Here is a 96873-nt window from a genome sequence, read left to right as displayed (position 1 = left end):
AGAGGGTCGGTCTGTGGATAACTTTCAGCAAAATAACGTTTCACCTAGTCAGGCTTTACCGGCAAAAAATGCCGGTAGAGAGGGTCGGTCTGTGGATAACTTTCAGCAAAATAACGTTTCACCTAGTCAGGCTTTACCGGCAAAAAATGCCGGTAAGGCAAGACTTACCGGCAAAATCCCGTCACCTACCGGCACCACAGTGCCGGTAGGAAACAAGATTCTGCCGGTAGAGCAAAAAAGTGCCTTAATAGGAACCGCGTGCGCGACGCGCGCGTTAAAAGGAAATCTTTTGACTGATATTAATCAATCAATCAATCAGTCAGTCACCTCAAGTACAGGCGCGCGAGAAAAAATGACTGACGGACTGACTGAAGCGAACCAGACTTTGAAAAACCACCCGGCCCAGCCCATCGGGGCCATGCCCGCAGAAGTCGCCCAGCTCCAGCTACGAACTGCAATCAACCGCACCACCCCCGGCATGCTCGACACCGTGGACGGCCCAACCCTCGATGCCATCATGCGCCTGCTCGTTAGCCGTGAAGAGCGCCGAGGCAAGCAAGTGCAGAACCCTGTAGGTTTTTGCATCCGTGCCATCGGCAACGAACCTGGCGGCATCGAAGCACTCACTGCCCTGGCCAACATCGAACGCTACACCGCCCAAGAAACCCAACCAGCTGCCGCACCAGCCCAGCTGCCCTCAGCACCAGTTGCCTTCTGCCAGGTACACACCCGTGAGTACACCGGCCACTGCCCCCTGTGCCTCAAAGAAGCCACCGGCGCACTAACCACCATCAGCCCCGAGACCCCCGCAGACGTTGAGGCTGGTAAAGCCCTGCGAGACCAGCTACGCGCCCGCCGCCAAGCCAAAACCTCAGCCGCCTAAAGAATGCCCCTAAATCGGTTCGCGCCCTGCCCCATCACTCACCCGCACCAGCAGAGCACTACCACCGAAAACATCAACCCCGAAGAGAACAATCATGACTCATACACAAACCGGTGCCGCCCGCGCCTGGACACCCCAAATGCTCGAAGACTGGCAGAACACCATCTACCTCATCCGAGCCCGCCTCACCAGCGCCTGCCCCGCCCACGACGCCCACGACGTCCACCAAAACACCTGGCTAGCGGCACACCAGCGCCTTGACTCCTACGACCCCACCAAAGGCCCCTTTGGCCCCTGGATCCGAGCTGTAGCAATCACAGAAGTCAAAACCTACCAGCGCAAAAAACTCACCGAAGCCCACCACGATGAAACCTACAGCCACCTAGCCACCATCGGCATCAGCGAAACCCTCTCCCTGATTGAACAAGACATTGCAGACGGCATCATCGAAGAAGACGGCAACTACGCTCGCCTGCACCACATCATGGGCATCCTCTCGGCAATCATGGAAAACCCCGCCCACCTAGAGCGCACCTTGAAAATCGTTCTAGCCTTTGATGGCAACGTAGCGGCCGCTTCCAGGGCTCTGGGTATCGCCCCAAAGACCCTGCGGGATAATCAGGCCAACACTGTGCGCTTGGCTCAGGTTATCCACCGTGCGCTGGATGCTCATGAACGGCTAGCTGCCCAGGGCGGCACTGAGGCTGTTACTGTCGAAGACTTGCTCGACTGTCTGCCGGGTAAGGAGGCTAACCTGCCTGCTGGCTTTAGCGTACTGGTCTCGATGATAGCTACCGGAACAGACCTGAATGCCTCTGCGGTGGCCGCCCTGGGCGAACAGCTAGGCATCTCCCACTCCCTGAGTCGGGACTACTACAACCAGACCCTCAAGATGCTGTCAGTGGCCAAATTGGTGATTGATAGGGGACTTGCTGTTCATACATAACATCATTCCATGTCATATCACATCGTTTCATGTGGTGTTATGTGGTTCTGTGTTTGCGTATATCTGACATGCTGTGATGGCGTGTGATGTGCTGTGAAGTGATGAAATATAAAACCATGTGATATGACATGAAATCACACGATACGATATGAAGCCTGGCTGCAAAGGATTCTAAAAAACCACAGCAACAGCCCGCCGAAACCACCAGCTAAGTGCATATACCTCTACGAACCCCACAAACGTAGATGAAAGAGCACACTATGGCTAAAGCCCCCACCCGCTGCACCCTCTGCACCAGCACCACCAAACTCACCACCATCACCCAACCCAACACAGGCAACCGTAGCCCCATCTGCACCAGCTGCCACAGCCTCGTTAGCTCCAACGCCATCAACCAGGACATCACCCCCTGGCACGCTTACACCCAGCTATTAGACCGTCTTGATAGACACTTCGGTAGAGGTCTCCAGCTCACCAGTATCGGATAAACCAGGAGAAACGAATGAAAAACAAAGGACTACTCATAGGCGCAGGCGTCCTCATCTCAATGCTGGTTGGAACCGCTGCCCTGCTGCCACTACTCTTTGGCGTCTTCACCACTATCATTACCCCCATCGAAAAAACCTCAACAAAATGCAGCCCATCAATAACAAACACGAGTGAAAACAAAGACGGCCTCATCAACGTCCCGGCTGAATATGTAGAAGATGTAGAAAAAGCAGCTGAAGAAGCAGGGCTACCGGTTGAGATTATCGCTAAACAAATTCAACAGGAATCAAACTGGGATCCTAACGCCGTATCACCAAAAGGCGCTAAAGGCCTAACCCAGTTCATCCCCTCCACCTGGGAGGCAATCGCACCGGGGGAAGACCCCTTTGACCCCCATGCTGCTATTGCAGCCCAAGGCCGTCTCATGAAACAACTCAAAGAACAGGTGAAACCTCTTGCTGGCGATGATGCTAACCAACTTGTGAAACTTGCACTGGCGGCATATAACGCTGGCCCTGGCGCTGTTCTGAGCCACGGCGGGATACCGCCCTACAGTGAAACGCAACATTACGTTGAAAACATTACCTCCGGTGCACAGGTCAACTTCTCATCCACCTGCTCACAGGTCGATGGAGCAAAAGCCTGGGACGGCGACTTAGGCGATGGCGAGTGGACAACCCCCTGCCCTGGGTGTTACCTCACCTCCGGCTATGGTTGGCGCGATCTGGGCCCCGGCTTCCCCGACTGGATGGACGAACACGTAGGAATTGACATCGGTAGCGCCGGTAGTGCTGGCGGTGCCACAATTGTTGCCCCCACAGACGTAACCATCGTCAACATCGACCCCGTATACGGTTGTGTTGTCAGCCAGATGCCAGAGACCAAACTACAGCTAATGTTCTGCCACCTCAATAGCTGGGATGTAGCAATCGGGGACAACCTCAAGCGCGGTGACATCGTTGGCATAGAAGGCGGCCGCGGCCCTGCCGGCCCGAACAACTTTGCCCCACACTTGCACTTTGAAATGTTCGATCCTGAATCTCCGGTGCCGGCTGTTCCCTATAACGGCCACAACATCGACCCCTTGCCGATCCTACGAGAAAAAGGAGCAGCCCCGCTAGAATGAGCACCCCAACCACCACCCCAGATCCCAACAACCTCACCCAAAAAGTAAGTAACCTGCCCTGGTGGGTCAAAGCACTCGCCTTTGCCCTAGCAATCATCCTGGCCTACGTCCTTCTAGCTCCCAAACAGCAGGACAAAGCCACCGAACCTGTAGACGAAGCTATCACCGGGGCACAAGTATCCGCCAGCGCCTCTACCGTGACGGCTACATCCAGTGCTACTAGCACAGCAGAGAGTACCGCTGATGATATTGCAGAAGGTAGCTGCACCGACCCGGCCACAGTTGATAGGTCAGATTCCGAGGCTCTTATCAAGGGCTTTACTGAAATCGCCTTTTGCTGGGACAGTACCGCTGACCCCAACACCACCGCAGCCATTCTCCGTGCAAAGCCCCTGCTGACCGAGGAATACTACAACTCCCTAGACCCTAACGTCCGCAACTCAATGAACGCTGACTTCATGGCCGTCTACAAGAGCAAGGCCTACACCCTCCCTCGGTTCAGCTTTGCTCCCGAAGAAGCAGACCAGATGCCTGAAGGCCTTGACGCTAAAGATGTCATCGTTGAGTGGACATGGCTAGGGCGAGACGGCTACGAATACAAAGGTGGTCGCGCACTAGCTACTGTCACTGCCGTTGAAGAAGAACCCGGCCAATGGGCCATCAACGGGATGCAGATTAACTCCGTGAGCAGCGAAACCGGCATGCTCTACGGCAACACCAACCAGTAGAAAGGAATCACCATGAGCACCACTACAGAGAACCAGCAGCCCCTCAAGCAGCGAGTCTCCATCAAAGCATGGGCCCTTATCCTGCTGACCGCCCTGCTTGCCCTGAGCACCCTGGTGCTAGGCATCGGCTACTCCAAGACCCAGGCCGAACTCAAGACCACACAGGATAACGTCGCCTCTTTGGAAAGCACCGTCCAGTCTCAGCAGGCCACTATCGAGACCTACCAGGCTGACACCCAATACTGGAGCGTGGAAGAACAGGACAACGCTATCGCTGTTGCCGCCGCCGCTGTGGGGGTCGAACGGCGCGGGGCAGCGGCGGACTTCGCCTCCTACCTCTTCCATATTCAGCAGTACGGCACTGATACCTTCAAAACCCAGATTGACGGCACCAACAACGCCATGAGAACACGCGGTATCGTCCGTGAAGTTAGTTCAACTGACTTCTCGCAGGCAGATAAAGCCATCATCCGTATCGGCTCATCAGGCACCACCGGCCCGCGCAGAGCTACCGGCTTCTTTGATGTGACTGTCGTAAAGGCTGATGACGGTTCAATCCTGGTCGATTCATTCTCAGGGAGCACTTTTCAATGAGTAACGAAGACACAGCAACTAAACCACCAGAGTTACCGCTCTTTCCGGTCATTACGGTAGAGGTCGATGATGAGAACCATCAGCTCTACGCCTCAGCCCCTGGCTCTACCCTCGTCACCCATTCCTACGATAGAGAACAATGGGCCGATGAAACCCAAGTAGCCTACCGCAACGAACAGGTTGCCCAGGTCGTCGGTGCCATCGCCCAGGACATCGGTATCAATCACCCCGTGCGCGTGAACGTAGCGATGGACGATGAAAACATCTACAAGATGTGGATGGATCATCAAGGCACAGAGCTACAGATGCTCCCAGAGTCCAGCCCTCAAGAATCAAAGCCCTCCAATGGTAAAACCTTTGGGGGGCTTTCACCTAAGCTCTGGGGAGCAATCATCGCCTTTATCCTCTGCGTTGCAACCATGATTGGGGCAGTGCTATGGAAGAACGGCCAGGAAGAAGCCGCACCCATCTACACCCCACCCCCGGTACAGCTGCCGGTCTCTGCCCCAGCTGGATGGGACACGTTCGCGGACTACTCCCTAGAGGCCACCACAGCCTCACCGCTGATTGTGGGAGACAAATTGCTCTACGCTCAGGACGGCGAATTGAAAATCGCTAACTCCCTTGATGGGGTACAGCTTTCAGCTCACTCTGTAGGCTTTGACATCACCTCCATCACCACCGTGACAGGGTTAGGGGAGAACATCATTGCCGTTGGCGGGGCTAACTCCCAAGCAGCTATCGGCACCCTGGGAGGGGAACTACACACCATCAGCCGCCCCACCCAGCAAGCTACCTTGCACTGGGTGTCAGGTGTGCCGGTCTTTACCAGCACCGGCGCGGTGTGGGTGCCTAACTCTAATGGTGAACTGACTAAGCTCACCGCCCCAGCTGATTCCGTCCCTGCCGCCGTCTTCGGTGGCACCGTCTGGATGGTCTCAACTGTCGATACCCAAGCATGGCTCATCTCATCGGATGCACCTGAACTACCGGCTCCGGTCAGTATTCCAGCCCCTGGTGGGTACACCTACCAGGGGTTTATAGCATCGGTCAATAATCACCTGGCCTTTGCCTTTAGTAATACTGAGTCACGCGAACAGGTCATTGTTCTAGCTGATGCCACTGAGACAGGCACCTTGGAGAACGGACGCACCGTCAAGGGTAATTACAACCAGACACAGGTATCTGTTGACCTGGCCCGTAACCTGCTACTGACCGGCTCAACCCTCGTGGATGTTGCCGCTAACCAGGCAATGAATGTTGGGTCGAACGCCTCTTACGGTGGCGGGTATGCCTGGGCTCGTGGCACAGACCCCCAGCGCATTAGCGTCACCGGCGATGTCACCAGCTGGGCTACTAGCTCCGCTACCCCTGTTATCCCGGCTGACGTTGATAGCCAAGGTAGGGCCGTGGTGCTGTACAAGCCCTCTGCCCAGGATGTGCCCTCAAAGCTCTACGTCCTACGAAAGGAGAATTAGCATGGCCGTTTTCTCACGCCGCCAAGCGGTACTGGAAAAACCCGCCCCGGCTAACCCCTTTGTAGCACCGCCTACAAAGAAAGAAGAAGTCGAGGACATCGGCGTTAGCGAGTTATTCGATAACGACGTGTCCAAGCACTTTGAAGCCCCCAGCTTTGGCTCATCGTCCATTGGGCTCTACCCGGTAGCTGGGGGAGTGGGGCTATCTACGATGGTTCGCTTCGCACGCGGTGCCCTGAGCGAGAATCACCAGGTTTGCGATGCGGTCATTCTGGTGAGCACCACAGCTGCTGACCACCTCTACAAGGCCCAGAATCTACTCCGCACCGGCACCACTGCCAGCGGCCAGCAGATTATCGGAATCGTGCTGGTAGAAGACCGGCCCAAGCTCTCAAAAGACACTATCAAGGAGGCCAAAAAAACTCTTCGCATGACCAAACACAGCTGGGGCATCCCCTTTGTCAATGACCTGCGAGAACCCAAGGACATGACCAAGTTGCCCTACCGCTACCGCAAGGCGCTAGAGAGCCTGAGCAAGGTAGCAAGCTCCTAACATACTGCTGCACCGCGCTGGTGCAGTTGCCCCTATCTACACCCCCACACACTGGGCCGGTTACAGATAGGGGCATTTTTACACCCAAAATCACCATTTCTTCACGAATAGAAAGAACATACCAATGAACGTAACCCCCACCCCATTCCCCGGCGCAGAAAACCTGAACACCGTTATCGGCTGGGTAGCCTACGGCGGCATGATGGCCCTGCTGGTCTTCTTCATCATCGGCATCGTCAAGGCTGCCCAGTCTCGCCGCCAGCACGCAGAAGAACGTGTCGAGGCTCCCGTCTGGCCTCTGATTGGCGCTGCCATGCTCGGTATGGCTGGCACCATCTTCAACTTCTTTATGTAAAAAATGCCCTGAAATTTCTGGCTCCTAGACCAGAAAACATAGAGCGGCGCTACCTCAGACAGGGGTAGCGCCGCTCTTCTCCCTAGAAAGGAAAGGTGAGCTTATGGACTTCATTAAAGATGTTCTTAGCGGCGTCTTTGGGCCAGTATTCAAAGGCATTGAAGCTATTGCCAGCTCTGCACTGGGCAAAGCGTTTGAAACTCTCGTCCAGATCATCTATAGCTGGCTCGTAGGTATTCTCGAAACCATCGGTGGATGGTGGCTTGAAATTGACCCGGTTGGGGCCAGCGCTAACTCAGGGGTGGTCAGTACCATCAGTGACACCACCCGCCCTCTAGCTGCCATGCTTGGCACCATCGGCCTCATTATTGGCTTCGTTCGGGTAGGCCGCTCACAGGGTTCAAAAGAAGATACCTCCATGCTGATTGAGGGGCTGATGCGAGTAGCTATCGCCGGTGGCGTAGCTATACCCGGCACTCAGTTGCTGATGGGCTTCTCATCAGCTTTTGCCCCCTGGGCTTATACGACTATTGTCAGTGCTGCCCACGATGAGGCGGCCTCGCTGATGTCTCTTTTGCCTCAGAACCTTGATAACGCAGTGGTTGGTCTGGCTGGTCTGTCCATCCTCTTCATCGGCCCGCTCATGCTTTTTGCTTCCATCATTCAGGCCATGATGGCTATGGGGACAGATATTGCTGCGGCCGTACTCTCTGCACTTCTTCCTATTACAGCCGCTACCTCTGTCACTGCTCAGGGTAATAAGGCCTTTTGGAAACAGGTTGGTTGGATTATCTCTTGCGTTGCTTTCAAACCAGCTGCCGCTATTATCTACGGTTTCGGTGTTGCTATGGTCATTGGCGGGAATCTGAGCACCACTGAGGGCACCTCGAACCCGGCGCTGTCCATGATTGCTGGGCTTATGGTCATCGTTCTTGCTTGCTTCTCATTACCCTCGCTGGTTTCGATGGTTGCTCCTATGGCCGGTGTACTTGGCTCTTCTGGTGGCCGGTTTATGGCTTCTGCTGCTGGTGCTGCCGTTGGCGCTGCTGTCGTGGCTGCTGTCGGTGCTGCCTCAGCTGGTGCTGGTGCGGCTCCTGCCGCTGCTGCTACCGGTGCCAGTGGAGCTGCTGGCGGCGCGGCGGGCGGTGCTGCCGGTGGTACTGCTGCTGGCGCAAGTACGGCCACAGCTGGCACCAGTGCAGCAAGTAGTGCAGGTGCTGGTGCTGGAGGTGCAAGTTCAGAGCTCGCTGCTGGTGGATCCCAGGCCTCTGCAGAAGGCTCAGGCGCTGCCGGTTCGACTACTGCTGGTGCTGGTGAAACAACCGGTGCTGGTGAACTTGGTGCCGATGAAGCCTCTGCAACAGGTGGCACACCAGGGGTAGATGCTGATACCGCTGGTTCGAATCTCGGGGCCGGTGACGCTGATGCTGCCGGTGCTGATAGCTACTCAGCTGACGGTGCCTATGCACCCGATGCCTCTGCACCTGATGCCTCCGTACCCGATGGCTCTACTACTGAACCAGCCGGGGCTCAGAGTGGGGCAAGCACCGAGGCCCCCGATACAGGTGCAAGCGCCTCTGATCCAGCAGGTGCAAGCGCCTCTGATCCAGCAGGTGCAAGCGCCTCTGATCCAGCAGGTGCAAGCGCCTCTGATCCAGCAGGAGCTAGCGCCTCCGATACAGGTGCCAGCGCTCAGATGCCAGCTAGTGGGGCCGACTCAGACACTAGCTCTAGCTCTACCGCAAACGGTGCTGCCGGTTCTACCAGCTCAAGTACCGGGGCAACATCCGCTGAGGCCTCGGGCACCTCAACAGGTTCCGATACCTCTGCAAGCTCAGGTGCCAGCCTCTCATCAAGCTACTCAGACGGCGGCTCATCCTCGGCACCCCCCGTCGCCAACGGGGCACCTACCACCACCAACAGCACCTACCGCCCACGCGGGGGAACATCCGCCCACGACGCCGCCCGGTATCTGCAAGATATGACCCGCGTAATTGGGGACGAAACTGAAGGCGCTATCAGACCAGAAGGAGCAGGCCAGTAAATTGAGTACCACAGAAGAAACCCGTACCCGCTACGGCAACATCATCATCCCACCAGACTCAGGGTTCTTTGGCATCCCCAAAGCGGTCTCGAATCTAGCTGTGGGCATCATCTTTAGTGCCTTCGCCATTTGGTTCCTCCTCTCCCTCATCCCCGCCCTGGCCCGCTACTCCATGTGGGTAGTACTTATCTACATCACTATCTCCGGCATCTACATCCTGCGTCGCCTCCGCAAGGGGGTTGCAGGACGCTACAAATGGCAGGAAAAGAAAATGAAAAAGCTCTTTCGCAAAGCAAAAAAGGAAGGCCTGACCTCCTACCGCCCCGGCCCCTCTGGCGATACCCCCGACGGCTCCTACCGTCTACCGGGCGTACTGGCTACCACCGAATGCTCGGACTACATCGACTCATTCCATGAGCCCTTTGGCCTGCTCTGGGATCCTCAGCGCGAGGTCGGCACCGTCTTCATGTCTGTTGCCGCCCCCGGTCTACAGCTCCTAGACCAAAAGTTCGTCGATGGCATGGTAGCCCAGTGGGCCGCATTCCAGCGACAAGCAGGCACCAGCGCCAACCTCATCCAGGTTGCCGCATCCGTTGTCTCCACCAAAGACTCCGGCATGCGCCTGCCCCTGGCCGTGGCCAAGCACCGCACCTACGCCGGTGACTCCCCAGTACCTCTAGCTGCTCGGGAAATCATGGACGAGGTACTGGAACTGGAAAACCAGGCCCTACCGCGTATCGAGCACACCGTCTCACTGACCTTTTCAGCTCGGGCCATGAGCGAAGAAGGCATTGCCGCGCGCACCAAGGACGAACTAGCCGATGAGGTCTCTACTGTTATCAAGAGCTTCAAAGACACCCTCTCAGCTGCCGCTGCCGGTACAGTGCGCCTGATGGATGCCCAGTCAATCACTGACAGTTTCTACTCCGCCTACAACCCCGGCCAGGCACACTCTATTGACGTTGCCCGCATGGCAGACGGCGGCACCAATCTGCGCTGGGAAGAAGCAGGGCCCACTCACGCGGACGCCGAAAAGGACTACTACGCGCACTCGGACTACTACACCAAGAGCTTCCAGATGTGGAAACCCCCGGCCACCCTCTTCATGGAAGATTCGCTCCGGGCTCTACTCTCACCTGATGCCAATCTAGAGAAGAAGCGCGTGACCCTTATCTACCGGCCCCTAGCCCAGGACAAGAGCCACGAAATCGCCCTGAGCACCGTCAACGATGCCCTCTATGAAGGCAACCAGAAAGGACGCAAGGGAGGCTCCCGCTCTCGCGTGCTGATCCAAAAGGCAGAACAGACCGAAAACGAGATGGCACACGGGGCCACGCTGGTGCCCTTCACCATGATTGTCAGCGCTACCACTGATAACCCAAAGAAGTTCCCGCGTATCTCCACCGATGTGCGCCGTGCCGGGGCAACCGGGGTCAACCTGGGCTTACGTGAAGCTACCTACACCCACGATGCAGCCTTTGCCCTGGGCCTGGGAGCTGGCATCATCCCGCGCGAGTTCAAGCTTTAACCCACGCACCCCATCAATGACCGTCCCCCTGGGCCCCAGCTAGCCCTGGGGGACGCCCACCTTACACCTCAAAACATCACCCACCACCACGTTAGGCAGGCAGACACATGGACTTCCTCATCGACTGGACTATCAAAATCCTCGATAAATTCAACGGCTCCAAAAAAGACTTTGCCCCCGAAGAAGCCCCGGCACCAGAAGCAAAATTCAGCGAACTGACCTCCCGAGGATTCAAAAAATCAGGTGGCGGCTACATGAGCATCATCGAACCACCCGTAGAATTTTCAGCCTCATCCCAACAGGTCGCCGGTCTCTTCCCCTTCTGCGTCGGTTCCTCAGAACCGCTCATTGGCACCATCTTGGGCCGCTCTTTGACCAACGGCCAGCCCGTCACCGGAGACCCCGTTTCCCTCTACCTTGCCGGTATTATCTCCGCTCCCTTGGCCATCGTCATGGGCCTCAACGGTCGCGGCAAATCAACGCTGGTGCAGCGCATGATGCTAGGAATTGCCGATGCAGGGTTCTTGATCATGGCCCTGGGCGATGTGAAGCCCGACTTTAGAAAGACCATCACAACTCTGGGCGGTCAGGTCATCGAACCAGGCCCCGAGTTGGACGCCATCAACCCCTTGGATGCCGGGCCCATGTGGCACCGCATCAAAGACCTCGAAGCCTTTGACGCCGCCAACGGCACCCGCCACGCAAAGACCCTCAAGGCAGAGATTCACACCCGCCGCGTCTCCACTATGCAGTCCCTCTTCCGGCTCTCAGGCGACGAAAAGGCAACCCGAGTTGCCAACGACTCCCTGCTGCTCTCACTTGCTATCGACCAAGCAGATGCACAGTGCATGGCAGAAAACCCGCCCCGCCAGCCTCTGATTGAAGATGTACGTCAAGCTGTTCTGGCAGGCAACGAAGCGATGCGAACCGCGCTACTGACTGAAACCACAGAAGAATACAAGGCCGCCTCACGCGATTTGGTGCTGGCTTTGAACGTCTTCAACACCGGTGGCGCATTTGGCGACGTATTCTCTCGCCAGACCACCACCGAGATTGACGTGACCCGCTCAGTGGACTTTGACATCTCATCGGTACGCGAGTCTAAAAACAAGAACCTACTCGCGGCAGTTCAGATTGTTTGCTGGGCCTACGGTCAGGCTGCAATTGGCGCGGCCAAACGTCTAGCTGATGTGGGCCTGGAACCTCAGCGGAACTACTGCGTGGCTATGGATGAGCTTTGGGCGCTGCTAGAGATTGACCCTGAGATGATTCACCATATCGACGAAATCACCCGTCTGAACCGTACCTTGGGTATTGCCCAGATTCTCATTACTCACACCCCCAAGGACTTTGTGTTCAATGAACCTGGCCTAACTGAAAAGGCTAAGGGCTTCCTTGAGCGCTCACCCATGAAGCTCTACGGGGCGCTGGCTGAGACCGACATGGAGGCCCTAGATAAGGTCATGCCTATGACTGAGCGTGAGAAGAAGACCCTCATCTCCTGGTCTCCTGCCGGTCATATGGATCCTGAAACCATGCAGGTCTCACCGCCCATCGGACGCGGTAAGTTCTTGCTTAAGTACGGTGAGGGCCCTGGTAAGCCTTTCCAGCTGACTATCACACGGGGCGAGAAAGAAATCTTTGAATCTGATGGAGCGTGGGGTCAAGCTATCTCTCGTGCCCGCTCACCTATGCGTGCTGTCTAAGCAGAAGTAGTAGAAAGGACACGAACCTTATGTTCCGCTCACGTTCATGGGTGGGGCTCTACACACTGGTACTAGGCTTTATCGGTCTGGCCGTTGCCCTCCAAGTAGGGCAACGGCTCACCGGGGCCAAAACCACAAGCCTCAACCCCCTCATTGGCATTCTCGAACTCATTACCGGGCGCATCAAAGCCTCACCCCTTAGCTGGGTGCTCGTTGCCCTAGTCATCATCGGCTGCGTTATTTTCTTCGTGGTCTTTGGGGAAGAACCTAACGAGAAGTCCCCAGAGCGCAAGAACCAGCTGCTGGGGGCCCATAAGCTAGAGAAAACTGCTACCGGTAAAAACCTCTCCAAGTACGCTACCCTTACCGGCCTGACCATCGGACGTATCATCGGTTCAGGAAAATGCGTTATCCAGAACTGGGAGTCGGTCGGCCTGTACTTTATGGGCCCCCGCATGGGTAAAACCAGCGGTATCGTAGTGCGCCACGCTATTGAGGCACCTGGGGCCTATATTTTTACGGCCAATAAGCCTGATGGGGTTGCTGAGATTATTGCCGCCCGTCAGCACATGGGCCAAATCTGGTTATGGGATACAGAACGCCTGCTACCTGTGCCTGTAGCTGACGGCCAAGAAACGAAGCCTCTGATGGTCTGGAACTTCCTTGGTTCTATCACCTCCCGTTCCCGTGCTGAAGCCTATGCCAAGATTCTCAATGACTCATCCAAGCTCTCAGGCGAGAACGATAACGTCTCATCGGATGCTTACTTTGAGCCTGAGGCCCAAAAAGTTGTTGTCGCCTCCTTGCTCGCTGCCTCATCACGCGGGTACTCGGTGGTGAAGATGCTGGAGATGACTCAGGAATCCACCCTTGGGCAACTCTATTCCATCGTTCAACAGGATTTCCCTCTATTGGCTGCCACCATTAAGAAGGTGGCCGAACAGCCCGATAAGACCAAAGAGAACATCCTGGGAAGTGTCTCTCGTATTCTCACGGCGCTCTCTAACGATGAGATTATCCCTTGGCTCGACTCCAGCACCGTCCGCAAGCACGAGCTCTTTGACCCTGCCAAGTTTGTCCGTACCCGTGACACCCTCATCATTTTGGTCAAGGACGGCGGCTCTTCTGCTGCTACCTTATCCTCCCTGCTCGCTGAGGCTGTCATGAACGCCGCCTTGGATGCGGCAAGCCCACGGCTTGACCCGCCCTTGGTCTGCGATTTCGATGAAGCGAACAACACCGTTCACATTCGTACCATGCCTAAGCGGTACACCTACTTTGGGTCTCGCGGCATCATCGTCAATCAGTATTTCCAGACCTACTCAGACGGGGCCAGGCTCTACGGCGAAAAGGGCTTTAGGTCTCTGCTGTCTGCGGCTACCGTCAAGGTCGTTGGTGGTGGCATTGACGAAGAGCGTGAGCTAGCGGCTATCGCTAAGACCCTGGGCACCTATGAGAAGAAAACCGTTTCGTCCTCAGCCTCACGTGAGGGCGGGTTCAATACCGGGGCTACCTCAACCTCCATCTCACGCCGCAAGGAAGAGATTATGTCGGTGGCCGAACTCAGTAACCTGCCCCAGTTCCGGGCCGTCTGCCGTATCTCAGGTGTAGGGCGCGGCCTGGTCGAAACCACCCCTTGGTTCAGAGATGAAGCACTCAAAGAGAAAATTGACCCCAAAGAAGTAGAGCGAATCGCTAACAGCCTGGGCTACAGCCTGGGACTAGCTAAAGAGAACTCATCGTCCCCGTCCCCGTCCCCAGATAAGAAGGAGCCCCTGCGCCTTGTATAACCCCCAAGAACCGAACCGGCTACTGACCCTTAGCCCCGCCCAACAGGACGAGTTTGAGAACTTCGTGCAATGGTACTTCCAGGTTCTCGAGTCCAACCGCGCGCACCAACCCTGCATCAAGTGGTATCTGCACCCCGAGGCAGTAGACCGCCTCATCGCCCTGTGGTCGGCCTCCCTTACCGTGAGTATTCCCAAAGTCGATATGACCGGTACACCTGTGGGGGATGAAGACGCACTGAAACAGGCCACGAGCTTACGGGAATGGTGGCGTGAAGCTGATATCCAGAACAAGATGCTCTTTGATGGTTCGTCCTCCCCGTTCTCAAACTGCACGCCCTATAACCACGTTGAGCCTCACACCTATGAGCGGTCAATGACTGAACCCATGCCCTTTCCGAAGATTGATTGGGATGTGCTCTACCCGGCAGAAGAGGAACCCACTCAGATGCTAGAGGGCCCCTCAGATACAGAAGAGAAAGAATCTACCGGTAGCTAGTAGATAGACTCCGCCGCCAGCAATGGCCAGGGGGTAGTCCACAGATCCTGTGGACTACCCCCTTTTTTTTATGCCCTTAATCAGGTGGGTAACCTGCTAGCGGGTAGTGCCCCGCTGGCTACCCACTACCTGCTGGCGGTTCAGACGGTCAGCGGCGCTTTCACGCTTGGCCTGAGCATCAAGAGCCACAGCAATCTGACGGCTACGATGCTGACGCGCCTGCACCGTCTCCTGCAACTTACCCAGCTTCACCTGAGCGTCCTTGCGAGAGCTACGAGCCTTCATCACCTTTAGCTTCACGTCCTGACCCTGCTGCTCGAACTGCTCCAGCTGCTCCTTAGCCTGAGCCAAGGCTGCCTGGTTCAGCTCGAACCGCTCCTTGGCCTGCCGCACAACATCCTGGGCAGGAACCCACTGCGCTTCAACCTCTTCAAGAGTGGTGAACCCGCCATAGGATGCAGCAAACTTGGCGGTGGCCTCATCTACCTGACGCGCGGCCTTGGCACGGCTGAAGAAGCTAGCACCCTCCAGCGCTGCCTTAGCCTCCTTGACCGGGCGGTAGGCCTTCTTCGCACCAAAGAACACATCAGACTGAGCCTTGAGCAACTCCACACGGTACTGCTGGTGCAAGGGAGTGAGCTCTTCTACCAGCTGTTTGAGCTCACGGGTCTTGCGGGCCACCTCATTGCTTTGGGTAGATAGATTCGCAAGTTGCTCATCAAAGGAGCTGACCTGCTCCTGGAGGTAAGCCACCTTCTCGTCACGGTTCTGTACATCAAGGACGTACTCAACCTCTGAGCGGTTCTCGCGGGTCTCTTGCAGATGCTCGGCACGCTGGGCAATCCTGGCGGACTCTTCAGCAGAGAGCAGAGTCGATGACAGGCGGGAGCTCTTGTGCATGGCAACCATCTGGGCTTGCAGGTACTGGCCGCGTTCCGATTCTTGGTACTTCTTCGGAATGGCCACAACCTCACCGGCAGGCACCTTGTACTGGTTGCGGTATGCCTCAATCTCACCGGCGATCCTGTACCAGCGTTTTGCCGCACGGGGATAAGCAGGCACCTCACCCAGGGACTTGACCCATTCAGGGCGTTCATCGGCCAGCTGCTTACCGCGCAGTTCGATAAGCTGCCCGATTTGCTTACGGTGAGACGCTAGCAGAGCCTTGTTCTCAGGCTTGACCATCGGGTTAGTTGCCCAGTACGGGTCAACGGTGTGGTTCGAGACGCCCGCACGTACCGCGTCCTTGGCCGGGGTCTTGTACCCGGCATCTTCTACGGTCTTGAGCGCGGTTCTACGCAGACGCTGCTCACTCTTGAGAGCCTTGACGATGGTGAAGAGATGGTCGCGGCGCTTCTCACCGCGGACGAACTGTTCCACGGCCTTTTGCTCCGGGCCCATCTGTGCACGTCGTACCCACTCGTTATCCATTGCATAAGCGTTCTGCCGCAAATCGTCGATATAGGGGTCTTTGGCGTCCTCACGAGAGCGCAACAGGGCAAAGGTCTTCATACGCATCTCGCGTAGCTCTTCGGTCTTCACCAGAGCGTAGGGACGGTCAGCCCAGTTGGCATCTTCAAGGTTGGCGCTATCAGGCTTCTTGGGCAGGTTGGCCTCAGCGCGGGCAATCATCTTAGCCAGTGTGGCATCAGAGTAGCCACCTAGCGGGCGGGCCATGCGTTCCTCAAGCAGTGCCTCGTTGTGCTCGCGTACCTGCTTCACACGCCACTGCATGACGGCCGCTGCATCGTGGGCGTCCTCGAACCCGCGAGTGGGGAAGGCCTGGCGTACAGCATCACGGGGGTCGAAGCCTGCACGGTAGACTTCATCTAGCTCGTAGCACAGGGCCCCGTATGCCTCTGCGTTAATCATCTTCTCTGCTAGGGTATCCCCGACTTCCTGGCGCAACATGGTGGCGTAGGACTGCTTCATGGAGTGCTCGGCCAGGTTGTTGTAGATGCTGACGCGGGTTGCCACATCTCGGGTCTCTGCGCGCAGACGCTCTACCTCTTCATGCACGGAGAGGTTCTTATCGTAGTTGTTAGTGATAGCCTCCAGCACGGCGTCGCGGTTGTTCTCAGCGTCGGTGGCTACGTAGATGCGGTTGGAGAAACGACCACGGGTTAAACCGACATAGGCACCGGCGCGGTCGGTGCTCATATCCACATAGGCGTGGGTGGTATCTACGGTCGCACCCTGGGAGCGGTGAATAGTTGAGGCATACCCCAGCTCAACGTTCTTGACAACGTAGTCAGTTGAAAGAACAGTCTTGCCACCGTGCTTGAGGTTCTTGACCACCATAGACCCGTCTTTACGGGTAGAGAGAACCTGCCAGAGGTCGCCGTTCTTCACAAAGTCCTTGCCGTCACGGACTCGATTCATTCGATCGTTTTGACGTGAAACAATCACATCGCCCTTATAGGCAGTGGTCAAATCGTGCAGAATAATACCCCGCTTATTCTCAACCACCTTGCCCTGGGCAATGGCCTGAATCTGGGCGCGCTTATTCAGCTCTTGGACGGCCTGATTGTTAGCTGCCAGCATCAGTGACTTTTTGCCGGCTGCGGTATCTGCGCTCCATGCCTCAAAGACCTTGGAGAGCATAGCCTCAGATTCACCGGCCATTACACGGTTATTGTCGAGGTACCAGGCAAAAGGTTTATCGGCTCCGGTTGAAGCAGGTTCACGCAAGAGCATAGAGGCGTTGGCCTCTTCAATATTGGTGCTACCGTCCTCATTACGGAAACGGAAAACATCTTCGAGGTAGACAGCACCGACTTCTCGCTCAATCAGTCGTAGGGCACCACCGGCACCTACAGCTGAGAGCTGACGAGTATCGCCCATACCTCGGATAACTGCACCGCTGTTGTAAGAATGGGTCAGTAGCTCGTTGAGTTTGGGAGTTGAAACCATGCCGATTTCATCCACCAGGAGAACATCCCCAGCATTCAGGGAACTAGGTCCATAAAGGAAACGGTCAATGGTTGTAGCTTCGATACCTAGTTCTTGGCTCATGACAGCTGCCGCTGCTGCGGTTGGGGCCAGACCGATAACCTTGCGTCCTTGTGCCTTTACGGTCTTGACGGTAAGCACGGTTGAGGTGGTTTTACCGGCACCGGCAGGGCCGATACCAACGACTAGACGCTTGGAACTGGTGGCAAAAGCACGGGCCATGTTTTCCTGTGCTTCTGATACCTGGCTGTCTTTCTGATGGGCTTTGAGCTGCTCTTCAAAGGTAGCCTTTTGAGCCGGGGCGATGGCGTCAGTGCGGGCGGCTGTTAGTAGGTTTCGCTCACCTTCGATGATGCGGTGGGTGGTGTAGAGCTGGCTACCTGCTCGGGTGTAGACGCTGGTGCCGTCCTTACGGAACTTCTCTTTGGGCACGTCCATTGTGTGCTCAGTCCGCATTGAAAGAGAGATATTTTTGACGGACTTGATGGCGTTGTTGAAGAGGTCGTCGTCAACAAAAGAGCCGTTGGTGAGCTCTCGGAAGTAGCGGTGTGCCTCGGCTTCGATGTGGCGATCGCTCCACATCGCACGGGTGTCTTCAAGGCGGCCAATAATCTTTTCGGCGTGCTCTAGGGGAGTGGTTGCAATGGCTTTACTTATTCCCTCGACGACTTTTGCAGACTGTTCGCAAGAAGCATTCCACAAGTGCGCTTCGAGTTGATCACCTGTGGGTAGGTAAACATCTTTGAGGGATGTAGCTTTCTCTCGCCATAGCTCGTTGAGGTCTTTGAGTGACTTAGCTTCGAGTTTCTGGGGGCGAGTTGAGAGAGTAACCTGCTGGTAGAGCTGCTTGACCTGACGCTCGTTAGGCTCATAGCCGTGGTCTTTGACGAACTGGGCATGAACCTTTTTGTACTCTTTATTGATACTGGCGCGGCGTGATGAAAAGGCCTTGATTGCCTCATCGTCGATACCGGCCAGCTCGTAAATGAACTTGCCTTTACGCGGTACTTTAACGAACTCAAGGCCCAGGTTCTGGTGAATGTACTGGGCAATCTTGGTGTTATAAAGTTCTGAGGCGCTGACCCCGTAGCCGTAAATATTGCGTCCGTCGATGGCTGACCATCTACCATCTGCACCCTTGACGCGGTTGACGATGACCAGGTGGTCGTGGATATTAGGGTCGCCTTCTCGGGAGTCATAGTGACGGAATTTAGTACCGATAATGCCACCGTCAACGTCAATTTGCTCCACACCGCCTTGCCCGCGACGGGTGTAAAGCGCGTTTTCTTCCAGGTAGGTAATGACATCTGCAATGGCTGCTTCGTGGGCTTTTTCGATGCCCTTGCGGAGGTTTTCGTTACCCAGTCCCCAGGCGATTGAGACTGATTTGGTGGGGGAGAATACGAGGTCGTATCCGGCGATTGACTGTTGTGCGGGCTTTTCTAGGCGCTGCATGTAGCGTACTAGCTCTTCGTTTTCGGGGTTGTAGCCGTTCTCTTCGCGGAACATTTTGGCGGCTACTTCTAGGCGGTAGGCACGCATTTCAGCCTTGGAAGGTTCGGCCTTTCCAAGGCTGTTGTGCTTGTCAATTTTCTTCTGAACTGCCTTGAGGAAGTCCTTATTAGCGGTGGGGTAGGAGTGGTCTCTGTTGTTAAAACCATGCTCTCTGACCCATTTTGCGATTGCTTTTTCCTTGGCTTCTTCTGCTTTGATTTCTGCGGCTCGGTACTGGGCAGGTGTTAGTTTGTAGGAGCTGATAATCTTTGCCAGCTCTTCCTCAGTGATATTGATTCGCTTGGGGTAGAGGGAAAGATCAATCTGCGATTTTTTATATTCAGACACCTTTTTTGTGATTGTTGAACGGTCTATTCCCAGCTTCGAGGCGATTGAACTATGGGAGGCGTAGTTCTTGAGGCGGAAGATGATCTCAGCGTTTTCTTTGCCTAAACGAACACGTTCCTCTTCCATCACCCGAATACGTTCAAACTCACCTGCAACTATGGCTCCGTTAAAAACTTCGGTGTAAGTTTCGGGAGTAAATGGCTTGGCTTTGCCACTGAAGAGCATTTCCATCTGAGCTTCCGTGACGTTGCCTGAAACCCCGAGCTCATGGATAGATGAACCAACCCACTGACCAGGGGGTAGGCCCTCAACGGTATAGTAATCGCCGATTTTACGGTCATTTGAGCGCAGTGCATCACCTGTCGCCACCTCATGGGTGTAGTAGGTGTGGCCATCCCCGTGGGACAGCTTATGCACGGTCATCATGGGACTATTCTACAACAATAAGCATGCTGGTGAAAACCTGAGTCACTGAGTGCAAGAGGTGTGACGAAAAAAGAGCGATTAGCGACTGACAGCGAGCACAGCGAAACTGGCAATAATGGGGGAGCCTGCGGAGGAATTATTGGCAGGAAGATGTGGCGGCGAGCTGGAGGGAGAGGTTCTAGCGCGAGTGGCTTTGGCACGTTTTCAGGTGAGGCACGAACAGGAAAGCAAACGTGACAAAGGTTGCTGAGAAGCTGTACAACAGTGAGGAACGAACAGTACAGCACAGCGAACAGCAACAACGAGCAGCGAGAAAATTGATCATGAGTCCGGCACACTTGCCGCGATTTTGCACACGAGACCAGGGGAGTGTAACTGCTGTGCACAGCTTAGAAAGGAGCCTGCGGGATGAATAGGCTGTGTGTCAGGAGTTCACTCTACTGAGCGTGGTGTGTGAAACTTGTGGATGAACCTGTGTGCATCTGGGGGAGCCCTGCGGAGGAAGATGTGCCCAGGTTATCCATCAAGTTTTGCACGCCCTTGAGCGTGTCGATTGTGTAAAATCGAACCCGGCGCTTGCGCCCCTGCGACGGCCCCGCCGTCCAGGTGCCCACAGAACAAAGCAAAAATGAAGAGCTAACGTGCTCAAAGAATACCTCCACAAATCTGCGGTAAAAGCCGTGACCGCTAGGTTTGGTGGTGAGGATAAAACCCGGCAGATGTTAAACTGAGAACACCAAAACATCAGCCCACAGAACCAAGGAGTTCACCATGACTCGCAAAAGCAGCAAAGTATCAGAAGCCCGCAAAAAGGCAGAACTAGCAGCCCAAAAAATTCAAGAGAAGCAGGCCAAACTTCTAAGCCTTGCAGAAGAATACTTCTCCGTAACCGCTGCAACCGGCATCGATGACCTTGAAGCAAAAATTGCAGAACACCAAGCACAGATTCAAACTCTCCAGCAGAAAATTCAGGACGCCCACGCTGAAACCCAGAACAAGCAGTCTCTAGCTGTTCAGAAAATGAAAGCTGAAGGTATCAGCAACGGCGAGATTGCAGAACGGCTGGCCCTCTCATCAAGCGAAGTCTCCAGCCTGCTCAAACTTGCTAAGGAACTTACTGAAGTAGAAACCACTAAAACAGAGTCTGTTGCTCAGGATGCAGACCAAGAACAAACTGACTAACTAGTCGCTGGTCATACCCATTAGCTTTGATAGCATCCCGAAGTTCACGCGCCTTTTGCGCGTGAACTTTTCTATTTCCATGCACAACCTGCCGCCTGCGTTCGGCCCTATCTTGCATATTCAGTTCATGGTCACCCACCACCAAATGACTATCCGAACCATCGGTCGCTCGAACACACAGAGGATTATCACAACGATGCAGCACATGAACCAAATTCATCTGAGCATCACTAAAACCTAGAGCAACTTGTAAAGCAAAACGATGGGCCCGATAAACTTTCTGCCTACCGGTCGAACTATCCTTGACCCAAAATCTTCCGTACCCATCATCACCAAGAGCACCCACCCACACCCAGCAACCTGCAACATCTTCACTCTTAATCACTCGTTTATTGAATCGTTCTGCGGCGTCCATGCCCTCATCTTAACAAGCGATTTCGTGATAGTGGCATATCAAAAAGGGTAGGGCTTACTAACAGATTGCTAGTAAGCCCTGTTCCTGAGTTAGTCCCACTCTGTATAGAAAAATACTTCCCCGCCGTGGTTCTCTTCGCTATCCTCGTAGGCTTCTTCTATGCTCTGGCCCCATAGTCGCTGACAGAGGGCCTCTGCTCTGGCCTCATCCGCTATGTAGGCTTCACCCATCTCATACATCCACCCTGCGTTCATGCACTCACCAGTTTCTGAATCTATACGCCATTCCATACCACTGAAGTTATCTCCAAAGTTGTCTAAATTGCAGTATTCCATTTCATCCTCATGTACTTCACACCGGTTAGAGGGCTGAAGATAGATGCGCTGAAGACTATAGCTAGTAACGAAATTTTTCAGGCTCTCATCCCACTCCAGATACTCCAGCTCGTGAGGTGCTTCTGCTTCCTCGACTACTGCGTTACCCCAGTCGTAAACATAACCCTGGCTCATTGCTTGTGTTCCTTTCACTTGCTCCGGCAGGTCGGTTACCTGGCTGGTAGCTGTCCCGTCCCCTGCTGGCAGAAGAAGGCGTCAAGGGGCTAAAGACCCAAAGCTGTGCAACCCCGTAGGGGCAAGGTGGCATCGAAATTTCTGAGGAAATAAGCGACGTAGGAGCGCCGAAGAAATTTTGAATACGCCTTGGCCTTTAGGCTTGCACAGCGAAGGTCTAGCCCCTAGCCTCGAATGCCAGCAGAGCCCCAGCGGCAGGTAAACAGTAACTGAGGCTAGGGGGATCCTATAAGGAGCCTGCGACGCATAGGATCCCCCCCCCTAGCCGATGAACTTTAAACCAAAAAGGCGTTGATCTTAGGTAAGATGCTCTGCATCGCGCCTAAGATCAACGCCGTGGCTACAGCTTGTTTATGCCACTTTGGGTAGGAAGTTATCGAGCGCTTCACGAATAACTTCGGATGTGCTCAACCCCTGTTCTTGGGTATAGCGAGTAAGTCGCTCTTTGATATCAGGAGTTACTCGGGCGTTGATGCTGGGGGAGTGTCCGCTGACAGTTTCTGCAAGAGCGGGGCGGCCGCGGGTAGCCGCGCTGACAATCTTTTCGGCACACGCTACTGTTTCGGCATTGCGCGGGGTGATGGTGGCTGAGTCTAGAGCGTCGAAAAATTCATCGGATTCTGCCCACTGTGAGAGCTTTTCTCCAAGAGCTTCTAGCTCTTCCATGTTGAGGTTCTGAGATTTCATAGACATTGTTGTTCTTCTCCTTATGAGTTCAGGGCGTAGACGCGGGCTAGTGTTTTCCCGCGTAGCTTCATGCAGTGGAAGATGATGACGTCAGGTGCTATGTGATGTGAGAGTACGTCAATGATGTCTCCGTTCTCAGCCGTTCCAATGTGTAGGGTGGTGGCTGGAAAGCCAGCAGTGCGAGATTTATCGTTGTAGGGGTGAATCTCTCCGGTATCTTTATATTAGTTTTCGGGTGGGGTGGTGGTCTGAGTGTGCGGAGAGCTGCTTGAGGCCTGGGTTGCTGACGCAGGCTCGCTTTGCGGGTAGTTGATTGGTCTCATTTCCCCTAAAAAGAACCCTTTAAATCCGTCTACTGGTTCAACAAAAGTTTCACCCTGGAGTGCCTTGGTGATGATTATGTCAACATCCTCTCTGTTCTTGGCCTGGAGTATGGCGCTTGCAATAAATTGAGTGGATAATTTTTTCTTTGATCTCTCAGTCCCGATAATAGAAAATACCCCCAACCCTACAAATGTTGCTAATATAAAAAAGAAGATTGAAGCTGCGTATATATTTTTTGAGTTGAAGTAGACGATAAGCCCCGAAAAGATGGATAAGCCAAAAATTCCAAGGGAAAACCAAAATATCTGTTTTAGGTAATATCTAAATCCTGAATTGTTCTTATTTAACTGGCTCGACAATTTAATTATCTCAATGGTTGTCGCTGTTTTTAATATTGTGTGAACTAGGACCTCCTCACTTTTGCTCGCTTCGGAAAAGTCGTTCCTAAGTTGGATTAATTCTTTTATCTTTTCAAGGCGTAATTTCTGCGATTCTAGGTCATTGCGCTCAATCCACCCGGTAAATCTTGTCCAAATATATCTTCCGATTACGGCAAGAGCTCCTCCGATACCGAGCGTAGATGCTAGAATTAACCAATTCTCTCTAATGAAATCCATAGTTATTACCTTTTTGTCATATTTTGCATATGCATTTAATTATTCATGCAAAAACGCTGAATTAATGGTGTGTAGAAATGGGGTGTGTCTCTGTTTAACAGCAGAGACACACCCCATAACATGCCTGCAATCGCGGCTACCACACCGCAACCAGACACACCGGGCACACATCACACGCTACAAAACATCAGCGCCAAAGAACGCAAAATAACGAGCAACCTGCGCCACAGCCAGCATACCAGCCACTACCGCACCATACCCTGCCCCCTCTGCACATCAGCACCACGAGACCCAGCCAGCTCACGCGCCGCCCCGGCCCCTCGCACCTTCTGCGCCCGCAACACAGGGTCAACCTGCACCCGCTCCTGCTTCACAGCCTCAGCCTTACCCTGAACCTGCTTCAACGCACCATCAGCCTTCTCGATCCTAAGCCGCGCATCAGCCGAATCCTGCTCAAGACCAGCCTTCCTAGCCCTCACATCAGCCAGTTGTTTATCCCACAAAGACAGCTCTTCATCCGTCTCCTTAGCCCACTTCATCCCCTCATACGCTTCGGTAGCTCCGTGGTACTTACCCTGAACCTCAGCCTTCACCTGCTCCAGGGCCTCACGCTTGGCAGAACGAGAGAAAAAGCTAGCCTCTTCAAGCTCCTGCTCGGCAGACCGTAGCCGCTTGAAATCACTCTGCGCCTGAGCCTCGATGATGCGTTCACGCTCCTGCATTTTCCCCAGAATCTCAGCCTCAGTATTGCCCACCTTAAAGAGCTCCCGCTCGGCCTTACCCAGCTCATCCCAAGCCTCAGTCAATTCAGCCTTGACCCCATTAGTCTCATCTACCAACTGGCGGTGCTCTTGCTCAAGCTGCCGGGCACGCTCCTGAGCCTGAGCCTCAACGCCCTGGCCCTCAGAAGCCCTCTCATCATCCACCAGCACACCGCTCACCTTATCCTGCTCATCGCCCGCAGCTTCGGCTACCTGTAGCTCTTCCATTGCTTCCTTGCCTTTCTCTCCCAGATTCTCCACCGAATCTGCAATCAAACTAATCTCTTCCTGCTGGCTCTCCAGTAGCATCTGCTCCCGAACCTCGTCCTTAGCGGTCTTGAACTTCTCCACCAGCTTCCTCAGACGTAGCTCTTCAGCTTCGGCTACACGCACCTGCTCCAACTGGGTAAACCCAGCCTCCGCCTTGGCCTTATAGCCAGGCATCAACTCACGAGCCTTAGCCAGCTCCTTCTCCATGCCCTCAGCCTTCACGGCCACAGATGAGACCGCGTTCTCCAGGCGCATCACCAGGCCCCTGTTGAGCTGCCGCATCTCCGCATACCCGGCCTCAACCTTGACCCACGGCATACCCTCAACATGAAGCGTCACAGGGGTCTGACTGATATGACCAGGAGTAGCCGCTTGAAGAACACCCACAAAGTTCAGGCCGCCCACTGAGATAACAGGCCCAAGCTGCTGGGCCCGCACCCACGAGGGTGAACCGATACCATCAGCCCACTGCTTCAAGGCATCAGCAACATCAGCGCGCGAGTCGAACCGCTGACCATTCATCACAGCTGCGAACTTATCCCCAGAGGTCTCAACCACCTGCCCCGCTGCCTGCCGCATGGCCGGAATCTGTTCCTCTAGCACCTTGACACGGGCAGAGAGAGCATCGTACTGGAACTGGGCAAGACGACGTCCGTTCTCAAAACCAGTCATCACATTCCGTAGCTTCTGAACCTTCGCCACAGCCTCAGAATGCTTCATAATAAAGGGGTTGCCCGTAGCAATCGCCTGAGTCTGGGCCATTGATACCTCAGCCTTACCCAGATCCTCCATCGTACGAATAGACATATCCCCGCGCATAACCTGGGAGATAAACCGCTGCTTACGCAAGAGCGTTGACCACATCACCGCATCAAAGGTCTCAGCGGTCACAACCTGAGTAATCCGCACCTGCTGGTTCTGATTACCAGGACGCAAAATACGGCCGTCACGCTGCTCCAAGTCAGCAGGACGCCACGGGGCATCCATATGCACCAGGTGCACCAGGCGGTTCTGAATGTTAGTACCGGTGCCCATACGAGAGGTAGAGCCAATCAGCACTGCCACTTCACCATCACGGCACTGCTGGAAGAGCTTGGCCTTTTTTGCCTCAGAGTCAGCATCTTGGATGAACCGAATCTTGTCCTCGGGAATACCGGCAATAACGCACTGCTTCTTCAGCTCGTTATACATATCGAAACCACGGTCTTTACCAGGAACACCGTAGTCACAGAAGACCACCTGCAAAGCACCGGGATTAGGGTGAACCGCATCCGTGCCAGGAATCAGGTAGCTACGGTTCTTATTCTTCTCATAGACTTCAGCTAGCACCTGAGCAGTCGCCTCTGCCTTGGTTGGCACTTCCCCCGAGGGAATAGCAGACGGGTCAATCAGACGGTAATCAGCTGCTGCCTTACGCCCATCAGAGGTAATGACCAGCGCGTTATCCTCACCCTTACCAGCTCGTCCAGATAGCCCCTCATACCGCTCAGCCAACAAGGTGATGTAAGCGGCCTGCTCCGGTGAACGCTTCAAGGAAAGAACATGCGGCGCGGCCTCACCCTTTTCATTAGGCTCAAGCTCAGGACGCTTCAGATAGGACAAATCATCTGCTAACTTCACATCGGCATAGGTGTGCATGGTACGAATGAGCTCAGGGATATTAACGAACTTCGAGAACCTGGTATTCATCTTGTACGAATCACCACCGGCCACGGTTAGCTCTAGCTCTGTGACCGTCTTACCATAGGTCGCGGCCCACGAATCAAAGTCCTCCACGCCCTGCTCACGTAGGAGCTCAGGGGCAAGGTAGCGGTTCATCACATAGAGCTCTGCCATACTGTTAGCCACCGGCGTTCCGGTCGCTGCGGTAATGACCCGGTTGCCGTTCGTATCACGCAGATACTCCACCACTGAATGCAGGTTCGTTGCCTTCTTCGAGCCACCAATAGAGGCACCACGGATAGCAGAGGGAGTCTTCAGGTTCTTGAACTCGTGCATCTCATCAACACACAGGTAATCAATGCCGGTCTCTTCAAAAGAGATACCCGCAGGGGAGGGGTTAGCCAGCAGCTTCTTAATGTCCTGCTCCAGGGCCTCAATGCGTTCCTGTAGCTCCTTGGTAGTCTTGGTAGGCTTACCTGCTTGGGCCGCGCGCTCATTATTCTTGTAGAGAGATTCAGTGAGCAAATCGACTTCTTTTTGCAGATAGGCCGCTTTGCCCTCGTTCGACAGCTCCAGCTTGTTAAAGGCAACGTGGGTCATAATGACGGCATCCCAGTCATTGGTGGCCACGCGCGCGATGAACTGCTTATGCTTCTCCCCGTTACCAATATCTGATGATGAGGCAGTCAGTAGGCGCGCCTGGGGGTACAGCTCTAGCCACTCGCGAGAGAACTGCTCCAGCATGTGGTTAGGCACAAGAATTGCCGGCTTTTTCACCAGGCCTAAGCGCTTTAGTTCCATCGTGCCGATGACCATTTCAGCGGTCTTACCGGCACCGACTTCATGGAAGAGACCAACGCTCGGTTCATTAATCATGCGCGCAATCGCAGTGCGCTGGTGAGCATGCGGGGTAAAGGTCTTGACCAGACCCGGTAAGGTCAGGGCCTTGCCAGCCTCAGTATAGTTCCGTAGCGCATAGTTATTGTGCCTGTCGTTGTAGGCTCTCGCCAGCATCTGGTGACGCTCTGGGTCTTCCCATACCCATTGTGCGAACCTGTCAGCGATACGTTCGGCCTGGTCATTCGCGTGGGCGGTGGCCTGCGGGTTCAGCTGCTTGTCGGTGATAATCTGAATCGGCTTTTTCTCGATAGCTGCCTGGAAGAGCTGGGCCGGGGTACGCTCGGGTGTCCCGTAGTTATTGGGGTCAGTTCGTGAGCTGTTGGTTAGTTCCCACATGCCGCCGTGTACTCGGCGCAGGTTAGCTCGCCTATCACCTAGCTCTTCGCGCAGGAATTGCTCGTGGACTTCATCGGGAATCCAGACAGCGCCGGGCTGGACGGTAATATCCGCTGAAGCAATATCTTCGGGGATAGCCTTTTCTAGGGCCTGAACATGCTTGGTGAAGTGGGGGTTGAGTTCAGCGGCGGCCTGGGCTTCTTTCAGCTTGGCTCGCACATTTCCTGATAGGTACTCTTCGGCGGTCTGATATTGTGGTGCCTCAGCAGGGGAGTTGGGTAGGACATAGATTCGGTCTCCTAGCTCAGAGACAACAGCCTCGGGGGACTCATTCATCAGCTCACCCATGTACTGAACATCAACCTGGCCCTTAACATCTAGCGATACTGCCAGGGCATCCAGAGCGTTATCCACGTGGGTGACAGGCTTTCGCGGCTCTAGGATGCGGCGGTTGAGCAAGTCAGCAGGGGTCGCCGTGTTGGTTGCCTGGGAGTAGTTCTCCAGACCAAGAACGAGGGCACCGGCAGGGTCTTTGAGGAAGATGCTCATCACCGGGCGGCGGCGCACGCTGGTCTCACCACTGGCGGTGTAGGTGATTTTGCCACCGTTCAGGGGCCCGTACTTTTCGGTGTGTGCCAGGTAGGTCTCGCGTAGCTGGGTACGAGCGGCGTCCATCGTAGTCTCAGAGACAGCATCGGTAGCTTCTGCCGATAGAAGAGCCTTCGCCTGGTCACGCAAGGACAACAGGCCCTTTAGCTCCTGCACCTGGGTCTTGGGCACCGGCAGGGGCACTTGCTCTTTATCCTGGTAGATAGTGAACGAATCGTTGCCCTGAAGACTAATATGCTGGTCAAGAAGTTGCTCACCGGGCAACAGCAAGGGCATGGCTTCTGAGACCTTGGCCGGGGTAGTAGAGTAGCCGCGTCCTGCTGCAAGAGCCACCTTAGCGTCGGCTTCGATAGCTTCAGCTAGGCGCTGGGGCAGGTTCTCGCGCTCCTGAGAGGTAGCTGTAATAGTCTCGCTCATCTGACCAAAGCGATTGGTTTTCAGCACCTTTTCACCCAGCAAGTTCTGGGGATTATCCTCAAAGTAGGCGTTACGGTGGTAGCTCTGCCCGTCCTCGGCGGTGTATTCCTTACTGGTGAGCCAGGCATCAGAGAGCGGGGCCTCACCGTCCATGCGTTTACGGAAAATCAGCAGGTCGGTCATAACTGAGGTGCCCGCATTATCAAAAGCACGCTCAGGAAGACGGTAAGCTCCCACTAGGTCAGCCTGGGCATACATAGCCTCACGAGCGGTAGACCCAGCCGCATCAAGGGTTCCTGTTGAGGTAATGAGTGCGACCATACCCCCTGGTTTGGTCAGGTTCAGGGACTTGATGATGAAGTGGTTGTGCATAGAGTGACCCGCTGCGTTATGCCGCGGATCATGCAAAACCGTCTGAGAAAAGGGCACATTCCCGATGGCGGCATCAAAATAGCCGTTGGGGATAAAGGACTCCGCAAAGGACTCATTGCGGATGGATGCCTCGGGGTAGAGGTAGGCTGAGATGGCCGCGCTGGTCGGGTCAATCTCAATGCCGGTGACACGGGTATCAGCGGGGGCCTTGCTAATAAAGTTGCCGATACCGCTACCAGGTTCTAGGACTTGGCCGCTGGTGAAGCCGTATTCTTTCAGGCCCTGCCATACCGCATTGGTGTAGGTTGGGTCAGTGTAGTGGGCGTAGTTGACCCCTCGGGCGGCTTGCCGGTAGCCCTCTTCACCTAGTAGTTCTTTGAGCTCGAAACGCTCGGGCTCGGTCTCTCGGTTGGCCTCGTTGAAAATTTCGGATAGGCCGCCTGCGCCCCAGCCGGTGTACTGGGCGAGTAGCTGCTTCTCTTCATTGGTTGCAGCCCTATCGCCCCCTTGTAGGGTCTGTAGAGTCTCTAGTGCTGCGACGTTGCGGCGGTAGCGCTCGGCTACGGTGAGAGCCCCACTTGGGCTGCTCACCGTAGCTTGCTCTACTGATTGTTCTTCAAGGATTCGAGCATCTGCTGAAGCTCCTGCTGCCTCTCCAGGTAGGGAGCTGCCTTCTCCTGGTAGGCCAGGTTCGCTGAGCGGATTTCGATGTCCTGCGGTTCCTCCGAGCTCAGGTACTGGCTGTTGATACTGGTCTTCAAATCGCGCAGGTACTGGTCGTTCCACAGCATCTCGCTCTGAATCTCCCACTCGCTCATCGGCTGAGGCACCTCCTGCTCCCACAGCTCCTGCGGGGGAGTCAAAAGCTCCTGACGCACTGTTTCCTCCGCCCGCTTCTTGGCCGCTTCCAAACGGCCCACCTTCTGTAGGTAGCCCTCGTTCGGGGAATCCTGGCCCGCGTACTGGAACATCAGATTCTGAACCATCACTTCGGCTTGTTCCTGAATCTGCTGAAAGTGCTCGTCCAGGTTCATTTCCTGCTGCATCTGGGCGTAGGTGCTCGGCGCTAGGGTCTGCCAGTTCTGCCTGGCTATTGTTGCGTAGTTGCTCATCTTGAACCTCCTGGGGGTTTGAGAATAGGAACTCGAAAATATCGAGCTGGCCCTCAATGAGGCCGTGTTTTTTCGCCACGATGTACTCCATGTAGATAGCTGATAGATGCCACCTACTTTAATCGTGGAAAGATACGTTTAATAGAAAGTTATTGATTTACGAAACTGGGCTGGTAGGGGTTAGCTAGTAGGTCTGCGGAACCGTGAGGTTGCCACTGCGCAGGTTGTAGATAAACAGGATGGTGGACACTGAGAAGAAAGTCAGTCCAATGTAGCCCAGCAGGATGCGGCTGTAGCGGTTCCAGCCCAGGAATGGGATGAGGATGTATATCCAGCTCAGGGCCACTGCGGTGTGGTGGAAGGCTAAGAGGAGCCAGCGGAACACGTTTCCGACACCACGGAAGAAACCAGCTACAGGATTCTGCTTGCGCGGTGCAGGTGCCATCATGGGCTGCTGGTAGTAATACTGCTGCGGAATCGGTGCAGGCATCGGGGCCTGCGGTACCTGCTGCTGGGGGTGGTTTGGAACGGTGTAGTAAATCTGGCTCATCTTAGCCTCCTGGGTGAGAATGTGGTGCTAGCTAGCTGTCCCAGCCTGCAAGGGGCGGGCGCTGCGAGTCGGGGGAAGCGGGTACGGGCGCGGCAGTCCAGGCTGCTTCTTCCGGTGCGCTTGGTGTGGGCTTGGGCTTGCGGTTGATGGTGATAGAGACGAAACGGTTTGAGACTGCTACCTCATCAGCGATTAGGCTCAGGGAGCGAATTGTTTCGCCGTCGCGCTTGCGTTCCTTGGTCACAAGCATGCCAGTGGCCATCACGCGGTCGCCCTTTTGTAGTTCTTCGCTGATGCGCTGAACGTAGTCATTCTGACGCTCGCTACCCTTGGAGCGTACTTCGACCTCCATGTAGGTGGTGACGCCAGCAACGTAGTCTTTTTCTGCCGCTGACCAGACTCGCGGGGTGTGGGCAACGGTCATGTAGACCACTGCTGCCCCTTCTTTGAAGAATCGCAGGTCGGGGTCGCGGGTGAGGTTGCCGGTGATGGTGAGGGAAATTTGATTGTTCATGGGGTTCTCCAGATATTCAGAATCATGTGATGTGACATGATGTGATTACTTGATGGGGACGTCCGCACCAAACTCAAACTCGATAGCCTCAAAGAGGTAATGGCTAATCAGCTCGTTTTGGCTCATACCCTTCTGCTTGGCCGCATATTTCAGTAACTCAGCCTGAGACTCAGTGCCTCTGAGGGTGTAGATACCGTACTTGCGTCCTGCCGCCCGCTTTTCAAGACGGGCCTCCGGTGAATCTGCGGACTTATCCGCGCCCTGCTCGGGCTCGGATATGCTGCTGCGCGGTGCCTCTGCTGCCTCAATAAAGGCATCCTCATTTTTTGAGGTGGGCCGCTGGCGAAAAGTAGATGCCATTATCGTCCTTCGGTCAGTGTGAGAATTTCTTGGGTAAGTAACTGAATCTCAGCCTTGGCCTTTGAATCAGTACCCTCGGTAACAGCCTTGCCCTCAGCTAATGCAGCCTGATACGCCTTGCGGTGATGAACCACCACATCAGCCAGGGTTGCCTGCGGTGCTGCCTGGGCCAGGTACTCCTTAGACTCCTGTGCCTCAGAGCTCATCACGTGGGTGGATGCCTGCGAAATGACGATGAAAGGAATGAGACTGGGGTTCATATCCTGGGCTTCATCGACCATCTGCATTAAGTCAACCGTTGCATCCAGGTCGGCCTGGGCTGGGCGAGTGGGGATAAGCATGAGGTCTGCAACCACCATTGCTGAACGCAATTCCTTGGAGTCCTTACCTGCCGTATCGACAAGAACCACATCGTAGCTCTCGTTGAGTTCCCGCAAGGTTGCTCCCAGGCGGCCCTCTTTGCGGAGGGTCATGATAGAACCGTGCCCAAGTTCATCCCTATCATCTGCCCAACGCGAGGCAGTGCGGATGGAGGGGTCAGCCTCGACAATGGTGATGCTCTTGCCCTGCTGCTGGAGGGTGGTGGCTAGGTTGACGGTCAGGGTGGACTTGCCCACCCCTCCTTTATGGTTTCCGATAAGTAAGATCATGCCTACAGTCTAACCCCTAACTAATATGATATGCAACCATGTGATATGAAATGATATGAATAATTTTTTTGATCAGCCCTCACCCAGCCTCGAAAGGCAGTGAAAGCACATACCGTAAAATCAGGGTAGACCTCCGACAATCTGCAAGGAAGCACCCAGTGAATATTGCATCACCAGCGTTCACCCGGTGGATAGAGGGCATCGCGCCAGATGCTACCCTCCTGGACATCTGCACCAAGGCAGACCTAAGCCTCTCTACCATCTCAGAACAGCGAAGCGGCAACCGTGTTACACCCAAGACGGTTATCGCCATCGCCAGGGCATACGGTCACAACCCGGTAGGGGAGCTGGGCGGCTTTGATGATTATGAATCACTCAATCAAAACCAGCTCACCCTAGTTGATGCCGTACCCCTTTACTCAGCCCTGGAACTGCTGCATCAACGCTTCGTGCGAGAAGGTAAAGCACAGGCAGGGGCAGGCTTTGCCCCTCCGGAGGCGCAACTTAAACGCTGGTTAGATATGAACCGACGCGCAGTAACCCAAAAAGAGCTGGCCCAGCACCTAGAGATGAAACCCTCCAACTTCTCCCAGCAGGTCAGTGACGGAACACTACCGATCTATCGCATCTTAGAACTAGCTGCATACCTAAAAACCTCACCGCTACCTGCGCTGGTGGCAACAGGGAATCTCTACTTTGAAGAAGCCTTTGGCTTGAATCGCCAGAAATTTTTAGCCGGTCGGACAGATGCGGAGCTGGTAGAAGCCATTGAGCAGGCCAATCTCTTCCTGGCCTCTGATGTGAAACTCTTCGTGTCGCCCTAAAAACTGCCTTTGACCTGGAGCTCCTCTTTTTATGTCCAAAAGTTTCGGAAAATAATAACTAACGCACTTTCTTATATATAATTGAAGTGTTGGCGGGGGTGAAACTCTGTGGAAGGAAGCCACTCCCGCCAGCACTTCCAGATGGATATATCCAAATCCTCTAAAGGTGAAATCAGAGTGAGAGAGCTTGTGGCAATATCCCCCCCACGAACGTATTGCCACAGCTCTTCACCTGGCACTCTTCCCTCACACTCACATACACCACTTTTTGGAGAGAATCGCATGAGCATCATCAACGAAGTTACTGCATTATCTTTTCTGTCCAGCGTTAATTCCCCTGATATGGAGCCGTTCATCGGGCAAATGTCCCATTAATTTAGACCTCCGCAGTTCCCCGATTTCACCTAGAAGTGGGCTAAGGGAGTCCTGCGATGGAAATACCGCCTCGCACTATAGACGAGCCCAGATATCTGGGATCTCTATACGTGGGGTGGGCGAAAAACACCACGCGAATCACTCGATTCACACATCTGAAGAAAGGACACCTAAGACGTGTCACGAGCAACCTTTAAGGTAGTAGCCAGCAAGTCTGGCGCGGTAGTTGCAACTGGTCTTGTTGCCTCATCCATTTTTGCTTCAATGCCTGCATCGAATGCTGTCGATACTGGATCATTCGGTTCTGTTATCAGCGCTTCTGAGGCAGAATCCACGACTCGTAGCGTTGTGGTTGATAACAGCGCCCTGCTCAAAGCAGTAGAAGAAGCTCGGTCAGCTGGTATTACCGTCAATGAAGATGAAATTAAGAAGATCTCCGTTGGCTCTACCGCTGAAATTGACTCAGCACTTTCATCTATTTCTGCTGACCACCAGAGTCAGGCTGCTGCGCTCCAGGCATTGATTACTGAGTATTCGGCTGCTAAGGCTCAGGCTGAAGCTGACCACAAAAAGGCTCTGGAAGAGTGGGAGTCACTCAAGGCTGAAAACGATACCCATAACGCCGCACTCAAGGATGAATATGATGCCAAGGTATCTAAGTACAAGCAAGATTTAGCGGCATATGAAGCTAAGGCTGCCGCTTATCAGAAGCTCATTGAGGCATTGGAGAATAATGGAGACGTTAATACAGAAGAGTTCTTAGCGCAGTGTCGTCCTCAGAATCTAGCCGTGGTTATTGATGTGACCTGGTCATTCTCGGCAGGAGATTTGGCAACTCAGGTTGAAGCTCAGCGAGCTTTCTTGCAGAAAATGTCAAAGCTACCTGGCACAACCGTTGATCTCTATATTTACGGCAACATCGGTGGTGTGGGAAAGCCGGACTACGACTCTTGGACTCCTGATCTAGCAACCCAGAACTTTAATATTTCTACCCCAGAGGGTCTTGCGGCTGCTAACGCAGTGCTTGACACTATCACCAACGAACGCCGCAATACTAACGATGATTTCTCATGGTTCTCATCGGGTACCAACTGGGAAGCTGGGCTTCGTGACGTTCTCAACGCTATCAACAACTCAGGCCGAAACTACACCAACGTAATTTTCTCTTCTGATGGGGCCCCAAATAAGACCCTCTCCGATAATGGCGATTGGGAAGATACCGGTACACCAGGTTACTCCCAGGAAGCTGCAGATGAAGCATTGCGCTATGCCAACGAAATTCTGGATAAGGGTATTAAAATTACCCCGGTTTTCGTGCGTTCTGCTGAGGATTACCTATCAATCATTCAGCTTGACCAGCGTGAACCTGGCACCTTGCAGCTGGCCCTAGACGCTATTGGTAAACTCTCTGGGGCTGAGAATCCTGAACTGGGTAAGGATTACTTCTCTGCCGAGACGATGGACGGTCTAACTGGTGACCTATGGCGTGCAGCTGTTGCTGATTGCTCACCAGCAAATAACCCTAAGCCTGTGCCTCCTACTGAACCTGACTACAACCAAATTGATGCCCCAGCCCCTGAGCCTGTGACTGTTCCGGCTCCTGTAGGAACATATCAGCTTACTGACCTTTCTGCACCCATCCCTGTTGTCGAAAAGGTTGCTAAGGACGAGGGTAAGAAGGTCATTGCTGGCGAGACTACCACTCAGACCATCTCTTACGCCACCGGCTACCAGGCACCTGAGTCATTCATCCTGGGCGACCACATCTACTTCACCGAGGACGGCCGCATGCCTGTCTCCGTGAACATGAACGAAGTAGCCGTAACCGATGCAGAGGGTAACAACGTCACTGACCAGTTCACCATCACCTCCGAGGACGGCGTCCACAACGGCAAGGCAGGGCACCAGATTCTTGCTACCGCTAAGGATCCTGGCTCGCTGAAGCTGAACACCAGCTACACCCTGCACGTGAACCAGACCAGCCTCTTTGATGGCATCGCAGATACCCTCATCGACTCCGGTTTTGCTATCGTCAACGACGAACTTCAGTTCACCGCTGATAAGACCTACTACGAGCCCAAGATTAACCCCGACAAGACCGTGGTTAACTCAGAGGGTGTAGAGGTCGATAACACCCGTGTACTACCCGGCCAGGAACTGAACTACCCGCTAACTCTCTCAGCTGCTGACCTGGCAGATACCACCAGCGAAGTGACCAAGCTGGGCAAGTACGATAACTACGATGAGACCAAGTGGGCCCCGACCGGCGAGTTCACCGTCGTTGATTCAGAAGGCAACACCGTTTCTTCTGACCAGTTCACCGATGAATGGAACCTGGAAACCGGCGAAGTCACCATCTTGGCCAAGAACCCTGCCGAACTGGTCGGCAAGGACTACACCATTACCCTGCTTGGTCATGTGAAGCAGGACGCCACCCCCGGCGAGTTCACCAACCAGGCAACCCAGCTGACCAACGAGGATAAGACCCTCACCAAGGTCGTCCGTAACTACGTCCCTGTTATCGCCCCGTCTAAGGTTGATACCTCAGCTACCGATGGCTCCAACATCGACGGTAAGGCTGTGACTGTAGGGGATGTTATCTCCTACAAGCTGGTTGAGGATACCACCAACCTGGAAAACACCGCCGACACCATCAAGGTCTCAGGCATGGTCGATGACTTCGATGAGCGCTACGGCCAGATCGACGCCTCCCAGGTACGTGTCTACCAGGTGCCCGGCGATACCGACACCTCCACCCCCGAGGCAGTATCAGCTGCTGTGAAGCTTGATTCTGCAAAGGACGTCACCGATTCCTACACCATCACCAACGGTGAGGTCGAGGGCTTCACCAACGGCGGCGCTGTAGGCATCTCTTCCATGATGAAGACCGATGGCGAAGGCAAGGTTGTTCTGCCGATGGGCTACAAGTACATCCACGTACTGCCCTACACCGTGACCGCTAACGCCGATGGGGACATTCTCAACACCGCATGGCAGGTCACTAACGATCACCGCACCCAGACCGAAACAGTTGCGAACAAGCTCAAGGAAATCAACCCCACCAAGGACGTTGTTATCAACGTTGGGGATGGGGACTCGATTGACGGCACTGAAATTGCTCTGAACACCGTCTTTAACTACGAGCTGAACTCTTCAACTCTGCCTGCCGACCGCGCTGGTGCTACCGAGTCCTGGTCAATTGTTGATGACTGGGACGAGTCAAAGGACGCCTACGAGGGTAACTTCAAGGTTCTTTCTCAGCACTCATTCGTTGATGAGAACGGCGCTAAGGTCGATGCCGGTGAGGACATTACCCGTTACTTCACCCAGAAGGTAGAGAACGGTGTTGTCACCTACGAGGCAACTGATGCATTCCTTGAGCTGATGTCTTCAGAGGCAAACCGTGCAACTGAGCAGGGCTTTAGCGTCTACATGCAGGTCGAGCGTATCGGCACCGGCGAGGTCGAGAACACTTTTGTGGAGAACTACAACGGTGAAGAGCTGACCTCTAACACCGTGAAGACTTTCACCCCTGAACCGGTTGTTCCTGTTACCCCTGAGAACCCCGGCACTCCTGATGTGACCACTCCTAGCACTCCTGCTGTGGTCAAGGGTGAGGGCGCTAAGGCCGGTGGTGAGGCTACTGTCGCAGGTATTCCTGTGAACGTTCTTCTGGCAGGGGGCGGTGTGCTACTGACGGGTCTGATCGGCCTGGGGACCTGGGCTCTTGTAGCTGGTGCTCGTAAGAAGAACAGCTAATAACACCCCGAGCTAGAGATACCAGGTAAGTAAATAGTCCAACCAATAATTTTCCCTGTATCTCGTGCGCATTGAATGATGAGGCGGTAGGTAGAGAATCGAGCGACTCTCAATCTACCGCCTCTTCGTTAATTAACCTTTCCGGCAACCTTATTTGATTCAACTTTTGACGTCTTGGGGGCGAAACAACCTCATGAATATTTCTCAATCTTCTAAACCCTCCACTGTTACTGTGTGCTCACGCCGAAGAGCTCTTGCTGGTACTGTCGCAGCTGGTATTTTGACGCTCAGCTCAACATCAGCTTTCTCTTCTGAAAGTCTACTTTTTGGTGCTATCGGGGCTGCATATCGGTCTAATGTACAGATGCGATCAGAGTTAGGCGAACCATTAGCTACTGAGAGTGCTTCTGCTTATGGAGGTGCTTATCAGGTATTCAGCGGGGGCCGCGCTTATTGGCATCCTTCCACGGGTGCTTGGTGGGTACGACATGGTGGAATTTTTGACTTTTTCCATTCGAACGGTGGCGTTGAAAAATACGGATATCCGACTTCAAATGTTTATGTGAATTCACGCGGAATCAACGGATGGAGCCTCACAACATATCACCCTCGTACAGGGGCCCGTTTCTCTTTGGAATGGGAAAACACTATTGGGGTGCAACCTATCTACCTTAACGGGGGAATTGGACATACTTGGGCTGCGAATAAGCAGAGCGTTGGGTTTCCTAAAAATGCTGAGCAAGGTCTGAGCGACGTTGCAGCGTATCAGCAGTTCTCAGGTGGTTTAGCCTATTGGAATACTTCAAGCGGCACTTCTTTTTTCCCATATGGTACTTTTGCCCGAACCGGTGCACAGAACTATTTGCGTCGGACTGATTTTGTGCTTGGACCCAAGGACGCCCTGGTGATTGCTGATTCCCAGGCCAATCTGGGAGGTACAGTTGCCGGTGTTTTACAAGATAATGATCCTTCATGGATTAGCCAAGGGCTGAGGTCCGTAGGATACACGCCTGTTCATTATTCTTATGGAGCTGTAGGTGCGGTGGCTTCTAAATGGTTCTTCCCATCTTTCCATCAGGGTGTAGTTGGTAATGCGTTCGCGCTTCCTGTAGGTTCGCCTGGGTTAATTTATCTGGGCGGTTCTGGTAATGATCTTTGGGTAGGTCTGAACTATCATCAAGTTTCCCAGTACTATCTGGAGATCATCGCCACCTTACGGCGGTTGTATCCTGGTGCTCGTATCTTGTTGTCAGAGGTTTTGGGTCGTCGAATTAATGAGCAACGGAATCGGGCCGAACTTTCTGCGGCGCTTGCTTCTGCTGGTGCTTCTGTTGGGGTTTCGGTGGTGCCGTGTCGGTATTGGGTAAGTGACTACGGCTTGGAGCATTTACTCAATGATGCTGTTCATCTATCTGATGCTGGACATACTGCATTGGGTAAGCGTTTTGCTAATTGGTTGCGTTCTTCTTCTCTAGCTGCTGATGCCTTTAGGTTGGTAGGAGCTATCGGGAATTACTATCACCGTTATGGTGGTGCCTCCCATTTTGGGCAACCTACTCAGAATGAGTTTGCCTCGGTCTTTGGCGGTGCAGTCCAGAACTTCTCCAATAAGTGGGCTATTTATTGGCACGAACGTACTGGTGCTCATTCTATTAAGTGGGGTACTGCTATTGGGAACCGTTATCAAAGCGAACGGTGGGAACTCGGGTATCTAGGCTATCCGGCTACGGATGAATATGCCTATGCTTATGGGGCTGCTCAGGAGTTTTATCACCCGTCGACGGGGTATCGAGCAATCATACTATGGTCTGAGAAGACAGGTGCACGTATGGTGAATCAGCGTGGTGCTATTCATCAGTTGTACCTTGCTGCTGGTGGTGCTTCTCGTCTAGGTTTTCCGGTAGTCGATGAGGCCCGTGATGCTGATGGGGTAGTGCGGGTGAGGTATTCATCTGGCGCAGTTATTAGTTGGACCGAGTCTCGTGGTGTGTGGATCTCGTATTAGCGAGATGAAAACTAATCGTTTGTTGTAGAGAGGCTTGTGAGCATGGGGCAGGTAAAGAAGACTCTGGTTTGTTCGGTTGTACTTCTTGTTGCTGTGGCTGTAATTATGGGTGCCTTGGTGCTGGGGGCTAGTTCTTCTGATTGGAAGGTGACCGATGGGCAGGTGGTGGCCCCGTATCAGGTTCGGCACCCGGATGCCAGTGGGGAAGTCTTTGAGCAGGATGGCCAGGAGTATTATGAGCCTGCCTATGGGCTGATGGCTGAGCCTGTGTCCGGGATTGGTGCGTTGGGGGCTCCGCAGGTGAAGAATCTGACGCCTACCCCTGTGCAGTGCACTGGTGAGGCGCTGGGTGAGGTGGTCCCTGAGCCCGGTTCGTGGGTGGTGCCGTCCCTGTCTGATGGTGCTGGTGGTGTAGCGAGGGGGTATTTTTCGACTGGCTTGTTTTCAGCTGGTATTCCCTCAGCTCCTGGTGGGTTGCTCTCATCGTTGAGTGCGCCTCTTGGTACTAAGGGTAAGGCGAGTGTGCTGGCTGGGCATGTGAACCTTGATTATCCTGATGACCGGCTCTCTGGGTGGGGTCTGTTGCATTACGTTGATAGGTGCGCGCATGTGTATATCACGGATGAGGCAGGTGTTACCCGTGAGTACCAGGTAGTTATCATTGACACGATTGAGCAGGGTCTGACTGAGACTGATGCGGGTCTGTGGGGCTCTGCTGAGGTGACGCCGGATGAGTGGGCCAAGTATGGGACGGATGAGCTGGTGTGGTTGCTGACGTGCTCGGGTGCTTTTGTGGGGGATTCTGGTGTTGGGCAGACGTTTACGTTTCCGTATACGGATAATCTGCGGGTTGGTTTGGTGCCAGTCGATGGGTAAAAAGAATCATTCAGAAGGAACAACTATCTGAATATCTTGCCCAGTTGGAGAACTCCTAAGGACGCCCTGGGCGGTCTTCTGAGTAAGCCTCTTAGCGACATGAGTGAAATAGCTCTCGTTTTTTCTAAATACAGGCTATAGACTATTTATCACCAGCCTCATGAGGGAGCCTGGTACACAAGAGAAAAGAGACAAAGATGTCCCCTGCATCCCCCCGTGCCGCTTTCAGCATTTGTGCAGTTAGCGCGGTGTTAGTTGGCGGGCTTGGTCTTACACCTGCTTCAGCCCAGAATTCAGTTCCGACGAGTCAAAGTAGCTCAGTGGAATATAGGCTAGATGTGCTTGCCGAGCAGGCACTTACAATTGATGAGCTTGAAGAAACTGCGTCTGCGTTCGTGGCGGTCGGTCAAGAAAGTTCAGCTGAGATTCCCAAAGACGCTATCGAGCCTATTGTCTTGGGAGCCGAGAGTGAAACTAAAATAGGGATTTTTCTTCCCGACAGTGAAGAAACCTCTACAGCAAAGAGCGGAGAGTTCGGAGAAATCGCCTTTGAACATAACAACTCATCATCTACTTCCGTCTTGCCCTATGAGGACGGCTCTGTGCAAATGGTAACAACTATTGAAGAGGCTTCTGCCCCACAGGAATATACCTATAATTTGGAGCTACCGGATGATGCTAGTCTTGAGCTTCTTGAAGACGGAATGGTCCTGGTGCGGGATGCTGAAGGAAATTTTGTAGCGGGTGTAGCGGCTCCTTGGGCTAAGGACGCTAACGGTACAGATGTACCTACCCGGTATGAGATTAGAGGCTCTTCGCTAGTTCAGGTTATTGAGCATGATACTCCTGGTGTGGATTATCCTGTTACTGCTGACCCATTTTGGGGTAAAAACCTATTTACCGGTTTCTCTCGTGACTGGTATGAGGGAGATGTCCGATACAACGGCTCAGTCACTGTTTGGGGCGCCTTGGTCATGAGCGGTGGCGGAGGTGTTGGCGGATACCTCGCAGGACAGGGAATTATGCGAAATCAGGGGTGGGCGGAATGGACCAGTCGTTTCCCTACAATTACAAACAAAGCAACGTTGCGTCATCAGTACGAGTGCCATGTCGCTGCTAGTACATACGGCCTGCCGTGGACAGGTGCTTATAACCTCGAACGTTTTCGGAGTGATAAGCCACACTGGTGGAACGGTGTTATCCACCACCACTGTAATTGGTAAAGCACATGAACAAACGCGTACAGAATAGACATCGGAAACCGACTTGGTCCGCTGTGATTGGTGCTGTATCGTTGTTAGCTTCACTTGTAGCTGCTGGTATCGAATATCGAATCTGGGAAGCTTCAGGTGAACCTTATCATTCAACTCCCCTATGGATAGTTGCTTGGCACTATATATCACTGCTAGTTATCGTGCTCAGTATTCTTTTACTGATTTGGCAGTTTCTGTTGCTGAAGCTTCAGAAAAAATAGTTTTTGGTAGGCTCCGCTATGCGCGGAGCCTACTCTTCTTTTCTTTTAGACTTTTGAATAATCCTCTAGGGCCTCTTACCTCATTGTTAGCCCCAATCAATTGGCGTGGTCTCGACGATTAGATTGTCGCTGTAACGGAACTGAAAATCCCCACCAACATCTGCAACAGACGGCCCCGAACAGGTCAAAAGCGTGATGGTGTAAGAGCCAGTCGACCGGAACACTCGCGCTTGCACCTCGCGTTGTTGCTGCAACTGGCTCTGAAGTTCCTCATTGCTTGGGTCAGCTGCCGCCTTTTGCTCCAGGGCCTCATCAAACTGTGGTGCCGTATAGAGACTCGTCAGCTGGGAGGCCACCACGTTGCCGTTCTCATCAGCTGTAAAAACTAGGTCGCACTCCGATAGTTCATGCAGCTGCCCCCAGGCTGTTAGCTCGCCGCCGTTCTTGCTGATAGCTCCCGGTTCAAAATCAACATGGCCCACAAGTAAAGAGACACCCTGCGAAGATCCAATTTCCTCTGAATGGCTATAGATAATTCCGTCATTGGTGGTAGCAGATGTAGGTAGCGTGGTACTGGGATTAAAGGATGCTCCGGCGTTGATAGATGGTGCCCACCAGCTCATGGGGGATAGCTGCGGTAGCGGGCCTATCTCAGCAGGCGGCTGACACGTCACGTCCATAAAACTCTGCTGAGGCGCTGGCGCTGAATGGACAGTTTCGGACGGTGCAGGGGCCGCCACCTGGCTCCCAGATGTTGAGGCCATAAAAAGCGATGCCGCCCCTAGAGCTGAAAGAGCAGACCCAGCTGCAAGTAACCTGGTCATGGTCTTGGCCATTGGGTTCTCCTTAATAGAACTGTGGGGCCTGCACCAGGTGCAGGCCCCACAGGGGTTCATGAGCTACAAGCTCAACGTGCGTTTAGGCAGACTTCTTAGCACGGCGGTACTGGAAGATAGCACCAGCCCCCAGCGCGAGAGCTAGCAAGCTGGTGAACCATCCTGCTACAGCCTTGGTGTTGCTGGTGTTCTCAGCAGGTGTCTGGGCGTGCTGCGCTGCGGTGATTGAGGCTGCGCCACCTGCCTTAAAGGTGGTCGCCGGGACGGTGCGCTCGGTGGTGGTCTGCTTGCCAGTTGCCGCATCGGTGACGGTCTGGCGCACGGTAGTCTGCCCGGCTGCCGGGTTGGTGACATACTCGGTTGTTACCTGGTGGCCCTCTGCGGTGGTCTGCTGGGTAACGATGGTGGATGCGCCGGTGGTTTCATCGGTGCTCTGCTCGGTGACGGTGCCGGTCAGTACGATGTTCTGCTCTTCATCAATCTGCGGCGGTGCTACTACCTCGGCTACCGGGGCAGGGGTCTGCTCATTGGTTGCCGGGGTGGTCGGTTCTGCTACAGGGGTATCGGTGGCCACCGGTGATGCAGTCTCACTGGGTTCGGGGCTCGGTGCCGGGGCGTCCGGGTTTACGGTCTCAACCGGCACAGGGGTCGGTGAGGGAGCCGGTGATTCAGTTTCGATGGGCTTAACCGGTAGTGAGGGGTCAGCAGGCTCAGCCGGAGTGGTGGGGTTTGTTGGGGCTACAGGTTCAGCCGAATCTGAGGGGGCCGGGGTCGGCTCAGGCTCAACCGGGTCGCTGGGTGGGTCAATCGGGACAACCTCAATCGGGGCGATGGTGTCATCTTCAGTTGCTTCCTCAGTCGGCACGGTCTCTACAGGAATTTCACCTGCAAGGGCAGTTTCCTTAGCGGCGGGGGATACTGAGCTGGCGGCGGCGGTAGGTTCTGCGGTGGTTTCTTCTGCCATTGCTGCGGTGGAGGATAGGCCAGTAACAGCGATTCCTGCCGCCAGTAGCGCGGTGGCGGTTTTTGTGTGAGCTGACATAGGTGCCAGACTCCTTCCTATCACATGATGTGATGTGAAATGATTTTATGTCATGACATGGTAAGGAGCCTGCCCAGCACTGCAAGAGATTGCAAAATCCCCTTGAACAGATACTCGCAGAAGCTGAGCAGACTCCTTACTGATATATGCACCGGACACCAGCAAACGGCGGGCTACTCAACACACAAATTCACCTAGAGAATAGAAGAGCCCCCTGGCTACTTGCCAGAGGGCAGTTCACCTCTTATCTACAGCAGGGCCTAGAACGGGTTCTCGTTGACCTCTGCGCCATCATCAAGAGCGGTTGTCAGACACTCCAGTAGATCCTTGGTCTCTGTATCTCGGTAATCAATCCACCAGCGGGCAGTGACGATAGCTCGGGCAGGGACAAGGTACTGTTCCTCGAACTCTTCCTCGCTCAATGCGGCGTCTTCGCCTCTGACCAGTTCTTCAAAAGCACCCATCAGTAGCTCATCTCGCACAGTCGTAGCCCAAGGCACCTGCTTGGGGGTGCCCTCAAGCTCTGGCAATTCAAGGCGTGCCTGATTATCCACGGCCTGCTGATAGAGCTGTTCCTTGAACTCCTGGGAGCCCTTTTTCTTGAAGCACTCTGTGCAGTCCTGGGATGCTAGCCACGAGGCAAACCCTTTACGCCTGCCAGCTGCCTTATCTGAGAGGTCTCTCTCTTCGGTATGACCGCACTTGAAGTCAATCGTAAAGACGGTAGGGATAGCCATGTTTGTTCTCCTGGTTCAATGGTTATTATCGTTGGGTCTTGCCGGTCAGCTGAGGTGCTGCCGGTAAGTCGGTGAGGGCCTGGATAGCCTGAGTGAGAGCTGCATCGTCAAGGCCGATATAGGTTTGGGTGGTTGAAATATCTGCATGGCCTAATAGCTCCTGGACAGCTCTGATGTCTTTGCACCTGGCATATGTGGTGGTAGCGAACCAGTGCCTGAGCTGGTGGGTAGTAAAACCGTCTCCTAGCAGGGCGCTGATGCGTTTGCCGATGTAGTCAGGGTGCCTGTGTCCGGTAAACCGACCTGGGAAGTAATAGCCCTGGGTCTTCATCTCTAGGTAGGGCAGTAGTACCGGGTGAGCTGGTATCGAACGGGTCACCAGCCCTTTACCTTGCACCGTTATCCAGCCCTCCCTGTAGTCCTGGGTGTGGAGCTTGGCTATTTCAAAGCGTCTTAGCCCTGCATAGGCTGCGAGTAGTAGCATGAAAATATCCTCTGAACATTGGGTGTTATCCAGACCTTGCTGAAGTGCCGCTGCCGGTATTGGCCGTGCTTTACCTCGGGGGACTTTGACCGATAGAAGAAGCCGCGCCGGGTTCTCAGGCCGGGTTCCCGTTATTTCCAAGTAGTAGAAGAATCTTCGTACTGTTCCCAGTGCATTCTTTTTGGTCGCTGGTTTCCATCTCGGGTTTGAAAGCCATTCTTGGAGCTGCCCTGTAGTGATGGTGGCAGGCGTAGCTTGTGGGTAGGCCTGGGATAGCAGACTGAGCCACCGGGTTCTGGTGTAGACAGTTGACGGTTGTCGCCCAGCGGCTAGTAGCCATTGCATGAATGCCTGGATTGTCGGTGCCCAAGAGGTTGCGTTTTCCATAGTTCTCCTAGTAGCTGTACTAAGGTGTGACTATGGTTATCCGCATATTCTGGGCGGGTTAATCGTTTCTGAGCGTCAGGCGGTAAGTCCGCTTGATCCAGGCGATAGTATTTGACGCCCAGCGCCCATCTGAGGGGGTAGAAGCGAACCTGACGGCGGGCTTATCGGGAAACTTTGGGTGAGTGGCCCGGTAATGCCCGCCTTGTTTTAACTCCACCCTAAAACCGTTGTCTTCGAGTAACCTGGCTAAATCGCGTCCGTTATTCGGCATGGGTATTTTGTGCATGAATCTACCTACGAGGGCTGTCGACAACCAGGCAGATAAGGCCGTAGAGAATGAGGGCTACTAAGGCCCCAATCAGTAAGCCCAGAATGGCGGCGTCCGCACGGTCAACCAGCCCAGGAAAGCCATATTTGCCGCCAAAGTAAGCACCATTGAGACAGGCTGCGAGAGTCAGCCAGTAGATTGCCAGTTCGTTCCGAATAAAGTTACTACGCATGGTGTACCTGCCTTGCCGCCAGCTGGTCAATTAGGTCAGGTCGGTAGCCGCTCCATATCTGGGTTTCTTCACCGGGGACTTCAACGATAGGGGCCTGGAGCAGCCCGCGGGCTTTGAACTTCTGGGCTATGGTTGGTTCATTTTCCAGCTTGATAAGTCGGTAGCTGATGTTGCGCTCGGTGAGCTTGCGCTGGGTTAGCCTGCACTGGTGGCAGTCGGGAGTTGTGTAGAGATTGACTGTAGTCATGAGTATTTACCTTGAAAGGGAGCTGTAAGTGATGAAGAATAGGCCGATTAGAGAGAGGGCGGCAATAGTGATGAGTAGTGCTAAAAGAAACGTGGTGTCCATGTTCTAGTACCTGACTTCTATTGTGAGTTCAGGGTAGTAGATCTCAATGTGTTCGATTTTGTCGTTGATTTCCTGCTGTTTATCTGAGGATTGTAGGGTGATGATTGGGATTTTGGTGGTTTTTGAGAAACCGTAGATAGTGACCATCGATTATGTCCTTTTGAATGATTCGAACGTAGGCAGCTGATGAACCTTATTGCCCCTCGACTTTGAGGGCACCGATGGCGTACAATTTTTTGAGAAGAAAGGTTGTTTTCAAGACTTGGCTGTAGATTGGGTCTTGTAATCCGGAGGCCGCAGGTTCAAATCCTGCCCCCGCAACCATGTGATAAGTCGTCCCTGTTGGAATAAGTTCCACAGGGGCGATTTTCTTTTCCCCTTCATTGTGTCCTAGAAGCTCTTGAACAGCGCGAATATCCTTACAGCTGGCGTAGGTGGTGGTTGCGAACCAGTGGCGTAACTGGTGGGTGGTGTATGCTCGGGGTAGCTGCCGGCTAGAAGTTCAAGCCAACGACGACGGGTAATGATGGTTGAGGGTTGGCGCCCTGCTGCAAGGAGCCAATTATTAAAACTTGCAATGTAAGAAGTCCAGGTACTCACATGATGACCTTTCTACAGATTAGATTTTCTGTAGGTGCAACTGGTGCTGTGAGTACCTGGACTTATCGATAAATTTTAGAACGATGACCGGCGTTAAGAGCAATGATGATGAGCTCACCTTGGTCAAGGTCGAGGATGACCCTGTAGTTACCTATACGGTATCTCCAAAGGCCGGTAAATTCCCCGGTAAGCGCTTTGCAGTGGGCTTGTGGAGTTGGTGATGATGCAAGCCAATCGAGCGCGTCCATGATTCTACGCCGGGTTGGTTTATCTAGCTTTTTGAGTGCTTTGATGCAGTCCTTGTCATAGATAAGGCCCCAAGAGGAGGCTGACATAAATTAGAGTCCTAGTTCTTTCCGTGCTTCTTCAACTGTGTAAGCACGACGTTCCCCGCTTTTGATTGCTTTTACTTTTGCATGGAGCTCGGCAGCGTATTCTGCTTCTGCGATGTGTTCCTCAATGAGGGTGCGTGCACAGTAAGCAACAGAACGGTCAGATGCGGCTGCTAAGTTGGCTAGTCGCTCTTTAAGAGATGATGGGACTCGGATGGTAAGTACGCTGTCCGATATGGTTGTTGTAGTCATGTATTCATTGTATGACATCCATACTAGCCTGAACAGTAGTAGGTTGAATCACTAGAAGATACAACCCTTGAATATTTCCCTACTAGGTCGCATAGAAAGAAACGAATGATGGGGTTTCAATGGGATGACCCATTCGGGAGAGCCAAGTGTCGCGCCCGTAGACAGGCAGAGCTTGAACAGCACTTACGTTTTGTTCGCACTAACAACTTTGATGTTATTCGGCTTGATCGCGTGTACCAGAAGGTGCGCACTGGGGAATTTTCTGCAGGTATCCAAACCAGCCTAAAAAGTTAAGTACCGGTAGGCAAGATATTCCGTAGATTAAAAGGCTACAAGCTGAGACCCTGTCCCCATAACTATGAGCAGAAATCTGCCCGAATGAGCAGCTTTCTTCCTTTAAGATGAGGGAGCAATATTGAATAAATCCGCATATGAGGGGTAACTTATGGCTCAATACATACCGCGTCACGCTGCGCCCAGGAACAAAAATATCAGTAAGCACCGGGCAGCTGCCCTCTCGCTGACGGCCCTGCTGTCTCTTAGCATGGCCCCGGCCACAGCCAATGAAACCGCGCCCCTGACTGAAAACAGTCAGGCTGTACAAGAAGCAGAAGTGCTCATTCAGGAAGCCCTCACTGACAGAGGCAACAACCCCGCAGATATCTATAAGGCAGCACCTGAAACCCTGGTGAACGAGACGTTCTACGACGCTCCTGCGCACCTGCCCACAGCTAACGGCGCCCTCATTAAAAAGGAAACATTTAGCTTTAAGGTCGATGCCAATAACATCATCGCCCACCCTGTGGCTCAGGCCCAACGGATTATGTATAAATCCACTGACCACCAGGGGAACCCCGTGGCCGTCACTGGCACCGCACTCACCACCACCAAGCCGTGGGGCGGGCCCGGCGAGCGTCCTATTATTGCCCTAGCTCCCGGCACGCAAGGGATTGGGGACTCTTGTGCCCCCTCCAACCAGTTTGGTGCAGGTAGTGAATATGAAAGCCTGGTCATTACTGCCCTCTTGAATGCAGGCTACAACGTAGTAGTCACTGACTACATCGGCCTGGGTACTGAGGGCACCCACAGCTACCTCAACCGTGTTGACCAGGGAAATGCTGTGCTAGATGCTGCCCGGGCAGCTACCGCAACCGACCTTGGTCTGGGGAGTAGGACCTCGCCTATTGGTCTATGGGGCTACTCCCAAGGCGGCGGTGCGGTGGCGTCCGCTGGTGAACTCCAAGCCAGCTACGCCCCGGAGCTTAACCTCAAAGGCATCTATGCTGGTGCCGTCCCCGCCGATTTGCAGGCTGTGACCACCTTTATCGATGGTGGCCTCTACACCGGCTTCTCGCTCATGGGTGTGGCAGGTTTAGCTGATAGCTACGGTCTTGACCTGAGTGATAAGCTCTCAGCCGAGGGGCAGGCTGCCCTGGAGGCTGTACGTCACCAGTGCACGGGTGAGGCTATCACCACCTTCGGTTTTAAGAACACCCGCATCCTAACTGCCAGCGGCCAGACCTTAGCTCAAGAGATGATGACCGATCCACAAATCGCACACATCGTAGCTCAAAATAATCTGGGTCAGCAGGGGCGGCACCCTCAGGTACCTATTCTGATTGCTTCCTCCTGGGCAGATGATGTGATTCCTTACCAGACCAACCGCCAGCTGGCAGCAGACTACTGCCAGCAGGGGGCTGACGTTACCTTCTATACCCTGGCAGGTGTCGGTCATGCCCCCGGTATTTTTGAGGGAATTCCTGGCGGCTTGATTTTCATGGACCGTCAGTTTAAGGAGCTACCCAACATTAATTCTTGCTGGCAGTTCTAAAGAGATCTGCACGGAGCCGCACATAAAATCTGCACCTTGCCGCATTTAAAAACAGTGGGCCCGGTACCTCCTGGTTAAGGAGGGTGCCGGGCCCACTGCTCGTCTTTTTACATGTTTTTCTCATAGATGAGAAAATGACTCACTTTTATAGGCGGCTCCTTCGCATCGACTTAGGTGGGCAAGTTAGATAGCGTCTGACAGGTAGGTGACAACGCCCCAGGGTGAGGCGACAGTGACCTTGTACTGGGTCTTGATGACTTTAGGGTCGGTTTTTGCGGGGTCACCGAATGTTGCGGCGGGTAGGCGGGTCATGAAGGAGACCACGCTAGCACCTGCCTGGCCGTGAGCAATGTTGCTCATGACTTCAATGTCCCAGCTCCAGCCGTCGCGGCCTTCGGTGGTGGTGTAGTGGTTGCCGTAGCCCCAGGTCCACATGGTGTTCTTGGTGACCATGGGGGCCTCTGCAAAACGCAGGTAGTTGTAGAGCTTGTCATATTTGGTGTCAGCGCCCTTGAAGTCGTCGTTGAGGCGAATCACGGGGACGTTTGCACCAAGGCCGCGCGTACCGTTGGGGTTGTAGGCTTTATCGCCTTGAGCAGCGGTGAATAGGAAGCGGTCGTCCCCGGTGGGGGTGTCTTGATAGACTACGTCGCCTGCGACGTTTTCAACTTTGACAGAAATAATGGTTCCCTGGCCAACGCCGTTTACGCCGTTGACTGAATTGATATCAGCCATGCGGTCGCCACCTGCGGGGAAGGTAGGGGGCCAAGTATTGTTAGGAGCTGACGAAGGTGATAGCGGGTTGGCGGCCTGATCCTTGGGGAAGGAATTGTCGAAAGAGAAGGCCTGCACAGAACCGGTGCAATTGCTGGTGGGGTAAACAGCCCACTCAAGTTCTTTTCTGGCTCTACCATCGAAGTCACCCTGGCTAGGCCAGACATTAGACCAAGGAGCAGCAACAATGGTTCCGTAGGTGCAATCAGTGGTAGCTGGCACAGGCGAAGCAGCATAGGCGGGTATCGCTGCGCTAGCGAGAACGACGGGGGTAGCCCATGCCGCGCCACGAGCTAGAGTACGACGCTGGATTTGGGGTGAGTTCACAATAATTCCTTCAGTCTTGGTGCAAGGCTCGATTTGGTTTCCCAATTCAAGACAACCGTAACACTAAAATATTTTTATGACACACCTGTTTTTCCAAAAACTCGGGGGGGGGGGGGGATTCCCAAGCTAATCTGTTATTGTCTACAAAATATAGGCATTTAAAAGTTTTTTTAATGTGACGCTAGTGTTCTTTCCCTGGCGCATGTATCTGCCTTGCTCTGCTAAGGTTCCACCGTGGTTCACAGAAAGAAAAGGGTTGGGCACACCTAGAAGGTGTACCCAACCCTTTTCTTTTATGAAGAGAATCGTGTTTCTTGGTCTAGTAAGCCTGTGCCCAGTGGCCTGCCAAATCTGCGGTGAGTAGGGTTCGCAGGGTGCGGGCATGAGCGGTGGGGATACGACTAAAACGGTATCCATCAATGGTCAAGGTATTGCCCAGCAGAGGCAGATAGGTCAGCTTTGCCTGGTCAAGGGAATGTAAATCAAGAGTGAGGCTGTTGCCCGCCTGAAAAGAATTTTTCAGAATCAGAATACGCTCATTGGTAATCACTAAGAGGGAATCGCCGAAGCTACCAAACCTGCCGGTGGCAAGATCTACAACCGTTTCACCGCGCACCATGGAGTCTGCCATGCGCAGAGCCTTATGGAACTTTTTGAGACCCCCATGGGCAGAGTGACGCTTAATAGCAGAATCCAGTGAGGTGCTGGTGTAGGTGTCGGTTGCCCAGTGCGCAAAGTTCATACTGCTCTTCCTCAAATGTTTCAGGGGGGTGATATGCGAGCTGTACCCAACTATACACATATTTTGTCCCCTAAAGTGCAGTGTATGAAGAAAAATTTTGTCCCCCGCTTGCTAAGTGGCTATATTAGCCCTTCATGCGGGCTGGTGGGGTGTTTCCCTGAATTCATGAGGGGATAAAGTTCAGCAAAAAATTTACGTGTAAAATATTTGCTGCCTATTATGGATGACTAGTGCCAATTTTTTTTAGGGGACAAGACTGTGGGGTCTTGTCCCCTGGGGTGCGTGTCACAATAGATAGCAGTAACACTTCGATTCGTAGGGCAGTCTAGACATGAAACCTCTCATTATTGGTATAGCCGGTGGCACCGGTTCTGGTAAGACCACTTTGACCAACTCTTTGCTGGAAAAATTTGACGGCCAAGTGGGCGTGATTTATCACGATAACTATTACAAATGCAACGATCACCTCACCTACGAACAGCGCTGCCTGCTGAACTACGATGCTCCCGATGCTTTTGATAACGATTTGCTCATCACCCATCTCAAAGCCCTGGTCGAAGGCCAGCGAATTGAAACGCCTGTCTACGATTTTGCTGACCATAACAGGTCAGATGAAACTCTTATTGTTGAGCCTCGACCCATCGTTATCCTCGAAGGTATTCTCATTTTTGCTGAACCTGAGATTCGTAACCTGTGCGATATCAAGCTCTTTGTTGATACGGATGCTGATGTGCGCATCCTGCGCCGCTTGCGCCGTGACGTCATTGAACGCGGCCGTACTATTGAGTCGGTGGAGACCCAATACCTCACTACCGTCAAACCTATGCATGAGCTCTACGTGGAACCTTCTAAACGTCATGCAGACATGATCATTCCTGAAGGGGTCAATGTGGTAGCTCTGGATATGCTCTTTCACCGTATGAGCGGTCAGATTGATGCTCAGGCTGAGCACCTATAGCTAGCCCCGACTAGCCCCGAGTGGCTCTGACCAGTAGTGAGTTTTTGAGACTCCTTGGGGCCTTACTTGTACATATAAGAGGTGCCCGCTTCTTCAGAAACGGGCACCTTAGTCTGTGCTAGCTGGTTTTACTTCTTGCCGGCCTTAAGGGCTGCCAAGCGGGCTTCAAGGTCTGACTGGCGGCCAAGTTCTTCAAGGTCGTTGAACTGGGCATCAAGGGAGGACGCTGCCAGTTCCTGCTGGCCGCGTACGCGGGCTTCTTCGCGGCGTACCTTGTCTTCAAAGCGGGAGATTTCGCTGGTGGGGTCCATGACATCGAAGGCTTTGAGAGCATCGTTGACCTGGGTCTGAGCGGCTGCTGACTTCTGGCGGGCTACCAGTTCATCGCGCTTACGCGTGATTTCGTTCAGCTTTTCCTTCATCTGGGTAAGACCAATTTTGAGCTGTTCAACCACAGCGGTCTGGGACTCAATCTGAGGCTTGATAGCTGAGGCTTCGTTCTCTGCCTGCATCTGACGGCCCAGGGCAATCTTGGCCAGGTTGTCGAACTTATCGGCGTTGGCGGTGTCGCCAGCGGAACGGAACTCATCTGCCTTGTTAGAAGCTGCAAGGGCCTTAGCGCCCCACTCATCGCCCTCACGGAGGTCTTCGGCATGGTCTTCTTCGAGCATGCGCAGGTTCCCAATGGTCTGGGCAACAGCCTGTTCTGCATCAACAATGTTGTTGGTGTAGTCACGCACCATCTGGTCGAGCATTTTCTGAGGGTCCTCAGCGGCGTCAATCAGGGCGTTGATGTTTGCCTTGGCGAGCTGAGCGATACGACTGAAAATAGTTTGCTTAGCCATGGTTATACCTTTCGGTGGGTAAGGGAAAGCATGAGCAGGCTTGCTGTGCCTTCTTTGATTCTGTCAAGGTCTGGGGTGGGCTGCACGGTGCCACGCCCGCTGGCTGCTACGTTGGTAGCGAAAACTGGGTGTGAGGTAGCTACCTCAGATGAGGCGAGAGATAGCGGGGCGGACGCCAGTGGGTTAGAAGTTGCCACCAGCCCCGCCGCCGTCACCCCAGCTGCCTCCTCCGCCGAAGCCACCGCCAAAGGTACCACCACCCATGCCGCCACCGAAACCACCTGACCCAAAACCGCCTGACTCGAAGCCACCGCCGGAGCTGTGGCTGTTCCCCCCAAAGAGGGTGCCCAGCAGGATGCCCCCGAGCATGGCGGACCCGAAGTTCCCGCCACCGCCGGGGTAGCCCTTGTGCTGGTTGAAGTGCTCAACATCGGAGCGGGCCATGCGCTGGGCCTCGCTAGCTAGGCGGATAGCATCATTAGCGTGTGACAGGGCCGTGATGGGGTCGCTGTGCTGGAGCTGCTGGGCCTCGGCCAGGTGGCGTTCTGCTTCGCGCAGGCGGGTGCGGGCGTCCGCTTTTACCCCGCCTCGTCGGGCCCAGACATACTCGCTGGCAGACGATACCTGAGCCTGAGCAGAGACAAGGGCGTGGCCTAGTGACTCACGGGCGCTGCGCTCTTGCTCATGAGTCTGACGCACAGCATCTAGGGCAGTGTCTAAATCTGAACGTACTTCTTGCAAGCGCTGGTTGAGTATATAGGGGTCAATAAGACCTGCTGCACGTTCAGCCCTAATCTGACCCAACACCGCCTGGACGCCAGCAGCAGCACCAGAGAGCTGACTTCTACTGCCTGCCCCGGTGTGGGCTAACTCTTGGGCCTGGGCGACGTCCCTGTCAGCTAAAATCAGGGCGTTATCGAGGGAGGCCGCCATCTTACCCAGATCAGTTTCTGCATGGTGAACTGACTCTAAAAGACCCTGGGCCTGGCCTAGGGCTTCTTCACTGGCACGTAGGGCAAGAATAGCTTGGCTTCGCTGGGTGCCCAGTAAGTCTTCAGCTTCTTTGGCTTCCTGGCGGGCAAAGTCGAGACGCCCCTGAGCCTGGCTGATGTTATCTGCTACTGCCGCAAAAGCACTGGGGGAGTAGCGGGTGCCCAGGCGGTCCAGGGCCGCTTGAGCTGCTGGGAAGAGGGACGCGACTGATTCGATACCCTGATTCAGGTTAGCTAGGGCCTGCGGCGCGGTTTCTTCCAGCTTGCGCAAATTCGTGAAGTTTGCGACCTGTTCGTTGAGGGCCTTTTGGGCGTCCTGGGTGCGGGCAAGAATTTCTGTGAGCCAGGCTCTCTGGTCTGCTTCGGTATCGGGTATCTCATCATCTAGCTGTTTTTGGAGCTGGAAGGAGTGCTGCATGTGCTGCTTGGCTGCTTCGATAGCTGCAAGGAAGGGTTTAACCTCGCTTTCACCGTATTGCAGGCGGGCGAACTCTACTTCCTGCTGGGAGTGGGCGATAGCGTCATCGGTAGCTACCAGCTGGGCACCGGCACGAGCCCGTAACTCTTCTATGGAGGGCAAGGGCTGGGTGGGGGCAGGGCGGCCGGTACGGCTGCCAGGGGTATTCTTGCGCGAGGACGCCCGCGAGCGGCTAAAAGCCCAGGCCCCGCCACCTGCTACAGCAGCTACACCCAGCAGGGCCGCACCGCCCAGGATCGCACCTGATGCGCCAGCATTCACAGCCCCTGATCCCTTGTTTTCAGAGCTCACTGCCCCTGAGCCTAGCTCAGCTTCGATACCGGTCACGGCAGCCTGGGCTGCTGCCGCATAGTTGGAGTTCGCTAACTCAGGGTAGATGTAGTTTTGGTAAATCTTTTCTTGCTGGCTGGTGGAAAGTACCGAGGTTGACCCTGCCATGAAATAGGCCTGGCGGGCTTCGGTAGCAATGACAAGAACCACATCATTGGTTCCCATGTTGTTCAGGGCAGCAAAATCACTGGTCCACTGGGAAGATGAGCGGGGGGACTCAAACTGATCAATGGTCACAACAAAGAGATTGACCTGTTCCTGGCGGGCAAGCTGGCTGATGGAGTTCTCGAGCGAACTGGTGTTGCCTAGTGCTGAGGTGGTGTCGCTGACTCGAACCCCGGCGTCCAAATCATAGGGAGCTGCTGCTAGGGCAGCGGGAGTGAGCCCAAACGCTAGAGCGGCAGCAAGAAGGGCAGAAGCGGCAGGTTTGCGTGACATGGGTTCTCTCTTCTGGAGGTCAGCGGTACTTGAGCACTATTGTAGCCCTGCTCACCTTAAGCGTGTCTGGCGATTCAAGGGACGTTCACCCTCAGCTCAGGGCACTGCACCCACTTGGGGGAGCGTACAGCAAACACCCAGCTTTACTTCATCTTCAACACAGACCTATAGCGCATAGTGGGAGCTAAGAAATAATGTGGCAGGGGCACCCGAAGCCATGTGCCGTGCCCCTTACCGAGCCACCTACCGGGGCACCTGCCCGGCGAAAAAATGATGAAAGAGAACCAGTAGAGATGTCACAGAACCCATGGGGCCAGGCCCCCGGCACCCCTTATACAGGAGACTACACCTCCCACCAGCCCCAGCATCAGTCTCAACCTCAGGCCCAGTTCCAGCCCCACCCTCACCCTGCGTCCTCTCGCGGCAAACACACCACAGGCACCCTACTGGCAGCAGCAGCTATCGCCGCCCTGGTGGGCGGCAGCATCGGCGGCGGGGTAGTAGCACTGAACCCCACCGGCTCCACATCGAACCTTAATAGCACCAACTCCGGCACCACAATCGTCAATAACACCGACTCCGTCAACGCCGTCACCGCAGCAGCAGCCAAGGCTGCCCCCTCCACCGTCACCATTGCAGCAAGCTCATCGAATGCCTCCGGCTCAGGATCAGGCGTGATTCTCGACCACCAAGGGCATATCCTCACCAACACCCACGTCGTCACCCTCGACGGGGCCACCGCTAAGGCCTCCATCGAAGTGCAGCTAGCTGACGGTAACGTCCGCACCGCCACCGTAGTGGGCACGGACCCCACCAGTGACCTAGCCGTCATTAAGCTCGATAAGGTCGAAGGCCTGGACCTTACCCCCGCCAGCCTCGGCGACTCAGATGCCCTCAACGTAGGCGATACCACCGTAGCTATCGGTGCCCCCTTAGGGCTTTCTAATACCGTCACCACCGGTATCGTCTCAAACCTGGTGCGCACCATCGAGGTAGCCTCATCGGCAGCTGACCAGTCCCCCGCCGACGCCGGTAGTAGCACCACCGACCCCTTCGGCAGCTCACCCTTCCAATTCGAAATCCCCGGGCAAGAAAACCAGAGCACAACCGCAAGCTCCACCATCGCCCTGAACGTCATCCAAACCGATGCCGCCGTGAACCCCGGAAACTCAGGTGGAGCCCTCATCAACTCTGAAGGTGAAGTCATCGGCATCAACGTAGCCATCGCCTCAACCGACTCCTCCAGTACCTCTGCCAGCGGTAACATCGGCGTTGGGTTCGCCATCCCCATCAACTACGCCAAACGGGTATCCCAAGAAATTATCAATCAGGGCTCAGCCACCCACGGCATGCTAGGTGCCATGGTCTCCACCTCACCAGCCAACAAGGACTCCTCCCGAGCCTTCGGCGACGGCGCCCACATCCAAGAGGTCATCCGCGGCGGAGCAGCCGAAACAGCCGGCCTGAAATCTGGCGATATTGTCACCGCCGTCAACGGGCGGAACATCAGCGAAGCAATCGAACTAACTGCCGCCGTCCGCCAAGCAGCAGCAGGTGACACCGTCACCCTCACCGTTGACCGCAACGGCTCGCTCCAACAGATCCCCGTCACTCTAGGCGGTGCCACCGATAGCTAAAGGTAGGCCATAAAATGCACGGGGCCCGGTTACTCTCGCAACCGGGCCCCGCAAAGGCACAACAGAACCTACAGTCAGCCATCGGGTCTAGAGCACCCCACCAGCAAAACCGTGCTGACGCCAAGCCTCAAAAACCGCAATAGAGGCGCTATTAGCCAGGTTGAGAGAACGCCGACCAGGCACCATAGGAATCTTCACCTGCTGAGTAACATGCGGGTCGTTCTGCACATCCTGAGGCAAACCCACCGACTCAGGGCCGAACATGAGCACGTCCCCTTCTTGATACTCAATATCTGCAAAATTAGTGCTGGCTGTAGTCGTGAAAGCAAACACACGGGCCGGGGCTAAAGCCGCCCAGGCATCCTCTAGAGTCTCATGCACGGTCATTACCGCCAGGTCATGGTAGTCAAGACCAGCTCGGCGCAGGTGAGCATCTTCAAAGGTGAAGCCTAAGGGCTTAACCAGGTGCAGCTCAGCGCCAGTAATAGCAGCTAACCGAATAGCATTACCGGTGTTGCCAGGAATTTCAGGGGTATAAAAAAGAATCTTGAACACCCCAACAGTTTACGCGCCCACCGTGAAATAAAAGCACGGTGGGAGCTGTTGAGAGGGTGAAGCAGTCCATAGCTCGCCCCGAAGGCGGGGAGTATGATGGAAGGCTGAATTGTTTTGACCGCCCGCCACGGAAAGGCCAGCGCCCATGCCCCGGGTCTACCTGGACCACGCCGCCACCACCCCCATGCTCCCACAGGCCATAGAAGCCATGGTTGAGCAGATGAAAACCGGCGGCAACCCCTCATCCCTGCACTCAGCGGGCCGTGCCGCTCGCTCCACCGTCGAATACGCCCGTGAGCGCATCGCCCAGGTCGCTGGTTGTGACGCCGCCGAAATCATCTTTACCTCCGGCGGCACCGAGGCCGATAACCTGGCCATCAAAGGGCTCTACTGGAAACGCCGGGAGGCTAACCCCACCGCAACCCGCATCATTGTCTCAGGAATTGAGCACCATGCGGTGGGCGATGCTGCGGAGTGGCTAGAAGCCCATGAGGGGGCCCAGATTACCTGGCTAGCTCCGGACGCCACCGGGCGAGTAAGCGCTCAAGCCGTCAGAGAGGCGGTAGGGCAGAACCCCGACACTGTAGCCCTCATTACCGTCATGTGGGCTAATAATGAGGTAGGTACCGTCCAACCCATTGCCGATATCGCCGCAGTAGCCCACGAGCACGGTATCCCCTTCCACACGGACGCGGTCCAGGCCTTCGGCACCCTGCCGGTTAACTTCAAAGAATCCGGTGCCACCACCATGGCAATCTCTGCCCACAAGATCGGTGGGCCCATGGGGGTTGGGGCCCTTATTGCCACCCGTAGCTCCCAGCTCATGCCGGTACTTCACGGCGGCGGGCAAGAACGCTCGGTGCGCTCCGGCACCATTGATGCCGCCTCCATCGCCGGCTTTGGGGCGGCAGCAGCCCATGCCGGGCAGAACCTCTTGGCTGAAGCCTCTCGCCAAGCCGCACTGCGGGATCAGCTCATCGACGGCGTCCTAGCTGCCGTACCCCAGGCACAACTACGCGGCGCTATCCCCGAGATACCCCAAGAGCGGGCTGCTGGAACCTACCAGCGGCTACCGGGCAACGCCCACTTCACCTTCCCCGGCTGTGAAGGCGACTCCCTGCTCTTCCTCCTGGATATGGCCGGGGTCGAGTCCTCTACTGGATCAGCCTGCAACGCCGGGGTACCCCGCCCCTCCCACGTCCTACTGGCGATGGGGCTCAGTGAGGACCAAGCCCGCGGCGCCCAGCGTTTCACCCTGGGGCACACCAGCACCGAAGAAGACATCACTGCCCTGCTCCAGGCCCTACCCGGCGCCTGGGCCCAAGCTAAGAAGGCAGGCATGGCCGGGCATGAGCCGGACGCAACCCGCTGGAAATAAACGTAGCCGGGGAAAGGCGGAATAGGACGCAGCAACCCGACCGCTGGCTCTAGAGGCTTGGTGAGAGCGGGCAGGTAGCTGACCGCAACCCGCTGGAAATAAACGTAGCCGGGGAAAGGCGGAATAGGACGCAGCAACCCGACCGCTGGCGCGGGGCTGGCGTGAATCGCGACGAGCCTCAGGCGAGGAGCGAGAGGGGCGCGGTCGGGGCTGCGTCCTACAAGCCTGAAATATAACTTTTATCAATGTGAGGACAACCCAATGAAAATTCTTGCTGCTATGAGCGGTGGTGTAGATTCCGCTGTTGCCGCCGCCCGCGCTGTTGAAGCTGGCCATGAGGTGGTCGGTGTGCACCTGGCGCTCTCCCGCATGCCCGGCACCTTGCGTACCGGCTCTCGCGGTTGCTGCACCATCGAAGATTCCATGGACGCCCGCCGAGTCTGCGACCAGCTAGGTATTCCCTTCTATGTGTGGGATTTTTCTGAGCGTTTCAAGGAAGATGTCGTCGATGATTTCATCTCTGAGTATGAGCATGGGCGCACCCCTAACCCCTGCATGCGCTGTAATGAGAAAATCAAGTTTGCTGCTTTGCTAGAGAAGGCTGTTGCCCTGGGTTTCGATGCGGTGGTGACCGGCCACTACGCCAAGGTTATTACTGATGAGGACGGTAACCGGGAGCTGCACCGGGCGGCCACCTGGGCTAAGGATCAGTCCTATGTGCTGGGTGTGCTCACCCATGAGCAGCTCAAGCACGCCTGGTTTCCCTTGGCTGATACTCCTTCTAAGGATCAGGTGCGCGCTGAGGCTGCTGAGCGCGGTTTCTCGGTGGCTAAGAAGCCTGACTCCTATGACATTTGCTTTATTCCTGAGGGTGATACCCGCGAGTGGCTAGAAGAGCATATTGAGATGGCCGAAGGCGATATTAAAGATACGGACGGGCGTGTGCTGGGTACCCACCGTGGCTCTCAGGCTTTTACTGTGGGCCAGCGTAAGGGCCTGGCGATTGGTCACCCGGCACCTGATGGGAAGCCTCGCTTTGTGTTAGAAATTCGCCCTAAGACCAATGAGGTGATTGTGGGCGGTAAAGATCTGTTAGAGATTGACGAGATCCGTGGGATTCGTGAAACCTGGGCTGGCTTACCAGTAGAAGAGGCTACTACCTTTATAGCCCAGGAGCCTGTGGCAGGTGCCCGTTCGGCGTCCTTTGAGGTGGCTGCCCAGGTGCGCGCCCACGCTGACCCGGTTCCCTCCACCGCTTACCTGGAGTGGGTGGCAGATGATGAGGCGGCTGAGTCTGGTGCCTTGCGTCTAGAAACTGTGGTGCGTCTTCACGAGAAACTAAGGGGTGTTGCCCCTGGCCAGACCATGGTGCTCTATCAGGGCACCCGTGTACTGGGCCAATCCACTATTGCCCGCGCCTACAGTCTGGACCGGGCAGATATTTCAGCTACCGCATAGGGGCGCGGCCTTGGTGCGCTGATGCGATTCCACTCACTGAGAATCAGGGTACTTGAGGCTAGTACCGGCCCCGGAAGGTTTTTAGACTAAAGATATGAGCACTACCCAACCAGACCATAACATGCAGGCCCACGCTACTTTTGATGCCCGTGCCACCTCCATGGCCGGGGTCGATCCCGCTGTCATGGAAGAACTGTTCACTATGCGCCAGGTGATTGACAATATGGATGCAGCCCTGGTGCATATCCTGGCTGAGCGTTTCCGTGCAACCCAGCGGGTGGGCCACCTCAAGGCCGAGTATTCCCTACCGGCAGGGGACCCTGGTCGTGAAGAGGCGCAGATTAAGCGTTTGCGCTCGCTGGCTGAGGCTGCTCATCTTGACCCGGAGTTTGCCGAGAAGTTTTTGAATTTTATTATTTCTGAGGTGATTCGGCACCACGAGAAGATTGCTGCTGAGGCTGAGCAGAAGGCTTAGCTCCCTGGCTTTTCCTTTGCTCTTATGGGTGGCCACCGGCCGGTGGCAGAAAGAGGTGATGTATGCCTGCATCTAGGCGCGCTCGTGCTGCCCTGTATCTGCCTACTGACGCAGAGATGCTAGCTGCCCGTAAAGATATGGAGACTCCTCTGACCTTTGAGGAGCATTTGACAGTTCGGGCTACCGGTATCGGCCCCTGGGCTGGGCATCATGTGGTTGATGCGGTGAGTCGTATTCGTGGTGAGCTGGGGGAACCTCATGTGAGTTACCTGCCTGAGCTGGCTGATAGGGGCTACCGGGCAACGCTGCTGGCTCGTTCTCTTGCGGCTTTGGAGGGGCTAAGTGCGGACGGCACCGCTGCGGGCTGGCGGCTGACGGCTGGTTATGCTGCTGAGGGGGATGCTGCTAGGTCCTTATTGGAATCGGATATCAATACCCTGGCCGATGTGGTAGGCAAAGAAAGCGGGCTGGCACCTGGCAGTATTAAGGTGCGCCTGCTGGGCCCTTTGAGCCTGGCCGCTAGTGCCTACCTCACGAATGGGGAGCGGGTACTTTCAGACTATGGTGCCCGGCGTGATCTGGCTGAGAGCCAGCGGGCAGGTTTTCATTCTTTGGTGAGGCTCTTAGAGCAGGCAGTTCCTGGCGCGCAGGTGCTGGTGCAGATTGATGAGCCGCTCCTTGGCGAGGTGGCAGCTGGGCAACTACCTACCTCTAGCGGGTACCGTACCTTGCGGGCTGTGCCACGCCATGAACTGGTTGCTCTGCTAGGTGCTGTGCACAGCGAATTGGAAGGCCTGGGGGTAAAGGTTGTAACCCGCGCCGATTACCTGAGGCTGCACCCGGAAGTGGGGGCAACCTTGGCTACCCCGATGCTGTCGATGGCAGGTCAGCCTACCTCCGCCTGGGAGGCTTTGGCACCCCGCCTGGAAGCTAAGGGTGGGCTTTACCTAGAGACTGCTGACCCTCTTCAGCGTGTTCCTGCCGGGGAGCTTGCCCACAGCCTGTGGCGTACCTGGTCTGATCTTGGGCTGGGGAAGACCTTGCTCAACCAGCTAGTTCTTGCAGAAACCGGTAACCTTGCAGTAACTGATCCGCAGCGAGCTACAAGCGTGCTGGGGCACCTGACAGAAACAGCCCGTGCCTTATCTGAAATCGCTCAAGAAGCCTAAATCAGCCAAGGGAGCTAAGCCCGGTAGACTAGGGTAAAGCCCACCTCGAACCTCACCAGGAGACCAACTGTGAAAGAAACCATTCTTGTCGTTGATGACGATGATGCCCTGTCAGAGATGGTGGGCATTGTGCTGGCACAAGAGGGCTACGAGACGGTCTTCTGTGAGGCTGGCGACCGGGCTTTTGAGTCTTTTACCACCTACCACCCCGACCTTATTCTGCTGGATTTTATGCTGCCAGGTATGGACGGTATCGAGGTTTGCACCCAGATTCGCAGAGAGTCTGACGTACCTATCATCATGCTAACTGCCAAGGGGGACACCGAAGATGTGGTCAAGGGCCTAGAAGCTGGCGCTGATGATTACATGACCAAGCCCTTTAAGCCTGCGGAGCTGCTGGCCCGCGTCCGCGCCCGTTTGCGCCCGCGCGAAGACCGCCACAATGAGCCCTTGCGTATTGGTAGCCTCACGATTGACCTGGCCGGGCATACGGTCAGCCGTGAAGGCCACACTATTCAGCTCACCCCTCTAGAGTTTGAGCTTTTAGCTAATCTGGCCCGCCAGCCTGGCCAGGTGATGACCCGCGAGGCCCTGCTAGGAAGCGTCTGGGGTTATGAGAAGACGGTGGATTCGCGTCTTGTGAACGTGCATATTCAGCGTCTGCGCGCCAAGATTGAGCGTGACCCTGAGAACCCTGAAATTGTGCTGACTGTGCGCGGGGTGGGTTATAAGGCCGCGGCAGGCCACCGCTAACCCGTGACTGGTTCTTCATCTCGCGTATCCGCCCAGACTAGCACCAGCTCAGGGGCCTCCTACACCTATGGGCCTCTAGCTAATGCCCGTAGGCTCTGGCGCCAGTCCTTGCAGTTCCGTGCCGTGGCAGCCGCTGCTGGCCTGCTCCTGGTGGCTTTCATCTTTGTGGGGTCTTTTATTTCCCACCAGATTGCTAGCTCTCTTTTCCGCGGCAACCTTGAACAGGCCCTTGAGGAGTCCTCGGCTGGTTTTAGTAACGTACAGACCTTGATTAACGGTTCTGATGCGACTGGCCGCACTGAGATTCAACGTGATGTGTCACGTTTTCTTACTGTGCTTGAGAGTAGTAGTGCCGATAGCAACCGTCACTGGGTGCTGCTGAAAGGCGTGAACGCCACCACCGATGGTTTTATTGCAGAGCAGGCCCAGAGCACTGAGTTCTCTGCTAGTGATGTTCCTGAGGACTTGGCTCAGAGTGTGAGTGAGGGGAACGGTATCTACTGGCAGTCCTCGAGCATGATCTCAGCGGACGGACGCCGCGCCCCGGCCCTGGTGGTGGGCACCAGTATCTCGATACCGCAGAACCCTGACTATTCTCTCTACCTGATTTATGATTTATCGACCTCACAGGCCACTGTGCAGTACGTCAATTTGGTGGTCTGGGTAGGGTTCGGTGTGCTTCTGGTGGTGGTTTTGACTATTGTGTGGGTGACAGCTCGCCTGGTGATCCGCCCGATTAGGTCTACTGCTATCACCGCTGAGAAGCTAGCTGCAGGTGATCTTGACCAGCGTGTTTTGGTGCGTGGGCAGAATGAAACGGCGCGTCTGGGCCTGTCCTTTAACCGGATGGCTGATTCCTTACAAGATCAGATTTCTCGTCTTGAGAAGCTCTCGACTATGCAGCAGCGCTTTGTCTCTGATGTGTCGCATGAGTTGCGCACCCCGCTCACTACGGTGCGTATGGCTGCCGATATGTTGCATGATCATCGTGAGAACATGGAGCCCCTCTATAAACGATCAACTGAGCTGCTCTATAACCAGGTAGACCGCTTCGATTCCCTTCTAGCTGATCTACTGGAAATTTCTCGTTTTGATGCTGGCTCCCAGACTCTCGATACGGTGTCAGTAGATTTTATGGCTGTGCTTGATGAAGTGCTTAAAGCGGTAGAGCCCCACCTGATTCGTACGAACACACGCTTGACTGTGCACACGGATCAGAGCGAGATTATGGTCGATATGGACCACCGCCGTATTGAGCGAGTGCTCCGTAACCTCATCTTCAACGCTGTAGAACACTCTGAGGGCCAGCCCATTGATATTTACGTCGATGCTACTGAAAGTACCTTGGGTGTGGCGGTGCGTGATCACGGTATCGGTTTGAGCCCTGAAGAAACTGAGCAAGTTTTCAACCGTTTCTGGCGTGCAGATACTTCCCGGAAACGTACTTTGGGGGGCACCGGTCTGGGGCTTTCTATTGCTGCTGAGGACGTCCGCCTGCACCAGGGCACCCTCGAAGCCTGGGGCATCAAGGGGGAAGGTGCTTGCTTCCGCATGACTATCCCGATTGATCAGGATGTGCCTATGGGCCCTTCCCCTGTCTTGCTGAGCGGCGAGCCCTTAGCTGCGCCGTCCGCACCTGTGGATTCTGCCCCTGCAACTGGTGCTACCGCGACTGCCAACGCCATTATCTCAACCTCATCGGAGCCCACCGTTGAACCCTAATCTTTCCCGCCGGTCAGCTCTTAGCCTCACTGTGAGTTCTTTGCTGACCTTCACCGCCTGCGCCACTATCCCTACGAACGGGGAGGTGAACCACTATGCTGACCCTCAAGCTAGAGGGAAGGCCTCTACTAGCGGCAGCTCACCTGAAGGCCCTGCCCCTGGTGCCCGCCCTACCGAAATCATTGCGGGCTTCTTGCACGCGGGCGTTGGTGTAGCTGATGACTACAGTGTTGCCAGACTCTACTTAACGGAAGATCTTGCCCAGTCCTGGCGGCCAGATGGGCGCACCCTGGTCTACGATTCGGCTTTCACTACAGCCTCTATCACTGACTCGACCTACCAGGTGGCCGTACCTGCGAGCACCTTGGTCGATAACAGGGGGCTAGCTACCTCGTACACTACGGTAGCTGATACCGACATAGAATTTACTCTACGCCAGGTTGATGGTGAATGGCGTATCTCATCAGCCCCCGATGGGACGGTGCTGAACAGGGCTGAGTTCACTGAGGTTTTCAGCCCCTTCACCCTCTATTTTTATGACCCCACCTACACCTATGCGGTGCCTGATATTCGCTGGTTTGCTGAGCGAAGCACAGTAGCTACATCTTTGGTGAGGGTACTTTTGGAGGGGCCTGCGCCTTATCTGGTGGGTGCTGTTGCTAGCGCAGTTCCAGCTGATACCAGGCTGACGCGCAACTCGGTACCTATTGATGGTGGGGTGGCTGATGTTAGGCTCTCAGGGGGCAATGCTCTTTCTACAGCTAGTGCTCTTGAGGTTGAGCGTCTGCGTACTCAGCTCACCCAGACTCTCACCGCTCTTGCTTCAGTGACTACGGTGCAGCTGACCATTGATGATCAGATTGTGGGGGCTTCTACCCTGGAGAATTATCGGGAGCCTGCTGTTAATTCTGAGGTTGCCCGCAATATTGTGGGTATTGAAGAAAACCGTCTGATTACTCGTGCAACTCTTGATGATGCGGCGAGCCAGCAGACTATTGTGGAGACTTCAGCCCCGGCTCTTATTACCTTGCCTGCTATGAATTACACCCGTAACTACTATGCCTTCACCAATACGGGGCAGGATGAGATTTGGTTGGCCAGTTCTAATGGGGCACGGTCTGTTTACCGGGGCACCCATGTGTTGGCGCCGTGTTTTGACCACCAGAATTGGTTGTGGGTGGGGGAGCAGGACGGTTCGGTGCGGGTTATTGCTGCGGGGCAGGAAGACCGCACCCCCCATACTATTGCTAGCTGGCTCAGTGGGGAGCTCTTGCACAGTATTTCTATTGCCCGAGATGGTACTCGTGCTGTGCTTGTGACCTCCTCTGCTCATGGGAATAGTTATGGGGCTTGGGTGTGCGCTATTCGTAGGGCTGCAGATGGTACCCCTGAGCAGCTTCTTGCCCCGGTGCGGTTAGGTGCAGAGATGAGCCCTCGGGGGGCGGAGTGGGTCAGTGATGTTGAGGTCTTCCTATGGAATGGGGAGACCGCTCAGACGGAGCTGGTATCTTTGACGGGTGAAAATACTCAGTACGATTCTTTGCAGGGTGTTACTCGGATTGTGACTGGTAGGGGCCTTGACCAGGTGGTGGCGATGACCGGTGATGGGGGGCTCTATACGGTGGCTGGGCTGAGTTGGACTCGTAGTGAAAGTAGTTTGAGCCAGATTAACTATTCTGGCTAGTTAACTATTTTGGCTAGATTGGTCCGGATCAGTTATCCCTGCTTCTTGTGCTGACCTGGCTGATGAGTAGATGCTGTGGGTATGAGATTTACCCGCCCCTTTGTTCCGCCTTTACCCGATATGCGAACCAGTTGGAGACAGGCCACAGAGCTTTTCTTCCCGCGAGTGTGTGCTAGCTGCCAGGTTTTTGGCCCTACTATGCTGGCTTCTTATGCTCTTTGCCCGGTGTGTGACCGGCTGGTTCGCCTAGCTACCCTTAATGTGCATTCTGCTGTCTTGCCGGGCACTCAGTTGCCGGTGGTTTCTTCTGGGCGTTACGAGCATGAACTGGGGCGGTGTGTTTTGGCTTATAAGGACGCCGGGCGCACCGACCTTAGCCCCTATCTGGCTGCTGCTGTGGCGCGGGCTGTGCGCTCTCTTGTCGATTCTTGTCAGGGGGCCTTGGGGCAGGGTGGGCCACTTTATCTGGTTCCTTTGCCCTCTAGTAGGGCTTCTGTTCGTAGGCGTGGTTATGCTCCTGCCCCCTTATTGTGCCGTTCTGCTGTGCCCTTGCTGGGTTCTTTAATGGATGTGAGGGTGGTGGATGCGCTTGCCCAGGTTCCTGCCTGGGTGAGGCTGGTGCGGGGGCGAGAGGGAGCTAGGGCTCAGAAAACCTTGGGGGTTGAGGAGCGCCATCGGCAGATGCGGGGGAAGCTTACTCTTGGTAGGCCTGCCTTGCACTGGGTGGGGCGTCATTATTCTTTAGAGGGTGTTACCTGTGTGCTGGTTGATGATGTGTTAACTACTGGTGCTTCTTTGCGGGAGGGGTATCGGGTGCTGAGTGAGCGGGGTGCTATGGTCTTGGGTGGGGCGACTATTGCTTATGTTCCCAAGCGGCAGCCATATATCATAGGGTGACCTATCGCAGCAAAATTGAGGTTTTTCCTGCGCAAAGAACTGTAAAAGATGTAAGAAAAAATGACTTGGGCCACAAGAGGGCGTAGACTTGTAGACAAGGAATCCACAAGATAGATTCCCCGATGTTCGGCAGTCACAAGGCCGGGCATTCACCCCCTGAGAATGGAGGGAATTGTGGAACTCAACATCACCGGACGCAACGTCAAAGTAAGCGAACGTCTACAGGAGCATGTCGAAAGTAAAATCACCAAGTTTGAAGCCTTGGGTGAAAATGTAACTGACATCGAAGTTAAATTCACCAAGGAAGGCCAGAGTGGCCCCGCATCTATCCGGGTGGAAATCACTGTTATTGGCCGTGGCCCTGTGCTCCGCGCAGAAGCAACAGGCCAAGACAAGTTCGCAGTATTCGACGAAACCTACGGCAAGCTTCTAGAACGCCTGCGCCGCGCCCGTGATCGTCGCAAGACCCGTCGCTCAGGCGGCAAGCGCCCCGTTTCAGTCTCTGAGGCCACTGGCGCAATCCCCGTCATCACCGACCAGGTTGCCCTCACCGAGATTCAGGCTGATGACCTGCCCGTTGAAGAAGCAGCTTTCGCTGGGGACTACGACCTGCACGAAGAAGCAGATTCACCCATCGAAATTCGTCAGAAGACCTTCCCTGCCGATCACATGACTCCCGAAGAGGCTGTTGATCGCATGGAGCTGGTTGGCCACGATTTCTTCCTCTACGTTGATAAGGCCACCGGGGCACCGGCAGCGGTCTACCGCCGCAAGGGTTGGTCCTACGGTGTCATCACCCTTGAGGAAGACGCCAGCTAGAACTAGCGCTAAAACTAACTAGTTTTATTGCAGGGCCCTCTGCCTTCTTTTACCCTTAGTTACTTTGACCAGGGTAAGAGCAAGGTAGGGGGCCCTGCTCTGCCTTAACCTTCTTTGAGAGAATAAAAGGTGGGTCTATCAAGCCCACAGGTGAACCTCTCCCTCCTTCGGGGGGTCTAAACTAGAATAGTGTGAGCATGGTGGGCTGATCCTGCCCGCCCCTATCCAACCAATCAAGGAGCAAACTTCAGTGGCATCTCTCTTGGAAAAGCTACTCCGCAGTGGAGACCAAAAAGTCCTCAAACAGCTGCGAGCTTATACCGATGCGGTGAACTCACTCGAAGACAGCTTTGTCGCGATGAGCGACGCCGAGCTACGCGCTGAGACAGAAGCCTTCCGCAAACGTATTAAGGACGGCGAGTCACTAGATCTGCTGCTCCCTGAAGCTTTCGCGGTGGTCCGTGAAGCCTCACAGCGAACCCTGGGCAAGCGTCATTATGACGTGCAGCTCATGGGTGGTGCCGCCTTGCACCTGGGCAATATTGCCGAAATGAAAACCGGTGAAGGTAAAACCCTGGTCGCTACAGCCCCGGCCTACCTGAACGCTCTTTCTGGCAAGGGTGTGCACGTGGTGACTGTCAACGACTACCTGGCCGAGTACCAGGCTAACCTCATGGGGCGCGTCTTCCGTTTCCTGGGGCTAGAGTCAGGCGTCATTTTGGCGAACCAGACCCCCGAAGTGCGCCGCAAACAGTACCAAGCGGATATCACTTACGGCACGAATAACGAGTTCGGTTTTGATTACCTGCGCGATAACATGGCCTGGACTAAAGAAGACCAGGTGCAGCGCGGGCATAACTTCGCCATCGTCGATGAGGTTGACTCGATTCTGATTGATGAGGCCCGCACCCCGCTCATCATTTCTGGCCCTGCTATGGGTGAAGCTAACCGCTGGTACGGTGAGTTCGCCCGCCTTGCCCGCACCCTGGTTGCCGGTGAAGACTACGAGGTCGATGAGAAGAAGCGCACCGTGGGCGTGCTAGAAGCTGGCATCGACAAGGTGGAAGACCACCTGGGTATCGATAACCTCTACGAACCTCAGAACACCCCCCTGATTGGCTTCCTCAACAATGCCATTAAGGCTAAAGAGCTCTTCAAGGGCAATAAAGACTATGTGGTCATGAACGGTGAAGTCATGATCGTTGATGAGCACACCGGCCGTATTCTGGCTGGCCGCCGCTACAATGACGGTATTCACCAGGCCATTGAGGCTAAGGAAGAAGTTGAGGTTAAGCCTGAGAACCAGACCATGGCTACCGTCACCTTGCAGAACTACTTCCGCATGTACGACAAGCTCTCGGGCATGACCGGTACCGCAGAAACTGAGGCAGCCGAATTTATGAACACCTATGAGCTAGGTGTTGTGCCCATTCCTACCAATAAGGAAAAGCAGCGTAAAGACCGGCCCGATAAGGTCTACAAGAACGAAATCGCTAAGTTCAACGCGGTCGTCAAAGACATCCAAGAACGCTACACTACCGGTCAGCCGGTGCTGGTGGGTACCACCAGCGTGGAGAAATCTGAGTACCTTTCTAAGCTGCTGTCTAAGGCAGGGGTACGCCACGAGGTTTTGAACGCTAAGAACAATGCCCGTGAAGCTGCCATTGTGGCCCAGGCTGGCCGCAAGGGGGCCGTGACTGTGGCAACCAACATGGCAGGCCGTGGTACCGACATTATGCTCGGCGGTAACCCTGAGTTTGAGGCCGTTGAGACCATGAAGACTCTGGGCCTTGACCCCAACAAGAAGCCTGAAGAGTATGAGGCTAAGTGGCCTGAGGTGCTTGAGGCTGCGGAGAAGGCTTCTGCTGCTGAACACGATGAGGTCACAGCCCTGGGCGGCCTCTATGTGCTGGGCACTGAGCGTCACGAGTCACGCCGTATCGATAACCAGCTGCGCGGACGTTCTGGCCGCCAGGGGGATCCCGGCGAATCCCGCTTCTACCTGTCTCTCTCTGACGATTTGATGCGTCTCTTTAACGGGCAGGCCGCGGCCCGCCTCATGGCAGGTGCCCCTGACGATACTGCCCTGGAAGCAAAGCTTGTTTCCCGTATCATCGCTAATGCCCAGGGCCAGGTTGAGGCCCGTAACGCTGAGCAACGTAAGAACGTGCTCAAATATGATGATGTGCTCAACCGCCAGCGCGAGGCCATGTATAAGGACCGTGCTCAGATTCTTGCCGGTGATGACCTTAAAGAGCAGATTGCTAAGTTCCGTACCGAGGTGATTACTTCAGCTATTGATGCTCAGGTGGGCGAGGGGCACGCGGAGGACTGGGACTTTGACAAGCTCTGGGAGAACCTGCGCACTATCTTCCCTGTCTCCATTACTCCTGAGGATTTGGCTGAAGAAGCGGGCGATAAGACCAAGATTACCCGTGAGCAGATTCGTAAAGAGGTGCTGGATGACGCTGAGATGCAGTACCGGGAGCGTGAAGAGTACGTTGGTGAGGACGCCATGCGCGAGGTTGAACGTCGCGTTGTCCTGTCTGTTATCGGTAAGCGTTGGCCTGAGCACCTCTACGAGATGGATTATCTCAAGGAAGGTATCGGTCTGCGCGCTATGGCCCAGCGTGATCCTCTGGTGGAGTACCAGCGTGAAGGCTATGCCCTCTATCAGAGCATGATGGGTGCTATCCGTGAAGAGACTGTTGTCATGCTTTATAGTGTTGATTTGTCTAAGCAGCGTACTCAGCAGTCTAAGGTTGAGCTGAAAATTCCTGCTCAGCCTAAGTTCTTGCAGTACTCTGCTCCTTCTGAGTCCGGTAAGGCTGAGGTGCACACTGAGGCTGTCAATGACCGGAGCAATGAGCAGATTTCTATTCTGAACCAGCGTAAGAAGTAGCGCTATAAAAAAGTAGCGCTATAGAAAAGTAGCGCAGCACAGCAGCAAGGCCCCCAACCCTGAAAGAAGGGTTGGGGGCCTTTACTGTAGGCGGGGGTTACGGGCCTTTTCTTCCTAGCGCCCTGCCCTGAAAGTTCTTAGAGGGTCTGGTCTGTGCCCAGGTAGCCCAGGACGTCCTCGTGCAGGTGGCCGTTGGTAGCTAGGGCATTGCCGCCGTGGGGGCCGTCCGCTCCTGCCAGGGAGGTGAAGCGTCCGCCTGCTTCGGTCACGATGGGGACTAGGGCAGCCATGTCGTAGAGGCCTAGTTCTGGTTCGGCTGCGGCATCGACTACGCCTTCTGCCACCATCATGTAGGACCAGAAGTCCCCGTAGGCGCGGGTGCGCCAGACGGTGTCGGTCAGGTCGATGAACTTATCTCTTAGGCCCAAATCTCGCCAGCCAGTGAGGGAGGAGTAGGAGAGGGAGGCGTCTTCTAGCTTGTTAACGGAGGAAACGGAGATGCGGGTGGCTCTAGCCAGGGAGCGGCCGGTGTAGGCGCCAGTGCCTTGAGCGGCCCACCAGCGGCGCTGGAGGGCGGGGGCTGAGACCACACCGACCACCGGCTTGCCCTGATCCATGAGAGCAATGAGGGTGGCCCAGACCGGTACCCCGCGCACAAAGTTTTTGGTTCCGTCGATGGGGTCGATGACCCATTGGCGGGGGGATGAGCCGGTTTCACCGAATTCTTCACCTAGCACTGAGTCGCGGGTGCGTACTCGGGAGAGCTGGGAGCGGATGAGCTGTTCTGCTTCGCGGTCGGCGTCGGTGACGGGGGTTAGGTCGGGTTTGGTGTCAACGGCGAAGTCGTGGGAGGTGAACTTGGCCAGGGTTAGGCGGTCTACCGCATCAGCCATGATGTGGGCTAGGCGCAGGTCGTCGGTGTAGTTAGTCATGATCTCGTTTGTTGTGGGGTTAGAGGTCTAGGGCGCCGAGTTCTTTTTCGGCGTCGCCGGTTTCTTCATCGACGCGTAGGAGCTTGCGCAGAGAGTCGAGGCGTTCAGGCCCGGCGGGCCCGGCGTGGCCTGCCTGGACGTAGGCGCTCAGGCCGCAGTCGGGGGCTGAGGCTGAGTGGATGCAGCCCTTGGGGCAGTTGGCTGAACCGGGGGCCAGGTCGGTGAAGGAGGCAACGAGGGTCTCTGGTTCGACGTGGGCTAGGCCGAAGGAGCGGATACCGGGGGTGTCGATAATCCAGGTGCCCGGCGCTGCCTTCTGGGGCTGTAGGGCCAGTGCGGAGGAAGAAGTGTGGCGGCCTCGCCCGGTAACGGCGTTAACATGCCCGGTGGCTCGTTCGGCCCCGGTGAGGGCATTGACCAGGGTTGATTTGCCCACCCCAGAGTGCCCTAGCAGCACAGAGACGGTGCCGTCTAGGTAGGTGGAGAGTTGTTCTACCAGGGAGAGATCTAGGCCTTGGGAGCCTTCTTCGCTGGGGGCGCGCCCGTCCTTGGCTTTGGAGAGCACGATGGTGAGCTCAACGTCCTGGTAGTAGTCCAGTAGCCAGGCTGGGTGTTTGAGGTCGGTTTTGGTGATGCAGAGAATGGGGGTGAGCCCGGCGTCAAAGGCGGCAGCTAGTGACCGGTCGATGAATCCGGTGCGCGGTTCGGGGTTTTCTGCGGCAACCACGATGACCAGGTTGTCGGCATTGGCTACGACTACGCGTTCGACGGGGTCAGTGTCGTCGGCGCTGCGGCGTAGCAGGTTGGTGCGTTCTTCAATGCGTACCAGGCGGGCGAGGGTATCGGGTTTGCCGCTGGTGTCTCCTACCAGGGCGACCTTATCTCCTACGACGATGGGGGAGCGGCGCAGTTCGCGGGCGCGCACGGCGGTCACGGTTCGCTCGCTTGGTTGCCCTTCATCGAGTATGGCGGTGTAGCGGCCGCGGTCTACGGTGATGATGCGGCCGATCTGGGCGTCCTTGTGGGCAGGGCGGTCTTTGGTGCGGGGGCGGGAGCCCTTCTTGTTGGGGCGTACGCGCACGTCGCTTTCATCCCAGGAGCGGCGCATTAGGCAGCACCTTCCTTCCACTGGTTGAGCATGTTCTGCCATAGCCCGGTGAAGTTGGGTAGGGTTTTGGCGGTGGTTTCAACATTTTCAACGACCACCCCGGGCACGAGGAGGCCTATGACGGCTGCGGCGGTGGCCATGCGGTGATCGGAGTAGGTGCGCATAAGGGCGCCTTGGGTGGCCGGGGCGGTGATGCGAATACCGTCTGGGGTTTCTTGGGCGCTGCCGCCTAGGCGGTTGATTTCGGTGGTGAGGGCGGCAAGGCGGTCAGTTTCGTGCCCGCGCAGATGAGCGATACCGGATAGGACGCTGGTAGCTGGTGAGAGCGCCATGAGGGCAGCAAGGGTGGGGGCTAATTCCCCGGCTTCTGCCAAATCTAGTTCGAGCCCGGGCAGTCCGGACGCCGCACCCCCGGCGGGGCCGGTGACGGTCAGGTTCCCGTCGGTCAGCTCCACATCTGCCCCGAAGAAGGGCAGAATGGTGCGCCAGTAGTCCCCGCCCTGGGTGGTGGAGTGGGGCCAGCGTGGAACTGTCACTGAGGCACCGGTGGCCACAGCAGCTACCAGGAAGGGGCCAGCGTTGGAGAGGTCTGGTTCAACGGTCACTTCAAAACCGGGGAAACCACCGGGGGTAACGGTCCAGGTGTCGGTGCCGTTGAATTCAACACTGATGCCCAGTTCCCGCATGGTTTCAAGGGTCATCTCAATGTGGGGCATGGAGGGCACCGGGCCGCCTTGGTGGCGCAGAACCAGACCCTGTTTAAACCGGCAGGCAGCCAGGAGCAGGGCAGAGACAAACTGGGAGGAGCCAGAGGCATCTATGGTCAGCTCGGGTACTTCTACCGCACCGGCCGATTTGACCGTAAAGGGCAGGGCGCCGCGGCCTGCGTCCTCAACAGTGACCCCTAAGCCCCGTAGGGCTTCAATGACGGGCAGCATGGGGCGTAGCCTCGCGTGCTCATCGCCATCGAAGGAGAAGGTGCCCGGTAGCAGGGCCGCCACCGGGGGCACAAAACGCATGACGGTGCCTGCCAGCCCTACATCAATGGACACCTCACGGGCAGAAGGTGCAGAAAAATCTAGGGGAGTTACCCGTAGATCTGGGCCAAAGGCGCTGCCGGTCTCAATCTCTTCAAAGTGGGCGCCCAGGGCGGTGAGGGCCGCTACCATGAGCTGGGAGTCACGCGAATGCAGGGGGGCGTGAATGATGGAGGGGCTATCTGCTAGGGCAGCTAGAAGCAGGTAGCGGTTGGTCAGCGACTTGGAACCGGGAATCTCTACACGGGCACGTGCACCAGACGGTACTGTGACGCTGGGCGCGAGCCAGTCTCCAGGGGCAAGGAGGGCTTGCTTGGTCGCATCAACCACAAATAAAACCTACTTCGGTATCAGTTACTAGGGCGTATTCCCTCCCTATTTTAGGTGGCTTAGCCTGCAAATAAGAAAACCCCGCACCGTTTTAGGGAGCGGGGTTTGTAAAAGTTTACGGCACCTTAGGGTGCTGCGTTTTATGGTTTAGGCGAAGATGTCCTCAACCTTTTTCTGGGTCTCAGAAGCAACGTCCTGAACATCGGAAGCCAGCTGGTGAGACTTCTTAGCTACCTGGTCACCGAGCTTTGAGGCACGCCAAGCCAAGGAGGGGCTACCATCGGTGTCGACCGCAGAAATTGCGATAGCACCGAGCAGGGAGCCGTTGATCACGGCGGTGTTACGGCGGGCGGTCTTCTGTTCCTTGGTGTCAGCTTCCTGAGAGCGGTATTCAAGGTAGGAGTTGATAGCACCGGTAGCGAGCAGGACGCTGGCTGAGAGGCGCGGTAGCTTACCGAGTGCGAAGAGGGTACCGGCAGCTACTTGGGAGCCAGCTAGTGCCTGACCGACCAGCTTTTCCTGGCCGCGCAGGATGGAGAGCTGAGGGGCGGTGGTTGCAGCTAGGTCGATGACCTTGGTGAGGTGTTTGGAAGATTCGGGGTCACGCAGACGGTCAACACCCGAGATAATGAAGCTTGAAGCTAGCAGGGGGCGAGCAAAACGGCGAACTAATGACATGAGTTCCTCCTTTACGGGGTGTGTGGCCCCATTTGCGGTGTATCACAGATACCTATCACTACTAAGCATACATATAGACCGGTGGGTTCACCTACTTCACACCACCACAAACACAAAAAACACCTCAAAACAAGGAATAAGAAACCATCTCACCGGTTGAACCTAAGGCACTTACTAGACCAGCCCACCTACCAGGCAGGTACAGTAAGACAAAAGACCACCGCAAACCTGGAGGGACATGACACCCACGCCCCCGGACCCCACCACTGAACCTGACCTGCGCGCCCAAGAAACAGACGCAGACCGCAAAGCCCGTTTCGAACGAGAAGCCCTGGGCTACGTTGACCAGCTTTACGCCGCAGCCCTACGCATGGCTCGCAACCCACAAGACGCTGAAGACCTAGTGCAAGAGGCCTACATGAAAGCCTTCTCAGCCTTTCACCAATACACACCAGGAACCAACCTCAAAGCCTGGCTCTACCGCATCCTGACCAACACCTACATCAATGTCTACCGCAAACGACAACGTGAGCCCTACCAGGCTCACACCGACACTGTCCAAGACTGGCAGCTTGCCCAAGCCGGAGCCCACGACTCAAAAGGGCTACCCTCAGCAGAAAATGAGGCCCTAGCCCACCTACCCGATAACGACGTTAAAGAAGCCCTGCAATCCATCCCTGAAGACTTCCGTATGGCCGTCTACTACTCCGATGTTGAAGGGTTCTCCTACAAAGAAATCTCCGAGATCATGGATACCCCCATCGGCACCGTCATGTCTCGCCTGCACCGGGGGCGCAAACTGCTCAGAGACAAACTGACCGACTACGCTACTGAACGCGGCATCACCACCACCGGCACGGCCAAGGCCAGCACCGCTAGGGCCTCAGAAAGGAGCCACCTATGACCCCCATACAGCATCACAGCCCCTCCACGCCCTGCGAAGAACGCCTGGCCAGAATCTACACCTACATTGACGACCCGCTCAGCTGCCAAGACCTAGAAGAACTGCAAGCCCACCTAGCTGAATGTGATACCTGCGCTCAGGAGTATGACATTGAGTGCATTATCCGCCAAGCAGTGCGCCGCACCTGCAAGGAAACCGCCCCCCTTGATCTCAAGAGCCGTATTAGGGCCTGCATCGACGATATCCACGCAGAGGGGCACCCGGCAGGTAGATAGGCACTGCGATGAGCTCATAGCAAAGGGCCCCTGCTCGCTTCTGCGAGTAGGGGCCCTTGTTGATTGCCTTATGAGTTGGGGCGCTTACCGTGGTTAGCGCTACCCTTACGGCGATCCTTACGCTTGCGACCGCGCTTGCTCATGAGAGCCTCCTTGATCAAGGTGGAGTGCCCGTCAGGATAACGGGGCACAGATGGTCGATAGCACCTTAGAATAGGCACTTCTGACTATTTTCGCATACCTTAGCTAGCTTTGCACACCCTGGGCTTGCTCACAGGGGTGGACGCCTGGGGGAGCAACCTTAAAGGGGCTCAGAAATCTGAAGCCAGTTATACCAGCCGCGGTGCAGAACCAGCCAGGCAATCAGACCGTAGCCGGACTGGCCGGGGTGGCCGTCATTTGCGGCGAGGTCGTTGCGCCACTGCTCATGGTGGAGCAGGGGGTTAAAAGTATCAACGTAGACATGGTTACGGCGGGTTACCACATCAGCGTAGGCTGCTGACAGGTCGGCAATCTTCCGGTTACGCTCAGCATCGAGCGTGGGAGGGGGGCCAACAACCAGAACCTTAACATTGTTCTGAGAGGCCATATCAACCATATTTGCCAGGTTCAGGCGGGAACGGGCACTGGTGATACCCAAGTCGATATCGAAGGTTGAAGGGGCAATGACCAGGCGGTTCTCGTGCCCCTGGGCAAAGCGGCGGCTGGCTTCTTCAAACCAGCGAGCGTTGAGCTGTTCGCTGCCTTCGCCCGGCGCTGCCAGGTTATAGGCTGAGATGGAGGCAGAAGTCTGAGGGGTGCGTGCCATAACGCGCCCGAACCACCCGAGGGTGCGGGGATCCCCGACGCCTGCGAGCAGATCATCGCCAACGGCTACAAGTCGAATTTTTCGCTGATCCACGTGTTTCTTTCTACAAGGTTGCCGGCTAAAGAGCCCACAACGTTGGTGTCTTTCTTTTCTACCAGTCTAAACCCTGGAGCCAGCCAGCGCACCATGGGCGCACCGCACAGCGGCAGTGCCCAGACCCTCAAAAGACAAGACCCAGGCACTAGCTGCTTACTGCAAGAGTTCTACTTTAGCGCTCGAACACCTCAGAAATGAGGTTATCAAGTTCCCGCTTGTGACGCTTACCGGTACCGGCAGCAGGGGAGGCCGCCGCCGGACGAGAAATAAGCTTCATGCGGTAGTCAATCTGGGGGAGTAGATTGACTGCCATAAAGGGCCACTGCCCCTGGTTAGCAGGTTCGTCCTGAGCCCAGATCACCTCAGCGTTGGGGTAGGCTGCAATCTGTTCCTTAATCTCAGCCAAAGGTAGGGGGTAGAGCTGTTCTACACGCACAATAGCGGTGCTCTGATTTTCTTGCTCAGCACGCTCTGTAGCCAGGTCGTAGTAGAGGCGACCCGAGACAAAGACAAGGCGGGTGACCTCTGCCGGGTTTAGATCCCCCTGGTCCTCAATCACCGGCTTGAAGCTACCGGTGGTGAAATCCTCCACCGATGAGGTGGCACCCTTCAAACGCAGTAGCTGCTTGGGAGTCATCACAATCATGGGCTTGTGGGGGCGGGAGTGAGCGTGCCGGCGCAGCAGATGGAAGTAGGACGCCGGGGTCGAGGGAACCGCAACAGTCATGTTGTTCTCGGCGCACAGTTGCAGGTAGCGCTCCATGCGGGCTGATGAATGATCTGGCCCCTGGCCTTCAAACCCGTGGGGGAGTAAGAGCACCAGGGAAGAACGCTGAGCCCACTTCTGCTCTGCTGATGAAATGAACTCATCCACAATGGTCTGGGCCCCATTGGCGAAGTCACCAAACTGGGCCTCCCAGAGCACCAAGGAGTCGGGGCGTTCAACAGAGTAACCGTATTCGAAGCCCATCACACCGTACTCAGAGAGCAAGGAGTTATAGATGGAGTACTTGCCCTGGTTTTCTGAGAGGTGAGAGAGGGGGTTCCACTCTTCATTGGTCAGGGAATCATGGAGCACTGAGTGGCGCTGTACGAAGGTGCCGCGTTGGACGTCCTGACCGGTCAAACGCACATTGCGACCCTCTAGGAGCAGGGAAGCAAAGGCGGCAAGCTCACCAAAACCCCAGTTAATAGAGCCCTCAGTGGACATCTTCACACGCTGCTCTAGTAGCTTCTTGAGTTTCTTATGAACAGTGAAGCCCTCAGGGACTTTCTCGAAGGCCTGGCCAATGGTAGCTAGCATCTCGGGGGAGATAGCAGTCTCGCCAGCAACTTGGACGGAGTCCTCATTCTGCTGGGCGGCAGGGCGCTCAATATTAGAGACAGCAGCCGCGTCGGCAGTGACCAGGGGCGCAGAGGACGACTGGGCCTCATGGGTCTCCGTGAAAATCTGTTCCAGGCGGGACTGGTAGTCCTTCAGGGCCCGCTCTGCCTCATCCTGTGAAATATCACCACGGCCGACCAAGGACTCGGTGTAAATCTTGCGGGTTGAGGGGAGCTTTTCAATCTGCTGGTACATCTTAGGCTGCGTCATTGAAGGGTCATCTGCCTCATTGTGGCCACGGCGGCGGTAGCAGACCAGGTCGATGACGACGTCCTTATTAAAGGCCTGGCGGTAGGCAAAAGCGATAGAGCCAGCGCGCACGACCGCCTCAGGGTCATCAGCATTCACATGCAAGATGGGGGCCTGAATCATGCGGGCGATATCGGTGGAGTAGGTGGCGGTGCGGCCATCGCGCGGGGTGGTGGTAAAACCAACCTGGTTATTGACCACAATGTGGACGGTGCCGCCGGTGGTGTAACCCTCAATCTTAGACATCTGCAGGGTCTCCATGACGATACCCTGGCCAGCGAAAGCCGCATCCCCATGAATCAAAATGGGCAGCACAGGGTAGCCCTCGGTTCCCTGCTCAGCCAAGGTATCTTGCTTAGCTCGCACAATACCCTCTAGCACCGTGTTGACAGCCTCAAGATGAGAGGGGTTAGCAGCCAGGTAGACCTGGGTCTGATTACCGTTGTGGGAAGTGAAGATGCCCTCAGTGCCCAGATGGTACTTAACATCGCCAGAACCGCCGGTGAGGCGGGGGTCCATCTCACCCTCAAACTCACGGAAAATCTGGGCGTAAGACTTACCGGCAATATTGGTCAGGACGTTGAGGCGGCCACGGTGGGCCATGCCGATACCGACGCCCGAAAGCCCGGCGTCCGCAGCCTCAGAAATAACGGAGTCCAGGAGGGGAATCAGGGACTCGCCACCTTCCAGGGAGAAACGCTTCTGGCCCAGGTACTTAGTCTGCAAGAAAGTCTCAAAAGCTTCTGCGGCATTCAGAGTTCCCAGCACCCGGAACTGCTCATCACGGGAAGGCTTGGTGTAGCCGTGTTCTAGGCGGTCCTGGAACCATTGGCGCTCATCGGGGTTCTCAATGTGCATGTATTCCACACCCAAGGTACGGGTGTAAGCCTCACGCAGCAGTTCAAGAATGGTGCGCAAGGACAGGGTTTCCTTCTCGCCGAAGCCACCGGTGGGCCAGGAGCGGTCAAGATCCCAGAGCGTCAGGCCGTAGTTCTCTAGACGCAAATCGGGGTGGGAGAGCATCTGGTAGCCGATGGGGTTAGTCTGGGCGACCAGGTGGCCTCGCACACGGTAGGCGTGAATGAGCTGCTGAATGCGGGCAACCTTAGACACCTCAGCGTCGGGGTTAACCTGGTTATCGCGGGCCCAGCGTACAGGCTCGAAAGGGATACGGAAGTCCTCAAAAATCTGGTCGTAGAAGCCATCACCACCGAGCAGGTAGTGCTCTACAACTCTAAGGAACTCACCGGAACCAGCACCCTGAATCACGCGGTGGTCGTAGGTTGAGGTGAGGGTCAGAATCTTGGAAATACCGTTGCGGGCGATGACCTTCTCAGAGGTTCCCCTGTATTCGGCGGGGTAGTCAAGGGCACCTGCACCGATGATGGCGGCCTGGCCTTTAGACAGGCGGGGCACAGACTGGAGGGTGCCAATACCGCCGGGGTTAGTCAGTGAAACGGTGGTTCCAGCGAAGTCCTCAAGGCCTAGTTCACCGTCGCGGCCTCGTTTGACAATGTCATTGTAGGCCTCCCAGAACTCAGTGAAAGAGAGCTTCTCAGCGCCCTTGATATTGGGCACCACCAGGTGGCGAGTGCCGTCGGGGCGAGGCACGTCAATAGCCAGACCGAAGTTGATGTGGGCGTGCTGGATAGCGGCAGGCTTGCCCTTGGCGTCCTCACCGTAGCTGACGTTCATGGAAGGGAAAGCATCCAGGGCGCGGACGATAGCGTAGCCAATGATGTGGGTGAAAGAGACCTTGCCACCACGGGTCCGGGCCAGGTAGCTATTAATCTGGGTGCGGTTATCAAGCAGCAACTTAGCGGGGATAGCACGGACTGTCGTTGCAGTAGGGACGCTGAGTGACTCATCCATGTTAGTGGCTACCGCCTTGGCTGGGCCTCGCAGAGGAACGACCTGGTCCTCTTCCTGCTGGCCTTCTTGGCGGGGAGCCTCACCCACGAGTTCTTCTTCCTTGCTAGCTGATGTGCTTGCTGAAGGGCTCTCTTCCTTGGGAGCCTCCTTGGGGGTTGCCTTGCCAGTTTCATCTGCCCACTGCTCGAACAGAGGCCACCACTTTTGATCGACTGAGGTGCGGTCTTGCTCGAACTTTTCAAAGAGCTCTTCAACGAGCCACTCGTTACCCATGAATTCTTCGGGAACTGTATGTTCTGGCTGGTTTGGCATTTCTCTTACGCCTCTTCCATCTTTGATGATTACGGGGTACCAAAACCGCTTTTGGCACCAGGTGGGCGGGTATCGAACCCTGCAAGGGGTGCGTGATGTACCGCATATCTTTGTCTAGTTTAGAAGTGTTTTGGGGCTTCGTCCACCACACTACATTTCCATGACATCTGGGCCCCTACTAGCTGGTCATAATAGGCTGATATTTCGCAGGGGGTGAAAGGACGCTCACTGAGGGAAAGAGCAGATGTTCGCTAGAATTGACCACTATGGAAGACCCTTCTAGTTGCTGCACTTCTTTGCGGCCCTCACCCGCGCCTAGGCGCACATCATTCTTTACCCCCACAAGAGGCGTCCTCTCACTAGGTGGACTACCCCTCATCTGGCAGGCGGTGAAAGCCTAAACAATGGAATGGCTCTTACTCCTGATCGGCCTGGCTCTCATCCTAGGAACTGGCTTTTTCGTGGCCGTAGAATTTTCGCTCGTAGCCCTGGACCAGTCTAAAGTCCAACAAGAAATTGATAGGGGAGATACCGCAGGGGAGCGCGTGCTCTCCTGCCTGAAATCACTCTCAACCCAACTATCAAGCTGCCAGCTGGGCATCACCATCACCACCTTGCTCACCGGTTACACACTCGATAGCGGCATCAACGCCCTAGCTGGTGACACCATAGCTTCCTGGGGTCTAGCTCCCTCCATCGCCTCGGCCCTGACCCTCATTTTCTCTATGGGTATCGCCACCTTGCTCTCCATGATTATCGGTGAGCTAGTGCCCAAAAACCTGGCTATCGCAGAACCCTACCGGGTGGCCCGGGCTCTTGCCCCAGCTCAGCTACTCTTTACCCGCGTCATGGGCCCTGTTGTCCGTACCGCTAATGGCTCTGCTAACTGGGTGCTGCACCGTTTTGGTATGGAAGCCAAAGAAGAACTTTCGGCAGCTCGTTCACCTGAAGAGCTCTCATCTATGGTGCGCCGCTCAGCCGACTTGGGCACCCTGGACTCCGATACCGCCCGCTTTGTCGATAAGACTCTCTCCTTTGCTGAACTTACTGCAGCGGATGTGATGACCCCGCGCCGCAAGGTCATCATGCTTGAAGACACCGCCCCCGTCAGTGACGTGATTGAACTAGCCCGCACCACCGGCCATTCGCGTTTTCCCCTCTACCGGGAAGACCAAGACAACATCGTCGGGGTTATCCACGTAAAAAAGGCCGTTGGTCTGCCCCAAGATAAACGCGATCTCTTAGAAGCTGGCACCCTCATGGAAGAGGTGCTACAGGTACCTGAAACCGTGCACCTTGACTCCCTGCTCATGCAGTTACGAGAAGGTGCCCTACAGTTAGCTGTAGTACTAGATGAATACGGCGGCACCGCCGGTATCACCACCCTAGAAGATTTGGTGGAAGAAATCGTGGGAGAAGTCTCCGATGAGCACGACGCCAACGCCTTCGATGAGCGGCCCCTGCGCGTAGGCAATGGCGACTACATTTTCTCGGGCCTGCTGCGCCCCGATGAAGTGAAGGACTACATCGGCACCCTAGATGTGGACGATGACCCCGCCTACGAAACCATGGGTGGGTTCATGATGGATCACCTGGGTCGCGTACCCGAAACCGGCGATGTGGTGCCGGTCGAGGGAGGACGTTTGCGTGTTGAAAAAATGGAACAGCGCCGCGTAGATCGCATCCGATTTATCCCTGAAGCCCTCACCACCGATGAGGTTACAGCTCGAAAGGAGGGGGCACGATGAACGACTGGGTAGCTATCGCCCTGCTCTTTGTGCTGCTTGCCGGTAACGCCTTTTTTGTGGCCGGCGAATTCGCTATCATGTCTACTCGCCGCTCCCAGATTGAGCCCCTGGCGGAGACAGGTAATAAGCGGGCGGTGACAGTACTCTATGCCCTAGAGAATGTCTCGCTCATGTTGGCTACCTGCCAGCTAGGTATTACCGTCTGCTCCTTGCTGATTCTGAATGTGTCAGAGCCTGCCCTGCACCACCTGGTAGCAGGCCCCCTGGAAGGCTGGGGTATTCCCTATGAGGTAGCGAGTGCCCTGGGTTTTGCTTTTGCTCTGATTCTGGTGACCTACCTGCACGTTATTTTTGGTGAGATGGTCCCTAAGAATATGGCGGTATCTCTGGCGGCCCAGGGCGTTGCCCTCTGGATTGCCCCGCCTCTGGTGACGGTATCGCGTATTCTCAAGCCTCTGGTGGGTTTCCTTAACTGGATTGCCGACCACACTCTGCGCCTGATGAAAATTGAGCCTAAGGCTGAGGTTGCCTCGACCTTCACTCTTGATGAGTTGCAAAATATTGTTGCCCAGTCAACGGCAGAGGGCACGGTTGAGGATGACTCAGGGGTGCTCTCAGGTGCTCTGGAGTTTAGCACTAAGGCTGTTGCTGAAATTATGGTGCCCAGTGATGATTTGGTGACCATGACTTTCCCCTGTACCCCGGCTGAACTGGAGCGGGCTGTGGCTCACACCGGCTATTCCCGTTTTGTGATGAAGGATGAGCAGGATGGTACTTATATGGGCTATCTGCATATTAAGGATGCTCTGGTCTATGAGGCTGACCGTATGGATCAGCCTATTGCCTGGAGTAAGTTGCGCCAGATGTCGATTGTTAAACCTGATACCGATATTGACGATGCTCTAGCTACTATGCAGCGTAACCGGGCGCATGTGTCTCATGTGGTTGATGCTCAGGGGCAGAGTGTTGGTGTGCTCTTTTTGGAGGATATTCTCGAAGAGCTGGTGGGTGAAATTAAGGACACCACTCAGGAGCATGTGCGCCGCCGTAAGGAGGCTGCCTCCAGGTACGGCACTGACTGATGGGTGCAGTTAACTCGTTAGCCTCTTCTTGAGGTTCCTGCTCTGTGCGGACGCCTGCCCCCACCTTCTTTGCCTGTGGCAGGGGAGAGGGGTGGGCGTCCTTTTCGGTGCTGGGGGCGGGTGTGATGCGGTGTACGCCCCTTATATTTGCGAACCGTTCGCAGAAAAGAGTAGGCTGGCAGAAGCGTTTTCCCTTATTCCTTACCAAAGGACAGTGCCATGCGAAAGATTCTTCCCACCTTTTCACTTCTTGCCGTATCGGCACTTGCTCTCTCTGCCTGCGGGGCCAACAACGCCAGCCCCTCATCCTCCTCTGATGATGGCACCTTGCAGGTTGTCACCACCACTGACGTCTATGCAGATGTGGTAGTTGCTATCGGCGGTGACAAGGTAGAGGTCACTCCGCTCATTGCTTCAACCGCTGTGGACCCCCACTCCTACGAAGCGACCAGCCAGGACCGTCTGACCGTTAAAGACGCTGACCTGGTGGTAGTCAACGGTGGTGGCTACGACACCTTCCTGACCGAAATGGCAGGCTCTGATAACCCCGATCAAATCGTGGTCAACGCGGTAGAAATCTCAGGGCTCTTTAGTGCCGACGAACTAGCTCACATGGCAGAAGAGCACAGCTCCACCGGCGAAGAGCACGCCGATCACGTGCACTCCTACAATGAGCACGTCTGGTACGACCTAGACACCATGAAGAAGGTTGCCGACCAGGTCGCAGCCGACCTGGCTGAACTTGACCCTGCTAACGCCCAGGCCTACACCAGCGCAGCCGCTGATTTCTCAGCAGAATCTGACCAGCTCCTAGGGCGCCTCAAGGCCATCGACACCAAAGAGCGCGCCTACCTGGCAACCGAACCCGTATCTGGCTACATGCTAGAGGACGCTGGCTTTACCGACGCCACCCCCACCGACCTTACCGCGGCAGTCGATAGCGAAAATGACATCGCCCCCCTGACCATGCAGGAAACCAAGGACGCTCTGACCAGCGGTAAGATTGACCTGCTAGCCTTCAATGAGCAGACCCAGACCGCCCAGACCAAAGAAATCTACACCTTTGCTCAGGAAGCTGGAGTTGCTAGCGTCCCCTTCACTGAGACCCTACCTGAGAACACCGGCTACATGGCCTGGATGTCCCAGAACATTGACAACCTAGAAAAGGCAGTAGCATAGCCAATGGCTCACTCTTCTACCCAGCTCGCCCCTGCCCTTGAGGTAACCGGGGGCGGGCTTTCCTTTGGCCACCGCACCCTCTGGCAGGGCCTTGACCTTAGCATCGAGCAGGGTGAATATTTTGCCGTGCTGGGCCCTAACGGCTCGGGCAAATCAACCTTCATCAAGGTCATTCTGGGCCTGACCCAGCTGAGCGCCGGTAAAATCTCGGTTCTTGGCACCCCCGCCCGCCTGGGCAACCCCGGTGTGGGTTATATTCCCCAGCAGAAGGCTATCGGCACCGAGATGCCCCTGCGAGCCCGCGATTTTGTGGGGCTGGGGGTGGACGGCCACCGCTGGGGCTTTCGCCTGAAGAGCCGGGCCTACCGTGAGAAAGTTGATTCCCTCCTCGATGCAGTGGGGGCTAGTGACTATGCCAATGTGCCGGTGGGGCTACTTTCTGGTGGTGAGCAGCAGCGTCTGCGTATTGCCCAGGCCCTAGCGAATGATCCCAAGATTATCTTGGCTGATGAGGCCCTGCTCTCTTTGGATTTGAACCATCAGTACGCGGTTTCAGATTTAATTCACCGCTATAACAGGGATCACGGTGCCACCGTCGTTTTTGTGACCCACGAAATTAACCCCATTATCGACCATGTAGACCGCCTACTCTATCTGGCTGGCGGACGCTTCACCGTAGGGTCGGTAGAAGAGGTCATGCGGACCGAGGTGCTCACCGGCCTCTACCAGACCCCGGTATCGGTTATTAAGACCAATGGCCGCTATGTGGTGGTCGGTGGCGAACAGCGAGAAGATCACTGCGCTTTCGAAACTGATTACCCCCAGCCGCTTGTACCTGTGAAAGGGGCCGATGCCCGATGACTTTTGCCGACTTTATGAGCAAGGTGTTCGTCTTTGACCGCTACGGCGAGTTGGTGTCCTTACTGAGCCAGTCCATTATTGCTGGCGCTGTCTTGGGTGTGATCGGCGGGTGCGTGGGGCTCTTTGTGATGCTACGCCGCCACGCTTTTGCGGTTCACGCTATTGCTGAGATGTCTTTTGCCGGTGCCGCTCTCTTCTTGCTGCTGGGCTATAACGTGGTGACAGGTTCCCTGGTGGGTTCTATCATCTCGGCCCTGCTCATTGCCCTGATGGGTGCCCGCGCCCATGAAAACGACTCGGTCATTGGTGCCCTTATGCCTTTTGGTTTGGGGCTGGGAATTCTCTTCCTTTCCCTCTATTCAGGCAGGGCCGCTAATAAGTTCTCCCTGCTCACTGGTCAGATTGTTTCTGTTGATTCTGCCCAGCTCACCTCAATGGTGGTCGGTGGCCTTGTCATTCTCGGGGCTTTAGCGCTCATGTGGCGCCCGCTCATGTTCGCTTCCCTTGACCCGGTAGTTGCCTCAGCTAAGGGGGTGCCCCTGCGGGTGCTTTCCATCGCTTTTATGATTGTGCTGGGTATCGCAACTGCCCTGTCGGTGCAGGTGGTGGGTTCCTTATTGGTATTGGCCCTGCTGATTACTCCGGCGGCGGCAGCCCTGCAAATAACAGCCTCGCCCCTGCGTGCTCTGCTTCTTTCAGTGCTTTTCGCTGAGGTAGCTATGGTGGGCGGTATTCTGCTGGCCCTGGCTGGCTCTCTACCTATTAGCCCCTATGTGACTACCTTATCGTTCCTCATTTTTGTGGTCTGCCGTCTGGTGCGCGCTGTCCGTCAGCGCTATTCAGCATCGGGGCGCGTCCGCACTGGGGAAGGGGCTAGCGCAGAACCTAAGCCTGTTCGGTCGCTGAACAGTTAGAGCAGAGACCGGTAATTTCAATGACGTGGTCTACCTGGCTATAGCCGTTCTTTGCTGCAATCGCTAGAGCTTTTTCTTCGAACTCAGGAATCTCAAATTCTTGGGCGGCCCCGCACCGGCGGCAGAGCAAATGGTGGTGGTGGTGCTCAGAGTCGCAGCGGCGGTAGATGGCCTCGCCGTCCTCGGTCTTGAGGGCTTCTACCTCACCTGCTGCCACCATAGATTGCAGAATACGGTAGGTCGTTGCTAGAGATACTTTATCGCCACGTGAGAGCATGAGCTGGTGTAGGCCTTGGGCAGAGATGAAGTCTTCAAGGGTTTCCAGGGTCGCGGTGACGATTCTGCGCTGCTTGGTGTTGCGCATTTCGGTGGGCTTGCTGCCAGGGGTTGTGGAGTTCGTGTTCATGGGGTGTTCCCTCCTGGTGTGTGTGGTCTCTATCTGTGCCTACTGTACACCAGGTTCTTCTGGGCGGCAGTGGGCTCTTCTCCCGGGGCGAAAGCCCACCAAAGACCTGAGAGGCTTGCACAGAAAGTCTAGAGAGCAACTGGTCTGACTGTGGTGTGAGCTACTAGGGTAGTAGATATGAAACTTACCAAATATACCCACTCCTGCGTGAGGCTTGAAAAGGACGGCACCGTGGTCGTACTCGATCCGGGAAACTTCTCTGAGCTTGAGCAGGCCTTAGCTGGGGCCAATCATATTTTGGTCACCCACGCGCACCCTGATCACTTCGATGAGGGTAAGGTGATTGATTTTCTGCGTGAGAACCCTAACGTCACCCTTCATGCTCCTGCTGCGGTCGTTGATGCTGTAGTGGCGACCCTGCCTGAGGCTCAGGCTCACCCTGTAGAAGCTGATGGGGAACTGGCCCTCTCAGGCTTGAGTGTGAAGACCTTCGGCGGTAGCCATGCTGTGATTCACCCTCTGCTGCCGGTCATTGATAATGTGGGCTACCTGATTGACGATAACCTCTTCCACCCCGGTGACTCTTTTGTGGTTCCTCACGGTATTGAGGTGCAAACCCTGCTGGTGCCGATTCATGCTCCCTGGAATAAGATTCAGGAAGTTATCGACTTCATCATTGCTGTGCGCGCCCCGCGTGCCTTCCAGATTCATGACTCACTGTTAGCTGAAAACGGCCGGGCCATGATTGTGGGGCATGCAACCACCTTCGGTAAGAAGTACGGAACTACTTTTGACTACCTGGCTCCCGGTGAGTCTGTAGAAATTTAGGAGAGAAACGATGAGCACTATTTTTACTAAGGTCATTAACCGTGAACTGCCCGGCCGCTTCATTTGGGAGGATGACCAGGTAGTAGCTTTTCTGACTATTGAACCCTTCCAGTATGGTCACACCCTGGTGGTGCCTAAGGCTGAGGTTGACCACTGGGTTGACCTGCCCGAGGATCTGTCTGCCCACCTTTTTGAGGTTGCCCAGAAGGTGTCGAAGGGCCTGATGAAGGCTTTTGAGCCCACCCGGGTTGGCATGATTATTGCCGGTTTTGATGTGCCCCATACCCATCTTCATGTCTGGCCGGCGGTGGATCAGAGCGAGTTCACCTTCGAGCAGGCTAACCGTAACCCCGATGCGGCTGCCATGGATGAGGCTGCTGAAAAGCTGCGGGCAGCCCTGACCGAGCTGGGCTACGGCGACTCGGTGCCTGCCTAGCCCACCAGTAGGTACCATCTAAATCAGAAAAACCCACGAACTAGGTGGGTTTTTCTGGTTTTAATGGTCTTTTCCGTCAGGGTCTTTTAGTAAAGTGTGCTTGACATGTCTAGAAACCTAGATGTAAAGTTTATTTCACATTATCTGTAAAGCAACCTTTACATAAGGAGTTGACATGACCACTCATAAGCCTCAAAGTACCTGGGGTCGTTCTCGTTTTGGCGGAAGCCAGATAACGCTGCTGCTCGTCAGCATTCTGGGCGGAGCATTGCTGGCTCAACTTCTGGCCTGGGGTATCATTACCCTTCGCACTGACCACATCACCTGGTGGTGGGTGCCAGTGGCCTCATTAGCCTTGATTCCGGCATTAGCGGCCACCCTTTGGGCAGTTCTAGTTGATCGAAACACCATCAAAGGAGCTACCCGCAACCCAGAAGCCAGCATCGAAAACCACTGGTACGGAAAGGCTGCCGAAACTACCTTCCACCTGATGCTTGCAACGATGGGCTTAGGTGCTGGAGCCTTCGCTATCTTCGGTTGGGATGTATCGCCCTCTCTGCTGCTGACAGCCACCACCCTCCTGGCTATGCTGGTTTTCCTGGTCAGCTACAAGGTCTATCAGCGTAAAGGCATCTAAGCCGTGCAGAACCAGCTTAAAGAACTACGCGCTGAGCAAGGCTATTCCCAGCAGCAGCTAGCTGATCTGCTCGGGGTGTCGCGTCAGACCGTTATCTCAATTGAAAAAGGACGCTTTGATCCCTCCCTGCCCCTAGCCTTCCAGTTGGCTGAAGTCTTCAGCTGCCGGATTGAGGATATTTTCTTCCCCCATGCACCCGAGAAGAGATAGATCGTAGGGAAAAGACCATCTAAATGAGAAAAACCCACCTAGTTCGTGGGTTTTTCTCATTTAGATGGTACCTAGGGTAGAGATGGGTGGGGCCTAGGAGTTCTTGATAGCCTCCAGAGCCTCGCGCAGGGCCTTAGCCACCCGCTTCTCACTGACCGTGTAAGCGGTGCCAAGTTCCTGGGCGAAGAAGCTCACCCGAAGCTCTTCAATCATCCAGCTCACCTGCTCCAGCTCAGAAGTCGGGGCAGTGCCCCCAGGTAGGGACTGTACGGCCTTATCGTAGGCGTCCTCAAGCTCCTGCACCGTCAGCATGAGCTGGTTATCCCTGTTGACGTTGGGCCCAAGCTTCTCAATACGCTTGGAAATCGCCTTGAGATACCGCGGCAGATGGTGCAACTGGGTGGCACCAGTGGCAGTCACAAAGCCCGGGTAGACCAGGTTCTCTAGTTGGCTCTTCATATCACTCATGGCGTGAATGACCGTAAGGGAGGTGGACTTCTTAATGAGCTTTTGAACCTTAGCGGTCTCTGAGAGAATATCGGAAACGAGCTTGGTCATCACAAAGACCGTATCAATCAGCTCAGCCCTCACACTGTTGAACAGGGCCGTGTACTCTGCCTTGGTGAAGGGCGGGGTAGCGGGCACCAACTGGTCAATAGCAGCTACGGTGCAGTCACTAATCAAAGCATCAATAGAACCGTGCGGGTTCTGGGTAAAAATCAGCTTTTCACGGTTATTCAGGTGCTCTGAAACGTAGCGTTCAGGCGAAGGGGTGTTGAGCTTGAGCAGGCGGATAACACCCCCGCGCTGGGCCTGGGCGGCTTCAGCTTCAGTGGGGAAGATGCGCACAGCAACGGATGCCCCCTCATCGACCAGGGCCGGGTAACCGGCTACAGTCTGGGTGGCAATAAGACGCTCAACCTTACGGGGTAGATCCTGTTCTGGCCAGTCGGTCAGGCCAGAGACCTCCCGTACAGCCTTCTTACCTGCCCCCTCCGGGGCGGACGCCTGCACCCCGTCGGTAGCAGAACCCCGGCTGCCAGCGCCGCCACGAACCTGCCCACGGCCAGAGCCACTACGGGCGTCCGGAGCCTTCTTGCCACCAGCTGCCAGAGCCGCCATCTTGCCCATAGTCTCAGGGGTAGCACCCAAGGAAGCTGCCAGGGCAGAACGAATCTCAGCATGCAAAAGGCCCTGTAACTCCACTAGATCCTTACCTTCACCCAGAATCTTGTTCTGATGGTTACGCACCTGGAAGGTAAAACGCAGGTGCTCAGGCACAGCCTCCCAATTGAACTCAGCCGGGTCAACCACATGGCCGCGCAGACGACGCAGCACCAGGGCCAAAGACTCCGTGAGCGAATCCGTAGCAGGGGAATAGTCGGCCGTGAGCTTCTCAACAGCCTGACGGGCAACATCCGGCGCTGGCACAAAGTTCTTCCTGATCTGCTTAGGCAAGGACTTAATCAGGGCCGTCACCAGTTCTTCGCGCAGACCCGGAATCAGCCACTGGAAAGGAGCCGGTTCAAGCTGACCCAAAAAAAGCACCGGAACCTGCACCGCAATACCGTCCGTCTGAGCCTGAGAAGAACGCACCCCGCCAATCTGCACGGTCGGGGCGTACTCGTAGCGCAGGTCCAGGGCAAGTTCCCCGCCAGAGGTGCGGGCTATCCAGGTGCGGGGGAAGAGGGATTCGTCGTAATCGGCGGCCTCTTCGTCGATCAGGTTCTCGGGGGTGAAATCGAGCAGGTGCTCGTTGACCCGGCGCTCATCCTTCCACCAGCGGTCAAAATGACGCTCAGAAACAACATGCTCCGGAATACGGGCATTATAGAAATCAAAGAGCGCCGCATCATCCACCCGCAAATCGCGGCGGCGCAGACGGGCCTCAAGCTCCTCAACCTCAGCCAGGGCCTTCTGATTGCGGGCAAAGAAGCGGTGACGGGTCTGCCAGTCACCCTCTACCAGGGCAGACTGAATAAAAATCTGGCGGGCAGCAACCGGGTCAACCCGCCAGTACTGGATACGGCGGTCAGCGATGACGGGTAGACCGAAGAGGGTTACCTTCTCGTGGGCAAGCACAGAGCCCTGGCGGGACGACCAGTGCGGATCAGAATAAGAACGCTTCAGCAAGGGGCCGGCTAGCTCCTCAACCCACTCGGGCTCAATCTGGGCATTCACCCGCGCCCACAGGCGAGAAGTCTCCACCAGCTCAGCAGAGACCAGCCAGACCGGATTCTTCTTAAAGAGAGCAGAACCGGGGAAAATCGCAAAACGGGTTCCGCGGGCGCCCCGGTACTCGCGGCGATTCTGCTCATCTTGCATACCAATATGCGACAGCAAACCAGAGAGCAGCGACTTATGCACCTCAACCTCACTGGCCGCCGGGTCAATCTCACGCCCACCCTCAACCGTGATACCGGCTGACCGGCCAATCTCCCGCAACTGGGCAAAAAGATCCTGCCACTCACGAATACGCAAAAAGTTCAGATACTGCCGGTGGCACAACTTGCGGAACTGACTAGAAGAGAGCTCGGCCTGCTTCTCATTAATGAACTGCCACAGCAAAAGAAAGGACGTAAAATCTGAGGTCTCATCCTTATAGCGGGCATGCAAAGAATCAGCCTCACCCCGGTGCTCGGCAGGGCGCTCGCGAGGGTCCTGAATAGTCAGAGCCGCAGCCAGCACCATAATTTCCTTAGCCACACCCCGCTTAGAGCCCTCTACAATCATGCGCGCCAAACGAGGATCAACAGGTAGAGCAGCCATAGCCTGCCCGGCGGCAGTGAGCGGTGAGGACGGACGCGGCCCCCCTCTACCTCGTGCCCCGCGCCTATCGCGGGGCAGGGCGTCCGCCCCATCACGGCCGGGGGTAGCAAGTGCCCCCAGCTCACGCAACAGATTAACACCATCGTTAATAGCACGCGTTTCTGGAGGCTGAACAAAAGGGAACTTCTCAATATCAGCAGGGGACTTAACCACCCCAATAGCGGTCATCTGCAAGATTACCGCCGCCAGATTAGTGCGCAGAATTTCGGGGTCGGTGAACTCTGGGCGCGCTAAAAAATCCTCTTCTGAATAGAGACGGATAGCGATACCGTCAGAGACACGACCACAGCGGCCCGAACGCTGGTTAGCCGATGCCTGAGAGATACGCTCAATAGGCAGGCGCTGCACCTTAGTGCGGGCCGAATAGCGGGAGATACGGGCGGTGCCGGTATCAATCACGTACTTAATACCGGGCACAGTCAGCGAGGTCTCTGCAACGTTGGTGGCCAACACGATGCGCGGACGCCCACCGGGCTTGAACACCTTATGCTGCTCAGCCATAGAGAGCCGAGCATAAAGAGGGAGCACCTCGTAATCGGCCAGGCGGCGGGTAGAGCGCACCATCTCTTCAATGGCGTCAGCGGCGTCTCGAATTTCGCGCTCGCCAGAGAAGAAAATGAGGATGTCGCCGGGGGCCTCTTCAGATAGCTCACGCACAGCATCGAGTACACCCTCGATGGGGTCACGGTCTTCATCTTCTAGGCCGTCACCGGCGTCTGCCTCATCTTCCCCGCCATCGCCGGTGCGTGGCTCACTCAGGGGTCTGTAGCGGATCTCAACCGGGTAGGTGCGCCCAGATACTTCGATAATGGGCGGGGCATCATCGGGCAGGGCGGCTTCGGCAATTTCTTTTTCTTCGGCGCTCAGACTCTCATCGACGATGCCGACCCCGGGCATGAAACTGGGGGAGAAATGGCGGGCGAAACGCTCCGGGTCGATGGTCGCTGAGGTAATGACGATTTTTAGGTCGGGGCGCTGGCTCATGATGCGCTTGAGGTAGCCCAGAATAAAGTCAATGTTGAGGGAACGCTCGTGGGCCTCGTCAATGATGATGGCTGAGTACTGGCGCAGCAGCCGGTCGTTTTGAATTTCGGCTAGGAGAATACCGTCAGTCATGAGCTTGATAGCGGAGCCTTCGCCCACCTCTGAGGTGAAGCGCACCTGGTAACCCACCGTTTCACCGATGTTCTGGCCTAGTTCTTCGGCAATACGTTCAGCCACGGAGCGGGCAGCTAGACGGCGGGGCTGGGTGTGCCCAATCATGCCCTTTTCTGCCAGGCCCAGTTCCAGGAGCATCTTGGGGAGCTGAGTGGTCTTACCTGAGCCGGTTTCACCGGCGACAATGACGACCTGGTTATCCCGAATGGCTGCCATAATATCGTCCCGGCGGGCAGATACAGGCAGGGCCTGGGGGTAAGTAATTTTTTCAGGAATCAGCGGGGTGTAGGGGCGGCGCTGGTTCGGTTTCTTCCCACCCTGCCTGCCCCGGGACCCCGAGCTGCGGCCGCGACGCTGGGAGCGGGTGGGCGCGTCCGCCCCCTCACGATTACTGGATACCTTCCGCCTGCCGCCTCGCTTTTCGGCAGGCTGGGGTTCGGTAGGCTGGGCGGTGCGGACGCCGGCCCCGTGCATGGCGGCGGCAATAGAAGAAAGTGGTTGGGCAGGTGTGCGAGAAGAATCTGAACTAGACATACTGCCCTCTATTTTAGGGCAGGGCGGGTGTGAAAAGAACTGTGCCCTCTACCCCTTTTGGTGGTGGGGTAGAGGGCACAGTCTGTGGGGACCCTTAGATATGTATGTTTCTATACTTTTGTTTCTGTACTGTGTGCTGCTTATGCGGTGCGGCGTACCAGCACAGTGACGATACCTCCTAGGCTAAGGAGGGCACCGAGAACCAGGAGAATTGTCAGGTTGCTACCGGTGTGAGCAAGAGCAGAGGCGGCGGGGCTGGCTGCTGCCTTGCCCTGAGCCTGTTCATTCTTCTGGCCCTGCTGGATGTTCTGACCCTGCTGGTTGTCCTGGGCTGCTGACTCAGCTGCCGAGGGTGCACTTGCAACAGTAGTTGCATCGGTGGCAACCGGTTCAGCAGCTGAGGGGCTTGCCTCTGCTGAAGGAGAAGCTAGGGGAGCCTTAGCTTCTTCCTGCTCGGGCTGGGGCTCCTGGGATTCCGGGGCGGAGGCAGTCTCACCTACGGTAAAGGTGTAGGTGCTGATGTTTGAGGTTACCGGTGAGTCACCATCATGAGGGGTGCCGCTTGCCTGGATTTTCAGGGTGTAGGTTCCAGCTTCAGTGAAGAGCCAGTTGGTGTGGGCGTGGCCGGGGTTGGCCTGGTGGAGAACCGAACCTTCTGCTACGCGGTAGTCACCGTTGGTGAAGGGGGAGGTCATACCCTGGAAGGGGGATACCTTGAACATGAAGATGCTACCGGGGCCGGTTACTTCCAGTACCTTCAGGTCGATGGCTTCAAAGTCGGGTGCTACTGCTGAGGTGTCCCAGCCCATGAAGGGTAGGGTTTCTTGTTCAGTACCGTTTTCGCTAATCAGGTAGCCAGTAGGTGCTAGTTTCTGGGCGCGTGAAGCAGGCAGGCTGGTCAGGGCTGAGGGGCCAATAACCATGGTGACGCTTTCGGGGGCGCGGAGTACGTGGTGCCCGCTGGTGCCATCGTTGAGAGCTAGCTGCAGGGTGCCATCTTCAGCAGATACGTTGAAGAGGTCAACGTGGCCTGCGCTGATGGTGGTGGGGTCAGTAAGGGGCTGGCCGTGCCCGTGGTCGTGTTCATGACCGTGGTCGTGGCCGTCCTCGTGCTCGTGCTCGTGACCAGGAGTGCTCTCGTGCTCGTGGTCGTGCTCGTGACCGGGATTGCTCTCGTGCTCGTGGTCATGCTCGTGACCGGGATTGCTCTCGTGCTCGTGCTCGTGCTCGTGACCGGGAATGCTCTCGTGATCGTGGTCATGCTCGTGACCGTGGTCGTGCTCTTCTGCGGGAGTGCCCAGGGTAATGACGGGCAGGTCGGCGCGGGTGTCGTCCTCATGTTTCTCCACCTGGAATACTTCGGTGAAGGGAGCAGACTCCACTTCGCGGCCATCTGCTGTGACTGCTACTGCATGGCCGGTGAGGGTGTAGGTGCCTGAATGTTCAAAGAACCAGTGGGCGTGAGTGTGGCCCAGAATGGGCAGGGAGGTGCCTGCCTCAAGGTAGTACTTGCCGTCGCTGAGGAAGGGGACGGTAGCGAACTCATCTTCTTCGTCCATGGGGTCGTTACCCAGCACTGCAAAGGGGGCAGGGCCGGTAACTTCGGTGAAGTCGATACGCACGGAGCTAAAGCCATTGTCCCGGTAGCCAGGGGCGCTCCAGCCGGGTTCGAAGTAGTGGGAGGCCTCCCAGCTGGCGGTGTAATAACCTTCTGAGCTGCTGCGGTCTAGGCTACTGAATTCGTAGTTGGTGCCGTAGGTTGAGCTGTTAATGGCAAAGTAGACCGAATTGGGGTCATAGAGGGTGTTGCCCAGGCCGTTGGCGACTTTGACAACGGGGGTTCCGGTGTCAGTCGATACGTAGAAGCCGTCGGTGTGGCCGCTGGAGATCTCAAAGCGTGAGTCTTCTGCGTGAGCGAAGGGGAGGTAGAGGGCTGCTAGCAGGATTGCTAGTAGTGCTGTTACCCCTCTGCGGATGGTTTGCATGGGGAAGGGGGCCTTTCATCAAGTGGATGGGGAAGGTTGATGCGTGGGTCTACGAAGAGACGCCCCTCCTATTGTAAATGAGAATCGTTCTCAAAAACAGTGATGTGTGACCACCCAGTCACTGCTCGCCCGCACACAGACACAGAAAAAGGACGCCTACACCCACCTACCAGCCAGAAGGCAGGAAAGGGGGTACAAGCGTCCTAAAAAGAAAAGCTCAGAGCTTCTCTAGATTAGTTAATAACCTTAGTGAGAAGAGTGCTCAGCCTTATTGAGCTGTTCCATGAGGTCATCAGGAACCAGATCAGCTTCCATGAATTCCTGAGTCAAAGGTAGGCGCAGCTGCATATCGGTACCGATGCACATCTCAACAAGAACATTCTTAATGTCATAATCAACAACGTGCCCGCCCTGAGTGTGTTCATCATCTAGGAAGTGAACGTGGCAGCCAGGGACTGCAACTGTTGACTGGAACTTGGGGCTACGGAAGCCAGCCAAAGTGCCCTTGACATTTTCAAAGCGTAGGATTTCTTCACCATCGGTTGCTTCAACCAAGGGCGGGTAGGGGCGGGTCTGTCGAGCAACGGTGCGAGTAGTGACCCAGTTGAACTCGCCGGTAATACGCACGGCGTATACATAGTTGGGGCTAGGCTCTAGCTCGCCAACAATGCGATCAACATCCTTGCGAGATAGGTTGCCAGTCAGCTCTTTACGAATCGAGGGCACAAAGTTGGTAACCACAGCATAAGGGGTCTTCTCAGAAAGATCCGGTTCTGAGATGGTCCCGTCAGAACGCATCTGGTAGCAGTGCCCATCGATGACAATCATTTCACCATCGAGCGCGTTGAAGGTGCCGATACCGAAAGAACCGTGCCCCAGTAGCTCCTGCAGGGTGAGGTCATCATCGTAGACACCGGCAATCAGCGAAGAAATAAGGCTGTGCTGAAAAATGGTATGACGCTTGATAGTCATTAGGGGAAACCTTTCAAAAGTGGGTTGTGGTAGGTGTGACCTACCTGGTTTATCTAATGTGCAGAGCTCTCGCTGAACTCTGCACATTAGATAAACGATTCAATCTAGGGCGTGAGGGCTAGCTTTCGCAGTCGAAACAGTTGAATGAGCTGGCCCTGCACACCCTGATGGGGTGACTAAACCTTAGTTGAGGACGTCGCTACGTAGCTGGTGGGCCAGGTAGGTGGCGTTGTTGGTGTAGTCAACGGGTACGTTGATGACTGAGGGGCCTTCTTCAGCCAGTGCAGCCTTGATGGTGTCAGCCAGGTCATCGGGGTTGGTGACGGTGTGGCCGTGAGCGCCGAAGGATTCAGCGTAAGCGGCAACATCGTATTCACCCAGCTGTACACCGCTGGTGCGGCCGTACTTCATGTGCTCCTGGAAGGCGACCATGTCGTAGGTGTTGTCGTTGAAGACAATGTGAACCAGGTTGCTCTTCAGGCGGACAGCGGTCTCTAGCTCCATGGCGGAGAAGAGGAAGCCACCGTCACCGGAGACAGAGACAACAGGCTTTGAGGGGTCTACGATGCTTGCAGCGATACCCCAGGGAAGGCCGACGCCCAGGGTCTGCTGACCGTTGGAGAAGAGCAGGGTGCGGGGCTTGTAGGTGCGGAAGTAACGTGCCATGTAGATCTGGTGTGAACCAATGTCACAGGTGACGACGGTGTCGTCGCTCAGGCATGAACGCAGGGTCTGAACAACGAAGAGGGGGTCAATGCGGTCGCTGTCGGTACCAACGGGCAGTTCAACCTTGCTGAGCTGGTCGCGCAGGTCATCGGCCTTGGCGCGTGCCTCTTCAGGCATCTTGTAGCCTTCAAGCAGGGGAACCAG

General features: G+C 55.5%; 82 protein-coding genes (1 of these 82 cut by a window edge). 44 read left to right on the top strand and 38 right to left on the bottom strand.

Features of this window, described 5'->3' with window-relative positions:
- Positions 1-352: 352 nt before the first annotated feature.
- The 14 genes from ACEE09_RS05070 to ACEE09_RS05005 all read left to right on the top strand — a co-directional run bounded on the left by ACEE09_RS05070 (position 353) and on the right by ACEE09_RS05005 (position 14716).
- A complete protein-coding gene (locus ACEE09_RS05070) occupies positions 353-883 on the top strand; it encodes a hypothetical protein (RefSeq protein ID WP_449082659.1) in 531 nt (176 codons plus the stop codon).
- Between the two features lie 94 nt (positions 884-977).
- A complete protein-coding gene (locus ACEE09_RS05065) occupies positions 978-1829 on the top strand; it encodes an RNA polymerase sigma factor (protein ID WP_449082657.1) in 852 nt (283 codons plus the stop codon).
- Positions 1830-2089: 260 nt separating this feature from the next.
- Positions 2090-2317 carry a hypothetical protein gene (locus ACEE09_RS05060; protein ID WP_449082655.1) on the top strand — a complete coding sequence of 76 codons (228 nt, stop codon included), beginning with the start codon at positions 2090-2092 and terminating at the stop codon, positions 2315-2317.
- Between the two features lie 14 nt (positions 2318-2331).
- Entirely contained in the window at positions 2332-3444 is a 1113-nt protein-coding gene (locus tag ACEE09_RS05055) for a transglycosylase SLT domain-containing protein (RefSeq protein WP_449082653.1), read from the top strand.
- Entirely contained in the window at positions 3441-4172 is a 732-nt protein-coding gene (locus tag ACEE09_RS05050; protein ID WP_449082651.1) for a hypothetical protein, read from the top strand. The genes ACEE09_RS05055 and ACEE09_RS05050 overlap by 4 nt, the downstream gene beginning before the upstream one ends.
- Positions 4173-4184: 12 nt before the next feature.
- Positions 4185-4766, top strand: coding sequence for a hypothetical protein (locus ACEE09_RS05045; protein ID WP_449082649.1), 582 nt, complete (start codon positions 4185-4187; stop codon positions 4764-4766).
- The gene (locus ACEE09_RS05040; protein ID WP_449082647.1) at positions 4763-6244 is read left to right on the top strand and encodes a hypothetical protein; all 1482 of its coding nucleotides are present in this window, start codon (positions 4763-4765) and stop codon (positions 6242-6244) included. The genes ACEE09_RS05045 and ACEE09_RS05040 overlap by 4 nt, the downstream gene beginning before the upstream one ends.
- Before the next feature lies 1 nt (position 6245).
- On the top strand, positions 6246-6797 hold the full coding sequence (locus tag ACEE09_RS05035; RefSeq protein ID WP_449082645.1) for a DUF6668 family protein: 552 nt from the start codon (positions 6246-6248) through the stop codon (positions 6795-6797).
- 124 nt (positions 6798-6921) lie between these two features.
- The gene (locus tag ACEE09_RS05030) at positions 6922-7152 is read left to right on the top strand and encodes a hypothetical protein (RefSeq protein ID WP_449082643.1); all 231 of its coding nucleotides are present in this window, start codon (positions 6922-6924) and stop codon (positions 7150-7152) included.
- Positions 7153-7255: 103 nt separating this feature from the next.
- The gene (locus ACEE09_RS05025; RefSeq protein WP_449082642.1) at positions 7256-9196 is read left to right on the top strand and encodes a hypothetical protein; all 1941 of its coding nucleotides are present in this window, start codon (positions 7256-7258) and stop codon (positions 9194-9196) included.
- Position 9197: 1 nt separating this feature from the next.
- Complete coding sequence (locus tag ACEE09_RS05020) at positions 9198-10724, top strand: SCO6880 family protein (RefSeq protein ID WP_449082641.1); 1527 nt, start codon at positions 9198-9200, stop codon at positions 10722-10724.
- A gap of 107 nt (positions 10725-10831) precedes the next feature.
- Entirely contained in the window at positions 10832-12430 is a 1599-nt protein-coding gene (locus ACEE09_RS05015) for a hypothetical protein (RefSeq protein ID WP_449082639.1), read from the top strand.
- A 29-nt stretch (positions 12431-12459) separates the two neighbouring features.
- Entirely contained in the window at positions 12460-14220 is a 1761-nt protein-coding gene (locus tag ACEE09_RS05010; protein WP_449082638.1) for a type IV secretory system conjugative DNA transfer family protein, read from the top strand.
- Positions 14213-14716 (top strand): hypothetical protein, encoded by a 504-nt coding sequence (locus tag ACEE09_RS05005; protein WP_449082636.1) that lies wholly within the window; start codon positions 14213-14215, stop codon positions 14714-14716. The genes ACEE09_RS05010 and ACEE09_RS05005 overlap by 8 nt, the downstream gene beginning before the upstream one ends.
- Before the next feature lie 96 nt (positions 14717-14812).
- On the opposite strand, the gene mobF is transcribed toward ACEE09_RS05005, so the two are convergent.
- Positions 14813-19936, bottom strand: a complete 5124-nt coding sequence (mobF, locus tag ACEE09_RS05000) for a MobF family relaxase (RefSeq protein WP_449082634.1) — start codon at positions 19934-19936, stop codon at positions 14813-14815.
- Between the two features lie 771 nt (positions 19937-20707).
- Between mobF and ACEE09_RS04995 the strand changes: the two genes are divergently transcribed.
- Positions 20708-21118, top strand: coding sequence for a hypothetical protein (locus tag ACEE09_RS04995; RefSeq protein ID WP_449082632.1), 411 nt, complete (start codon positions 20708-20710; stop codon positions 21116-21118).
- On the opposite strand, the gene ACEE09_RS04990 is transcribed toward ACEE09_RS04995, so the two are convergent.
- From ACEE09_RS04990 to ACEE09_RS04945, 10 genes are all read right to left on the bottom strand, one after another.
- Positions 21069-21533 (bottom strand): hypothetical protein, encoded by a 465-nt coding sequence (locus tag ACEE09_RS04990; RefSeq protein WP_449082630.1) that lies wholly within the window; start codon positions 21531-21533, stop codon positions 21069-21071. The two genes, ACEE09_RS04995 and ACEE09_RS04990, sit on opposite strands and share 50 nt — an antisense overlap.
- A gap of 89 nt (positions 21534-21622) precedes the next feature.
- Entirely contained in the window at positions 21623-22042 is a 420-nt protein-coding gene (locus ACEE09_RS04985) for a hypothetical protein (RefSeq protein WP_449082628.1), read from the bottom strand.
- 411 nt (positions 22043-22453) lie between these two features.
- On the bottom strand, positions 22454-22795 hold the full coding sequence (locus tag ACEE09_RS04980; RefSeq protein ID WP_449082627.1) for a ribbon-helix-helix protein, CopG family: 342 nt from the start codon (positions 22793-22795) through the stop codon (positions 22454-22456).
- A 218-nt stretch (positions 22796-23013) separates the two neighbouring features.
- Positions 23014-23730, bottom strand: a complete 717-nt coding sequence (locus tag ACEE09_RS04975; protein ID WP_449082625.1) for a hypothetical protein — start codon at positions 23728-23730, stop codon at positions 23014-23016.
- Between the two features lie 245 nt (positions 23731-23975).
- Positions 23976-29648, bottom strand: coding sequence for a helicase-related protein (locus ACEE09_RS04970; protein WP_449082624.1), 5673 nt, complete (start codon positions 29646-29648; stop codon positions 23976-23978).
- An 11-nt stretch (positions 29649-29659) separates the two neighbouring features.
- A complete protein-coding gene (locus ACEE09_RS04965) occupies positions 29660-30169 on the bottom strand; it encodes a TnpV protein (RefSeq protein ID WP_449082622.1) in 510 nt (169 codons plus the stop codon).
- Positions 30170-30353: 184 nt separating this feature from the next.
- Positions 30354-30719 carry a hypothetical protein gene (locus tag ACEE09_RS04960; protein WP_449082620.1) on the bottom strand — a complete coding sequence of 122 codons (366 nt, stop codon included), beginning with the start codon at positions 30717-30719 and terminating at the stop codon, positions 30354-30356.
- 31 nt (positions 30720-30750) lie between these two features.
- On the bottom strand, positions 30751-31233 hold the full coding sequence (locus ACEE09_RS04955) for a single-stranded DNA-binding protein (RefSeq protein ID WP_449082618.1): 483 nt from the start codon (positions 31231-31233) through the stop codon (positions 30751-30753).
- A 45-nt stretch (positions 31234-31278) separates the two neighbouring features.
- Positions 31279-31593 (bottom strand): hypothetical protein, encoded by a 315-nt coding sequence (locus tag ACEE09_RS04950; protein WP_449082616.1) that lies wholly within the window; start codon positions 31591-31593, stop codon positions 31279-31281.
- On the bottom strand, positions 31593-32243 hold the full coding sequence (locus ACEE09_RS04945) for an AAA family ATPase (RefSeq protein ID WP_449082614.1): 651 nt from the start codon (positions 32241-32243) through the stop codon (positions 31593-31595). The genes ACEE09_RS04950 and ACEE09_RS04945 overlap by 1 nt, the downstream gene beginning before the upstream one ends.
- Positions 32244-32401: 158 nt before the next feature.
- Between ACEE09_RS04945 and ACEE09_RS04940 the strand changes: the two genes are divergently transcribed.
- The 5 genes from ACEE09_RS04940 (at position 32402) to ACEE09_RS04920 (ending at position 41305) form a co-directional block, all read left to right on the top strand.
- Complete coding sequence (locus tag ACEE09_RS04940) at positions 32402-33067, top strand: hypothetical protein (RefSeq protein WP_449082612.1); 666 nt, start codon at positions 32402-32404, stop codon at positions 33065-33067.
- Positions 33068-33619: 552 nt separating this feature from the next.
- Positions 33620-37201, top strand: a complete 3582-nt coding sequence (locus ACEE09_RS04935; RefSeq protein WP_449082611.1) for an LPXTG cell wall anchor domain-containing protein — start codon at positions 33620-33622, stop codon at positions 37199-37201.
- A gap of 193 nt (positions 37202-37394) precedes the next feature.
- Positions 37395-39206, top strand: coding sequence for a GDSL-type esterase/lipase family protein (locus ACEE09_RS04930; RefSeq protein WP_449082609.1), 1812 nt, complete (start codon positions 37395-37397; stop codon positions 39204-39206).
- Between the two features lie 42 nt (positions 39207-39248).
- Positions 39249-40082 (top strand): hypothetical protein, encoded by an 834-nt coding sequence (locus ACEE09_RS04925; protein ID WP_449082607.1) that lies wholly within the window; start codon positions 39249-39251, stop codon positions 40080-40082.
- A gap of 197 nt (positions 40083-40279) precedes the next feature.
- The gene (locus ACEE09_RS04920; RefSeq protein ID WP_449082606.1) at positions 40280-41305 is read left to right on the top strand and encodes a hypothetical protein; all 1026 of its coding nucleotides are present in this window, start codon (positions 40280-40282) and stop codon (positions 41303-41305) included.
- Between the two features lie 337 nt (positions 41306-41642).
- Here the strand turns inward: ACEE09_RS04920 and ACEE09_RS04915 are convergent, their stop codons facing one another.
- The 9 genes from ACEE09_RS04915 to relB all read right to left on the bottom strand — a co-directional run bounded on the left by ACEE09_RS04915 (position 41643) and on the right by relB (position 47075).
- Complete coding sequence (locus ACEE09_RS04915; protein WP_449082605.1) at positions 41643-42392, bottom strand: hypothetical protein; 750 nt, start codon at positions 42390-42392, stop codon at positions 41643-41645.
- An 82-nt stretch (positions 42393-42474) separates the two neighbouring features.
- Positions 42475-43434 carry a hypothetical protein gene (locus ACEE09_RS04910; RefSeq protein WP_449082603.1) on the bottom strand — a complete coding sequence of 320 codons (960 nt, stop codon included), beginning with the start codon at positions 43432-43434 and terminating at the stop codon, positions 42475-42477.
- A gap of 260 nt (positions 43435-43694) precedes the next feature.
- Positions 43695-44171 (bottom strand): hypothetical protein, encoded by a 477-nt coding sequence (locus ACEE09_RS04905; protein WP_449082601.1) that lies wholly within the window; start codon positions 44169-44171, stop codon positions 43695-43697.
- A 25-nt stretch (positions 44172-44196) separates the two neighbouring features.
- On the bottom strand, positions 44197-45000 hold the full coding sequence (locus ACEE09_RS04900) for a tyrosine-type recombinase/integrase (protein WP_449082661.1): 804 nt from the start codon (positions 44998-45000) through the stop codon (positions 44197-44199).
- Between the two features lie 332 nt (positions 45001-45332).
- The gene (locus tag ACEE09_RS04895; RefSeq protein WP_449082599.1) at positions 45333-45542 is read right to left on the bottom strand and encodes a hypothetical protein; all 210 of its coding nucleotides are present in this window, start codon (positions 45540-45542) and stop codon (positions 45333-45335) included.
- The gene (locus tag ACEE09_RS04890) at positions 45535-45789 is read right to left on the bottom strand and encodes a glutaredoxin domain-containing protein (RefSeq protein ID WP_449082598.1); all 255 of its coding nucleotides are present in this window, start codon (positions 45787-45789) and stop codon (positions 45535-45537) included. The genes ACEE09_RS04895 and ACEE09_RS04890 overlap by 8 nt, the downstream gene beginning before the upstream one ends.
- A 295-nt stretch (positions 45790-46084) precedes the next feature.
- Positions 46085-46249 carry a hypothetical protein gene (locus ACEE09_RS04885; protein ID WP_449082596.1) on the bottom strand — a complete coding sequence of 55 codons (165 nt, stop codon included), beginning with the start codon at positions 46247-46249 and terminating at the stop codon, positions 46085-46087.
- A 304-nt stretch (positions 46250-46553) separates the two neighbouring features.
- A complete protein-coding gene (locus ACEE09_RS04880; protein ID WP_449082594.1) occupies positions 46554-46826 on the bottom strand; it encodes a type II toxin-antitoxin system RelE family toxin in 273 nt (90 codons plus the stop codon).
- 3 nt (positions 46827-46829) lie between these two features.
- Positions 46830-47075 (bottom strand): type II toxin-antitoxin system RelB family antitoxin, encoded by a 246-nt coding sequence (gene relB / locus ACEE09_RS04875; RefSeq protein WP_180377918.1) that lies wholly within the window; start codon positions 47073-47075, stop codon positions 46830-46832.
- A 445-nt stretch (positions 47076-47520) separates the two neighbouring features.
- Between relB and ACEE09_RS04870 the strand changes: the two genes are divergently transcribed.
- Positions 47521-48906 carry a lipase family protein gene (locus ACEE09_RS04870; RefSeq protein ID WP_449082592.1) on the top strand — a complete coding sequence of 462 codons (1386 nt, stop codon included), beginning with the start codon at positions 47521-47523 and terminating at the stop codon, positions 48904-48906.
- Positions 48907-49089: 183 nt separating this feature from the next.
- Here ACEE09_RS04870 and ACEE09_RS04865 read toward each other — a convergent pair whose 3' ends face one another.
- Together ACEE09_RS04865 and ACEE09_RS04860 are read right to left on the bottom strand one after the other, a co-directional pair.
- Positions 49090-50007, bottom strand: coding sequence for a hypothetical protein (locus ACEE09_RS04865; protein ID WP_449082590.1), 918 nt, complete (start codon positions 50005-50007; stop codon positions 49090-49092).
- Between the two features lie 319 nt (positions 50008-50326).
- Complete coding sequence (locus ACEE09_RS04860; RefSeq protein ID WP_449082588.1) at positions 50327-50749, bottom strand: hypothetical protein; 423 nt, start codon at positions 50747-50749, stop codon at positions 50327-50329.
- 331 nt (positions 50750-51080) lie between these two features.
- On the opposite strand from ACEE09_RS04860, the gene udk reads away from it, so the two are divergent.
- Positions 51081-51707, top strand: coding sequence for a uridine kinase (gene udk, locus ACEE09_RS04855; RefSeq protein WP_449082586.1), 627 nt, complete (start codon positions 51081-51083; stop codon positions 51705-51707).
- A 128-nt stretch (positions 51708-51835) separates the two neighbouring features.
- Here the strand turns inward: udk and ACEE09_RS04850 are convergent, their stop codons facing one another.
- From ACEE09_RS04850 to ACEE09_RS04840, 3 genes are read right to left on the bottom strand one after another with little or no spacing between them, the layout of a single operon-like run.
- A complete protein-coding gene (locus ACEE09_RS04850) occupies positions 51836-52552 on the bottom strand; it encodes a PspA/IM30 family protein (RefSeq protein ID WP_449082584.1) in 717 nt (238 codons plus the stop codon).
- A gap of 2 nt (positions 52553-52554) precedes the next feature.
- The gene (locus ACEE09_RS04845; RefSeq protein ID WP_449082582.1) at positions 52555-52749 is read right to left on the bottom strand and encodes a hypothetical protein; all 195 of its coding nucleotides are present in this window, start codon (positions 52747-52749) and stop codon (positions 52555-52557) included.
- A complete protein-coding gene (locus ACEE09_RS04840) occupies positions 52736-54790 on the bottom strand; it encodes a TPM domain-containing protein (protein WP_449082581.1) in 2055 nt (684 codons plus the stop codon). The genes ACEE09_RS04845 and ACEE09_RS04840 overlap by 14 nt, the downstream gene beginning before the upstream one ends.
- A 293-nt stretch (positions 54791-55083) precedes the next feature.
- Between ACEE09_RS04840 and ACEE09_RS04835 the strand changes: the two genes are divergently transcribed.
- The gene (locus ACEE09_RS04835) at positions 55084-56427 is read left to right on the top strand and encodes a S1C family serine protease (RefSeq protein ID WP_449082579.1); all 1344 of its coding nucleotides are present in this window, start codon (positions 55084-55086) and stop codon (positions 56425-56427) included.
- An 87-nt stretch (positions 56428-56514) separates the two neighbouring features.
- On the opposite strand, the gene ACEE09_RS04830 is transcribed toward ACEE09_RS04835, so the two are convergent.
- Positions 56515-56982, bottom strand: a complete 468-nt coding sequence (locus ACEE09_RS04830; RefSeq protein WP_449082577.1) for a tRNA (cytidine(34)-2'-O)-methyltransferase — start codon at positions 56980-56982, stop codon at positions 56515-56517.
- A gap of 145 nt (positions 56983-57127) precedes the next feature.
- Between ACEE09_RS04830 and ACEE09_RS04825 the strand changes: the two genes are divergently transcribed.
- The 10 genes from ACEE09_RS04825 to secA all read left to right on the top strand — a co-directional run bounded on the left by ACEE09_RS04825 (position 57128) and on the right by secA (position 70239).
- Positions 57128-58360 (top strand): cysteine desulfurase family protein, encoded by a 1233-nt coding sequence (locus tag ACEE09_RS04825; protein ID WP_449082575.1) that lies wholly within the window; start codon positions 57128-57130, stop codon positions 58358-58360.
- A gap of 261 nt (positions 58361-58621) precedes the next feature.
- Complete coding sequence (gene mnmA / locus ACEE09_RS04820) at positions 58622-59818, top strand: tRNA 2-thiouridine(34) synthase MnmA (protein ID WP_449082574.1); 1197 nt, start codon at positions 58622-58624, stop codon at positions 59816-59818.
- Between the two features lie 94 nt (positions 59819-59912).
- On the top strand, positions 59913-60293 hold the full coding sequence (locus tag ACEE09_RS04815; RefSeq protein ID WP_449082572.1) for a chorismate mutase: 381 nt from the start codon (positions 59913-59915) through the stop codon (positions 60291-60293).
- A gap of 62 nt (positions 60294-60355) precedes the next feature.
- Positions 60356-61462 (top strand): hypothetical protein, encoded by a 1107-nt coding sequence (locus ACEE09_RS04810; RefSeq protein WP_449082570.1) that lies wholly within the window; start codon positions 60356-60358, stop codon positions 61460-61462.
- 69 nt (positions 61463-61531) lie between these two features.
- Complete coding sequence (gene mtrA / locus ACEE09_RS04805; protein ID WP_449082568.1) at positions 61532-62215, top strand: MtrAB system response regulator MtrA; 684 nt, start codon at positions 61532-61534, stop codon at positions 62213-62215.
- A 3-nt stretch (positions 62216-62218) separates the two neighbouring features.
- Entirely contained in the window at positions 62219-63937 is a 1719-nt protein-coding gene (gene mtrB / locus ACEE09_RS04800) for an MtrAB system histidine kinase MtrB (RefSeq protein WP_449082566.1), read from the top strand.
- A complete protein-coding gene (locus ACEE09_RS04795; RefSeq protein WP_449082564.1) occupies positions 63927-65621 on the top strand; it encodes an LpqB family beta-propeller domain-containing protein in 1695 nt (564 codons plus the stop codon). Before mtrB ends, ACEE09_RS04795 begins: the two co-directional genes overlap by 11 nt.
- 81 nt (positions 65622-65702) lie before the next feature.
- The gene (locus ACEE09_RS04790; RefSeq protein WP_449082562.1) at positions 65703-66518 is read left to right on the top strand and encodes a ComF family protein; all 816 of its coding nucleotides are present in this window, start codon (positions 65703-65705) and stop codon (positions 66516-66518) included.
- Positions 66519-66692: 174 nt separating this feature from the next.
- Positions 66693-67337, top strand: a complete 645-nt coding sequence (gene hpf / locus ACEE09_RS04785; protein ID WP_449082561.1) for a ribosome hibernation-promoting factor, HPF/YfiA family — start codon at positions 66693-66695, stop codon at positions 67335-67337.
- 250 nt (positions 67338-67587) lie between these two features.
- Complete coding sequence (gene secA, locus ACEE09_RS04780) at positions 67588-70239, top strand: preprotein translocase subunit SecA (protein ID WP_449082559.1); 2652 nt, start codon at positions 67588-67590, stop codon at positions 70237-70239.
- Between the two features lie 137 nt (positions 70240-70376).
- Here the strand turns inward: secA and hisN are convergent, their stop codons facing one another.
- From hisN to ACEE09_RS04760, 4 genes are all read right to left on the bottom strand, one after another.
- Positions 70377-71171 (bottom strand): histidinol-phosphatase, encoded by a 795-nt coding sequence (hisN, locus tag ACEE09_RS04775; RefSeq protein WP_449082557.1) that lies wholly within the window; start codon positions 71169-71171, stop codon positions 70377-70379.
- A 19-nt stretch (positions 71172-71190) separates the two neighbouring features.
- Positions 71191-72279 carry a ribosome small subunit-dependent GTPase A gene (gene rsgA / locus ACEE09_RS04770; RefSeq protein WP_449082555.1) on the bottom strand — a complete coding sequence of 363 codons (1089 nt, stop codon included), beginning with the start codon at positions 72277-72279 and terminating at the stop codon, positions 71191-71193.
- Positions 72279-73646 (bottom strand): 3-phosphoshikimate 1-carboxyvinyltransferase, encoded by a 1368-nt coding sequence (gene aroA, locus ACEE09_RS04765; protein WP_449082553.1) that lies wholly within the window; start codon positions 73644-73646, stop codon positions 72279-72281. Before aroA ends, rsgA begins: the two co-directional genes overlap by 1 nt.
- A 147-nt stretch (positions 73647-73793) precedes the next feature.
- On the bottom strand, positions 73794-74324 hold the full coding sequence (locus ACEE09_RS04760; protein ID WP_449082551.1) for a DoxX family protein: 531 nt from the start codon (positions 74322-74324) through the stop codon (positions 73794-73796).
- A 238-nt stretch (positions 74325-74562) separates the two neighbouring features.
- On the opposite strand from ACEE09_RS04760, the gene ACEE09_RS04755 reads away from it, so the two are divergent.
- On the top strand, positions 74563-75228 hold the full coding sequence (locus tag ACEE09_RS04755; protein WP_449082550.1) for a sigma-70 family RNA polymerase sigma factor: 666 nt from the start codon (positions 74563-74565) through the stop codon (positions 75226-75228).
- On the top strand, positions 75225-75503 hold the full coding sequence (rsrA, locus tag ACEE09_RS04750) for a mycothiol system anti-sigma-R factor (RefSeq protein WP_449082549.1): 279 nt from the start codon (positions 75225-75227) through the stop codon (positions 75501-75503). The genes ACEE09_RS04755 and rsrA overlap by 4 nt, the downstream gene beginning before the upstream one ends.
- Positions 75504-75571: 68 nt before the next feature.
- Here rsrA and ACEE09_RS04745 read toward each other — a convergent pair whose 3' ends face one another.
- The 3 genes from ACEE09_RS04745 to ACEE09_RS04735 all read right to left on the bottom strand — a co-directional run bounded on the left by ACEE09_RS04745 (position 75572) and on the right by ACEE09_RS04735 (position 80224).
- A complete protein-coding gene (locus ACEE09_RS04745; protein WP_371300742.1) occupies positions 75572-75646 on the bottom strand; it encodes a 50S ribosomal protein bL37 in 75 nt (24 codons plus the stop codon).
- A gap of 158 nt (positions 75647-75804) precedes the next feature.
- Positions 75805-76404 (bottom strand): GDSL-type esterase/lipase family protein, encoded by a 600-nt coding sequence (locus ACEE09_RS04740; RefSeq protein ID WP_449082547.1) that lies wholly within the window; start codon positions 76402-76404, stop codon positions 75805-75807.
- Between the two features lie 175 nt (positions 76405-76579).
- Positions 76580-80224, bottom strand: a complete 3645-nt coding sequence (locus tag ACEE09_RS04735) for a multifunctional oxoglutarate decarboxylase/oxoglutarate dehydrogenase thiamine pyrophosphate-binding subunit/dihydrolipoyllysine-residue succinyltransferase subunit (RefSeq protein WP_449082545.1) — start codon at positions 80222-80224, stop codon at positions 76580-76582.
- A gap of 404 nt (positions 80225-80628) precedes the next feature.
- On the opposite strand from ACEE09_RS04735, the gene ACEE09_RS04730 reads away from it, so the two are divergent.
- From ACEE09_RS04730 to ACEE09_RS04710, 5 genes are all read left to right on the top strand, one after another.
- Positions 80629-81972 carry a hemolysin family protein gene (locus ACEE09_RS04730; RefSeq protein ID WP_449082544.1) on the top strand — a complete coding sequence of 448 codons (1344 nt, stop codon included), beginning with the start codon at positions 80629-80631 and terminating at the stop codon, positions 81970-81972.
- A complete protein-coding gene (locus ACEE09_RS04725) occupies positions 81969-83054 on the top strand; it encodes a hemolysin family protein (RefSeq protein ID WP_449082542.1) in 1086 nt (361 codons plus the stop codon). The genes ACEE09_RS04730 and ACEE09_RS04725 overlap by 4 nt, the downstream gene beginning before the upstream one ends.
- A gap of 219 nt (positions 83055-83273) precedes the next feature.
- Entirely contained in the window at positions 83274-84233 is a 960-nt protein-coding gene (locus ACEE09_RS04720; RefSeq protein WP_449082540.1) for a metal ABC transporter solute-binding protein, Zn/Mn family, read from the top strand.
- Between the two features lie 3 nt (positions 84234-84236).
- Entirely contained in the window at positions 84237-85094 is an 858-nt protein-coding gene (locus tag ACEE09_RS04715; RefSeq protein WP_449082538.1) for a metal ABC transporter ATP-binding protein, read from the top strand.
- Positions 85091-86008 carry a metal ABC transporter permease gene (locus ACEE09_RS04710; protein ID WP_449082536.1) on the top strand — a complete coding sequence of 306 codons (918 nt, stop codon included), beginning with the start codon at positions 85091-85093 and terminating at the stop codon, positions 86006-86008. Before ACEE09_RS04715 ends, ACEE09_RS04710 begins: the two co-directional genes overlap by 4 nt.
- Here ACEE09_RS04710 and ACEE09_RS04705 read toward each other — a convergent pair.
- Positions 85980-86414, bottom strand: a complete 435-nt coding sequence (locus tag ACEE09_RS04705; RefSeq protein WP_449082534.1) for a Fur family transcriptional regulator — start codon at positions 86412-86414, stop codon at positions 85980-85982. The genes ACEE09_RS04710 and ACEE09_RS04705 overlap by 29 nt on opposite strands.
- Before the next feature lie 177 nt (positions 86415-86591).
- Here ACEE09_RS04705 and ACEE09_RS04700 point away from each other — a divergent pair, with 177 nt between their 5' ends.
- From ACEE09_RS04700 to ACEE09_RS04685, 4 genes are all read left to right on the top strand, one after another.
- Positions 86592-87242 carry an MBL fold metallo-hydrolase gene (locus tag ACEE09_RS04700; RefSeq protein WP_449082532.1) on the top strand — a complete coding sequence of 217 codons (651 nt, stop codon included), beginning with the start codon at positions 86592-86594 and terminating at the stop codon, positions 87240-87242.
- Positions 87243-87252: 10 nt separating this feature from the next.
- On the top strand, positions 87253-87678 hold the full coding sequence (locus ACEE09_RS04695) for an HIT family protein (RefSeq protein WP_449082530.1): 426 nt from the start codon (positions 87253-87255) through the stop codon (positions 87676-87678).
- Between the two features lie 175 nt (positions 87679-87853).
- Complete coding sequence (locus tag ACEE09_RS04690) at positions 87854-88315, top strand: hypothetical protein (RefSeq protein ID WP_449082529.1); 462 nt, start codon at positions 87854-87856, stop codon at positions 88313-88315.
- A 3-nt stretch (positions 88316-88318) separates the two neighbouring features.
- Positions 88319-88525, top strand: a complete 207-nt coding sequence (locus ACEE09_RS04685; RefSeq protein ID WP_449082527.1) for a helix-turn-helix transcriptional regulator — start codon at positions 88319-88321, stop codon at positions 88523-88525.
- A gap of 93 nt (positions 88526-88618) precedes the next feature.
- Here ACEE09_RS04685 and hrpA read toward each other — a convergent pair whose 3' ends face one another.
- The 4 genes from hrpA to alsS all read right to left on the bottom strand — a co-directional run.
- Complete coding sequence (gene hrpA / locus ACEE09_RS04680) at positions 88619-93046, bottom strand: ATP-dependent RNA helicase HrpA (RefSeq protein ID WP_449082526.1); 4428 nt, start codon at positions 93044-93046, stop codon at positions 88619-88621.
- Positions 93047-93186: 140 nt separating this feature from the next.
- Entirely contained in the window at positions 93187-95031 is a 1845-nt protein-coding gene (locus ACEE09_RS04675) for a choice-of-anchor M domain-containing protein (protein WP_449082524.1), read from the bottom strand.
- Positions 95032-95277: 246 nt separating this feature from the next.
- Complete coding sequence (gene budA, locus ACEE09_RS04670; protein ID WP_449082522.1) at positions 95278-96003, bottom strand: acetolactate decarboxylase; 726 nt, start codon at positions 96001-96003, stop codon at positions 95278-95280.
- Positions 96004-96186: 183 nt separating this feature from the next.
- A protein-coding gene (gene alsS, locus ACEE09_RS04665; RefSeq protein ID WP_449082520.1) for an acetolactate synthase AlsS crosses the window boundary here: on the bottom strand, positions 96187-96873 show its 3' portion. It continues 984 nt past the right edge of the window; only the last 687 of its 1671 coding nucleotides appear in the window; the start codon falls outside the window, past its right edge — the gene reads right to left on this strand; it ends in the stop codon at positions 96187-96189.

The organism is Rothia sp. 88186D007BW, assembly GCF_053544215.1.
This window is presented reverse-complemented; position numbering and strand designations above follow the sequence as displayed.

Bases quoted from the DNA above. Each gene is read 5' to 3' on its own strand.
- ACEE09_RS05010 (WP_449082638.1), top strand. From the start codon at position 12,460: ATGTTCCGCTCACGTTCATGGGTGGGGCTCTACACACTGGTACTAGGC.
- hrpA (WP_449082526.1), bottom strand. From the start codon at position 93,046: ATGTCTAGTTCAGATTCTTCTCGCACACCTGCCCAACCACTTTCTTCT.
- ACEE09_RS04950 (WP_449082616.1), bottom strand. From the start codon at position 31,593: ATGGCATCTACTTTTCGCCAGCGGCCCACCTCAAAAAATGAGGATGCC.
- ACEE09_RS04860 (WP_449082588.1), bottom strand. From the start codon at position 50,749: ATGAACTTTGCGCACTGGGCAACCGACACCTACACCAGCACCTCACTG.
- ACEE09_RS04915 (WP_449082605.1), bottom strand. From the start codon at position 42,392: ATGGCCAAGACCATGACCAGGTTACTTGCAGCTGGGTCTGCTCTTTCA.
- ACEE09_RS04900 (WP_449082661.1), bottom strand. From the start codon at position 45,000: ATGCAATGGCTACTAGCCGCTGGGCGACAACCGTCAACTGTCTACACC.
- ACEE09_RS04945 (WP_449082614.1), bottom strand. From the start codon at position 32,243: ATGATCTTACTTATCGGAAACCATAAAGGAGGGGTGGGCAAGTCCACC.
- ACEE09_RS05065 (WP_449082657.1), top strand. From the start codon at position 978: ATGACTCATACACAAACCGGTGCCGCCCGCGCCTGGACACCCCAAATG.
- ACEE09_RS04870 (WP_449082592.1), top strand. From the start codon at position 47,521: ATGGCTCAATACATACCGCGTCACGCTGCGCCCAGGAACAAAAATATC.
- ACEE09_RS04985 (WP_449082628.1), bottom strand. From the start codon at position 22,042: ATGAGCCAGGGTTATGTTTACGACTGGGGTAACGCAGTAGTCGAGGAA.
- ACEE09_RS04955 (WP_449082618.1), bottom strand. From the start codon at position 31,233: ATGAACAATCAAATTTCCCTCACCATCACCGGCAACCTCACCCGCGAC.
- ACEE09_RS05025 (WP_449082642.1), top strand. From the start codon at position 7,256: ATGGACTTCATTAAAGATGTTCTTAGCGGCGTCTTTGGGCCAGTATTC.
- ACEE09_RS04825 (WP_449082575.1), top strand. From the start codon at position 57,128: ATGCCCCGGGTCTACCTGGACCACGCCGCCACCACCCCCATGCTCCCA.
- mobF (WP_449082634.1), bottom strand. From the start codon at position 19,936: ATGATGACCGTGCATAAGCTGTCCCACGGGGATGGCCACACCTACTAC.
- rsgA (WP_449082555.1), bottom strand. From the start codon at position 72,279: ATGCGCCGCTCCTGGGATGAAAGCGACGTGCGCGTACGCCCCAACAAG.
- ACEE09_RS05050 (WP_449082651.1), top strand. From the start codon at position 3,441: ATGAGCACCCCAACCACCACCCCAGATCCCAACAACCTCACCCAAAAA.
- ACEE09_RS05045 (WP_449082649.1), top strand. From the start codon at position 4,185: ATGAGCACCACTACAGAGAACCAGCAGCCCCTCAAGCAGCGAGTCTCC.
- ACEE09_RS04975 (WP_449082625.1), bottom strand. From the start codon at position 23,730: ATGGATTTCATTAGAGAGAATTGGTTAATTCTAGCATCTACGCTCGGT.
- ACEE09_RS04965 (WP_449082622.1), bottom strand. From the start codon at position 30,169: ATGAGCAACTACGCAACAATAGCCAGGCAGAACTGGCAGACCCTAGCG.
- ACEE09_RS04730 (WP_449082544.1), top strand. From the start codon at position 80,629: ATGGAATGGCTCTTACTCCTGATCGGCCTGGCTCTCATCCTAGGAACT.
- ACEE09_RS05040 (WP_449082647.1), top strand. From the start codon at position 4,763: ATGAGTAACGAAGACACAGCAACTAAACCACCAGAGTTACCGCTCTTT.
- ACEE09_RS04910 (WP_449082603.1), bottom strand. From the start codon at position 43,434: ATGTCAGCTCACACAAAAACCGCCACCGCGCTACTGGCGGCAGGAATC.
- ACEE09_RS04930 (WP_449082609.1), top strand. From the start codon at position 37,395: ATGAATATTTCTCAATCTTCTAAACCCTCCACTGTTACTGTGTGCTCA.
- ACEE09_RS04695 (WP_449082530.1), top strand. From the start codon at position 87,253: ATGAGCACTATTTTTACTAAGGTCATTAACCGTGAACTGCCCGGCCGC.
- ACEE09_RS04700 (WP_449082532.1), top strand. From the start codon at position 86,592: ATGAAACTTACCAAATATACCCACTCCTGCGTGAGGCTTGAAAAGGAC.
- ACEE09_RS04980 (WP_449082627.1), bottom strand. From the start codon at position 22,795: ATGTCTATGAAATCTCAGAACCTCAACATGGAAGAGCTAGAAGCTCTT.
- ACEE09_RS04925 (WP_449082607.1), top strand. From the start codon at position 39,249: ATGGGGCAGGTAAAGAAGACTCTGGTTTGTTCGGTTGTACTTCTTGTT.
- ACEE09_RS04895 (WP_449082599.1), bottom strand. From the start codon at position 45,542: ATGCGTAGTAACTTTATTCGGAACGAACTGGCAATCTACTGGCTGACT.
- hisN (WP_449082557.1), bottom strand. From the start codon at position 71,171: ATGACTAACTACACCGACGACCTGCGCCTAGCCCACATCATGGCTGAT.
- ACEE09_RS05070 (WP_449082659.1), top strand. From the start codon at position 353: ATGACTGACGGACTGACTGAAGCGAACCAGACTTTGAAAAACCACCCG.
- ACEE09_RS04840 (WP_449082581.1), bottom strand. From the start codon at position 54,790: ATGTCACGCAAACCTGCCGCTTCTGCCCTTCTTGCTGCCGCTCTAGCG.
- ACEE09_RS05035 (WP_449082645.1), top strand. From the start codon at position 6,246: ATGGCCGTTTTCTCACGCCGCCAAGCGGTACTGGAAAAACCCGCCCCG.
- ACEE09_RS04990 (WP_449082630.1), bottom strand. From the start codon at position 21,533: ATGGACGCCGCAGAACGATTCAATAAACGAGTGATTAAGAGTGAAGAT.
- ACEE09_RS04720 (WP_449082540.1), top strand. From the start codon at position 83,274: ATGCGAAAGATTCTTCCCACCTTTTCACTTCTTGCCGTATCGGCACTT.
- mnmA (WP_449082574.1), top strand. From the start codon at position 58,622: ATGAAAATTCTTGCTGCTATGAGCGGTGGTGTAGATTCCGCTGTTGCC.
- ACEE09_RS04760 (WP_449082551.1), bottom strand. From the start codon at position 74,324: ATGTCATTAGTTCGCCGTTTTGCTCGCCCCCTGCTAGCTTCAAGCTTC.
- ACEE09_RS04715 (WP_449082538.1), top strand. From the start codon at position 84,237: ATGGCTCACTCTTCTACCCAGCTCGCCCCTGCCCTTGAGGTAACCGGG.
- ACEE09_RS04835 (WP_449082579.1), top strand. From the start codon at position 55,084: ATGTCACAGAACCCATGGGGCCAGGCCCCCGGCACCCCTTATACAGGA.
- ACEE09_RS04755 (WP_449082550.1), top strand. From the start codon at position 74,563: ATGACACCCACGCCCCCGGACCCCACCACTGAACCTGACCTGCGCGCC.
- ACEE09_RS05060 (WP_449082655.1), top strand. From the start codon at position 2,090: ATGGCTAAAGCCCCCACCCGCTGCACCCTCTGCACCAGCACCACCAAA.
- relB (WP_180377918.1), bottom strand. From the start codon at position 47,075: ATGACTACAACAACCATATCGGACAGCGTACTTACCATCCGAGTCCCA.
- udk (WP_449082586.1), top strand. From the start codon at position 51,081: ATGAAACCTCTCATTATTGGTATAGCCGGTGGCACCGGTTCTGGTAAG.
- ACEE09_RS04850 (WP_449082584.1), bottom strand. From the start codon at position 52,552: ATGGCTAAGCAAACTATTTTCAGTCGTATCGCTCAGCTCGCCAAGGCA.
- ACEE09_RS04790 (WP_449082562.1), top strand. From the start codon at position 65,703: ATGAGATTTACCCGCCCCTTTGTTCCGCCTTTACCCGATATGCGAACC.
- ACEE09_RS04725 (WP_449082542.1), top strand. From the start codon at position 81,969: ATGAACGACTGGGTAGCTATCGCCCTGCTCTTTGTGCTGCTTGCCGGT.
- ACEE09_RS04690 (WP_449082529.1), top strand. From the start codon at position 87,854: ATGACCACTCATAAGCCTCAAAGTACCTGGGGTCGTTCTCGTTTTGGC.
- ACEE09_RS05015 (WP_449082639.1), top strand. From the start codon at position 10,832: ATGGACTTCCTCATCGACTGGACTATCAAAATCCTCGATAAATTCAAC.
- ACEE09_RS05055 (WP_449082653.1), top strand. From the start codon at position 2,332: ATGAAAAACAAAGGACTACTCATAGGCGCAGGCGTCCTCATCTCAATG.
- ACEE09_RS05030 (WP_449082643.1), top strand. From the start codon at position 6,922: ATGAACGTAACCCCCACCCCATTCCCCGGCGCAGAAAACCTGAACACC.
- ACEE09_RS04735 (WP_449082545.1), bottom strand. From the start codon at position 80,224: ATGCCAAACCAGCCAGAACATACAGTTCCCGAAGAATTCATGGGTAAC.
- ACEE09_RS04710 (WP_449082536.1), top strand. From the start codon at position 85,091: ATGACTTTTGCCGACTTTATGAGCAAGGTGTTCGTCTTTGACCGCTAC.
- ACEE09_RS04705 (WP_449082534.1), bottom strand. From the start codon at position 86,414: ATGAACACGAACTCCACAACCCCTGGCAGCAAGCCCACCGAAATGCGC.
- ACEE09_RS04890 (WP_449082598.1), bottom strand. From the start codon at position 45,789: ATGACTACAGTCAATCTCTACACAACTCCCGACTGCCACCAGTGCAGG.
- ACEE09_RS04675 (WP_449082524.1), bottom strand. From the start codon at position 95,031: ATGCAAACCATCCGCAGAGGGGTAACAGCACTACTAGCAATCCTGCTA.
- ACEE09_RS04960 (WP_449082620.1), bottom strand. From the start codon at position 30,719: ATGAGCCAGATTTACTACACCGTTCCAAACCACCCCCAGCAGCAGGTA.
- ACEE09_RS04905 (WP_449082601.1), bottom strand. From the start codon at position 44,171: ATGGCTATCCCTACCGTCTTTACGATTGACTTCAAGTGCGGTCATACC.
- ACEE09_RS04995 (WP_449082632.1), top strand. From the start codon at position 20,708: ATGACTCGCAAAAGCAGCAAAGTATCAGAAGCCCGCAAAAAGGCAGAA.
- budA (WP_449082522.1), bottom strand. From the start codon at position 96,003: ATGACTATCAAGCGTCATACCATTTTTCAGCACAGCCTTATTTCTTCG.
- ACEE09_RS04810 (WP_449082570.1), top strand. From the start codon at position 60,356: ATGCCTGCATCTAGGCGCGCTCGTGCTGCCCTGTATCTGCCTACTGAC.
- ACEE09_RS04920 (WP_449082606.1), top strand. From the start codon at position 40,280: ATGTCCCCTGCATCCCCCCGTGCCGCTTTCAGCATTTGTGCAGTTAGC.
- ACEE09_RS04880 (WP_449082594.1), bottom strand. From the start codon at position 46,826: ATGTCAGCCTCCTCTTGGGGCCTTATCTATGACAAGGACTGCATCAAA.
- rsrA (WP_449082549.1), top strand. From the start codon at position 75,225: ATGACCCCCATACAGCATCACAGCCCCTCCACGCCCTGCGAAGAACGC.
- ACEE09_RS04815 (WP_449082572.1), top strand. From the start codon at position 59,913: ATGAGCACTACCCAACCAGACCATAACATGCAGGCCCACGCTACTTTT.